This is a genomic window from Bacillus sp. SW14, from assembly GCF_047608225.1.
GTDB lineage: Bacteria > Bacillota > Bacilli > Bacillales > Bacillaceae > Bacillus > Bacillus subtilis_G.
Genome location: NZ_JBLKRW010000001.1, coordinates 1,503,530 through 1,618,872, shown reverse-complemented (window position 1 = coordinate 1,618,872; position 115,343 = coordinate 1,503,530). Strand labels below are relative to the sequence as shown.

General features: G+C 42.8%; 116 protein-coding genes, 1 other RNA gene, 15 pseudogenes and 1 other annotated feature (2 of these 133 running past the window's edge). Of the genes and pseudogenes, 36 read left to right on the top strand and 96 right to left on the bottom strand.

The genetic code is table 11. The annotated features are described in order from the left end of the window. The 8 genes from dnaK to gpr all read right to left on the bottom strand — a co-directional run. On the bottom strand, window positions 1–1,524 hold the 5' portion of the coding sequence (dnaK, locus tag ACMX2I_RS08300) for a molecular chaperone DnaK (RefSeq protein WP_148962094.1). The gene continues 312 nt to the left of window position 1, outside the view; the window shows 1,524 of its 1,836 coding nt (coding positions 1–1,524); the start codon lies at window positions 1,522–1,524; its stop codon lies beyond the left edge, outside the window. 23 nt (window positions 1,525–1,547) lie between these two features. Next, the gene (grpE, locus tag ACMX2I_RS08295) at window positions 1,548–2,111 is read right to left on the bottom strand and encodes a nucleotide exchange factor GrpE (RefSeq protein ID WP_414956673.1); all 564 of its coding nucleotides are present in this window, start codon (window positions 2,109–2,111) and stop codon (window positions 1,548–1,550) included. 71 nt (window positions 2,112–2,182) lie between these two features. Next, the gene (gene hrcA / locus ACMX2I_RS08290; RefSeq protein WP_148962096.1) at window positions 2,183–3,214 is read right to left on the bottom strand and encodes a heat-inducible transcriptional repressor HrcA; all 1,032 of its coding nucleotides are present in this window, start codon (window positions 3,212–3,214) and stop codon (window positions 2,183–2,185) included. Window positions 3,215–3,294: 80 nt separating this feature from the next. Continuing rightward, the gene (gene hemW / locus ACMX2I_RS08285) at window positions 3,295–4,434 is read right to left on the bottom strand and encodes a radical SAM family heme chaperone HemW (RefSeq protein ID WP_414956672.1); all 1,140 of its coding nucleotides are present in this window, start codon (window positions 4,432–4,434) and stop codon (window positions 3,295–3,297) included. Between the two features lie 56 nt (window positions 4,435–4,490). Continuing rightward, the gene (gene lepA / locus ACMX2I_RS08280; protein WP_087990772.1) at window positions 4,491–6,326 is read right to left on the bottom strand and encodes a translation elongation factor 4; all 1,836 of its coding nucleotides are present in this window, start codon (window positions 6,324–6,326) and stop codon (window positions 4,491–4,493) included. Window positions 6,327–6,459: 133 nt separating this feature from the next. Continuing rightward, window positions 6,460–6,798, bottom strand: coding sequence for a YqxA family protein (locus ACMX2I_RS08275; protein WP_087990773.1), 339 nt, complete (start codon window positions 6,796–6,798; stop codon window positions 6,460–6,462). Window positions 6,799–6,815: 17 nt separating this feature from the next. Next, on the bottom strand, window positions 6,816–8,021 hold the full coding sequence (gene spoIIP, locus ACMX2I_RS08270; RefSeq protein WP_414956671.1) for a spore autolysin SpoIIP: 1,206 nt from the start codon (window positions 8,019–8,021) through the stop codon (window positions 6,816–6,818). A 62-nt stretch (window positions 8,022–8,083) separates the two neighbouring features. Continuing rightward, window positions 8,084–9,190 carry a GPR endopeptidase gene (gene gpr / locus ACMX2I_RS08265; RefSeq protein ID WP_414956670.1) on the bottom strand — a complete coding sequence of 369 codons (1,107 nt, stop codon included), beginning with the start codon at window positions 9,188–9,190 and terminating at the stop codon, window positions 8,084–8,086. Window positions 9,191–9,393: 203 nt separating this feature from the next. Between gpr and rpsT the strand changes: the two genes are divergently transcribed. Further along, window positions 9,394–9,660 (top strand): 30S ribosomal protein S20, encoded by a 267-nt coding sequence (gene rpsT / locus ACMX2I_RS08260; protein WP_087990776.1) that lies wholly within the window; start codon window positions 9,394–9,396, stop codon window positions 9,658–9,660. Window positions 9,661–9,674: 14 nt separating this feature from the next. On the opposite strand, the gene holA is transcribed toward rpsT, so the two are convergent. Continuing rightward, window positions 9,675–10,718, bottom strand: coding sequence for a DNA polymerase III subunit delta (gene holA / locus ACMX2I_RS08255; RefSeq protein ID WP_414956669.1), 1,044 nt, complete (start codon window positions 10,716–10,718; stop codon window positions 9,675–9,677). 38 nt (window positions 10,719–10,756) lie between these two features. Continuing rightward, window positions 10,757–10,906 (bottom strand): hypothetical protein, encoded by a 150-nt coding sequence (locus tag ACMX2I_RS08250; RefSeq protein WP_141113374.1) that lies wholly within the window; start codon window positions 10,904–10,906, stop codon window positions 10,757–10,759. A 40-nt stretch (window positions 10,907–10,946) separates the two neighbouring features. Here ACMX2I_RS08250 and ACMX2I_RS08245 point away from each other — a divergent pair, with 40 nt between their 5' ends. After that, window positions 10,947–11,081: a YqzM family protein gene (locus tag ACMX2I_RS08245; RefSeq protein WP_003229983.1), complete on the top strand. Its 135-nt coding sequence runs from the start codon at window positions 10,947–10,949 to the stop codon at window positions 11,079–11,081. A gap of 40 nt (window positions 11,082–11,121) precedes the next feature. Here ACMX2I_RS08245 and ACMX2I_RS08240 read toward each other — a convergent pair. From ACMX2I_RS08240 to ACMX2I_RS08230, 3 genes and pseudogenes are all read right to left on the bottom strand, one after another. After that, window positions 11,122–13,451, bottom strand: a pseudogene (locus tag ACMX2I_RS08240) (DNA internalization-related competence protein ComEC/Rec2). 3 nt (window positions 13,452–13,454) lie between these two features. Continuing rightward, complete coding sequence (locus ACMX2I_RS08235) at window positions 13,455–14,024, bottom strand: ComE operon protein 2 (RefSeq protein ID WP_087990779.1); 570 nt, start codon at window positions 14,022–14,024, stop codon at window positions 13,455–13,457. A 66-nt stretch (window positions 14,025–14,090) separates the two neighbouring features. Next, window positions 14,091–14,708 (bottom strand): helix-hairpin-helix domain-containing protein, encoded by a 618-nt coding sequence (locus ACMX2I_RS08230; protein WP_414956668.1) that lies wholly within the window; start codon window positions 14,706–14,708, stop codon window positions 14,091–14,093. Window positions 14,709–14,791: 83 nt separating this feature from the next. Here ACMX2I_RS08230 and comER point away from each other — a divergent pair, with 83 nt between their 5' ends. Beyond that, complete coding sequence (comER, locus tag ACMX2I_RS08225; RefSeq protein WP_087990781.1) at window positions 14,792–15,613, top strand: late competence protein ComER; 822 nt, start codon at window positions 14,792–14,794, stop codon at window positions 15,611–15,613. A 65-nt stretch (window positions 15,614–15,678) separates the two neighbouring features. Here the strand turns inward: comER and ACMX2I_RS08220 are convergent, their stop codons facing one another. The 8 genes from ACMX2I_RS08220 to ACMX2I_RS08185 are packed head-to-tail and all read right to left on the bottom strand — an operon-like array spanning window position 15,679 to window position 20,691. Further along, on the bottom strand, window positions 15,679–16,422 hold the full coding sequence (locus ACMX2I_RS08220) for a class I SAM-dependent DNA methyltransferase (RefSeq protein WP_414956667.1): 744 nt from the start codon (window positions 16,420–16,422) through the stop codon (window positions 15,679–15,681). Next, entirely contained in the window at window positions 16,419–16,775 is a 357-nt protein-coding gene (rsfS, locus tag ACMX2I_RS08215; RefSeq protein WP_019258939.1) for a ribosome silencing factor, read from the bottom strand. The genes ACMX2I_RS08220 and rsfS overlap by 4 nt, the downstream gene beginning before the upstream one ends. Window positions 16,776–16,792: 17 nt before the next feature. After that, complete coding sequence (gene yqeK, locus ACMX2I_RS08210) at window positions 16,793–17,353, bottom strand: bis(5'-nucleosyl)-tetraphosphatase (symmetrical) YqeK (RefSeq protein ID WP_087990783.1); 561 nt, start codon at window positions 17,351–17,353, stop codon at window positions 16,793–16,795. Next, entirely contained in the window at window positions 17,343–17,912 is a 570-nt protein-coding gene (locus ACMX2I_RS08205; protein WP_414956666.1) for a nicotinate-nucleotide adenylyltransferase, read from the bottom strand. Before ACMX2I_RS08205 ends, yqeK begins: the two co-directional genes overlap by 11 nt. A gap of 11 nt (window positions 17,913–17,923) precedes the next feature. Beyond that, window positions 17,924–18,214: a ribosome assembly RNA-binding protein YhbY gene (gene yhbY, locus ACMX2I_RS08200; RefSeq protein WP_003226133.1), complete on the bottom strand. Its 291-nt coding sequence runs from the start codon at window positions 18,212–18,214 to the stop codon at window positions 17,924–17,926. Next, the gene (gene aroE / locus ACMX2I_RS08195) at window positions 18,208–19,050 is read right to left on the bottom strand and encodes a shikimate dehydrogenase (RefSeq protein WP_414956665.1); all 843 of its coding nucleotides are present in this window, start codon (window positions 19,048–19,050) and stop codon (window positions 18,208–18,210) included. Before aroE ends, yhbY begins: the two co-directional genes overlap by 7 nt. 18 nt (window positions 19,051–19,068) lie before the next feature. Further along, window positions 19,069–20,169, bottom strand: a complete 1,101-nt coding sequence (yqeH, locus tag ACMX2I_RS08190) for a ribosome biogenesis GTPase YqeH (protein ID WP_087990786.1) — start codon at window positions 20,167–20,169, stop codon at window positions 19,069–19,071. 3 nt (window positions 20,170–20,172) lie between these two features. Continuing rightward, the gene (locus tag ACMX2I_RS08185; protein ID WP_087990787.1) at window positions 20,173–20,691 is read right to left on the bottom strand and encodes a YqeG family HAD IIIA-type phosphatase; all 519 of its coding nucleotides are present in this window, start codon (window positions 20,689–20,691) and stop codon (window positions 20,173–20,175) included. Between the two features lie 357 nt (window positions 20,692–21,048). Here ACMX2I_RS08185 and ACMX2I_RS08180 point away from each other — a divergent pair, with 357 nt between their 5' ends. Continuing rightward, window positions 21,049–21,189 carry a sporulation histidine kinase inhibitor Sda gene (locus ACMX2I_RS08180; RefSeq protein ID WP_003226124.1) on the top strand — a complete coding sequence of 47 codons (141 nt, stop codon included), beginning with the start codon at window positions 21,049–21,051 and terminating at the stop codon, window positions 21,187–21,189. Between the two features lie 304 nt (window positions 21,190–21,493). Here ACMX2I_RS08180 and ACMX2I_RS08175 read toward each other — a convergent pair whose 3' ends face one another. Further along, window positions 21,494–22,225 carry an SGNH/GDSL hydrolase family protein gene (locus ACMX2I_RS08175; RefSeq protein WP_414956664.1) on the bottom strand — a complete coding sequence of 244 codons (732 nt, stop codon included), beginning with the start codon at window positions 22,223–22,225 and terminating at the stop codon, window positions 21,494–21,496. A 249-nt stretch (window positions 22,226–22,474) separates the two neighbouring features. Further along, window positions 22,475–23,228 (bottom strand): annotated as a pseudogene (locus ACMX2I_RS08170) (N-acetylmuramoyl-L-alanine amidase). Between the two features lie 193 nt (window positions 23,229–23,421). On the opposite strand from ACMX2I_RS08170, the gene ACMX2I_RS08165 reads away from it, so the two are divergent. Then, entirely contained in the window at window positions 23,422–24,048 is a 627-nt protein-coding gene (locus ACMX2I_RS08165) for a TVP38/TMEM64 family protein (protein WP_087990789.1), read from the top strand. Window positions 24,049–24,066: 18 nt separating this feature from the next. Here the strand turns inward: ACMX2I_RS08165 and gnd are convergent, their stop codons facing one another. Next, window positions 24,067–24,960 carry a phosphogluconate dehydrogenase (NAD(+)-dependent, decarboxylating) gene (gene gnd / locus ACMX2I_RS08160; RefSeq protein ID WP_202327124.1) on the bottom strand — a complete coding sequence of 298 codons (894 nt, stop codon included), beginning with the start codon at window positions 24,958–24,960 and terminating at the stop codon, window positions 24,067–24,069. Between the two features lie 377 nt (window positions 24,961–25,337). Here gnd and ACMX2I_RS08155 point away from each other — a divergent pair, with 377 nt between their 5' ends. Continuing rightward, window positions 25,338–26,060, top strand: a complete 723-nt coding sequence (locus ACMX2I_RS08155) for a DUF308 domain-containing protein (RefSeq protein WP_414956663.1) — start codon at window positions 25,338–25,340, stop codon at window positions 26,058–26,060. A 32-nt stretch (window positions 26,061–26,092) separates the two neighbouring features. On the opposite strand, the gene nucB is transcribed toward ACMX2I_RS08155, so the two are convergent. Next, window positions 26,093–26,503, bottom strand: a complete 411-nt coding sequence (gene nucB, locus ACMX2I_RS08150; RefSeq protein ID WP_394715910.1) for a sporulation-specific Dnase NucB — start codon at window positions 26,501–26,503, stop codon at window positions 26,093–26,095. A 200-nt stretch (window positions 26,504–26,703) separates the two neighbouring features. Between nucB and sigK the strand changes: the two genes are divergently transcribed. Further along, window positions 26,704–27,432 carry an RNA polymerase sporulation sigma factor SigK gene (gene sigK / locus ACMX2I_RS08145; RefSeq protein ID WP_013308023.1) on the top strand — a complete coding sequence of 243 codons (729 nt, stop codon included), beginning with the start codon at window positions 26,704–26,706 and terminating at the stop codon, window positions 27,430–27,432. A gap of 122 nt (window positions 27,433–27,554) precedes the next feature. Here the strand turns inward: sigK and ACMX2I_RS08140 are convergent. Both ACMX2I_RS08140 and ACMX2I_RS08135 read right to left on the bottom strand, forming a co-directional pair. After that, window positions 27,555–27,622, bottom strand: a pseudogene (locus ACMX2I_RS08140) (hypothetical protein); the annotation flags it as partial. Between the two features lie 425 nt (window positions 27,623–28,047). Then, window positions 28,048–28,491 carry an Lrp/AsnC family transcriptional regulator gene (locus tag ACMX2I_RS08135; RefSeq protein WP_414956662.1) on the bottom strand — a complete coding sequence of 148 codons (444 nt, stop codon included), beginning with the start codon at window positions 28,489–28,491 and terminating at the stop codon, window positions 28,048–28,050. Window positions 28,492–28,644: 153 nt separating this feature from the next. Here ACMX2I_RS08135 and ACMX2I_RS08130 point away from each other — a divergent pair, with 153 nt between their 5' ends. Further along, window positions 28,645–29,934, top strand: coding sequence for an APC family permease (locus ACMX2I_RS08130; RefSeq protein ID WP_414956661.1), 1,290 nt, complete (start codon window positions 28,645–28,647; stop codon window positions 29,932–29,934). A gap of 84 nt (window positions 29,935–30,018) precedes the next feature. Here ACMX2I_RS08130 and ACMX2I_RS08125 read toward each other — a convergent pair. The 3 genes and pseudogenes from ACMX2I_RS08125 to ACMX2I_RS08115 form a co-directional block, all read right to left on the bottom strand. Further along, window positions 30,019–30,128: pseudogene (locus ACMX2I_RS08125) on the bottom strand (universal stress protein); the annotation flags it as partial. A gap of 158 nt (window positions 30,129–30,286) precedes the next feature. Next, window positions 30,287–30,754 (bottom strand): FixH family protein, encoded by a 468-nt coding sequence (locus ACMX2I_RS08120; protein ID WP_414956660.1) that lies wholly within the window; start codon window positions 30,752–30,754, stop codon window positions 30,287–30,289. A 37-nt stretch (window positions 30,755–30,791) separates the two neighbouring features. Continuing rightward, on the bottom strand, window positions 30,792–32,174 hold the full coding sequence (locus ACMX2I_RS08115; RefSeq protein WP_414956659.1) for a PepSY-associated TM helix domain-containing protein: 1,383 nt from the start codon (window positions 32,172–32,174) through the stop codon (window positions 30,792–30,794). Window positions 32,175–33,075: 901 nt separating this feature from the next. On the opposite strand from ACMX2I_RS08115, the gene ACMX2I_RS08110 reads away from it, so the two are divergent. Continuing rightward, window positions 33,076–33,273, top strand: coding sequence for a hypothetical protein (locus ACMX2I_RS08110; RefSeq protein ID WP_414956658.1), 198 nt, complete (start codon window positions 33,076–33,078; stop codon window positions 33,271–33,273). Window positions 33,274–33,757: 484 nt separating this feature from the next. Here the strand turns inward: ACMX2I_RS08110 and ACMX2I_RS08105 are convergent. Beyond that, a pseudogene (locus ACMX2I_RS08105) lies at window positions 33,758–33,859 on the bottom strand (peptidoglycan-binding domain-containing protein); the annotation flags it as partial. A 1-nt stretch (window position 33,860) separates the two neighbouring features. Here ACMX2I_RS08105 and ACMX2I_RS08100 point away from each other — a divergent pair. Continuing rightward, a pseudogene (locus ACMX2I_RS08100) lies at window positions 33,861–33,929 on the top strand (hypothetical protein); the annotation flags it as partial. A 2-nt stretch (window positions 33,930–33,931) separates the two neighbouring features. On the opposite strand, the pseudogene ACMX2I_RS08095 reads toward ACMX2I_RS08100, so the two are convergent. The 10 genes and pseudogenes from ACMX2I_RS08095 to ACMX2I_RS08050 form a co-directional block, all read right to left on the bottom strand. Then, window positions 33,932–34,018: pseudogene (locus tag ACMX2I_RS08095) on the bottom strand (hypothetical protein); the annotation flags it as partial. A gap of 204 nt (window positions 34,019–34,222) precedes the next feature. After that, window positions 34,223–34,477, bottom strand: a pseudogene (locus ACMX2I_RS08090) (sigma-70 family RNA polymerase sigma factor); the annotation flags it as partial. After that, window positions 34,441–34,848, bottom strand: a pseudogene (locus tag ACMX2I_RS08085) (hypothetical protein); the annotation flags it as partial. The pseudogenes ACMX2I_RS08090 and ACMX2I_RS08085, both read right to left, overlap by 37 nt. Then, a pseudogene (locus tag ACMX2I_RS08080) lies at window positions 34,848–35,072 on the bottom strand (YrdB family protein); the annotation flags it as partial. The pseudogenes ACMX2I_RS08085 and ACMX2I_RS08080, both read right to left, overlap by 1 nt. 47 nt (window positions 35,073–35,119) lie before the next feature. Continuing rightward, the gene (locus ACMX2I_RS08075) at window positions 35,120–35,275 is read right to left on the bottom strand and encodes a hypothetical protein (RefSeq protein WP_019258976.1); all 156 of its coding nucleotides are present in this window, start codon (window positions 35,273–35,275) and stop codon (window positions 35,120–35,122) included. Window positions 35,276–35,483: 208 nt separating this feature from the next. Beyond that, window positions 35,484–35,612: pseudogene (locus ACMX2I_RS08070) on the bottom strand (hypothetical protein); the annotation flags it as partial. A gap of 396 nt (window positions 35,613–36,008) precedes the next feature. Further along, window positions 36,009–36,578: a flavin reductase family protein gene (locus ACMX2I_RS08065; RefSeq protein WP_414956657.1), complete on the bottom strand. Its 570-nt coding sequence runs from the start codon at window positions 36,576–36,578 to the stop codon at window positions 36,009–36,011. Window positions 36,579–36,747: 169 nt separating this feature from the next. Continuing rightward, on the bottom strand, window positions 36,748–36,906 hold the full coding sequence (locus ACMX2I_RS08060) for a hypothetical protein (RefSeq protein WP_190324629.1): 159 nt from the start codon (window positions 36,904–36,906) through the stop codon (window positions 36,748–36,750). An 83-nt stretch (window positions 36,907–36,989) separates the two neighbouring features. Next, entirely contained in the window at window positions 36,990–37,835 is an 846-nt protein-coding gene (locus ACMX2I_RS08055; RefSeq protein WP_414956656.1) for a MerR family transcriptional regulator, read from the bottom strand. Between the two features lie 434 nt (window positions 37,836–38,269). Continuing rightward, window positions 38,270–38,600, bottom strand: a pseudogene (locus ACMX2I_RS08050) (DUF2200 domain-containing protein). 405 nt (window positions 38,601–39,005) lie between these two features. Between ACMX2I_RS08050 and nikA the strand changes: the two are divergent. From nikA to nikE, 5 genes are read left to right on the top strand one after another with little or no spacing between them, the layout of a single operon-like run. Next, window positions 39,006–40,625 carry a nickel ABC transporter substrate-binding protein gene (gene nikA, locus ACMX2I_RS08045; RefSeq protein ID WP_414956655.1) on the top strand — a complete coding sequence of 540 codons (1,620 nt, stop codon included), beginning with the start codon at window positions 39,006–39,008 and terminating at the stop codon, window positions 40,623–40,625. Window positions 40,626–40,634: 9 nt separating this feature from the next. Next, window positions 40,635–41,579, top strand: a complete 945-nt coding sequence (nikB, locus tag ACMX2I_RS08040) for a nickel ABC transporter permease subunit NikB (protein WP_394715884.1) — start codon at window positions 40,635–40,637, stop codon at window positions 41,577–41,579. Continuing rightward, a complete protein-coding gene (gene nikC, locus ACMX2I_RS08035; RefSeq protein ID WP_414956654.1) occupies window positions 41,576–42,406 on the top strand; it encodes a nickel ABC transporter permease subunit NikC in 831 nt (276 codons plus the stop codon). Before nikB ends, nikC begins: the two co-directional genes overlap by 4 nt. 18 nt (window positions 42,407–42,424) lie before the next feature. Then, complete coding sequence (nikD, locus tag ACMX2I_RS08030; protein ID WP_414956653.1) at window positions 42,425–43,252, top strand: nickel import ATP-binding protein NikD; 828 nt, start codon at window positions 42,425–42,427, stop codon at window positions 43,250–43,252. Window positions 43,253–43,276: 24 nt separating this feature from the next. Further along, window positions 43,277–44,098, top strand: coding sequence for a nickel import ATP-binding protein NikE (gene nikE / locus ACMX2I_RS08025; RefSeq protein WP_414956652.1), 822 nt, complete (start codon window positions 43,277–43,279; stop codon window positions 44,096–44,098). A gap of 203 nt (window positions 44,099–44,301) precedes the next feature. Here the strand turns inward: nikE and ACMX2I_RS08020 are convergent. Continuing rightward, window positions 44,302–44,900 (bottom strand): annotated as a pseudogene (locus ACMX2I_RS08020) (phospholipid phosphatase); the annotation flags it as partial. 151 nt (window positions 44,901–45,051) lie between these two features. Beyond that, a complete protein-coding gene (locus tag ACMX2I_RS08015) occupies window positions 45,052–45,807 on the bottom strand; it encodes a metal-binding protein ZinT (RefSeq protein WP_414956651.1) in 756 nt (251 codons plus the stop codon). Between the two features lie 431 nt (window positions 45,808–46,238). On the opposite strand from ACMX2I_RS08015, the gene ACMX2I_RS08010 reads away from it, so the two are divergent. The 5 genes from ACMX2I_RS08010 to ACMX2I_RS07990 are packed head-to-tail and all read left to right on the top strand — an operon-like array spanning window position 46,239 to window position 48,557. Then, a complete protein-coding gene (locus ACMX2I_RS08010) occupies window positions 46,239–46,484 on the top strand; it encodes a spore gernimation protein GerQ (protein WP_414956650.1) in 246 nt (81 codons plus the stop codon). Window positions 46,485–46,501: 17 nt separating this feature from the next. Then, entirely contained in the window at window positions 46,502–46,870 is a 369-nt protein-coding gene (locus ACMX2I_RS08005) for a spore coat protein (protein WP_414956649.1), read from the top strand. Window positions 46,871–46,888: 18 nt separating this feature from the next. Beyond that, window positions 46,889–48,025, top strand: coding sequence for a zinc-dependent alcohol dehydrogenase (locus ACMX2I_RS08000; protein ID WP_087993818.1), 1,137 nt, complete (start codon window positions 46,889–46,891; stop codon window positions 48,023–48,025). Between the two features lie 19 nt (window positions 48,026–48,044). Next, window positions 48,045–48,242 (top strand): hypothetical protein, encoded by a 198-nt coding sequence (locus ACMX2I_RS07995; RefSeq protein ID WP_087993817.1) that lies wholly within the window; start codon window positions 48,045–48,047, stop codon window positions 48,240–48,242. Window positions 48,243–48,257: 15 nt separating this feature from the next. Continuing rightward, the gene (locus ACMX2I_RS07990) at window positions 48,258–48,557 is read left to right on the top strand and encodes a spore coat protein (protein ID WP_202327110.1); all 300 of its coding nucleotides are present in this window, start codon (window positions 48,258–48,260) and stop codon (window positions 48,555–48,557) included. A 112-nt stretch (window positions 48,558–48,669) separates the two neighbouring features. Here the strand turns inward: ACMX2I_RS07990 and ACMX2I_RS07985 are convergent, their stop codons facing one another. Beyond that, complete coding sequence (locus ACMX2I_RS07985) at window positions 48,670–48,948, bottom strand: HPr family phosphocarrier protein (protein ID WP_414956648.1); 279 nt, start codon at window positions 48,946–48,948, stop codon at window positions 48,670–48,672. A gap of 34 nt (window positions 48,949–48,982) precedes the next feature. Continuing rightward, entirely contained in the window at window positions 48,983–49,963 is a 981-nt protein-coding gene (locus ACMX2I_RS07980; RefSeq protein WP_414956647.1) for an aldo/keto reductase, read from the bottom strand. A gap of 165 nt (window positions 49,964–50,128) precedes the next feature. Between ACMX2I_RS07980 and ACMX2I_RS07975 the strand changes: the two genes are divergently transcribed. Beyond that, the gene (locus ACMX2I_RS07975) at window positions 50,129–51,031 is read left to right on the top strand and encodes an AraC family transcriptional regulator N-terminal domain-containing protein (protein ID WP_414956646.1); all 903 of its coding nucleotides are present in this window, start codon (window positions 50,129–50,131) and stop codon (window positions 51,029–51,031) included. Window positions 51,032–51,176: 145 nt separating this feature from the next. On the opposite strand, the pseudogene ACMX2I_RS07970 reads toward ACMX2I_RS07975, so the two are convergent. After that, a pseudogene (locus tag ACMX2I_RS07970) lies at window positions 51,177–51,585 on the bottom strand (MerR family transcriptional regulator). A 92-nt stretch (window positions 51,586–51,677) separates the two neighbouring features. Continuing rightward, on the bottom strand, window positions 51,678–52,082 hold the full coding sequence (adhR, locus tag ACMX2I_RS07965) for an aldehyde stress transcriptional regulator AdhR (protein WP_414956645.1): 405 nt from the start codon (window positions 52,080–52,082) through the stop codon (window positions 51,678–51,680). Window positions 52,083–52,262: 180 nt separating this feature from the next. Between adhR and ACMX2I_RS07960 the strand changes: the two are divergent. The 4 genes and pseudogenes from ACMX2I_RS07960 to yraA form a co-directional block, all read left to right on the top strand. After that, a pseudogene (locus tag ACMX2I_RS07960) lies at window positions 52,263–52,556 on the top strand (carboxymuconolactone decarboxylase family protein); the annotation flags it as partial. A 48-nt stretch (window positions 52,557–52,604) separates the two neighbouring features. Next, window positions 52,605–53,000: a cupin domain-containing protein gene (locus tag ACMX2I_RS07955; protein WP_414958310.1), complete on the top strand. Its 396-nt coding sequence runs from the start codon at window positions 52,605–52,607 to the stop codon at window positions 52,998–53,000. A 188-nt stretch (window positions 53,001–53,188) separates the two neighbouring features. After that, window positions 53,189–54,238, top strand: coding sequence for an NAD(P)-dependent alcohol dehydrogenase (locus ACMX2I_RS07950; RefSeq protein WP_414956644.1), 1,050 nt, complete (start codon window positions 53,189–53,191; stop codon window positions 54,236–54,238). Between the two features lie 150 nt (window positions 54,239–54,388). Next, window positions 54,389–54,898: a cysteine protease YraA gene (gene yraA, locus ACMX2I_RS07945; RefSeq protein ID WP_289347761.1), complete on the top strand. Its 510-nt coding sequence runs from the start codon at window positions 54,389–54,391 to the stop codon at window positions 54,896–54,898. Window positions 54,899–54,994: 96 nt separating this feature from the next. Here the strand turns inward: yraA and ACMX2I_RS07940 are convergent, their stop codons facing one another. The 8 genes from ACMX2I_RS07940 to ACMX2I_RS07905 form a co-directional block, all read right to left on the bottom strand. After that, window positions 54,995–57,028 (bottom strand): GH32 C-terminal domain-containing protein, encoded by a 2,034-nt coding sequence (locus ACMX2I_RS07940; RefSeq protein ID WP_414956643.1) that lies wholly within the window; start codon window positions 57,026–57,028, stop codon window positions 54,995–54,997. Continuing rightward, window positions 56,961–57,101 carry a hypothetical protein gene (locus ACMX2I_RS07935; RefSeq protein WP_414956642.1) on the bottom strand — a complete coding sequence of 47 codons (141 nt, stop codon included), beginning with the start codon at window positions 57,099–57,101 and terminating at the stop codon, window positions 56,961–56,963. Before ACMX2I_RS07935 ends, ACMX2I_RS07940 begins: the two co-directional genes overlap by 68 nt. An 85-nt stretch (window positions 57,102–57,186) precedes the next feature. After that, complete coding sequence (levG, locus tag ACMX2I_RS07930; RefSeq protein ID WP_014114571.1) at window positions 57,187–58,014, bottom strand: PTS fructose transporter subunit IID; 828 nt, start codon at window positions 58,012–58,014, stop codon at window positions 57,187–57,189. Window positions 58,015–58,036: 22 nt separating this feature from the next. Further along, window positions 58,037–58,843, bottom strand: coding sequence for a PTS fructose transporter subunit IIC (gene levF, locus ACMX2I_RS07925; RefSeq protein ID WP_087993810.1), 807 nt, complete (start codon window positions 58,841–58,843; stop codon window positions 58,037–58,039). Between the two features lie 16 nt (window positions 58,844–58,859). After that, on the bottom strand, window positions 58,860–59,348 hold the full coding sequence (gene levE / locus ACMX2I_RS07920) for a PTS fructose transporter subunit IIB (protein ID WP_087993809.1): 489 nt from the start codon (window positions 59,346–59,348) through the stop codon (window positions 58,860–58,862). Next, window positions 59,348–59,788 (bottom strand): PTS fructose transporter subunit IIA, encoded by a 441-nt coding sequence (gene levD, locus ACMX2I_RS07915; RefSeq protein WP_087993808.1) that lies wholly within the window; start codon window positions 59,786–59,788, stop codon window positions 59,348–59,350. Before levD ends, levE begins: the two co-directional genes overlap by 1 nt. A gap of 189 nt (window positions 59,789–59,977) precedes the next feature. Beyond that, window positions 59,978–62,785: a transcriptional regulator LevR gene (levR, locus tag ACMX2I_RS07910; RefSeq protein ID WP_414956641.1), complete on the bottom strand. Its 2,808-nt coding sequence runs from the start codon at window positions 62,783–62,785 to the stop codon at window positions 59,978–59,980. 363 nt (window positions 62,786–63,148) lie between these two features. Next, window positions 63,149–63,556 carry a hypothetical protein gene (locus ACMX2I_RS07905; RefSeq protein ID WP_414956640.1) on the bottom strand — a complete coding sequence of 136 codons (408 nt, stop codon included), beginning with the start codon at window positions 63,554–63,556 and terminating at the stop codon, window positions 63,149–63,151. A gap of 590 nt (window positions 63,557–64,146) precedes the next feature. Here ACMX2I_RS07905 and ACMX2I_RS07900 point away from each other — a divergent pair. Further along, window positions 64,147–65,535 (top strand): amino acid permease, encoded by a 1,389-nt coding sequence (locus ACMX2I_RS07900; RefSeq protein ID WP_414956639.1) that lies wholly within the window; start codon window positions 64,147–64,149, stop codon window positions 65,533–65,535. Between the two features lie 122 nt (window positions 65,536–65,657). Here the strand turns inward: ACMX2I_RS07900 and ACMX2I_RS07895 are convergent, their stop codons facing one another. Further along, a complete protein-coding gene (locus tag ACMX2I_RS07895; RefSeq protein ID WP_414956638.1) occupies window positions 65,658–66,287 on the bottom strand; it encodes a homoserine/threonine efflux transporter in 630 nt (209 codons plus the stop codon). A 151-nt stretch (window positions 66,288–66,438) separates the two neighbouring features. Between ACMX2I_RS07895 and ACMX2I_RS07890 the strand changes: the two genes are divergently transcribed. The 5 genes from ACMX2I_RS07890 to ACMX2I_RS07870 all read left to right on the top strand — a co-directional run bounded on the left by ACMX2I_RS07890 (window position 66,439) and on the right by ACMX2I_RS07870 (window position 71,282). Further along, window positions 66,439–67,266 (top strand): TrmB family transcriptional regulator, encoded by an 828-nt coding sequence (locus tag ACMX2I_RS07890; protein WP_087993803.1) that lies wholly within the window; start codon window positions 66,439–66,441, stop codon window positions 67,264–67,266. A gap of 207 nt (window positions 67,267–67,473) precedes the next feature. Beyond that, complete coding sequence (gene sigV, locus ACMX2I_RS07885) at window positions 67,474–67,974, top strand: RNA polymerase sigma factor SigV (protein ID WP_414956637.1); 501 nt, start codon at window positions 67,474–67,476, stop codon at window positions 67,972–67,974. After that, the gene (rsiV, locus tag ACMX2I_RS07880; protein ID WP_414956636.1) at window positions 67,974–68,831 is read left to right on the top strand and encodes an anti-sigma-V factor RsiV; all 858 of its coding nucleotides are present in this window, start codon (window positions 67,974–67,976) and stop codon (window positions 68,829–68,831) included. Before sigV ends, rsiV begins: the two co-directional genes overlap by 1 nt. Window positions 68,832–68,943: 112 nt before the next feature. Then, entirely contained in the window at window positions 68,944–70,863 is a 1,920-nt protein-coding gene (locus ACMX2I_RS07875; protein ID WP_414956635.1) for an acyltransferase family protein, read from the top strand. Window positions 70,864–70,985: 122 nt separating this feature from the next. Next, complete coding sequence (locus ACMX2I_RS07870) at window positions 70,986–71,282, top strand: YrhK family protein (protein WP_414956634.1); 297 nt, start codon at window positions 70,986–70,988, stop codon at window positions 71,280–71,282. A gap of 236 nt (window positions 71,283–71,518) precedes the next feature. Here ACMX2I_RS07870 and cypB read toward each other — a convergent pair whose 3' ends face one another. From cypB to ACMX2I_RS07835, 7 genes are all read right to left on the bottom strand, one after another. Beyond that, window positions 71,519–74,683 (bottom strand): bifunctional cytochrome P450/NADPH--P450 reductase CypB, encoded by a 3,165-nt coding sequence (cypB, locus tag ACMX2I_RS07865; RefSeq protein WP_414956632.1) that lies wholly within the window; start codon window positions 74,681–74,683, stop codon window positions 71,519–71,521. An 18-nt stretch (window positions 74,684–74,701) separates the two neighbouring features. Then, a complete protein-coding gene (locus tag ACMX2I_RS07860) occupies window positions 74,702–75,292 on the bottom strand; it encodes a TetR/AcrR family transcriptional regulator (RefSeq protein WP_414956631.1) in 591 nt (196 codons plus the stop codon). A 222-nt stretch (window positions 75,293–75,514) separates the two neighbouring features. Next, a complete protein-coding gene (locus tag ACMX2I_RS07855; protein ID WP_394715868.1) occupies window positions 75,515–76,066 on the bottom strand; it encodes a class I SAM-dependent methyltransferase in 552 nt (183 codons plus the stop codon). A gap of 179 nt (window positions 76,067–76,245) precedes the next feature. Next, complete coding sequence (locus ACMX2I_RS07850) at window positions 76,246–76,404, bottom strand: hypothetical protein (RefSeq protein ID WP_003229817.1); 159 nt, start codon at window positions 76,402–76,404, stop codon at window positions 76,246–76,248. Between the two features lie 157 nt (window positions 76,405–76,561). Beyond that, window positions 76,562–76,711, bottom strand: coding sequence for a YrzI family small protein (locus tag ACMX2I_RS07845; RefSeq protein ID WP_087992248.1), 150 nt, complete (start codon window positions 76,709–76,711; stop codon window positions 76,562–76,564). 394 nt (window positions 76,712–77,105) lie between these two features. Beyond that, window positions 77,106–77,906: a formate/nitrite transporter family protein gene (locus tag ACMX2I_RS07840; RefSeq protein WP_087992460.1), complete on the bottom strand. Its 801-nt coding sequence runs from the start codon at window positions 77,904–77,906 to the stop codon at window positions 77,106–77,108. 261 nt (window positions 77,907–78,167) lie between these two features. Continuing rightward, a complete protein-coding gene (locus ACMX2I_RS07835) occupies window positions 78,168–78,536 on the bottom strand; it encodes a DUF2294 domain-containing protein (RefSeq protein WP_024714924.1) in 369 nt (122 codons plus the stop codon). A gap of 314 nt (window positions 78,537–78,850) precedes the next feature. Here ACMX2I_RS07835 and fdhF point away from each other — a divergent pair, with 314 nt between their 5' ends. Then, on the top strand, window positions 78,851–81,793 hold the full coding sequence (gene fdhF, locus ACMX2I_RS07830; protein WP_414958309.1) for a formate dehydrogenase subunit alpha: 2,943 nt from the start codon (window positions 78,851–78,853) through the stop codon (window positions 81,791–81,793). 18 nt (window positions 81,794–81,811) lie between these two features. Further along, complete coding sequence (locus tag ACMX2I_RS07825; RefSeq protein WP_414956630.1) at window positions 81,812–82,294, top strand: DUF1641 domain-containing protein; 483 nt, start codon at window positions 81,812–81,814, stop codon at window positions 82,292–82,294. 36 nt (window positions 82,295–82,330) lie between these two features. Here ACMX2I_RS07825 and ACMX2I_RS07820 read toward each other — a convergent pair whose 3' ends face one another. The 5 genes from ACMX2I_RS07820 to ACMX2I_RS07800 all read right to left on the bottom strand — a co-directional run bounded on the left by ACMX2I_RS07820 (window position 82,331) and on the right by ACMX2I_RS07800 (window position 86,129). Continuing rightward, window positions 82,331–82,561, bottom strand: coding sequence for a YrhC family protein (locus tag ACMX2I_RS07820; protein ID WP_087992250.1), 231 nt, complete (start codon window positions 82,559–82,561; stop codon window positions 82,331–82,333). An 82-nt stretch (window positions 82,562–82,643) separates the two neighbouring features. After that, complete coding sequence (locus ACMX2I_RS07815; RefSeq protein ID WP_414956629.1) at window positions 82,644–83,783, bottom strand: bifunctional cystathionine gamma-lyase/homocysteine desulfhydrase; 1,140 nt, start codon at window positions 83,781–83,783, stop codon at window positions 82,644–82,646. Between the two features lies 1 nt (window position 83,784). Then, a complete protein-coding gene (locus ACMX2I_RS07810) occupies window positions 83,785–84,708 on the bottom strand; it encodes an O-acetylserine dependent cystathionine beta-synthase (protein ID WP_414956628.1) in 924 nt (307 codons plus the stop codon). A gap of 63 nt (window positions 84,709–84,771) precedes the next feature. Next, entirely contained in the window at window positions 84,772–85,467 is a 696-nt protein-coding gene (gene mtnN / locus ACMX2I_RS07805) for a 5'-methylthioadenosine/S-adenosylhomocysteine nucleosidase (protein ID WP_414956627.1), read from the bottom strand. Window positions 85,468–85,487: 20 nt separating this feature from the next. Beyond that, on the bottom strand, window positions 85,488–86,129 hold the full coding sequence (locus tag ACMX2I_RS07800) for a class I SAM-dependent DNA methyltransferase (protein WP_414956626.1): 642 nt from the start codon (window positions 86,127–86,129) through the stop codon (window positions 85,488–85,490). Between the two features lie 191 nt (window positions 86,130–86,320). Between ACMX2I_RS07800 and ACMX2I_RS07795 the strand changes: the two genes are divergently transcribed. Then, a complete protein-coding gene (locus tag ACMX2I_RS07795) occupies window positions 86,321–86,524 on the top strand; it encodes a YrzA family protein (RefSeq protein WP_003225924.1) in 204 nt (67 codons plus the stop codon). 35 nt (window positions 86,525–86,559) lie between these two features. Here ACMX2I_RS07795 and ACMX2I_RS07790 read toward each other — a convergent pair whose 3' ends face one another. The 21 genes from ACMX2I_RS07790 to cymR form a co-directional block, all read right to left on the bottom strand. Beyond that, window positions 86,560–87,267, bottom strand: a complete 708-nt coding sequence (locus ACMX2I_RS07790) for a YrrS family protein (RefSeq protein ID WP_394715862.1) — start codon at window positions 87,265–87,267, stop codon at window positions 86,560–86,562. A 64-nt stretch (window positions 87,268–87,331) separates the two neighbouring features. Next, window positions 87,332–89,086 (bottom strand): peptidoglycan D,D-transpeptidase FtsI family protein, encoded by a 1,755-nt coding sequence (locus tag ACMX2I_RS07785; protein ID WP_414956625.1) that lies wholly within the window; start codon window positions 89,084–89,086, stop codon window positions 87,332–87,334. Between the two features lie 53 nt (window positions 89,087–89,139). Further along, on the bottom strand, window positions 89,140–89,613 hold the full coding sequence (greA, locus tag ACMX2I_RS07780; RefSeq protein ID WP_087992256.1) for a transcription elongation factor GreA: 474 nt from the start codon (window positions 89,611–89,613) through the stop codon (window positions 89,140–89,142). A gap of 250 nt (window positions 89,614–89,863) precedes the next feature. Continuing rightward, on the bottom strand, window positions 89,864–90,499 hold the full coding sequence (udk, locus tag ACMX2I_RS07775) for a uridine kinase (protein WP_003225916.1): 636 nt from the start codon (window positions 90,497–90,499) through the stop codon (window positions 89,864–89,866). 6 nt (window positions 90,500–90,505) lie between these two features. Beyond that, complete coding sequence (locus ACMX2I_RS07770) at window positions 90,506–91,774, bottom strand: peptidase U32 family protein (protein ID WP_087992257.1); 1,269 nt, start codon at window positions 91,772–91,774, stop codon at window positions 90,506–90,508. 18 nt (window positions 91,775–91,792) lie between these two features. Beyond that, complete coding sequence (locus tag ACMX2I_RS07765) at window positions 91,793–92,722, bottom strand: peptidase U32 family protein (protein ID WP_414956624.1); 930 nt, start codon at window positions 92,720–92,722, stop codon at window positions 91,793–91,795. 5 nt (window positions 92,723–92,727) lie between these two features. Then, window positions 92,728–93,381, bottom strand: a complete 654-nt coding sequence (locus ACMX2I_RS07760) for an O-methyltransferase (RefSeq protein ID WP_087992259.1) — start codon at window positions 93,379–93,381, stop codon at window positions 92,728–92,730. Between the two features lie 152 nt (window positions 93,382–93,533). After that, a complete protein-coding gene (mltG, locus tag ACMX2I_RS07755; protein ID WP_414956623.1) occupies window positions 93,534–94,616 on the bottom strand; it encodes an endolytic transglycosylase MltG in 1,083 nt (360 codons plus the stop codon). Window positions 94,617–94,751: 135 nt separating this feature from the next. Continuing rightward, window positions 94,752–95,033, bottom strand: a complete 282-nt coding sequence (locus ACMX2I_RS07750; protein ID WP_087992261.1) for a DUF1292 domain-containing protein — start codon at window positions 95,031–95,033, stop codon at window positions 94,752–94,754. A 17-nt stretch (window positions 95,034–95,050) separates the two neighbouring features. Next, window positions 95,051–95,467, bottom strand: coding sequence for a Holliday junction resolvase RuvX (ruvX, locus tag ACMX2I_RS07745; RefSeq protein ID WP_087992262.1), 417 nt, complete (start codon window positions 95,465–95,467; stop codon window positions 95,051–95,053). Between the two features lie 7 nt (window positions 95,468–95,474). Beyond that, entirely contained in the window at window positions 95,475–95,741 is a 267-nt protein-coding gene (locus ACMX2I_RS07740; RefSeq protein WP_003225903.1) for an IreB family regulatory phosphoprotein, read from the bottom strand. A gap of 84 nt (window positions 95,742–95,825) precedes the next feature. Next, window positions 95,826–98,462, bottom strand: coding sequence for an alanine--tRNA ligase (alaS, locus tag ACMX2I_RS07735; RefSeq protein ID WP_414956622.1), 2,637 nt, complete (start codon window positions 98,460–98,462; stop codon window positions 95,826–95,828). A 338-nt stretch (window positions 98,463–98,800) separates the two neighbouring features. Continuing rightward, complete coding sequence (locus ACMX2I_RS07730) at window positions 98,801–99,862, bottom strand: AI-2E family transporter (RefSeq protein ID WP_087992264.1); 1,062 nt, start codon at window positions 99,860–99,862, stop codon at window positions 98,801–98,803. A 96-nt stretch (window positions 99,863–99,958) separates the two neighbouring features. Beyond that, entirely contained in the window at window positions 99,959–100,090 is a 132-nt protein-coding gene (locus ACMX2I_RS07725; protein WP_087992265.1) for a YrzQ family protein, read from the bottom strand. A gap of 21 nt (window positions 100,091–100,111) precedes the next feature. Further along, window positions 100,112–100,303: a hypothetical protein gene (locus ACMX2I_RS07720; RefSeq protein WP_087992266.1), complete on the bottom strand. Its 192-nt coding sequence runs from the start codon at window positions 100,301–100,303 to the stop codon at window positions 100,112–100,114. Window positions 100,304–100,314: 11 nt separating this feature from the next. After that, on the bottom strand, window positions 100,315–100,839 hold the full coding sequence (locus ACMX2I_RS07715; RefSeq protein ID WP_087992267.1) for a PRC-barrel domain-containing protein: 525 nt from the start codon (window positions 100,837–100,839) through the stop codon (window positions 100,315–100,317). A gap of 55 nt (window positions 100,840–100,894) precedes the next feature. Continuing rightward, window positions 100,895–103,291: an ATP-dependent RecD-like DNA helicase gene (locus ACMX2I_RS07710; RefSeq protein WP_414956621.1), complete on the bottom strand. Its 2,397-nt coding sequence runs from the start codon at window positions 103,289–103,291 to the stop codon at window positions 100,895–100,897. A gap of 23 nt (window positions 103,292–103,314) precedes the next feature. Continuing rightward, entirely contained in the window at window positions 103,315–103,935 is a 621-nt protein-coding gene (locus ACMX2I_RS07705) for a tetratricopeptide repeat protein (RefSeq protein WP_242519862.1), read from the bottom strand. Window positions 103,936–104,020: 85 nt separating this feature from the next. Next, on the bottom strand, window positions 104,021–105,136 hold the full coding sequence (mnmA, locus tag ACMX2I_RS07700; protein ID WP_414956620.1) for a tRNA 2-thiouridine(34) synthase MnmA: 1,116 nt from the start codon (window positions 105,134–105,136) through the stop codon (window positions 104,021–104,023). Between the two features lie 28 nt (window positions 105,137–105,164). Next, entirely contained in the window at window positions 105,165–106,307 is a 1,143-nt protein-coding gene (locus ACMX2I_RS07695) for a cysteine desulfurase family protein (RefSeq protein WP_414956619.1), read from the bottom strand. A gap of 18 nt (window positions 106,308–106,325) precedes the next feature. Further along, a complete protein-coding gene (gene cymR / locus ACMX2I_RS07690; protein WP_003225879.1) occupies window positions 106,326–106,742 on the bottom strand; it encodes a cysteine metabolism transcriptional regulator CymR in 417 nt (138 codons plus the stop codon). A 200-nt stretch (window positions 106,743–106,942) separates the two neighbouring features. Here cymR and ACMX2I_RS07685 point away from each other — a divergent pair, with 200 nt between their 5' ends. After that, window positions 106,943–108,208 (top strand): replication-associated recombination protein A, encoded by a 1,266-nt coding sequence (locus ACMX2I_RS07685; protein ID WP_414956618.1) that lies wholly within the window; start codon window positions 106,943–106,945, stop codon window positions 108,206–108,208. 42 nt (window positions 108,209–108,250) lie between these two features. On the opposite strand, the gene ACMX2I_RS07680 is transcribed toward ACMX2I_RS07685, so the two are convergent. From ACMX2I_RS07680 to ACMX2I_RS07660, 5 genes are all read right to left on the bottom strand, one after another. Further along, window positions 108,251–109,015: a ThiF family adenylyltransferase gene (locus ACMX2I_RS07680; protein WP_087992273.1), complete on the bottom strand. Its 765-nt coding sequence runs from the start codon at window positions 109,013–109,015 to the stop codon at window positions 108,251–108,253. A gap of 82 nt (window positions 109,016–109,097) precedes the next feature. Further along, window positions 109,098–109,290: non-coding RNA, 6S RNA (gene ssrS, locus ACMX2I_RS07675), on the bottom strand. 60 nt (window positions 109,291–109,350) lie between these two features. Beyond that, entirely contained in the window at window positions 109,351–111,129 is a 1,779-nt protein-coding gene (gene aspS / locus ACMX2I_RS07670; protein WP_414956617.1) for an aspartate--tRNA ligase, read from the bottom strand. A gap of 13 nt (window positions 111,130–111,142) precedes the next feature. Further along, window positions 111,143–112,417 (bottom strand): histidine--tRNA ligase, encoded by a 1,275-nt coding sequence (gene hisS / locus ACMX2I_RS07665; RefSeq protein WP_414956616.1) that lies wholly within the window; start codon window positions 112,415–112,417, stop codon window positions 111,143–111,145. Between the two features lie 90 nt (window positions 112,418–112,507). After that, window positions 112,508–112,739, bottom strand: a binding site (T-box leader). Window positions 112,740–112,799: 60 nt separating this feature from the next. Further along, window positions 112,800–112,970, bottom strand: a complete 171-nt coding sequence (locus ACMX2I_RS07660) for a YrzK family protein (protein WP_148962211.1) — start codon at window positions 112,968–112,970, stop codon at window positions 112,800–112,802. Between the two features lie 132 nt (window positions 112,971–113,102). Between ACMX2I_RS07660 and ACMX2I_RS07655 the strand changes: the two genes are divergently transcribed. Continuing rightward, window positions 113,103–114,665, top strand: coding sequence for an SH3 domain-containing protein (locus ACMX2I_RS07655; protein ID WP_414956615.1), 1,563 nt, complete (start codon window positions 113,103–113,105; stop codon window positions 114,663–114,665). Between the two features lie 25 nt (window positions 114,666–114,690). Here ACMX2I_RS07655 and dtd read toward each other — a convergent pair whose 3' ends face one another. Beyond that, entirely contained in the window at window positions 114,691–115,131 is a 441-nt protein-coding gene (gene dtd / locus ACMX2I_RS07650; RefSeq protein WP_289347786.1) for a D-aminoacyl-tRNA deacylase, read from the bottom strand. A 12-nt stretch (window positions 115,132–115,143) separates the two neighbouring features. Next, a protein-coding gene (relA, locus tag ACMX2I_RS07645; RefSeq protein ID WP_289347787.1) for a GTP diphosphokinase crosses the window boundary here: on the bottom strand, window positions 115,144–115,343 show its 3' portion. Its footprint extends 2,005 nt past the window's final position; only the last 200 of its 2,205 coding nucleotides appear in the window; the start codon falls outside the window, past its right edge; it ends in the stop codon at window positions 115,144–115,146.

The window sequence follows — 115,343 nt, the reverse complement described above, 5'->3', positions numbered from 1 at the left end:
TTCGTTGCGGACTTCGATTTCTTCTTTTTTCTTCGCATCAGAGTCAGCATTTTCTTCCGCTTCTTTTACCATGCGTTCGATCTCATCATCAGAAAGACCTGAAGAAGATTTGATTGTAATGTTTTGCTCTTTTCCTGTGCCCAAGTCTTTTGCTCTTACGTTTACGATACCGTTTTTATCAATATCGAAAGAAACTTCGATTTGAGGCACGCCGCGCGGTGCTGGCGGGATATCAGTAAGCTGGAAGCGGCCGAGTGTTTTATTGTCGGCAGACATTGGTCGCTCACCCTGAAGAACATGGATATCAACAGCTGTTTGGTTATCAGCAGCAGTTGAGAACACTTGGGATTTGCTTGTCGGAATCGTCGTGTTGCGGTCGATCAGTTTTGTGAACACGCCGCCCATTGTTTCGATACCGAGAGAAAGCGGTGTAACGTCAAGAAGAACTACGTCTTTTACGTCACCAGTGATAACGCCGCCCTGAATCGCAGCACCAAGCGCTACTACTTCATCTGGGTTTACGCCTTTATGCGCTTCTTTTCCAGTTTCTTTTTTGATTGCTTCTTGTACGGCAGGAATACGAGTTGATCCGCCGACAAGGATAATTTTGTCGATTTCGCTTGCAGAAAGTCCTGCATCTTGAAGCGCTTGACGGACAGGGCCCATTGTACGCTCTACTAAATGGGAAGAAAGCTCTTCGAATTTAGCGCGGGTTAATGTCAGTTCAAGGTGAAGCGGTCCTGCTTCTCCAGCTGTGATGAACGGTAAAGAAATTTGCGTAGAAGATACGCCGGAAAGATCTTTTTTCGCTTTTTCAGCTGCGTCTTTCAAACGCTGAAGCGCCATTTTGTCTTTTGACAAATCAATGCCGTTTTCTTTTTTGAATTCAGACACAAGATGATCGATGATGACTTGGTCAAAATCGTCACCGCCGAGACGGTTGTCACCGGCAGTTGAACGAACTTCAAACACACCGTCGCCAAGCTCAAGGATTGAAACGTCGAAAGTACCGCCGCCAAGGTCGTATACCAGGATCGTTTGATCTTCATCTGTTTTATCAAGTCCGTATGCAAGCGCTGCTGCAGTCGGCTCATTGATGATACGTTCTACTTCAAGACCTGCAATTTTACCAGCGTCTTTTGTCGCTTGACGCTCAGCATCGTTAAAGTATGCAGGAACTGTGATCACTGCTTTTGATACTGTTTCGCCAAGATAGCTTTCAGCGTATGATTTAAGGTGTTGAAGGATGATAGCAGACACTTCTTGAGGAGTGTAATCTTTCCCTTCAATTTCAACTTTATAATCAGTACCCATATGGCGTTTAACAGACATGATTGTGTTAGGGTTTGTGATAGATTGGCGTTTAGCCACTTCCCCTACTTGGCGTTCACCGTTTTTGAATGCAACAACTGATGGCGTTGTGCGGTTTCCTTCAGCGTTAGCAATAACTTTAGGCTCGCCGCCTTCAAGCACTGCCACACATGAGTTTGTTGTTCCTAAGTCGATTCCGATAACTTTACTCACTTGAATAACCTCCTGCTATGTAATTATTGATTCACTTTGACCATGGAAGGGCGAATGACGCGATCCTTCAGCTTATAACCTTTTTGCATTTCTTCAACAACAATGTTGGAGCCGTAATTTTCATCTTCAGCCTGCATAACGGCTTGGTGCAGATTAGGATCAAATTCCTGCCCTACAGCTTCGATGGCTTCCACGCCTTCTTTTTTCAAGGCTTCTACGAGCTGACGGTGGACCATTTCCATTCCCTGAAGCAAACTTTTCGTCTGTTCATTGTCGGCTTCAACCTGCAGCGCTCTTTCAAAGCTGTCAAGAGCCGGCAACAAATCAGCGACGATATTTTGAGAACGGTATTTTTGGGACGCTTCCATTTCTAAACGGCTGCGTCGTTTATAATTTTCAAAGTCTGCTTGAACACGCAAAAGTTTGTTTTCTTTTTCCTCAAGCAAACCTTGCAATTTGTTCATTTGATTTTGAAGAAGTTCGCTTTCATTTGTTTCTTTCTGCTGTTCTTCAGCAGCAGCTTGTTCCTCAATGACTTCTTGCTCTTCTATTTCGTTTTGTTCAATGGTTTGTTTTTCTTCTGACATTGTGTTCACCTCCCTCAAAGTGTAAGAAGAAGGGCGGGTGCTGCCCTTCGATAAAATTTGCCAAAATTCCCTTATTCATCATACAAACTTGTCAATGCTTTTGACAAGTCCGAAGTCACATGCTGAAGCAGACTGACAACCCTGGAATAATTCATGCGGGTCGGGCCGATGATCGCAATTGAGCCGATCTGCTTCTGATCAACAGAATAAGAAGCCGTAATCAGACTGCAGTTTTCCATCTCTTCATAGTCGTTTTCTTTCCCGATTTTAATCGAAATTCCCGTGTGCGGGGATTGAACAAGCTTTAAAACATCCTGTTCTTTTTCGATTAATGTGAGCAACGATCGCACTCTGGTGATATCATGGAACTCCGGCTGGTTCAGCATATTGATCTTTCCGCCAAAAAACAATTTTTCAACGTGGCTCGTAGAATGAAATGTTGAACGAAGCGCGTCAAGTATATTGTCATAGTTCTTAATGTGCTGTCTTAAATACATGACGACTTCCTTAAATATGTGCTCATTCAGTTCATCCATTGGAACGCCGCTTAAACGGCTGTTCAGTATATTCACCAGTTTTTCAATATCAGACAGATCCATTTTGGCTGGAAAATTAATCGTTTTGTTTTCCACGTGCCCTGTATTGGTAACAAGAATTGCTACCGCCTTATCAGGCTGAATCGGTATGATTTGAATCTGTTTAAGGTAATTCTCACTCAGCTTCGGCCCGAGCACGATGGATGTATAATTCGTTAAATCGGACAAAATTTGCGCTGATTTTTGAACTGTCTTTTCCAGCTCGAAAATTTTCTCTTTAAAGATCGAGTGGATTTGGTCCATGTCGCTTTTTGTCAATTTGACGGGTGACAGCAAGTGGTCAACATAGTACCGGTACCCTTTTTCTGACGGAACACGTCCTGAGGATGAATGGGTTTTTTCTATGAAGCCCAATTCTTCCAAGTCAGCCATCTCGTTCCTTATTGTTGCAGAGCTAAATGTGATTTCATCTTTTTTCGAAAGAGTTCTTGACCCTACCGGCTGCGCCGATTTAATAAAATCATTTATAATGACCTGAAGGATCAGCAGCTGACGATTTGTTAACATCATCATCACCTCTGTTAGCACTCTCAATAAGCGAGTGCTAATTCTATAACAAAAGTATCAAACCACAAGAAAAATGTCAATTATAACTCACCCAAAAAAGCGCCAAAAACTTCATTACCTAATAATTTGCCCTGATGAGTTAAGTAAACGGCAGACTCCGAATGGTGAATCAGCCCTTTTTCTACGAGGTCTGTTAATACGCTTGGGAACAGTTCATCAAGGGAACGGCCGTATTTTTCTGCAAATCGTTTTTTGCTGACTCCGGCTGTTTTTCTCAAGCCCAAAAACATTTCTTCTTCAATTTGCTCTTCTGTTGTCACTACATGAGTATCTCTGTATGGAAAGCCTTTTTCAGCTATCAGATCAATGTAATGTTTGACAGGTCCGACGTTTACATTGCGTGTGCCGCCGATATATCCGTGGGCCCCGGCTCCAAATCCGAAATATTCCTCGTTGCTCCAATACGTCAGATTGTGCTTTGATTCCATGCCTTGCTTGGCAAAGTTGCTGATTTCATACTGATGAATGCCGTGAGCTTCCATCCGGCCCATCACCATTTCATACATTTCGGCTTCCTGCTCCTGCGGCGGAAGATGAAGCTGCCCTTTTTGCATGAGATTATAAAATACCGTTTTCGGTTCTACAATGAGGGAGTACACCGAATAATGCTCAGCATCCAGCGATAAAGCAGTGTCTAAGGAATGATCCAGATGCTTGAGGGCTTGTCCCGGGAGTCCGAACATTAAATCAAGACTGATATTGTCAAAACCGATTTCCCGCGCCCTTTCAAAAGAGGCAAATACATCTTTTTGTTTGTGCACTCGGCCGATTTTTTCTAACAAGTCGTCTTCGAACGTTTGGACACCGAAGCTGAGGCGATTCACACCTGCTTCTTTTAATATTTTTAATTTCGCTGCGGACAGGTCGTCCGGATTCGCTTCAACCGCAAATTCCGATAATGCGCTTGAGGGCTTCAGCACTCGGATGATGATGTCCATCAGCTTTTTGAGCTGTTCCTCAGACAGAGAGGTCGGCGTGCCTCCTCCGATAAAGATGGTTTTGAGGTCAGGCTGCCCTGTTTTTGCAATTGTATTTATCATTTCCTGTTCGAGCGCGTTTAAATACTCGTCTACAGGCTGGCTTTGAATAAAATACTTATTGAAATCGCAGTAGTGGCAAATGTGCTCACAGAATGGGATATGGATATAGGCTGATTTCAATGAATTCACCTTCTTTACAGAAAGAAGCCGCAGTACAGGACTGCGGCGGCTTCTATTTATTTTTTCGGGCTGTCGTCCATTTTCAGGACCGCCATAAATGCTTCTTGCGGCACTTCAACTGAGCCGACCTGCTTCATTCGGCGTTTTCCTTCTTTTTGTTTTTCAAGAAGCTTCCGTTTTCGCGAGATGTCTCCGCCGTAACACTTAGCCAATACGTTTTTACGCATCGCTTTAATCGTAGAACGCGCTACGATTTTCTGGCCGATCGCCGCTTGAATCGGTACTTCAAAGTGCTGACGCGGAATGAGCTCTTTCAGCTTCTCAACGATCACTTTTCCTCGTTCATACGCGTAATCCCGGTGCACGATAAAGGAAAGGGCGTCGATTTTTTCTCCGTTCAGCATAATGTCCATTTTGACGAGCTGAGACGGTTTGTAGCCGATCAGCTCATAGTCAAAGGACGCGTAGCCTTTTGTGCTTGATTTAAGCTGGTCAAAAAACTCATAGACGATTTCCGCTAAAGGCATATCATAGACAATGCTGACACGGTTTGCGTCTAAATATTGCATATCAATAAAATTGCCCCGTTTTCCTTGGCAAAGTTCCATAACAGCGCCGACAAAATCATTCGGCACCATCATTGTCGCTTTAACATACGGTTCCTCGATCCTTTCGATCTTTTGAGGATCAGGCATGTTGGACGGGTTGTCAACAACAACCTTTTCGCCGTCTGTCATATATACATCGTAGATAACACTCGGCGCTGTTGTAATCAAGTCGATTTTGAACTCACGCTCTATCCGTTCCTGAATGATTTCCATGTGAAGCATGCCTAAAAATCCGCAACGGAATCCGAATCCAAGCGCCTGTGACGTTTCCGCTTCATACTGAAGGGAGGAATCATTCAGCTCAAGCTTTTCAAGGGCTTCTCTTAAATCATTGTATTTGGCCGTATCAATCGGATAAAGGCCGCAGTACACCATCGGGTTGAGCTTGCGGTATCCCGGCAGCGCTTCGTCTGCAGGATTGGCAGCGCTTGTTATCGTGTCACCGACGCGTGTGTCACCGACATTTTTGATCGCAGCAGTTAAAAAGCCTACATCTCCGACCGTCAGTTCATCTGTCGGAGTAGCTTTTGGCGTAAATACACCAACTTCTGTCACTTCAAATTCTTTGCCGGTTGCCATCATTTTGATTTTTTGCCCCGGCTTTACCGTTCCTTCAACGACTCTGATATAAGCCACGACACCGCGATAAGCGTCATAAAGCGAGTCGAAGATCAGCGCTTTAAGCGGCGCCTCCGGATCTCCAGTCGGTGCCGGCACCTTTTCTACGATCTGTTCTAAAATCTCCTCAATCCCGATACCGGCTTTTGCTGAAGCAAGCACGGCTTCTGATGCGTCAAGACCAATAACGTCCTCTACCTCTTGGCGCACACGTTCAGGCTCTGCGCTCGGGAGATCGATTTTGTTAATGACCGGCAGAATTTCAAGGTCATTGTCAAGCGCTAAGTAAACGTTGGCAAGCGTCTGCGCTTCAATTCCCTGCGCCGCATCCACAACAAGAATCGCTCCTTCGCAGGCAGCAAGACTTCGGGATACTTCGTATGTGAAATCGACGTGTCCCGGCGTATCAATCAGATGGAAAATATATTCTTCTCCGTCTTTTGCTTTGTATTTAAGCTGAACAGAGTTTAACTTAATGGTTATGCCCCGTTCACGTTCAAGATCCATAGAATCGAGCAATTGTTCTTTCATTTCTCGTTGAGTGATTGCCGACGTTTTTTCTAAAATACGATCCGCTAAGGTCGATTTTCCGTGGTCAATATGGGCAATGATAGAGAAATTCCGTATTCTCGACTGCCTCTCTAAACGCTTTTCTTTATCTGTCACAATCTATCACTCCTACTATTAAACGCAAAATACACTAGCTTAGATTATATCAATAGGATTGTTAAGATTCAATGTAAAACAAGAAAGAGAAAAGTTCCCTGTTAATCTTGGGCTTCTTTTCTCTTTCACACACCTATTGGTTCATATCACGTATCCATTCATACATCGACTGGGCAGTGTTGGTTACGGTGTTCGAAAGTGCTTTTCCGGCTTTAGAGAACATATTGAACGTTTCCACCTGTTCCAGCTCTTTTTGTTTTTCTTCTAAATCTTTCGCCGTGACTGTTTCTCCTAAGATTGAAGCTTCTTTTTCATTATTTTTTCCGTCGGTGAGCGTAAACGCGCCCTTAAGTGAAGGGTCTTGATAGCCTTTCATACTCAGCATTCCGTTATTCGCCTGCTGCATGCCGAACAGCACGCCTAAAAACATGATCGTGACAAGCAGCAAGCATTTGCCAAAGTAAGCAATCAAATCAAACCACCTATTTCTTATTGTTTTTTCGTCTCGCCGCTCTCCGCGTTGACCTTTTCAGCATCCCAATACATTTCGCTGAATACGTCTGCGGCGGCGTCAGCCGCACGCTGCAGCTCCTCGAGATTATTATCTACTCCGCCGAATTCGAGCAAAAGCGCTCTGTCGGATAAATCCTGATTATATACACCATTATCGCCTGGCGAGCCTTTCGAAAAGACACCTGTGCTGAGTCCAGGGTATTTTTTCTCCATCAGCTTATGGAGCTCGCTTGCAATTTTATAGTTTTCTTCGAAATTTTTGCTTTTTTTGCCGACGACAAAGGCCACCCGGGCATAGCTTTTCCCTTTAATCGTTGCCGTCGTATCTTTCTTTCGCCGTGAATCCCTATGGATATCAATGATATATTGCAGATTTTTGTTTGACCCGAGCGCCTCTTTGACGACCGGCCTTGATTCATCATACGATCTGGCATAGTTTAAGCCTTTTTTGTTCAGTTTTGCCTGTATATCGGTTTTATTCACTGTGGCTCCAATGCCTTGGGATTCAAGCGCCTTTCCGAACATAGCTCCTACGAGCGTGACGTTGGCTTTAGAATGGCGTGCCATATCAGGATCAGTCTCGCCTTTTAATAGAGGGAGATACGATTCCGTGTTGTGCGTGTGATAGATAAAAACAACCTTTTTATCACCGGTTGTTTGTTTCGGCGGATCTTTTTTCGCACGATCTGATTGTGTTTGCTGTTTTTCAATCTCTGCCAAGTTCGCTTCTCTTTCTTCCTCCATCACCTTAGACGGCGGCGGCGATTCCGCCGGCATATTCGTATAATCCGTGCCTTGTCCAGCTAACAGAATCTCGGTATCAAATTGTGCAAACCCCGGCAGCTCCCGGCCGAGAAAGCTCCGCGGATCTTCGAGGTTGATGCTTGTCGCCAGCTTTAAAGAAAGACGCGAAAGATGAAATGAGCTGTCGGTTTGAGAAAGGTCTGAAGCGAAATAATGGTTCTCCATCCGCAGCAAGTGTGCAAACACGTCACCCGGCATTTCTTCAGTAATCCCGTAAAAAGAGTCAGACGACGGCCTGAGTTCAGGCCGGAGAGACGTCAGCACACCGGATAGAACAAAAATCACGATAAGGCTTACGATAAATAGAAAGATGGCTTTTACCGCTTTCCCGCCATTTACCGCAACAACAATTTGTCTGTTTCTGCGTTTATTTCTCATTGAATCCCTCCAGCGCTTGTCTAGTAATAACTCTATGAACAAGCTAGAGGAAGTAGAACAGTTTAGTGATTGTAGGAGCCTTTGTTTTCTTGTGACACTTTTTCATGAAGCGCGGTGTTTAATCCGTTCGCCAGCACATTTGCCATATCGTCGATGAATGAATCAACTTCCTTCGGCGTAACCATTAAGTTGTGCCCTAAAGGCGAAAGCACCTCGTGAATGAGCTGCCGTTTTTCATCCTCTCCAAGGGTACCAACAATTCCGAGAAATGATTGACGCTGCTTTTGATCGGGAAGATCTTCTTCAGTGAGCACTTTCTTTTTCCCAAACGTCATGCCTGCCGGAACAAGAGATCTTGACGGCCTGTCATCTTTCATTTCTCTTCCAAAGTGTTTTAATATGTAGTCCACCGTGTCGCTGGCAATCGTCACCGCGTCAACGACTGTCGGCACTCCGATTGCAATCACCGGTACGCCAAGCGTGTCTTTGCTTAAATCTTTTCGTTTATTCCCCACACCAGATCCCGGGTGAATGCCTGTGTCCGATATTTGAATGGTTGTGTTAACCCTTTCCACCGCCCGTGCCGCCAATGCATCAATGGCAATGACAAAATCAGGCTTCGATTGCTCAATCACACCTTTAATAATGTCGCTTGTTTCGATTCCCGTAATCCCCATAACACCAGGCGCAAATGCGCTGACAGGCCTGTAGCCCTCCTGCACGTTTTCCGGCTGAAGCTTAAACAAGTGCCTTGTAACCAATAGATTTTCTACAGCCATCGGACCCAGCGCGTCAGGGGTGACGTTCCAGTTGCCGAGCCCGACGATCAAACAGCTCGCATCTTTTGAGATATCAAGGCTTTCAAGGAAAGCCGAAAATTCCTCCGCGAAGACAGCAGAGACCTTTTCCTGCATTTCCGAATCATTCTCTCTGATTCCTTGCGCCTCAAGCGTTAAATAGCGACCTTCTTTTTTTCCTGAGAGCTCCGCGCCTTCCTTGGTAATATCAACAGTGCGGATTTTAATGCCGCCGCGATCGCGTTCTTTTTCAATAAAACCTTTAATTTCTTTTGCCGGCACAGCCTGCTGATTGGCCATCGCTTCCTTCGTTTCAACTGCTAAATCGGTACGTATCAAATACTGATTTACATCCAGTTCACTCTTTTTCATAGAGGGGCCTCCTTCACATTCAGTACCTATATTGTTGCCATTTGCTGAATGAATCATGCTAAAAAGAGATCCTTCAATGAAAAATACTTTACATTTATATTGCAATCTAAAGGTGTGTTTGATAGAATACAATTTGTTCTATTGTGAAGAAGATTTAACCTTAAGACACTGTGCTACAGGTTGTATCTTAGGAGGTGAAACACATGCCAAACATTAAATCAGCGATTAAACGTACAAAAACAAACAACGAACGCCGCGTTCATAACGCGACAATCAAATCTGCTATGCGTACTGCAATCAAACAAGTTGAAGCTTCTGTTGCTAACAACGAAGCCGACAAAGCGAAAACTGCTCTTACTGAAGCAGCTAAACGTATTGATAAAGCAGTGAAAACAGGTCTTGTACACAAAAATACCGCATCTCGTTACAAATCAAGACTAGCGAAAAAAGTGAACGGACTTTCTGCATAATATAAAAACGATCCTCAATCATGGGGATCGTTTTTTTCATTTCTTTTTAACAGCTGTAAAAGGAACAGTTCGAGCAGGAGCTGCTTGTCCTTTTTCCCTGTTTTCATCTCGTAGTCCATGACGGCAAGCTGTTCAATAATTGACCGGAGCTCGGCCTCTGAAAAAAGCCTTGCTTGATCCATCGCCAGCTTTACCCGGAATGGATGGACTTTTAAATTAGAAGCGATTTGCTTTTGTCCGTAGCCTTGTTCCGCGAAATACTTTGTTTGCAGAATCAGCCGGAACTGATTCGAAATAAGCGCCATGATTTTGATCGGTTCTTCATTTTGTTTAAGCAAATCATAAAAAATTTGCAGGCTTTCTGTTCGTTTCCGGTTGACGATTTTATTGATCAGCTCAAATATATTTTGTTCAAGGCTTCTCGCTACAAGCATTTTCACATCATCCAGCGTAATTTCTTCACGATCTCCAATAAACGTGCAGAGCTTCTGAATCTCCTGAAAAATCGATGACAGATGTCCATTCACAAGCAGAACCAAATGCTCCGCCGCTTCAGTGCCGATTATTTTCAGCTCGGTTTTTGCAAGGTTGACAGTAAAATCTGTCGTCTCCTTTGCGTTTAATTCCTTCGCCTCCATCATAAACGCGTGCTTCTTTAATGCTTTCGTCAGTTTTTTCCGCTCATCCAGCTTTTCATACGGGGCAAGCAGGACAAAGACCGTATAAGGCGCAGGCGATTGTAAATATGATTCAAGCGCGCTGACGTTATGCTCAATTTTTTCTTTTTTCTTTTCACCTGTTAAAAAATATGGATTTTTCACAATAACAAGACGCCGCTCCCCCATAAACGGAAACGTTTCAGCATCTGCAATTGCTTTGTCCAGCGGTTCCTCTTCCAGATCAAAAACGGATAGATTGAAATCCTTTGTTTCCTGATCAATGACCGCCTGTCTGATCCTGCTAACGGTTTCCTGCAGCAGATACGTCTCTTTTCCGTATAAACAATAAACCGGATGGACATCTCCTTTTCTCAGGTTTTTCCACACATCAAATACCATTGTTGTACGACTTCCTCTCTTTCATCATCCCTTCTATCCTAAATTGAGTTTGCAAAATAGTAAAGAGGAAGCCTGACTGCTGCTTCCCCATTTATATTAAACGCCTGATCGCAAGCCCCCGGGACAGCTTGTAAAAAGGCGATAATCACCAGAACAGAAAACGTTACCTTAGCTTCTAGATTTTTCAAAACAATTCCATTATACTTAAATCAGTCAGGAGGGATTAAATTGAATGATTTTGAAAAAAACGTTCAAAGCAAACGAAATGATGCTGTAGATTCAGCTGTTGGTTTTGTTGTGTCCTTCGGATTTTTCGCCTTCTTGTTTGTCATGGCAACGGTTATTCACCTGGTTGGTTCATAACAGCGACTGCCCGGGCTGCTGATTTCTCGGCAGTCTTTTTTTAGTTCGTCTCTGTTATTCTGATGTATCATATGGGGGATAGACAGAAAAGGTTCCAACTCTGTTTTTATATCTATATTGGATCGTTCCGCTTTGATCGGTGCGCAGCACGCGGATGGAATGTCTCTGTAATATTTGCAGAACTTCTTGATGGGGATGATGGTACCGATTGTTTTCCCCTGCTGAGATAATGGCCATTTCCGGCTGAAGCTGTTTGATGAAATCTTCACCGGTAGAGCCTTTGCTTCCATGGTGCCCCACCTTTAACACGTCTGCTTTTAGATTCGGAAACACGCTTATAACCTCCTTTTCCCCTTCTTTCTCCAGATCACCTGTCAAGATCCAGCTCATACCGCCCGTTTTCATCCACAGAACGAGAGAAGAATTATTTTTGCTTGCCGGATCAGGTCCGTCCGGTGACAGTACATAGAACTGTAAATCCTTTATTTGCAATACATCACCTCGCTTCACCTCCTCAATTGTCACTCCCTCCTCTCTGGCTGCCTGCAGCACTTTCTCATCCTTCGGTTCAGAAACAAACCCTTTCGGAATCACGAGGCGCTTCACTTTATGATGCTTCAGCAGAGTCTCCGCCTCTCCGATATGATCTTGGTCAGCGTGCGTGAGAATTAACGCATCAAGCTGTTTGACCCCCTTAGCGGTTAAAAACGGAATCAGCACCTTTTCCCCAAGTGAAAACGGATGCTGTTTTTCCCGCCAAGGCTCTGACGAATAAGATAAAGTGCCGCCAGTATCAATTAAAACATGCCCCCGCTGATGCGGAGCACCTACATACATGCTGTCACCCTGCCCAATATCAATCATATCGACCTCTCCTTCAGAACTAAGACGAGGATATATAAAGAGAAGACAGAACATCGCGCAGCAAATGCCGCCAGTTACCATCAGCTGAGAAAAAGAGCGTTTTTCTATCGCCATAAACATTATAATGATTGTGACCGTGAATAAAAAGAGCAGAATAGGCGCGGGACGTGCAATGATAATTGTGAATACATCAATATCTGCGATTCTTGTGATCAGCCTGTTTGTCCAGCTCATCAAGAAATCAAACCAGCTGAAGAACAATCGGCCAGCCGAAGCAGAAAGGATTAATAAAAAAACACCTGCTATAGTCCCCGGCAAAACACAGAATGTATAAATAGGAACAAGCACCATGTTCATCAGGACGCTGATCATAGAAAACTGCTGGAAATGATGCAGGAGAATGGGGAGTGAACCCAGCTGAGCGATCAGTGATACCATTGTCAGCTGACCTAAAGAGGTTTTAACATGCTGAAAAATAGAAGAAGAAAGAATTAAAGAAAAACTCACGGCGAATGACAGCTGAAAACCGGCTTCAAAGAGATGGTAAGGATTGAAGAGCAAAAGGACGATGTATGAAGTGCAGATTGCCCCCGCAGCATGTACACGCCATTTAACGAGACTTCCAGCTAAGTAAATACCCGACATCAGAGCGGCGCGCAGCACTGAAGGAGCAGCGCCTGTCAACATCACATAGAGCGGCAGAAATAACAGCAACAGGATTGACGCCTTTTCTCTTGTTATTCCAATACGGATCATGATATAAAACAAGCCGGCTGTCAAAATGCCGACGTGGAGTCCTGAAATCGCCAAGAGATGGACGACACCAAGCTTTTGATACGCGTTAAGCACCTCGGCTTCCACGTAAAATCTGTCTCCTACTATAAGAGCTTGTACGATTCCTGCCGAATCAGGGGGCAGCAGGCTGTTTGTGAATGACACGATGTCTTTTCTTAAACTGAGCAGTTTATAACTGACATTTACAGGTTCGCTGCACTTTTGAATAGATGTAACAGAATAGTTCCAGTGAATATGCTGCCGGTAAAGATATTCGTTATAATCAAATGCGCCCGGCACGGTTGCGTGTCTAGGTTCTTCCAAGGCACCAGTCCATTCACATGCCATTCCTGGCTCTAGATATGACAGCTGATCTTTTTCTTCAGCAGACTGAATGCGGTACGAAGCGGCCCATTTTTCGCCATCAGGCGTCTTAACCACCATAGACATACGGTCGCCGTCAATTTTCGGAATGCTGTCAATTACTGCCTTGGCTTGATAGGTGCCCCGCTGATATACAGAGACATTCTTGGAATCTGCGACTGCATACAGTGAAAAAAACAATATAAAACAGAAGAAACAAACCAAAATGAGAACAGCGTGTCTCGTTTTGATTAAAATGATGAGGAGAAAGAGGAAGAAAAGAAAAACAGCGGAGAAATAAGCGGCGGCAGTAATTCCAGCCGTTGCTGAAGCTGCCGCCAAAGGCAATAACAAACGCGAATTACGCATTCATCACACGTAGCTCGTGAAGAGTGTATTCGCCTGTTCATGTATCTTTTTCAAATCTTCCTCTGCAAGACCCGCATCCGCCAGTTTCTCTAAAAGACCCGCTATAAATGAAAGCTTTTCCCTGTTTTTCAGATCAACGATCATTTCATCGAGTTCAACCTGTTCAACAGTTACACCCGCCTGTTCAAATAATTCCTGTGCGTACGGATTCGTTTTGTAATCCTCAGCATAATAAACCGTTTTGATACCCGCTTGAATGATAGATTTACAGCATTGTATGCACGGATAATGCGTCACATAAATCTCCGCTCCATCAGTCGGCACCCCGAACTTAGAGCATTGAAGAATCGCATTCATTTCAGCGTGAATCGTTCTTGCGCAATGGTCATCTATCATGAGGCAGCCTTCGTCTGCGCAGTGCACGCCGCCCGCGATTGACCCGTTATACCCCCCTGCAATCATGCGTTTATCCCTGACTATAGTTGCGCCGACAGACAATCTCGGGCAGGTGCTGCGCAGCGCCAGTAAATGGCTTTGAGCCATAAAGTATTGATTCCATGAAATTCGTTCCACGTTGTTCCCTCCAAATGTTGTGTTGCCTGACCTTTAGTTTACCTATCATTATGCATGACCGTCAAATCACTTTACTGTAATGGAAGACTTTATTTTCTCAAGCGATTTCTCACCGATTCCTGAAACCTTAGTGATCTCTTCAATTGTCTGGAAACGCCCGTTTTCTTCCCGGTATGCAATAATAGCTTCAGCCTTTGATGGCCCCACCCCTGAGATGCCTTGTAATTCCTCTAAGGTTGCTGTATTGATATTTACCGGTGCTTCCTTCCCTCCATCGCTTTTAACAGCGCCTCCGGATCCTTGCTGCATCGTTGTCTCTTCTCCCTTTTTCGGGATGTACACCACTGTCCCGTCCTGCAGCAGCTCCGCCAAATTCACTTGCATTTCATCTGCTTGTTCACCGGTCCCGCCCGCTTTCTCAATCGCCTGAGATACTCTGTCCCCTGTTCGCATTTCATACACGCCAGGATGCTGAACAGCACCTTTAATGTCAATCACAATTGTTTCATTTGACTCGTCTTTGACTGCCTCCTGCTTTACCTCCGTATTTTCTGTCTCAGTTGATACAGCCTGCTTCACCGGCTCTTTGTTTTCCCCGCTGGCCAAAACGAAAATAACCGCTATGAAAGCAGCTGCAGAAGCCGCTAAAATAATTGCTTTTTTATGCTGATACAACCAATTCATCGTGCATGTTCCCCGCTTTCGTCATAATTTATTTTCATCACACATATGGTTTAGAGGATAATAGCTCAAAGGAGGGGAAATCATTGAAGATTGGTTTTATCGGCACAGGAAATATGGGTACGATCCTTATAGAGTCATTTATTGAATCAAAAGCAGCCGATCCCTCAAACATAACAATCACAAACCGCACAATTGAAAAAGCGTTACACATAAAAAACCGCTACAACAGCATAAACGTAACAGAAAGCCTGGAAAAGCTTGTTTCTGAAAACGAGATGATTTTTATTTGTGTTAAGCCGCTTGATATATATCCTTTACTAGCAAGAGCGGCGCCTTATTTAAGAAAGGACCATATTCTCATTTCAATTACAAGCCCGGTTCAAACTCAACAACTCGAGCAATATGTACCTTGTCAAGTGGCGCGAGTAATTCCCAGTATTACAAACAGAGCGCTGGCAGGCGTTTCTCTCGTCACTTTCGGCACAAGCTGCGGAGAATTTGCAAAAACGAAAATCAATGAGCTCATGAAGCATATCTCTCATCCGCTGCAAATTGAAAGTGACATCACGAGGGTCGCATCAGATATCGTAAGCTGCGGCCCGGCTTTTATGAGCTATCTGATTCAGCGGTTTATAGATGCGGCCGTTTCGGAAACATCAGTGTCCAAACAGGATGCTATTCTGATGTGTAAGGAAATGCTTGTCGGAATGGGAAAACTGCTAGAAACCGAATTGTATACCCTGCCCGCGTTACAGGAAAAGGTTTGTGTTAAAGGCGGTGTGACGGGAGAAGGCATTAAAGCGCTGGAAAGCGGTGTGCAGGATATGTTTCACCGGGTATTCCAAAATACTCATATGAAGTACGAAGAGGATATTTCCGCAGTGAAGAAGCAGTTTCATGTGTAGACGAGTATGTCATACTTTTGTCTGCACTGCAAAAGCATAAAAAAGCATTTTAAAAAACCATCGTCTTAGGAAACGATGGTTTTTGATTTCTGCGCCTTGAAAAATAGGCGTTCTGATTGTGTTGTTGGTTCTGAATCTGTAAAATCAGCTGTCACGCCGTGCAGTTGAAAGCCGCAGTTCCTCAGCATTTCTTCATATTCATCCACCGGGAACGTTCTTTGCTCGTGCGTCTCATCAAAACGGTCATACGCCTCTCCGTTCCGCACAAAAAACGACATATCATGAATGACAGAAAGCTCTTCACTTCCGGCAAAGCTCTGCCAAATATAGCTGATATCTTCATCCTGGTCAGCAAATGTGCTATCCGGAAAGACTTCACCGACTTTATAAGATGAATGAACATCAAATAGCAACATGCCTTCAGGTTTCAACACCCGAAATACACTTTTGAAGGTTTCGATCACATCATTATTCGTTTTTAAATAATTTAATGAGTCACAGCATATCACAACAGCGTCAAACTGGCCGTCAAAGCCGGTAATCTCTCTCATATCCTGCTGAAGAAAAAGAATCGGCTGGTTACTGGAGACCTTTTGCTGGGCGTAAGCAAGCATTTCCTCACTGAGATCGATCCCCGTGACCTCGAAGCCTTTTTCGGCAAGCCGGACTGAGATTTCCCCTGTGCCGCATGCCAGATCGAGGATACGGCCTTTTTCCGGGAGAGCTGCTTCAATCCACTTTGTCCATTGATCGTAAGGTGCGTGCGACATTAACTCGTCATACACGCTTGCAAAGCCTTGGTAAATCATTGGTTCATTCCAAGCTCAAGATCTGCGAGCGGAGCGTCCCCCCACAGTTTTTCCAGATTGTAGTAGCTTCTTTCATCCTTGTGGAAGACATGCACAATCACATCGCCAAGGTCAACGAGCACCCATCTTGCTTCATCGAAGCCTTCCATCTTTTTGATTTGAATGCCGTTTTCTTCAGCCTGATCCTTGATTTCACGGGCAATCGCCTGCACCTGTTTATCTGAATTCCCGTGGCAGATCAGAAAATAATCAGCAACCAGAGATATGCCTTCCATATCCAGTGCTAAAATATCCTCTGCCCGTTTATCATCGCAAGCCGCAGCTGCGATCTTTAAAATGGACTTTTGATTCATTCACAAATTCCTCCTGTTCAGTTGCCGGACACAAGCCAGTTATACGTTGAAAATGTGTCTGGAAAAACCGGTTGATTTTTTTTCATAAGAAACATCATTGTATTTTTAATGGATTGAATCAGCGCTTGATTCAAATCTGTCTCGGCAAGTTTACGCACCTCATCGACACCGGGAAATGCCCGGTTTGGTTCAATGTAATCGGCAACGTAAATCACTTTTTCTAAAAGTGTCATGCCAGGCCGTCCAGAGGTATGATACCTGATGGCGTCAAGAATGTCTTCATCTTGAATCCCCGCTTCTCTTTGGACCAAATAAGCGCCGACCGGAGCGTGCCACAGCTCCGGATTATGATCCAATAAATGCGAAGGCATTTTTTCTCGCGCAATAATTTGTTTCATTTCTTCTTTCGGGCGGAATTTGGCATAATCATGAAAGATAGCCGCTGTTTCCGCTTTTTTAGGGTTGGCTCCAAAACGCTCCGCAAGTTCGATCGCCGTGTTCATCACACCAATCGTGTGGATATATCGGTGTTCGGTCAATTGCTGCTTAACGCAGGCAAGTGCCTCCTCACGATTCATATAAACCATTCTCCTCTACATACTTCTTCACTTTATCAGGGATTAAGTAGTCAGCGGGTTTCTTGCTTTTAAACCGTTCCCTTATCATAGTTGATGATACCTCAAATTCCGGAACGTCTGCAAAGAGAAGCGGATAAGGGGTTTCAACATGAAAACCAGGGCGCTTTACTCCAATAAATTGAATGAGGTTCAGCAACTCGTCCAGCTTATACCATTTCGGCAAATATTCAATCATATCAGCGCCGATAATAAAGAACAGCTGATCATTCGGATAACGCTGCTTCAGTAAAGAAACAGTATCAAACGTATAGGAAGGCCCTTCTCTTTCCATTTCAGCCAGCTCCAGCTTAAAGGACGGATTAGACTGAATCGCAAGCTTCAGCATTTCCACGCGATGAAAGCTGTCCGTATAGTTTTCTTTCTGTTTATGCGGCGGAATTTGATTGGGCATAAACCAAATTTCATCAAGCCCCGCCTGAAACAGCACCTCATTCGCCATTAAGAGGTGGCCGTTATGCGGAGGGTCAAACGTGCCTCCGAAAATACCGATTTTCTTCATTTCAACCACCTTTAAGGAAGCTCGATTTGTTTATTTTCCTTTGATTCCTTATATAACACAATCGTATTGCCGATTGTCTGCACCAATTGAGAGCGGCTTCCTTTTACAAGAGCTTCCGCAACATCGTTTTTATCTTCTTCACAATTCTGAAGAACGCTGACTTTAATCAGCTCTCTCGCTTCAAGCGCCTCAGCAATTTGTTTAATCATGTTGTCGTTTACTCCGCCTTTGCCTACTTGAAAAATCGGCGTTAAATGATGCGCTTTTGAACGTAAAAAACGTTTTTGTTTACCTGTTAACATTCTGTTCCTCCTAATTTTCCTATAACAATTGATCTCATTTTTTCAATATCAGGCTCTTGTCCAGTCCACAATTGGAAAGACAATGCTGCCTGTTCTACAAACATGCCCACTCCATCTAGTGTTTTCAGGCCTTTTTGGTTTGCTTCTTTTAAAAGAGCCGTCTGAATTGGATTATACACGATATCGCATACGACGGCACTGCTTGCGGCACGCTGTAATGAAAGCGGCACATCTTCCACGTTCGGATACATGCCCACAGACGTTGTATGGATAATAACATCATACTGCTCAAGCCGCTCTTCTGCTTCTTTTATGCTTAACACTTCTTTATTTTGAAATGAGGGAGTGGATTCTGTAAGCTGCTTTGCTTTTTCCAACGTCCGGTTGCAGATGTCAAACTTTATCGGAACATTGCGGGCAATTGCTGTGAAAATGGCTCTTGCCGCTCCGCCCGCGCCGATCATTAAGAATGACAGTTCAGAGATGGGCTTGTCCAGTACCTTCATTAATGACTTCACAAAGCCTTCCCCATCGGTATTGTATCCGACAAGCTTGTCTCCCTCTCTTCTGACCGTATTTACGGCACCGATCACTTTTGCACTCTCATCAATATGATCCAGGTAATCCATAATGGAAACCTTATGCGGAACAGTCACATTGATTCCTTGTACGCCAAGTGCTCTTATTCCTTTTACCGCATCTTCCAGATCATCCTCTTCTACCTTGAAAGCATGGTAATGTCCGTCTAGACCGAGATCTTTCAATGATGCGTTATGAATATCAGGTGACATGGAATGGCCAATCGGATTTCCGATAACTCCGTACAGCTTTTTCATGCTCCTCTCCCCTTTTCATTAAATTAATGAGCGCCGAACAAATACGTGAACGCCTTTTGGCGCGTAAGCAGTTACTTTTTTATCGGCGTCATGCACTGTTACCCAGCCTAACCCTGAGAAAACGATATCTGTCTTATTGTCTTTTATCGTAAACGTATGGGCGACCAATTCCGGAAACTCATCCATTTCATCTTTTCCCGGAGGTGTGAGCAATTCCCCTGCATGCTTTTCATAAAGCGCGTCTGCATTTTCCAGTTTTGTCCTATGAATCATCAGCTCATTCGGCATATAGCAGATAAAAGGAGCCCTTTCTCCGGACACATAATCGAACCTTGCAAGTCCGCCGAAATACAGTGTTTGCTGATCGTTAAGCTGGAATGTGCGAGGTTTCAGCTCCTTTTTAGGAGATAGTATTTTAAGATCCTTTTTATTGACATAATGCGCCATTTGATGATGGTTGATTATGCCCGGTGTATCATAAAGCGCTGAGCCGTCGTCCAGCGGGATTTCAATCGCATCAAGAGTTGTGCCAGGAAATTGGGATGTCGTAATGATATCTTCTTCACCTGATACTTCTTTAATAATCCGGTTTATAAAGGTTGACTTCCCTACATTTGTACAGCCGACAACATAGACATCTTTATCGTTGCGATAATACTCAATCGCATCAATTACTTCTCTGATCCCCTGGCCGCGTCCCGCACTAACCAAAAATACGTCAACCGGTTTTAAGCCAAGCTCTTTCGCTTCACGCTTCATCCACTGGATCAGACGCTCTCTTTTCAGTGACTTAGGCAAAATATCAGCTTTATTGCCAATCAATAAGATAGGGTTTCCCCCCACCAAACGCTGCAGCCCATTGATCCAGCTGCCGTTAAAATCAAAAATATCAACAATTTTAACAACTAGAGAATCGGTTTCCCCAATACCGTGAAGAATGTTTAAGAAATCATCATCCGTTAAGGAAACATCTTGTATTTCATTATAGTTTTTCAGTCTGAAGCAGCGCTGGCAAATCACATTTTCTTTCGTAAGCGATGCAGGCGGCGCGTATCCCAGACCTGTTTTGTCCTCGGTTTGGATTGTCACTCCGCAGCCGATACAAACAACCTTTTCCATTTCTTACTCCTCCCACTGAATGTGCCCTTTTCGTTTGAGAGCACTCAGTATTCTGCGTTCGACCTGGCGGTTAAAGCGCGTAATAAACCCGTCAGAGGAAGCAACAGGCACGACCAAAATCGTATGGTAGCCGTTTCGATTTCCCCCGAGCACATCGGTCATGAGCTGATCTCCGATGACCACGCAGTCCTCTTTTTTCAGCTCCATATTGCGCACAGCTCTGTTAAAGGCTTTGCCCATTGGTTTTCTTGCTTTGTAGATGAATGGGATTCCAAGCGGCTCTGAGAAAAGTTTTACTCTTCTTTCATTATTATTAGAGACAATCGTCACTTTAATGCCGTGGTCCTTCATTTCTTCAAACCACTCGATCAAACGCGGCGTCGCGTTCGGCCTGTCCCACTCAACAAGCGTATTATCCAGATCAGTAATAATTCCTTTTACATTTCGTTCCTTTAATTTCTCAGGCGTAATATGAAAAATATTTTTCACGAACTCGTCAGGTAAAAAAAACTTTTTTAACAAAACCCGCACCCTTCCCTTTTCTCTTTAAAATGATTGTCGAAAAAAATCGAACTTGTGCCTAAAGAAAAACTGAGCAAAAAAATTTCGACAAAAATTGGGTTTCTTCACCAGTTGTGGATAAAATTACACACACTATCCACTCTTATTACATCACTCTTTAGACAAATTATAAACACGATACTCACAGGTTATCCACTTTCTGGTGTGGATAACAGAACGATTGTTCTTATATGCATTTCATGGTAGATTAAAGATAACTTCAGCCTCAGATGTGCGCAACGTATCAATGTATGCGTTAAAATCATGAATGATTCCAACTTTTAAGGAGGTGCCACTCCCATTAATTGGGTTCCTAGCATGAGAAAACTGTCTGATGAATTACTAATAGAATCTTATTTCAAAGCCACCGAAATGAATTTAAACCGTGACTTTATCGAGTTAATTGAAAACGAAATAAAAAGAAGATCGCTCGGACATATTATTTCCGTATCTTCTTAATAGGAACTTGTCTATTTTTTCCGGGCGTATTTCCTTTTTTTACTCAGATGACTGATATTATATCACTTCGGTTGCGCGCTTTACTACTGTTTTCAGCAAAAAACACCCCTAAAAAGAGGTGTTTTCAAGGGACGGTAACTATGCTAACCAATATATGCCGCCCACAACCAGGAGAACAACAACTAAAACAACGATAAAAGCGTATCCATATGCCCTGCCTGCGCCATACATTGAAGCGCCTCCTTACATAAGGTTTATAACAGCCTATGTAGGAGAAATAAAACGGCTTAGGCCGTTGTCCGGCTCAGTACTTCAAAACCTGCCCATCTTGTATTCCTTCATATACAATCCTTGCCCCTTTAGGTGTCATATGATTGCCTGAAGGATCTATCAGACCGGATTGGATAAGCGCTTCATCAGTTGCTTTTCCGCCGTCTGCTTCTATAAAATGCATCCAGTTATCTACAAGAGGGACATCCAGGCGCTCCGACACATCTCTTGTAATATCGTTGTATGAATTGTGCCATTTTCTCGCCCCGCCCTTCGGTTCAAAAGCAGCTGCTTTATATCTCGAATAGTAAAACAGATGGTGCTTCCCGTTTCCTTCTATAATTGGGATACATGTCATTAGGATTGGTTTGATCCCGTCTTCTCTGCTTTCTTTAATAAAATAAACGAGATTTTCTCTAAAACGCTGCTTTGATACTCTCGGTTTCCCCTCAGTCAGTATCGCGGCGTCATTTGTGCCGAACATAATAAACAAATACTTCGGTTTTTGATCCAGCACATCTGTCTGAAACCGCAGACGTGCATCCTCTGTTGTCTGTCCGCCAATTCCCGCATTGAGTATATCAAGCTTTCCGCGTTCAGCCGTTTTTAACATATTAACCCACTGCTGTGCTTTTGGATAATCGCGGTAGTCCCAATTAGAGCCTCGCGTATTGCTGTCACCAAATGCTACAACGTCTTCGTATCCCTTACCCTCGCATCCTGCTGTAACGGACAGCAGAAGGAAAAGGATAAAAAAATGCTTCATCTTTACACCCCCAAAAGCCTCACCTTAATGTTATACCTCTGTTCCCCTTCGTTCAACGAAGAGTTTTTTTGTTGTTACTGTTTTTTCCTATTGTTAACGTGTCCCCCTTAGTGAAAATCATGCTGCTTTCATTACGGCAAAGGATGATTCTCTTAAAATTCCCTTCTTCTCAATCGAAAAAACACACAAACCACAGAGAAGAAAATAACCTGAATCCGCATTAGAAACAGGTTATCCCTTGCCCTGTGTTCACTTTAACTTCGATTTAAGCTTGGCCTTTGTTTTTGGTCCATAGATGCCGTCTGCAGTTAATCCGTTCACAAGCTGAAAACGCTTGACGGCATTTGCGGTTTTCGGTCCGTAGACTCCGTCAATTCCATTATTTTCAGCTCCCTTATCAGGGTAAAAATGAAGCGCGGCTAAAGCCTTTTGCAGCTGAAGGATTTTCGTGCCCTTTCGATAAGGCGAAGTGAGTTTTATCATCCCCGACGGCAGCGGGTAAGATGGAGATGACTCTTTTGGAGGTGTATCGGAGAAAGAAATTCCGTTTATAAAAGAACTCCAGTGCTCCAAGAGCTTGCCCGGACAGTCCTTCCCGGACCATTTTTTGTGGGGAACGACATGTTTCAACGGAATATTGTTTTCTTTCATTAGTTTTTGGATCAGCCACTGGGCATTTGCTGTTGCTTTTTCAAAGACGCCGTCAGCATTTTCGCAGATTTCAATCCCGATTGATTTGCGGTTCCCTGTCCCATTTGTGCCGTCACCCGCATGCCAGCCATTTTCATCTATCGGGAGATGCTGATAAATGACTGAATCATCAACTGATAAAATGCCAGTTGACAGATGTGCTTCGGTTTTTCACATAATTGGCGTGCATTTTCGCATCAGCGCCTTTGGCGGTATTCGCTGTATTATGAACTGTAATATAAGCAGGAGTCATCGCATAGCCCGGACGATTATCGTTCGATGCCGGAATAAAATCCTTTTTTATCGTGACCATTTCTATCCCTCCCTGCTATTAAAGAATGCAGAAAACATAGGGATGGACTGCCTATTTTACAAGATAAAAAAGAATTGTGTTCTAAATCCAAATATCAATTTTAGTTGAATCGCTGAACTGACACCAGTTATACTAACGTAGATGACGGAGGTTTTGGCTCCTGACATCACCTTAGTTGGGAGTGACCATAAACATGTTAAAAAAGATACTAGGTATCATCGTGATTATAACTGTCATTGCAGTCGGTTTTTTTCAGAAAGAAGCTTGGCTTGAGGCGATCAAAGCAGGAGGGATGTTTTCTGTTTTATTCAGTATGCTGCTGATTGCTGCCGATGTTTTTTTCCCCATTGTGCCGTTTGCTTTGGTTGCCGCTTTAAACGGCGCTGTGTTCGGAATCGCAAATGGGATCTGGATTACACTGACTGGCTCAATGCTTGGTACAATCATGCTGTTTTTTCTCGCCAGATACAGCTTTAGAGATTGGGCCAGAAAAAAAGTTCAGGCCTATCCCGCTATCCAAAGCTACGAGGCTTCCTTCAACAAAAATGCTTTTACCGCTGTTTTATTAGGAAGACTCATCCCCGTCATTCCTTCTCTTGTCATGAACGTGATATGCGGGCTGAGTCAGGTTCGCTGGCATGTTTTTTTCTTCGCGTCTCTCATAGGAAAAATCCCGAATATTGTCGTTGTTACCATTGCAGGTGCTAATTTTTCCAGCGACAAATTACTGTCTTTCAGCATTTACGGAGCCTACATTCTGATCATCATGATGATCATTTATAAAAAGTTCCCTCATCTGCTGAACGTGCAAAAAAAATAAGGAGGCGTGTTCGTCCCCTTACTTTTTTTCTGTCGCATGGCCTCCGAATTCATTTCGAAGCGCAGCGACGACCTTTCCTGTAAACGTATCATCTGTTAAAGAACGGTATCTCATCAGCAGCGACATGGCAATTACCGGAGTTGCTGTCTGCAGATCAAGCGCTGTTTCCACCGTCCACTTTCCTTCACCTGAGGAATGCATGATACCTTTGATCTGATCAAGCCTCGCATCTTTAGAGAAAGCTCGCTCAGTCAGCCCCATAAGCCAAGAGCGAATGACAGAGCCGTTATTCCATACTCTGGCAACCTTTTCGTAGTCAAAATCAAATTGGCTGTTTTCAAGCACTTCGAATCCTTCACCAATCGCGGCCATCATTCCGTACTCAATGCCATTATGAATCATTTTCAAGAAATGTCCGCTTCCCGCCTCACCAGCGTAAAGATATCCGTTTTCGACGGCAGTATCCCGAAACAGCGGCTCTGCAATCTCCCATGCTTCAGGGTCTCCTCCTATCATAAAACAGGCGCCATGGCGCGCGCCTTCCATTCCGCCCGACGTTCCGGCATCGAGATAATGGATACCCGCTTCTTTCATTTGATTGTGGCGGCGAATCGATTCTTTATAATGAGAGTTTCCGGCTTCAATGACAATATCGCCTTTGCTTAATAAAGGCGCCACATCACGCAAAACAGCATCGACAACGCCATGCGGCACCATAACCCATAGTATACGCGGCGTGTCTAATGAAGAAATCAACTCTTTTAGATTCGTTGTCCCCTCAGCGCCATAGGCTTTAAGCTCATCAACAGCCGCTTGATTCACATCATACCCGACAGCTTGATGTTTGCGGTCAATGAATTGCTTTCCTATGTTTATGCCCATTTTTCCTAACCCGATTAATCCAATTTTCATGTCAGTTCCTCCTGATTGTTTAAAAAGCCTTTACTCTTTATGTTCCCTGTGAACTGTAATGAGATACGTATAAAAACAAATGAGGCCAAAAAGGATTTTGCCGTTCCCTCATCCTTTGTGATTTGTATGTTCTTTAGCATCAGCTTTTCTTTTTCCGAAACAGCTTTAAGCGGTTTGACTTTCAGCTGCGTGCTTCGCCGAGACGACTGCGAATTCGGATGCGTGTCTTGTGTACCCCGGGCGCTATTGTTTCCGACTGTTCTAGGCCCATTTTTGAGCTTTTCTTTTATATTAAAAAACATTAATTCATCCTTGATTTCCCATCTTTTTAAGTTAAAATATGGGAAGATTTAATTTTTTCAAATAAAGAAGGTGACATGTTGCAGAATCAATCTCACACTATTATTGGAGTTACGAAAACAGCTGTTTACTTTTTCTACGCTGCACTTGCAATCATCGGCTTTACGATCGGGTATTTTATCCCGCAGTTTGCAAAATGGGCATTATCCCTCCCGTGGATTCCTTTTGAAGGACCGCTCCGGCTGGTCACCTCTTTTCAGGGATCACCAACTGCATTTATCACTGCGCTGCTTGGCGTGTCTGCAGGAATTTGGTTCGCTCATTCTGTTATTGCAATGCTGCTGTCTGTAAAAATTACAAATGACACAGTGGAATTAATCAAAGGAAAGAAAGTGCAAACGATTCGTTCCGACAGCATTGCTCTTGTGTTTATCGACCACAAACGGCTTGTCCTCCTAGGAAAAGCCGGATATGAATTGGCACGGGAAGAAATTGATGAAAAACCAGTGAATGTCGAGAAGGCCTTTAGAAAGCACAATTACGAATGGGCAGCAGATGGTGATCCATTTAAAGATCAATTTCGCCGGTGGATACCTGATGCACCAGACCTCTCGCCAGGCGCCCATGCTCTATTGAAAGCTCGTCACAAAGCGCTGAAAGACGAGGAAAAAGACGATGTTGAAGAATTTCGTCTCGAACTTGCACAGATGGGCATCGTTGTTCGAGACGAAGGCATACGCCAGTATTGGCGAAAAGCAGAAACCTATCCTCCGAGAATCCAGCAAAGCGAAGGATCGTAACAACTGAGGCTCAGGAAAGAGCCTCTTCTTGATTACTGCACAATAAACAGCACTCTGGTGCCGTCAGGATAACCGCTCATTTGATTCCCAACCCACGAGCCGGCCCCGCGATTATCAGAAGGCGTGACATATCGGACATCTGCCCCCGCGCCGCCCTCCTTACAAACAGCCATCGGCCACTCATCCCGGTCATAGCCCGGCTTCGTCGGAATTCCTTTTAATGATTCCTGCCGCCTTTTGTCCGCACCATCCCTATCGATGGTGCAAATATCAGAATGTCCCTCTGCAATCGCATCTCTAATATGATCCCCTGTTTCCGGATAACGAGACAGCGGAAAAGTCAACACTTTGTCATACAAAGAAGCGCCTTGGATCTGCTGCGGAACCATAAAACAAAGAAGAACTGCTGCAGCAAGAAACAGGCCTGCCATCCACTTTTTCATTCCCATCCCCCCATACACATTTTTTGTTCATTTCAATGTATGGGAGTCTGATAAAAATTATATTTAAAATTTGAAGTTCGTATGCTGCTCACAAAAGCCAAGCTCCCCTGCGAGAAATTTCCCGGTACAGACACAGACAGCCTCCCGCCTACATACATTTACATATAGGCTTTAGCCTACATACTTTTGTGGAGGTGACGATGGTGACAGGTGTTTTCGCAGCGCTCGGCTTTGTTGTTAAAGAGCTTGTCTTTTTAGTATCTTACGTGAAAAACAATGCCTTTCCACAACCGCTCTCAAGCAGCGAGGAAAAAAAATACTTAGAGCTCATGGCTAAAGGGGATGAACATGCCAGGAACATGCTGATTGAGCATAATCTTCGCTTGGTCGCCCATATTGTGAAAAAATTCGAAAATACAGGTGAGGATGCAGAGGACTTAATCTCCATCGGAACAATCGGGCTGATCAAAGGAATTGAAAGCTATTCCGCCGGAAAAGGGACAAAGCTGGCGACGTATGCCGCGCGGTGTATTGAAAACGAAATCCTCATGCATTTGCGCGCATTGAAAAAAACAAAAAAAGACGTCTCCCTTCATGATCCGATCGGGCAGGATAAAGAAGGGAATGAAATCAGCCTGATCGACGTTTTGAAATCAGAAAATGAAGACGTGATTGATACCATCCAGCTCAATATGGAGCTTGAAAAAGTGAAGCAATACATTGATATTTTAGATGACCGTGAGAAGGAAGTGATTGTCGGACGGTTTGGGCTTGATTTGAAGAAGGAAAAAACGCAGCGTGAGATTGCTAAAGAACTCGGTATCTCGCGCAGCTATGTGTCGCGGATTGAAAAGCGGGCGCTGATGAAGATGTTTCATGAGTTTTACCGGGCGGAGAAGGAAAAACGGAAGAAGGCGAAGGGGAAATGATTTAGAACAGGCCGGATCTAATATTCCGGCTTTCTCTATTTCATTCAATTTTCTTTGACAAGAAATAGAGAAAAAATATATAAAAGAGTTATAAACATCATTTTTTGTCATCGCTAATAAGCTCTCCGAGAAATGCGGTCTGGATCGTAGCAGATGAAAGCCCTTTACTTGCATCCTCCCTCAAGCGATTGTTAATGCATTTGTCAGCTTGCGGCCCCTCGATGATTATAACCTTCATAAAATGCATCACCCCTTGGGTAACGCTATGTAACAAGTGTTTGTTTTAATGAGGTGATTTTCAATGAGTGCGAAAAAGCACTTAAAAAAACCGACAGTTAAAACCATCGGTTTTTCGACACCCACTAGGCCCTCAACATAGTAAATCCAAATCATTGATTATGAAATCTTATTATCATTACATTCATTATATATTCACTTGCCATCAATTCTATATGTTTAAAAAATGGTGAGCCAAAACAATAAACATCCGTCCTAACTTTTTCATCTTATTGATTAAAAATTTTAATCTCTTTCTGTAAAAATAAAGTAGTGCTTTTCATTCAATAATGCCATGTCTCTTAGAGTGCCAGACTAAAGGACATACACAAAGTTTTTTTAACTATCATTGACTGGCAGCAGAGGGCGAGAAAGAATAGGCGATGACAATACGACAGATGTATTTAATTGACCATAAGGAATTAGGCGGTCTACTAAGGCTTCTAAATCCTTCATCGTGGCTACTGCTGCCTTTAGAAAGTAACTATTCGTTCCTGTAACTCTATGGCACTCTAGAATATCCGTTTCTGCTTTGATCAATTCCTCAAATCGACGACATTCTATTTTTAAATTTCCTATTTGTATAATCACAATTGTACCTTTTCCAATAGCCTCAGCTGAAACACGTGCGGTAAACCCCTGAATAACACCGTTTTCCTGCAAACGACGTAATCGTTCATTTACACTCGGACGACTTAAATTCAGTTTTTTCGATAGTTCAATAATCGTTATTCGTGCATCCTCTTGAAGCAGTTCTAATAATTTCCGATCTATTCCGTCCATTCCCATCTCTCCTTTTCATAATTGCATATAATTTTATTATTTTTCATCCATATCGTAAAGCATAAGAGAATAAAACATTCATTAGTTTATATAAACAAAGAGAATAACCTTCTATAATAAATATAAGTTCAGAAATGTAAGGAGAGAATATCTTTGACTCAGCCATTGAAGCAAACTATATCAGTTACACAAGGCACTGCTCTGTATGTAGGAGCCGTTTCGGGATCAGGAATTTTAATATTACCTGGAATGACCGCAGGAATTGCCGGTTCAAATGCATTAGTTTCATGGATCATTATGGTGCTGCTAAGTATTCCATTAGCGTGCACATTTGCATTCCTTTCAATTGATTTCCCTAGTTCAGGCGGAATATTAACTTTTACTGATAAAGCTTTTGGTCATTACGCAGGTGCTATTTGTGGATGGTTTTTTTTCATAGCAGGAAGTGTAGGACAAATTATTGTTTCATTAACAGGTGGGACTTATATATCTTTTGCGTTCAATTTACCGCATTTTTCTGCATATATTATTGCAAGCATATTACTCTCAATTGCTGTAATTGGAAACTATGTAGGTCTACAAACAAGTGGAAAAATTCAATTGGTATTAGCCGGACTTACTCTATTGATATTATTAGGTACATCAGTTTTAGCATTTCCAGCAATTGACCTTGAGAGCATAACACCACACATCACCAAAAACAGCATCATTCCAATCGGCCAATCCGCAATGCTCATTTTTTGGTCATTCTTTGGATGGGAAGCAATCTCTAGTCTGGCACCTGAATTTAAAAGTCCAAGAAAACAAAACATCATGCGATCAACATGGGGAGCCATTGTTATTATTGGTGTATTATACATAGGCATCGCATTAGCTGTCATTGGCACAAACTCTTATTCAACTGGGGAACAAACCGTTAATAGTGCTATGAATAATGCTTCAATAGCACAAGTCGTTGAAAAAGTGGCAGGGGTAAATGGCGCTTGGGCAACAGCAATACTTGCCTTTATCATATGTTTAGGAACTAACAATGCGTTTGTGGCAAGTATGAGCCGATTAGGTTATTCCTTATCTCATAAACGTCTTGCCCCCTCATGGCTGGACAACCTGAATCAAAAATATTTAACCCCTAGCCGTGCTGTACTATTAGTAGGATCAATTGCAGGGGTTGGCTTACTATTTAGTTTTATTTTTCATATTGGATTAGACGAGTTAGTGTTTATTCCTAATTCATTAGCGATAGCCACCTATATAGTTGGTACAGCAGCAGGAGTTCGGCTGATTACAAATGTCTTTGGTAAGTTTCTAGCTGTCATTGCCTGTCTATTATGTCTTGCCGCTTATCCTTTTATCGGCTCCTATATAGCAATTCCTATCATTGTTGCACTTTCATGTATTGGATACATCACCTGGAGAGCTAAAAGAGAAGCAAATTTTAAATAATGAAGGGTAATCTTTAAAATCGTGAGGTAGGCTGATGTATATTGCCTATCTCTTTCCCATGACATGAACTTGGTGCCATGTCTCTTAGGACACACATAAAAAACAATCTGACTTTACAATCAGCACAGACAGTTTGCTCGTTTAGCAACTTTATAGCTTACGCTGCCCAGCACCATCTCCTGTAAAGAATTCAATACCCAGTACAAGCAAAAAAAACCATACCAATCTTTGATATGGCTTTAAAATCTTGTATTATAAAAGATACTCTTTGCACACGTCCTTATTGCAACATAGAAGTACTTTTTATTCATTGATATTTCTTACTGTAATTTCGCCATGAGGATACATATGTTTAATGATGACTATGGTGTCCTTCATGTTTTTCATCATTAGTCTTCAAAGCATTCTTTTCTTCTTCAGATAGCTTTCCAACTATAACCTGTCTGGTGGGCATTACATGTATATCTCTTGTTTTTACATCCGCTTTGATATTGTATAAGCCATCATCAGTAAATGTCTTTGTAGCAACGTATATCCCATTGTTATCATACTCAGCTTTTACTACTTCTGAATGCTCTTTATGATTTTCTTTCCATATCTCAAACTTTACATTCGTTGCATTCTCTACTATTTTTCCTTCTTGCATCAGTTTAATCTTTAATTCTTGTTCTTTATTCTTTGATAAGCTAGAATATAAAATCATCTCTACATCAAGTGGTTTTGATTGTATATACTGGTCAGCAGCATTTGGATCAACAGTGCATGATGTTAATAGGAACATTAATATTATTAGGAAACAGAAAGACAATCCTCTTTTCAATTCAAATCGACCTCACTAATCAATTTTTATTAACTCATTATGCATTAAAAAATGCTTTCAACTTTGAAATCCTTTTAATGAGGAGATTATCAATTATCCAGACTAGCACAAGAGATATTCCTACCAAAGGGAATAGGATACCAAACATTATTATGATAAGTGTTAGGAATTTCATGGTTTTGAGTTCTGGTGATTTTGGTGCCCCTAACTTTCCGGCAGGTTTATGTTTCCACCAAAGAATAAACCCACTTATCCCAACTGCTACAATTCCAATACAGATCATTAAACCGATCAATTGGTTAATCAGTCCAAACTGTGTCCCTTTGTGCAAAGTTATTCCAAGAGCAATTATTTTTCCCATAGTGCCGTAGTTGTCATAACGATAATCTGCTAGGACAGCCCCGGTGTATTGATCTATGTGCATTGTTGCCTCATCTTGTGCTTTAGGCGGAAAAACAGACAGTGTATAAACTCCGTCAGTTTTTTGAGGAATGTAAATGTCATAACCAGGCGTAATGTTTTGTTCTTCTGCAATCGTTACAACATCATCAATAGACAGTTTCTTATATTGATGAACACTTGAAACAGGAACTTCTAAATTCTCAGCTGCCCAAGGGACATCGGCAACTTCTTTTGTTTGAGTTGATGTCGGAGCTTCTCCAACCCAAATAGATGGAGGATATCCAAATCCTGAATTTGTAGCTAATTGCTGAAATGTGTTTCCCCATAAACCAGACCATGGTAACCCCGTCAAAACCAAAAATAACATGCCTGCAGAAATCCAGAATGCAGGTACTGCATGTAAATCCCTAGTCAATATTTTCTTTCCTTTTGTAACTCTGGGAATCATGACACCCCGCACCTTCATTATATTTTTAGGCCACCATAAATAAATACCGGTCACAATAAGGATCAGCGCCCAACAAGCTGTTAATTCCACAATTCTGTCCCCTGCTGTTCCTGCCATTAATTCACCATGAAATTTTTCGATTTTATCCATTATTCGATTATCATCATCAAGTTGCCCAATTATTTGCCCATTATGTGGATTAACAAACACAGTATAGGAACTGTTTTTTAAATCAATGCCCACTTCGGCAGATCGTTTTGAATGATCACTGGGTCTATATCTTACTATTTCAGCGTCAGGATACCTTTCTTTTACTGCTTCAAATTGTGCTGATGGAGATACAGTTTTTGATTCTGCCTGAACCTCGTATAGATCTTTGTATAAATGATTTTCGATTTGAGGCTTAAACAAGTACACACCACCTGTGACAGCCAATATAAGTAAGAAAGGCAAAAAGATCAAACCCGCATAAAAATGCCATCTCCAAATTGTCTGATAAAGTGAAGTCCTCTCCGTTTTTCTCTTAGAATATTCCTTCTTTTTAAATGCAGAAAATTCTGATTTCATCATTCGTTTTCTCCTTTTATTTTCTAAACAGAAATAATGTCTTAACACAAAACCGCCACTCATATATTGACTCTACAATTTGAAACAATTAAAAGAGTATAGATTGAACGATCAAATAAATGCTGCAATAAAGATTACATAAGAACTATCGACTTATATAAACACCCTTGTTTTATAGCTCTCATTCTCATGTTCTTAAGCTCTTAAAAAAAGAATACTAAAGATGTCCCTGTAACAACAATACGATCATGTTAAAATCTGTGAACTTTTGTTGAATTTTGTTGTTTTATAACACACTAAAAAAAGACCTTTTAAGGTCTTTAAAACGTCAATGATTTTGGTAGTTCCCTTTCGAATCAATATTATCACTTGTACTAAATGCTTCTAAGGCTATGCTGCCCTGGATTTGATGTCATGTAAAAAGCCTGGATGAATAGCTTAAATCACCACAGGCTTAGTGCTTCACTTACAAAAATTCAGGTAACTTTATCATTAGATTCTTTGTTTTGTTTTACCTCTAAATAATGAATATGCCGGCCGTCTATTCTGCATTAACAAGTAAATTTTAATAAACTAATCTCCCAATACTGCTTAATTTCCCATTGAGATATTTGCCATGGAATCAAAAAGTTATTTCGGTCTCACCGAAAATTTAAATTGCGGTGCCCTATTGCGAAATAAAGAGCCGCCAGCGCTATTTGAATTTGTGTAACGGACACTCCTTTTCCCATCGGGCTTGTCAATTTAAAGTCACCAGAAGGAAGCGCATATGATGATTGCTGCTGGATGAACTGAAACCTTTCAGTTTCAACTTTTGGCCAACTGTGCAAAAAAATTTTTTTGTTCAAATCCACACACCATTTTTAAAGTAAAGTAATAATTTATAAAAAATGGAGGAAAAATCATGAACGATAATCAATATAAGGATTATATTATTGGGACTGTTATTTCGTTATTAGACATTCTAGTGATCATCCAAAGTAAAGATAATCAAATTTTTAAAATTGTACTTGTTGTCCTTTTAAATACGGTTACAAAAGATCATTTAATACGTATTTTATTAGTTTTGTTGACTATTATCTGGAGTGAGATTTCAGAGTAGAAGCAAACAAGATTGTGTACTATTTGTGCGATTTTTTCCATCCTAAGCTTCTTGCGCAAACATGCCCCGTTAATTGAATAACAAAAGTGCCTACAGTAGCAAACAAGGCTTTAACTCGTAGGTCGTGCGGCTTGAGTCTAATAAGCCTCATGGGATTCTTATTAAAATAAACTGTATAAAATAACTGCTCACTTGGGCTATTTATATAGATATGACATTTATGTACAAATGATTTTTATATAATAACTCATGGTACTGGTGAGGGATTATTTTATTAATAAATGTACACACAAGTTTTCAAATATACCTAGGTTTCGGTAATGTAGTTCTCATTGTCAAAAGGTTATTTTATGGAGTGTAATAGCATTGGAGATATAAAAAATAATCACCTCCTACTTAGAACATAATATCCAAGCAGGGGTGACATATAAAGAAAAAGGAGAAAGATATAAATGGTATTTTGCTGCCCTATTCTTCCTCTTAATTATTTCAAGAGAGATTCAATTTTCGTTTTAGTCTTAGGTCCATAAATGCCATCTTGAGTCAGCCCATACATTGACTGCCGTCTAACTGCATCGGCTGTTTTCGATGAAACGGCATTGAAAATGCAACAGCGAGGTATCAACTTGACTGTAGTGAGCAGGTGTATAGGATGATGTCCAAAACGTCTGAAATAAGTTTCCTTTTTAACCTTCTCGTATGTATCCGGAAACTGCTCTTTGAGCTTTTTCGTGTCAACTCGATTTGCGGCGCGAGCTTTTATAACGCCCGGCTTTGGATTGCTTGAGAGAGGATGCAAGTAAAGGGCTTATAAGTTAAGTCATCTGCTTCTCGGAGAGCTTATCAGCGATGACAAAAAATGATTTTCATAACTCTTATATATTTTCTTTCTCTATTTCTTTTAAAAGAAATAGAGAAAGCCGGAATTTTAGATCCGGCCTCTGCTAAATCATTTCCCCTTCGCCTTTTTCCGCTTCTCCTTCTCCGCCCGATAAAACTCATGACACATCTTCATCAGCGCCCGCTTTTCAATCCGCGATACATAACTGCGCGAGATACCGAGTTCTTTGGCAATCTCACGCTGCGTTTTTTCCTTCTTCAAATCAAGCCCAAACCGCCCGACAATCACTTCCTTCTCACGGTCATCTAAAATGTCAATGTATTGTTTCACTTTTTCAAGCTCCATATTGAGCTGGATCGTATCAAAATTCCATGTCCAACATGACTCCTTTGATTTCCATCTAATATTTCAAACAATTTTTTATACTTTGATATGATTTCTTGGTCCTCGATTTTATGACCAGAACGATAAAAGGTGATTGAACCCGATCCTTCACCAAGCTGGTTATGATCTGCAAGAATTTTCTTCAACTGTCTTGCAGTACCGATACTGCCTGAAATCATATCAACATTTATACCAAACAATTTTTCAAAACTTTTTTTGAAAAACGAAAAATGAGTACAACCTAACACAACGGTTCCGTATTGTTTTAAATCAAAAGAAGACAGCTCGTTCTTTAGATATTTAATGATCTTGTCTTCACTAAAATCAAAGTTCTCAGCAAATTCAACTATCTTGTTACCCCGTTTACAGCTATCACAGTTTGTCCACTTCGACTAGGATCATTAGGCACTGCAAACACGGACCAGATCATCATAACTGCAATCGGTAAAACTAATGTTAGAACATATTTAAAAAAACCATTAAAGTGGATCCATGCAAACACACCTATGAAAATGAGTGCAGCGATTTCAAGGGCGAATCTTAAAAATAAATTAGTTTGATTCAGATTTTCCAACTCCTCTGTATTAAAAAGCACCCCGCAGGAGATGCTCTTTCTCTACTTTATTTCAGCGTATAAAAGCTTTTCTGTTCTTCCTCTTTAGACTCTATTGGAGTTTTCGGAGAGATCATCTCCACTTTTAAAGATATGACACCGACTGCTGCTGTTACCAATGCTCCGATTAATGCAACAAATATAAGTATAATGAAATATGACAACTTTTCCCCTCCTATCCAGATAATTATCCAAATAATCAGGAAGTTGTCTACAATTCACGGAATTTGTCGAACGATACTATGAAATAAAACCATAATCTTTTGGTCCTCATATTAATAACATCTAATAGTAAAAGAACCAATGGCTAAAAACCCTTGGTTCTTCAGCTAACCAGAATATTCTAAGGATGTCGTTCGTTCACCTAGAATATTAAAGCACTTCCTTGACCTTACTTCCTTCTTCATCGTTTTTTATTACTTGATACTCTTTCTCCCAAAAATGTGCATTCTTTATCCCTAGTTTTTCCGGATCAAATACTGGATCTCTCCCCTCTTTTTTCGGACTCCATAGAGAAGTTGTAAAAACTAGTTTCCAATTTCCCTATTGTTTTTCGGAATATATGCCTCCTTCAAAGCTAAGAGCTGTTCCTGCTAGAAACGCTAATATATAAGAGAAATAACGCATTACATGATCCTTCTTTTCATTTTGTGAGGGAATGTTCTTTATGGACTTTGTTGATGAAAGAGAAAGTTGAAATACCTTTTCAGAGTGAGATGAATCGGGGCTTAGAAATATAAACCGCAAAGCTTTCTTGAAGAAGCATTGCGGTCTTAGGGTTTCTTTTTGCTTAGTATAAGTCAATGGATTTCCAGCGGAATCCACTGCACCCCAAGGCATAGTGGTTTTATGAGCATGTACGCCACGTAACAATGAATGTGGAGTAACCTGAATGTTTCAATCAGTTTTGGGATAAAAGTCGTGTTGACGTTCCTCTGCTCTACTATTTAGTATTCGATAGCTGGACTCTCCAATATGAAGCGGAATATCCAATTTTTCTAAATTTGGCATTCCATTTTTTAAGAAAAGCTCTTTATCTTGATATCTCTGTAATACTTCTCCCACAACCCACTCTTGATCGCCCAAAGTGGAAATACTGTGTACTTTACACTCATAAGCAAAATACCCATCTGTTAAAATCGGTATCTCAGCTTTTCGTCCTTTTTCGTATTGAATATGAAATGCTTCAAACTTATTTATATCTCTGCCGCTATGGGTGCCTAATGCTTGAATGAATTCCGAACATCTCCCTGGAAGAAAATTCACACCGAAAACACCGCTTTTTTCAATCATTTTGTAAGTATATGTCCCTTTTCCTATTGATACCCCATACATGCCAGGAGAAGATCCAATATGCGTGTGCCACCCAGAAGCCATTGCGTTTTTTTCACCTTCATATTGAGCCGTAACGACAGCTACCATTCCAGGGTAGGCGTACCAAATTGGTTCATCTATCGGCGCTCTCATATTCATCGCTCCTTTTGTTAGATTCATTTTTTATTAGAATTTGAAATACGATAAAACGTGTTTCAACGTCTTTTTGTTGATATCCTCCAATAATAGAAGTCATTGCAACATGTTTTGTAAGTTATACTCATCCCATGGAAAATGTTCTGTAATCCCAAGTCCTGCAACATCATAGGCTTTGGCTACATCCAGGCATTTCTTCAAATGGATCATTCGTTTTAGGTGCAAGCCAGTTAAATAAATGGGCTCCAAGTACATACGGAGGGTTGTTTCCGCCTTGCCATTGCCGCATAAGTAAGCGAAGCGTTTTACCTCTTTTATTTTTCATCTTATACATCCTCCCTTTTACAAATTCATAAGAACGATGCATAAATCATAAACCCTATAGCAACGATAGGGTCAAGGGGTTCGTTATTTTTTCCGCACTCTAAATTCTGTGAGGAAGTCTTCTTCTCTTAATGAGTCGTAGCTGTTTGGAAGAGAAATTTGATATACTTTTTCATCCGTTTGGATGCCATGAGATTCAATAAAATGGTACAGTTTTTGATAGTATGAAAAATAATTTGTTTCAGAGCAATCAAATGCGATACATACATATTCACCGGATGGGAAAGAATCGATCGTCATGTTTTGTCCTTCTATCTCTATCTTTACTCCATCATGAATGGTCGTATAAACACTGTTGCAATAAATATCACCGGAATCTTTATAAGGCTTTAAATCATAAATAAGTCCATAATAGTTATCAACCATATCCCCTCTTTCTTCAAGGACTTCAGCCAATTTTCGGTAATACAAATCTGATTGGTCATGAGGATTCACTTGAGGTGTCGCTGCTTTTAAAATGGTTTGGCCTTCTATATGTCGAACATAAACTAGACCTTCTTCTTTTTTAGTGCGTATCTCCACTTGTTCATGAAGCTGATTCTTTCTTCTATGAAGCAATTGCCTGGCACGTTCGAGTCTTTCCATTTCACGTTCAAGCACGCTTTCTTGCTCGTCAAGAAAGGTTTGCATCCGTTCAGGGGTACATGTATGTGAGATCATGCGCTTAATGTCTTCCAAAGGTGTTTTAATACATTTGAGATATTTTATGATATCTAAATAAAAGAACTGTTTAACATGGTAATAACGATAGCCGTTGTTCTGATCTGTATATTGAGGCTTGAAAATTCCGATCTTATCATAGTAGCGCAATGTTTGAATTGAAATGTGATTGAGACGGGCTGTTTCCCCAATCGAAAAGTATTCCTTCATCAAACTCATCCTTTCCTCTTTGTTCGTTCTTAAAAATTTCATTATGCACGATGACAGTCAAAATCCTAACTGAACGATCTCCGAGAAAAAAACCATTTTAAGACAATCTTCTTTTTTCTCCAGTTCGTTTTTAATCCTACGTCTAATCTTGTCTACAGATGATCTACCGTCAGATCTACCTGAGCAAAACCATCCCTTTCTTTACCACTTTAATATAATAAAATGACAACCCTTGATTTTAAAGATTTTTTAAGGCTTTGAAATAAAAAGCATCTCTAGAAACCCATTTTAGAACAAATAAAAAGAATCCATTTCGAAAAATGTTTGATCAAAATGGATGTCTTTTTTGTGAATTCGTATACATTTTTTATAAAAAGGTTGATCATTAATGACTTAAAAGTAAACCTATATAAATCAGTGTCTCTTTGTCATTATTATTTCCGCAAAATCTTCTCCATCGATTTCCCCTTTGCTAGCTCATCGATTAATTTATCCAAATAGCGGATTTCCCGCATCGTTGATTCTTCGATATCTTCCACTCGGACGCCGCAGACTACACCTTTGATCAAAGCCCGTAAAGGATTTAGTTGGGGGGCTTTCGCAAAGAAGGTTTCAAAGTCTGTCTGTTTTTCCAGTTGCCCTTCTAACTCTTCCTGGCTATATCCTGTCAACCAACGAGTGATTTCATCGACTTCTGATTTTGTGCGTCCTTTTTTCTCAGCTTTCGAATGCGACACTCATTGTATAAATCTGATGTTTCGTCATGATAATCCTCCTTTGTGGCTTGTTTGGGGAATAGTTACAATTCAGCTATTAACATAATTGTATCAAATTTTATTTCAATGCCACATATGTTTTTGACTTCAAAGCTTGATACAAAATAAGCACCACCTTTCGCTATAGAAAGATGGTGTTTTTATATTCAAAATCCTCATCTCTAAGAGTAAGATTCATATTCAGATGAGCAAGGATTTATTCACCGGATCATTTCCGTATAGTGGTAAAATTTTCACTAATTATGACTTTAGGAAAGATATGATGAATGCAGATCTATGGAGTTAACACGTTATTAGTTTCAAAATAATCAATACCTATATTCTTACATTGACAAGGGTATGATGCCTCCTTAAAATGAAAATGATTATCAACATCACTTAGGAGGAAATACAGATGCATAGCGGGAAGATTCGTTCGAAAATTAAAATTACTTTCTTATCCATGCTCATCTTTTCTATTTTATTAGCAGGATGTACTAATGCAGGAAGTTCAACAGAGACGAAAAATCATAACAATATGGTCACAATTGCTTGGCCTAGAGATATAGGCGAAATGAACCCGCATGTCTATAACCCTTCCCAATTGTTTGCCCAATCAATGGTATACGAGCCTTTGGTCACTTATGGAACGGGCGGGAAGCTTAAACCGCATTTAGCTGAGTCTTGGGATATATCTAATGACGGTAAAGTGTATACATTTCATTTGCGTAAGGATGTCAAATTCTCGGATGGAACAACCTTTAATGCGAAAACCGCGAAAAAGAATTTCGACTCCATTTTAAAACATCCTGAGTTGCATAGCTGGTTAGGATTTATAACAAAAATAGCTCAAACAAAAGTGATCGATGATCATACATTTCAATTGACAATGACTGAAGCCTATTACCCAACCATTCAGGAGCTGGCAGTTGTACGGCCTGTTCGGTTTTTAGGAGAGGCTGGATTCCCTAAGGATGGCGATACATCAAAAGGTGTCGCAAAACCGGTGGGAACGGGTCCATGGGTATTGGACGAATATAAAGCTGATGAATATGCGATTTTTAAACGCAATGAAAATTATTGGGGTGAAAAGCCTAAAGTCGAGAAAATCAAGGTGAAAGTCATCCCAGACGCAGAAACAAGAGTGCTCGCATTTGAAAAAGGTGAATTGGACTTAATTTACGGTGAAGGCGTCATCAGCTTGGATGCATACAAGCAGCTGCAATCGACAGGTCAGTATGAAACTAGTCTTTCCGAACCGGTAGCGACGAGACAGCTTGTCATGAATACGAAAAAAGACCAACTTTCTGATGAACGTGTGCGCCAAGCCCTGCACTACGGTTTTGATAAAGACGCCATGGTGGAAGGCATTACCTCCGGGTTAGAAGAAAAAGCAGATCATATTTTGCCGACAACTTTCCCATACACGTCTGATATTGATGTAAAGCCAGTAAAATATGATGCAGAAAAAGCGAAAGCGTTATTAGATGCGGCCGGCTGGAAACTTCCGAATGGCAAGACGGTGCGTGAGAAAGACGGAAAGCCTCTTGAATTTAGTTTAATGTATGATTCAGCGGAATCCATTCAAAAAGCAATGGCAGAAACGCTTCAAGCAGAGTGGACAGCGATTGGAGTGAAGTTGAATCTTGAAGGAGTAGAATTGGCGACTCAGGTTAAACGGTTCAAAGCGAATGAATTTGATATGAACTTCTTTAGCAACTATGGCGCGCCTTATGACCCGCATACATTTGTAAACATTGTCGCATCAAAAGGGTTTGGATTTAATGAAGCGATTTCTGCCTATCCAAACAAAGATAAGTTATTGAAGCAGATGGCAAAGGTTCCTCAAACAACTGATGAAAAAGAGCGTCAAAAGCTTTACTCATCTATTTTAACATCCCTTCAAGATCAGGGAGCCATCGTTCCGATCTCTTATATTAAAAAGACAGCGATCTACCAAAAGAATATGACAGACTTTACTTTCCCTGCCAACCGTGACGAACATCCATTTACAGGTATTCGCATGAAGCAGTAGGAGGCTTTTATGGGTATCTATATATTGAAACGAATCATGTCCATCATTCCAGTGTTTCTTTTAGCTGCGCTTCTGACAACTGGAATGATTCAACTCTCACCGGTTGACCCGGCTGAAGCGTATGTAGCCGCAGCGCATATCCAGCCAAACGATGACATTTTAGAACAAAAGAGACATGAGTTTGGCTTAGATCAACCATTCTTTATCCAATATGTAAACTCTATTTTGAAGATATGCCAATTCGATTTTGGCATATCTTATGTTTCGAATCAGCCGGTTTGGGACGAGGTTGCCCTCCGAATGCCAGCAACGATCGAACTTGCGCTTGGGAGTTTATTGATCGCGGTGCTTGTCAGTGTGCCTCTCGGCTTCTTTGCGGGAATCAAAAGAAATTACGCAATTGATCATATCAGTCGCTTCATTTCCTTTTTCGGGGCATCCATCCCGACTTTTTGGTTAGGGTATATATTGGTTTTTTTCTTTTCTGTTCAATTAGATCTATTTCCAGTAGAAGGAATTGGGACATGGCAGCACCTCGTACTGCCGTCAATGACGCTGGCGCTTCCTTTAATTGCAATGTATACAAGGCTTTTGCGCGCCAGTGTGATAGAAAACCTGCAAGAACCGTATGTCCAATACGCAAAAATCAGAGGACTGAAGAATAAAAGCATTATGGCTAAGCATGTATTGAAAATGGCCATTTCTCCGATGATTACAGGACTAGGAATGAATCTTGGCAAACTTCTCACCGGAACAATTATTGTTGAAGTGGTTTTTTCTCGGCCTGGCTTTGGGCGTTATTTTATTGAGGCCATTTTCAATCGTGACATTCCTGTCATTCAATGCTATGTGTTCATAGCCGCCGCCTTTTTTATATTGAGCAGCTTAATCGTTGATCTCATTCAAATGTATATTGATCCGCGCATTTCCAGGAAAGAAGGGCAGTATCGATGATTACAAGCATACGCAGGATATACAAAAGTCAAAAAGTGATAACGGCATGTATCACCATACTATCCATTCTGTTTCTCATCGCTGTATTTGCCCCTTGGATTGCGCCGAATAACCCTGTTGCTGTTCATTTGGCATATAAGCTGCACCCTCCATCCTTGGAGTTTCCTTTAGGAACTGATCATTTAGGAAGATGCAACTTATCCCGCCTTTTGTACGGAACACGGATTTCTTTGGGATTTGCAATGCTCATTTTTATTTCCTCACTCGTGATCGGTCTCATTGTCGGTACGATTTCAGGATATAAAGGCGGATGGGTTGATCAGCTGTTAATGAGATTTTGTGATGGTGTGATGGCCTTTCCAAACTTAATTTTAGTTCTTGGTCTAGTGGGCATATTCGGACCTGGACTTCCTCAAGTCATTCTTGCCCTCATGCTGGTGCAATGGGTCTATTATGCGAGAATCTTTAGAGGAATGGTGCTTAGCCTGAAAGAGGAAAACTTTATTAAAGCCGCAAAAATCAATGGATCATCACAATGGAAGATTCTGAAAAAACATATCATACCTAATGTGCTCCCTCCCCTCGTTGTCATGGGTACATTGGAAATGGGCTGGGCCATTATGGACATATCCGCTATGTCGTTTCTTGGATTAGGCGTCCAGCCCCCAGCTGCTGAATGGGGAGCGATGATTCATGAAGGTAAATCGTATATTCGGACGAACCCTGAGTTGATGATTTATCCAGGGATGATGATCATGATTGTGGTTGTAACGTTCAATTTATTGGGCGAGAGTTTATCAGAAAAATACGGAGTTAAACGTCGATGATAAAAAGGAATGAGGAAGTTGGGAACAGAACAATCACCGGTGCTCAAAGTGAGAGATTTGCATGTACAGGCCAAAACGCAAAAAGGAGTTTCAACCCTAGTGCAAGACGTCAATTTCGAACTGAAGCGAGGTCAAATCCTTGGTCTGATTGGTGAAAGCGGATGCGGAAAAACAGTAACGGGCATGTCCATTCTTCAGATGCTTCATCAGAAAACAACCAAGGTGGAAGGAAGCATTTCCTTACAAGGCCGAGAATTAAACGGATTGGCAGATCAAGAAATGCGCAAGATCCGCGGCAAAGATGTTGCCTATATTATGCAAAATCCGATGAACGCTTTTACACCCGTTTTTACGATTGGTCATCAAATGGTCGAAACGATTCGCTCTCATACGTCTTTTAACAAAAAGCAGGCGAAGGAGCTTGCAATCGAAGCATTGCATAATGTGAGCTTATCCAATCCTGTTAAACTTTTAAAATCTTACCCTTTTCAATTAAGCGGCGGAATGCTTCAACGGGTGATGATTGCAACCGCTGTTTGCTTACATCCGGCCATTCTGATTGCGGATGAACCCACAACTGCACTAGACGTCAATAATCAGAAGACCGTGCTGAAACATTTAGACGCCATGCGCTCTGAATGTGGAACGGCGATTTTGCTTATCTCTCATGATCTGGGTGTCATTGCTGAAATGGCGGACGAAGTCGCTGTGATGCAGAAAGGAAAAATCGCAGAAAAAGCAGATGTGTTTCAGCTGTTTGATGCACCAAAGCATGAATATACAAAGAAGCTATTGGGTGCACGTTTAACATTGCCAATAGATAAACGTTCCATTGGATCATGTTGACAGAATTTGATACGGGGTGATGAAGTGAGTTTATTACAAGTGAAAGGAGTCAGTCATTGTTATGGGGCTCGGACATTGTTTAAATGGCAAACCCAATCTAAACAAGTTCTTTCCGATGTCAGCTTTTCGATTGAGCAGGGTACATGCTTAGGCATGATTGGGCCAAGCGGAGCCGGCAAGAGTACATTGGGAAAAGTATTGCTTGGTTTAGAACGGCCGCAATCAGGTCAAATCCTTTTCCAAGGCCATGATATGTATAGCGCAAATAAATCGATCCGGCGAAAAATCCGTCGTGACCTTCAAGCTGTCTTTCAAGATTCATACTCGTCCGTCAACCCGCGAATGACAGCGGAACGGATTATCGCAGAACCATTAGAAAACTATGAAACATTTACAATAGCGGAACAAAGGCGAACCATTATCGAGCTGTTGGAAAGAGTAGGCTTAAGTGAACAGGATTTAACAAAATACCCGCACCAATTCAGCGGCGGTCAATTGCAGCGGATCAATATCGCTAGAGCAATCTCGCTCAAACCGAAGCTGATCGTATTAGACGAATCAGTCAGCAGTCTGGACATGGTAACCCAAATGCTTATACTCGATTTGTTAAAAGAACTCAAAGATGAGTTTGGGTTATCGTATTTTTTTATTACGCATGATTTGAAAGCCGCCTATCAATTGAGTGACACACTAGGTATACTGGATAACGGGAAATTAGTTGAACTTTACGAGTCCAAACATCAGTTCTTTGCATCAGACCATCCAGCAGTAAAAGAGATGAAAAGCTCCATACTTGCAGAACACCCGCGCTTTCGTTCGATAGGAACAAAAACGGTTCAGAGATAAACTTGCTTAAGCCCTTTCATTACGTCAACTAGCAATGCCTCTTTCCGATGACAAAGGCAATGAAATCGTTCTTCGGTCAGCCTGATCACCGGCGCAATCAATCAGCACGAACACTGATAAACATAAAAAAGCTGGCGCCAAACGAGCACCAGCTTGATACTCTTTATGGTATAAACCCCCAGGCATCAGCACACCACGCAAACTTAATTTCCCTTGACTTTTAATTGGATACTGTTGGACTGATAGACGAGCTTCACTTTGTACTTGCTTGGCAAGCCCGTGGTTTCGATTGAAGAAAAGGATCCATTACGCTTATGACAGGTAATGATCGCGGGTCCGTCCTCCGGTATATAATTGTCCGAAAAATGGAGACGTAATGTCCCTTTTAATTTTTCTTTGCCCTTGATTTTGAGCAGATTATGCTTAACGCTGAGATTGAGTTCAAGCATACCCTTGGCTGATTGTTTGTAGTCTCCGCCGATGATCAGTTTTCCTGAGACATCTTCCTTCAGGATGCCTCTGTTGTTTGAAACATCACCTCTCCCAAAAACTGTCTCGGAGCCGCCCTAAAGCGTACCCTGATTAATCCGCGTGCCGCAGAAGTATGTATTGTTCCCCTCCAGCTTTAACGTGCCTGTCCCCTTTATGGTCAGCTTTTCGATGCCGGAGATATCGTTGCGCCAGCGATCGAGTGCATAGAAGCCGCCTTTGGAAGAATCCATAAAAGCGCCATAGCCCTCAGCGCGGAAAAGAGATCAAGCCTTCCCCACCCTTCTGCATCATCAAGAACAGGATAGCCGGAAGAGGCGAAAAAGCTGCTGACTCCTCGTCAGCAGCTTTTTCAGAGACATCTAAGTAATCACTCTCTACAAAGGTAGACGTGTTTTCCCTTTCTATCTATTTTCACAGTGAAAAAAAGAAATAATACACTTCATGGGCATGTTACTCCCCAATTAATGCGCCATCATCTCATGGGCAATATCATGTCCGTCCATTTCTGACGGATAGTAGGTAGGCCAGTTTTTGACTTCATCAAGTAAAGCTTCACGGTCATCACCCCAATACAGATGGTAATGACTAGCTTTAGTCGGATAAATACTATGATCACTAAACTGAATATACTGAGGAAGGCCTTCAGCTTTTTTATCCAGTTTGAAGATGTATCTTACCCCTCTATTGCCCGCATCATATGTTAAAATTTCATACCCGTCATAAGTATACTTACCAGAATATTCTTTTCCGTTTTTGAAGAACTTTACAGTATCTTGCTGGATTAAGATACGGTCAACATCTGTTTTATACCCTTTTTTATAATACTCTTTATATTCTTCAGCTGTCTTGTCACCTTCATGTTCTGATTTATGCGAAAATACTTCATCAAGAGTGCCATCTTGCAGGTACGGATATACTGATTGCCAGTCTCCTTCCCAATCAGAAAGTGACCGATCCTTTACTTGGCTGTTTTTAAAATAGCCTTCATTAATTTTTTCTGTCTCTTTATCATGTGCATGTGCATGTGCATGACTATGATCGTGATCATGATCATGAGATTCAGATGTTTGCTCTTGGGTTTTAGAAGAGTTTTCTGCAACTGATGAACTTGTTTTATGAGACTCACCTTTTGATGAATCTGAAGCCTGACATCCTGCCAATACTAGTAATGAACCAATCGTTAATATACCTAACCTCTTACCAAATAAAATTCCCATTACAACACTCCTTCTCACTAAACCGAAATAATTACGATTTGTATTATACAACGATCTTGTTAAAATATCAAAGGGAAAATGACCGAATCATGACTGAGTGCACTTTCCAGCCCCTCTCTCCTTATAAACACCGTGCGTCTGACTTGCCTACATCCGATTAATTTGCCATAAATCAAGTCCTTTAAAAGTGGAATCATTCCTAAGTTTTCGTTTCAAAGATACCCTATCCTTATAGAAAACCCCCTTTTGATCAGTTGTTTGTATTCATTTCATTAACTTGCAGCAGGAGCCGTTAGGCCGACGTCACCACGTACAGACTGTTTATCATTCAATTTATATTGAATATGCAATTTTTCGCGGCGCAATGTTCTTTCTGTATGCTCAAATTCATTTAGGGAAAAGTAACGTTGATTAAAGGAGGTTAAATCAATATGGATCATCAAACATTAGCTGCTCACGAGGCTGTAGATTTACATGAAATCGTGAACTTTAAAACACTTTGTATAGCGAAATCGAAATTAATGCAGGGACTTGTGTTTGACCAAGACCTGAAGGACTTGATGCAAAAAGATGTGCAGCAAGCCATTCAAGATCTTACTGATTTACAAGCGGTTTATGAGCGTGCGCCATTTCAGGCCCCTGTCCCTCAAAGCCGCCCAACGCCAATCATCAATTGAAAGGAAGGTAAGCACCTTTGAACCATGATCATTTAGACCCTATTAATTCGCTAAATGTGCCTGAACTTGCAGACACTACATTTGCATTGGATTTTCTCATACGAGCAAAAGAAGGCGTGAGAAATACAGCTGTAGCATTGACTGAAACCGCATCACCTGATGTAAGAGCCTTGTTGCGGAAACAGCTGATGCAAGGAATCGCGATGCACCAAGAGATTACAGAACTGATGATAAGCAAAAAATGGTTCCACCCGTATGAGCTGAGCGAACAATATAAGCTGGATCAGCTCTCTGCAAAAAACACGATCATGGTCGGCAACATGAATCTCTTTCCTGTTGAAACAAATCGAAAAGGGATGTTTGACCGGACACCTGATGAACACTAACACTGGAGGTTTTACAGCATGAAGGCAGTAACGTATCAAGGCATTAAAAATGTTGTTGTCAAAGATGTGCCAGATCCAAAGATTGAAAAATCCGATGACATGATTATAAAAGTTACCAGTACAGCCATTTGCGGATCGGATTTGCATTTAATCCATGGATTGATTCCTAATCTGCAAGAAGACTATGTCATCGGCCATGAACCGATGGGAATCGTTGAAGAAGTTGGGCCGGGAGTGACAAAGGTGCAAAAAGGCGATCGCGTCATTATCCCTTTTACGATCGCCTGCGGTGAATGCTTTTTTTGTAAACACCAGCTGGAAAGCCAGTGTGATCAATCTAATGACAACGGAGAAATGGGCGCCTATTTCGGCTATTCAGGGGATACTGGCGGTTATCCAGGCGGGCAGGCTGAATATTTAAGAGTGCCATTTGCGAATTTTACACATTTTAAAATTCCTGAAACCTGTGAGGAGCCCGATGAGAAGTTAAGCGTGATATCCGATGCCATGACAACCGGTTTCTGGAGTGTAGACAATGCCGGTGTAAAAGACGGCGATACAGTTATTGTTCTCGGCTGCGGGCCAGTCGGCCTTTTTGCTCAAAAGTTTTGTTGGTTAAAGGGCGCAAAGCGTGTCATAGCGGTTGACTATGTTAACTACCGCTTACAGCATGCCAAACGAACAAATCAAGTAGAAATCGTTAATTTTGAAGACCATGAGAATACAGGGAGTTACTTGAAGGAAATCACCAAAGGCGGAGCGGATGTTGTGATTGACGCTGTTGGGATGGATGGGAAAATGAGCGACCTCGAGTTCCTTGCCAGCGGATTAAAGCTTCATGGCGGAACGATGAGTGCATTGGTCATTGCTTCCCAAGCCGTTCGCAAAGGCGGAACCATCCAAATAACAGGTGTTTATGGAGGAAGATATAACGGTTTTCCGTTAGGTGATATCATGCAGCGAAACATCAATATACGCTCTGGACAAGCTCCGGTGATCCACTATATGCCATACATGTTTGAATTAGTGTCAACGGGCAAAATTGATCCGGGAGATGTTGTAAGCCATGTTCTGCCGCTTAGTGAAGCCAAGCATGGTTATGACATTTTTGATACAAAAATGGATGACTGTATAAAAGTAGTGTTAAAGCCTTAAAAAAACGGAGGTTACAGAAATGGAATACGCCTTACATGAAGTGCTTGAGGTCCAAGAAATGACTGCATTTAAGACCCTTTGTTTGACGAAATCCAAAACAATGAAGGCGCTGGTGTCTGATCCGAAGCTTAAAGAAATCATGCAGCAAGACGTTGACATTACGACACGACAGTTACAGGAATTTGCTTCTATCTTAACTAATGCAAAGCATGAATGAGGAGATGAATGAATCATGAATCCTATCATTGAATATCTCACCGGCATGAACGTCTTAACAGACCAAATCATTGCCATGGACTTATTGATTGCAGCAAAAAACGGAGTCAGAAATTATGCGATGGCCGCAACTGAAGCTGGGACGCCTGAAGTGAAAGAGATCCTTACCAGGCATTTGGAAGAAGCTCTCGATATGCACGAACAAATCTCAAGCTATATGATGGAAAAGGGCTGGTACCACCCTTGGAACACAGACGAACAAGTCAAGCTGAATTTAAAAAATATCGAAACTGCGATTCAGTTGCCAACCCTTTAACATACATTAGCTGAGGAGCAGTATAGATTGACAAAACGGTTCCTCAGCTAATGTTTTTAAAAGTTGAATCATCTTTAAACTTTCGACATTTCATTTTATGTTTATCAATATATTAACTCTTCGTGAACCCGCCTCTTCCCAGCCGGTCTTCTATCGCCTGCAAAGCCTGTTCTTCGTCAATCCCTTCAGCTCTGATTTGAATATGGGTACCAGGTGTAATGCCTAATGACATCACATCAATAAGGGACTTGGGCGGATTTTTGAGATCAACGGATTTCTCCTCATATAAAAGAAATATATGAGAGCGAAATTTGCAGGCTGCACGAACCAACAAAGTTGCTGCACGGGCAAAACCTGTACTTGTAATAATCGTATACTGTTTTTCAATCATGCTTCCCTGCTCCTTATCACCATATTATCGGCATTTAATGGTGGCCGACTATCGGATGGGGTACATATGGTTCTTCGAGAAACGCAATTTCTTCAGGTGTTAACGTAACCGATAGAGCTCTGACAGCATCTTCGAGATGGGACATTTTCGTAGCACCAATAATAGGAGCTGTTACTGGTTCCTTCTGCAGCAGCCAAGCAAGCGCGATATGGGTTCGGGGAACACCGTGTTTTTCTGCGATTGCCGCAAGCCGCTCCACGACAATCCGGTCAGCATCAGCAGTCGCATCGTATTTGGATTTCTGGATTTGATCAGTTTCGGAGCGATGCGTTGTTTCAGTCCAATCACGTGTCAATCTCCCAGATGCGAGCGGTCTGTACGGAGTCACTCCAATTTTTTCTTCTTTGCAAAGCGGCAGCATTTCCCTCTCCTCCTCCCGATATATCAAGTTTAAGTGATTCTGCATCGAGACAAATTTGATCCATCCATGCTGCTCTGCAACATGTAACGCCTTCTGGAACTGCCACGCATACATCGCAGAAGCACCAATATACCTTGCCTTCCCATCCTTCACCACATCATGCAATGCTTCCATCGTTTCTTCAATAGGTGTATGGTAATCCCAGCGGTGGATGATGTACAGATCTACGTAGTCTGTTCCCAGTCTCTTAAGACTTTTATCAATTTCACTCATAATCGCCTTTCGTGAGAGACCGGCACCATTTGGGCCCTCATGCATTCGCTGGTGGACCTTCGTTGCAAGCACAATTTCATCTCGATTAGCATAATCCTTTAACGCTCTGCCAAGTATTTCTTCACTTGCTCCCATTGAATACACATTCGCCGTATCAAAAAAATTGATGCCAAGCTCAAGCGCTTTTTTGATGATGGGGCGGCTATTTTCTTCATCGAGTACCCATTGATGAACCCATTTTTCTGCTGCACCAAAGCTCATACACCCCAGACAAAGCCTAGAGACATCTAAACCGGAATGTCCAAGTTTTACATAATCCATTTCTTGATCCCCTCTTTCCTTTTATCTGCTTCTCATTATGCAATGAATGAAAAAGCAGCCGTTATCCCATTTATATCAAATGATTGCCTAAAACTCTCACTGCCAATGACACAATTTGCAAACAAGCCTTATAATGAAAAATATCAAGATGAAGGAGAATGACATATGTCTGTGCAAATAGCCCAACAACAGGAAGAGCTTACTGAACTCATTGAACGTTATTCATGCCGGGACGGTGTTCACAAGACTGCTGTTCCGTCTTTATTTTTCATCAGTGAATCTCATCCTTCCGAACCGGTTTATAGCGTTTACAAACCATCATTTTGTTTTATTGTTCAAGGTGAAAAAGAAGTATTGCTTGCAAAGGAGCGCATTAGGTACAGTCCTGCTGACTACCTTGTTGCATCTGTTAACTTGCCGGTTGCCGGGCAAGTGATAAAAGCCTCATCTGGTGAGCCTTATTTGGCTCTTAAACTTGAATTTACTCCGAGCCAAGTCTTAGAGGTTTTAAGTGATTCTGACTTTCAAGCAGGGATGAAAAAACACACGAAGAGGGCAATGTTTGTCAGTAAAATAGAGCCAGCTTTACTGGATGCAGTTCTCAGGTTGTCCTCTTTGCTGGACACCCCAAAAGACATCCCAGTACTTGCCCCTATATTTACAAAGGAAATTCTTTATAGAGTTCTGCAAGGGCCGCATGGACGCACCTTGGAGCAAATCGCAATTGAGGGGAGCTTTACCTATCGAATCAAAGATGTCATTGAACACATCATGAAAGACTTTGACCAGCCTCTTCGAATTGAAGAGCTTGCAGATATAGCGAATATGAGTATTTCTTCCCTGCACAGGCACTTTAAAGCTGTGACCGCTATGAGCCCGATTCAGTTCCAAAAACAGCTGAGACTTCAGGAAGCCAGACGCCTATTATTAATGAAGTCAACAGATGCCGCAGATGCTGCATTCCGGGTCGGCTATGAAAGCCCATCACAATTCAGCCGTGAATACTCCCGCATGTTTGGTTTGCCGCCTAAAGAAGATATCAAGCGGCTGAGGGGAAAATCTGACTAAATGAGCAACGGGGATCTATATTTTATACAAACGATACTAACTGTTTTTTTGATAAGTAACATTTCGACTTCCTTCTCATCTCTAAACAATAAAGGCTGAAGGGAATTTTCATTTTTAATCACCTTCAGCCTTAAACCATTTGTTTTTATGGCTGTTCCTCTTCATTTGGATAAAGGACAAACTCATATCGATCCCCCTTTATCTGGTCCTTATAGAATTCAATCTTTCGGTTTAATACCAGCAGGTTTGCTGTAGAGCTTGAATTTCTAATTCTACAAAGTGCTTACGTTTTTCAAGTAAATGCATTCTATCATAAATCGTTTCATCACCCATTTCTCGCCATGCTGTATATATTGTTTTAGCTCTGCTATCGACATTCCTGAATCTTTCAGATGGAGCAAAAATCGCATCCATCCGATATCATGATCCGTATATTCGCGTATATTATTATTCTCATTGCGATGGGGAGTCAGGAGCCCTTCCTTTTCATAATACCTAAGGGTACTTGTTGTCACACCGATGATGTTTGCAAATTCTCCAATCGAATAAGGAATCATAGCCACCTCTTTCGGTATCCATTTCTTAACGGGAACACACTTATTTTTAACCTGCCCCCTCGGACGCAAAGAATGCTACCTAGCGTCATTTATCCGTGAAGACTTTCCGTTTTAGGCCTGCTTTTGAGCTTAGCCTCATTTTCACGTAATTTCCCATCATAATCTTCAATTTTTGTATCTAATCTTTTAATTGTTTCATCAATTTCTTTCCGCTTCTCTATGAGCCGCTGTCTTTCATCAGCCAGGATATTTTTGCGGGCTTCTACCGTACGATCTCCTTCAGTAAATAACGATGTATATTCTATTAATGCTTCAATCGATAGACCTGCATTTCGCATGCATTTAATGAATTCAATCCATTTGATATCTTCTTCATCATAATCGCGAATGCCGCTGTCTTTTCGTTTTACCGGCGGGATTAATCCGACACGTTCGTAATATCTGAGTGTCGCCGCTGTGAGGCCGAACTGCTTTGCCACCTGCGCAATATTCATACTTTTCACCTCTCTGTCCTGCATGTTTTGAAGGTAACACTTAAAGTTAACTTTAAGTCAAGCAGAAACAAGTTTTAACAGCTGAATCTTTTTTCAAAAATTCAAGACTTGCCTTAAAGCACACTTTAAGCTCTATACTTCTCCATGCAATAAAAACAGTTTAGATGGAGGGATTGCTAAATGGCAAAAAAACAAACTGCTGGACGAGATATACTAGGAGAATTTGCGCCAAAGTTTGCTGAACTTAACGATGATGTCCTGTTCGGTGACATTTGGGCAAGAGAGGATGAACTGTCTCCGCGGGATCGCAGCATGATTACAGTTTCTTCGTTAATTGCCGGAGGAAACATCGAACAATTAGCTCCGCACCTTCACAAAGCGAAGGAAAACGGATTATCAAAAGAGGAAATGGCGGAAATCATCACTCACCTCTCGTTTTATGCAGGGTGGCCCAAAGCTTGGTCAGCATTTCAAATTGCAAAAGAAATCTTTAAAAATGATGAAAAGAAAGAAGGTCAACTGATGACATTTGATCAATTAAGCAACAGCACAATCTTTCCGTTAGGTGAAAAAATAGAAGCAAACTTTATCGGGGATGCATATTTACAAAAGATATTTACCGATGAGACGCCGCTCAATGCTTCAATCGGGAATGTCACTTTTGCCCCGGGAGCCCGCAATCACTGGCATTCTCATAAAATTGGGCAAGTTTTGTTAGTGACAGGCGGTGAAGGCTGGTATCAAGAAGAAGGAAAACCAGCTCAATTACTCAAAACTGGAGATGTCATAAATATCCCGCCCCATGTAAAACATTGGCACGGTGCGACAAAAGACAGTTGGTTTGCGCACTTAGCCATTACACCGGGGGAAACGGTTTGGTTAGAGCCTGTTCATGATGACGTGTACCATACCTTATAAAATGTTCTCGTTTTGAGTTCATCCAAGCTCGTTATCTATCAAATTCAATTAGAGATGAAGTTTTTTTCAAAAAACCCTTGCCTTAAAGCGGACTTTAAGGTTTATCGTTATGTTGAAGACACGATAAAACATAAATAAGTGCATGTTTTTACGAACAACCACTTATGATGAAGAAAGGGAAGGTTCATATGTGTAATCAACATCAAACTCGTGTATTAAGCGTATCACATGCAAAAGCCAAATTTGAGCAAACGACGATTGAGCGAAGAGAATTACAGCCGCATGATGTCTTAATCGATATAAAATTCAGCGGCATTTGCCATTCAGACATCCATAGCGCATTTGATGAATGGGGGGGAGGCATATTCCCAATGGTGCCCGGACATGAAATTGCCGGTGTCGTAACAGCTGTTGGATCAGAAGTGACTAAGTTTGCTGTCGGGGACCGCGTTGGTGTCGGCTGTTTTGTTGACTCCTGCGGAGAATGCGAATACTGTCTCAGCGGTGAGGAACAGTTCTGCACAAAGGGCGTTGTTCAAACTTATAACTCACTAGACTACGATAGAAATCCGACGTATGGCGGGTACAGCCAAAAAATCGTTGTCACCGACAGATTTGTTGTCCGAATTCCAGACAGTTTGGAAATGGATGTTGCCAGTCCGCTATTGTGTGCAGGTATCACAACGTATTCCCCGCTGAAACACTGGAATGTTGGGACTGGTAAAAAGGTTGCCATTGTAGGAGTTGGAGGTCTTGGACATTTGGCAATTCAATTTGCACATGCAATGGGTGCAGAGGTAACCGTCCTGAGCCGCTCTTTGAATAAAAAAGAGGAAGCTCTGGAACTTGGGGCAGATCATTACTTTGCTACAAGTGACCCAGCGACATTCACTGCATTGTCCGGGCGTTTTGACGTGATCTTAAATACAGTATCCGCGAATCTTGATGTAGACGCCTATTTATCAATGCTTCGTATTGACGGAACACTTGTAAATGTCGGAGCGCCCGCTGAGCAGGACACATACAGTGTGTTTTCCTTAATCATGGGACGCCGCAGCCTCGCAGGTTCTCTTGTCGGCGGTATTGCCGAAACTCAAGAGATGCTTGATTTCGCTGCTGAACATGGCATCGCACCTAAAATCGAAGTAATCCGCGCTAACCAAGTAGACGAAGCATACGAACGTATCCTCCAAAGTGATGTCCGTTATCGATTTGTGATTGATATTTCCACATTGTAATTCTAAAAAATGGGTTAGTCCTTAAATGGGCTGACCCGCTTTTATTTAAAAGAAATTCACGAAAAACGATCTTCTTAAGCAAATGTTTTGAAGGCTGGTCAATCTTCCTGTTATTCTATGGGCATAAAGAGGGTATAGGAGGTTTTTTATATGAGCAAAAAAATTGCAGTTCTCGTTACAGACCAATTCGAAGATATCGAATATACAAGTCCGGTAAAAGCATACGAGGAAGCTGGCTACAGTGTCACAGCTATCGATTTGGAAGCTGGCAAAGAAGTTACTGGTAAGCATGGCGAGAAAGTAAAGATCGATAAAGCAATCTCAGATGTGGATGCAAGTGAATTTGATGCACTTTTAATTCCTGGGGGATTCTCTCCGGATTTGCTCCGTGCAGATGATCGCCCTGGTGAATTCGTGAAAGCATTCGTCGAAAATGAAAAACCGGTTTTCGCTATTTGCCACGGCCCGCAAGTATTAATTGATACGGATCTCCTGAAAGGCAAAGATATCACAGGCTACCGCAGCATCCGCAAAGATTTAATCAATGCCGGCGCAAATTACAAAGATGCAGAAGTCATCGTCAGCCACAACATTGTCACAAGCAGAACACCTGATGATTTGGAAGCATTTAACCGCGAATCATTGAAGTTGTTGAAATAATGAGAAGGCACAGACTGTTTAGGTCTGTGCCTTTTTTTAAGAAAAAATGTTGCTAGCCAGGTAATCGCGTTTGCTATATCACATGAACCCCTCTATTTAAGATCCCTTATTTACATTCTGAAAGACAGCAGTTGCATCCCACACATTTAAGCCGAATTGACCTTCGGAGAATGTAGAATCATTCGTATCAATTACAAGACGATCATCTAAATAGATTTTAAAGTGATCACCCCGAGCCTCAGTTTTCAGATGATACTTTTTATTTACGTCTATCGGTGTTTTGTATTCGGCAATGACAGAAGCAGCACCGTTCTCAAATTTAAAGAATTTCACTAAGTCATGTTTCGCATCCACATTGGCAAGATAACCGTTTTGGGCATCTTTGTCAGAGCGAAACATAAGCGCTCCTGCCCCCCTTCCGTTTCCATCCTTAATAGTGATATCAGATTCATAGGTGAAGTCAGATCCGGATGCTGAAGACAAAATAAAGGAATCACCCTCCGATCTTCCTTGTTTTCCTTCAATTGTGTCGGCCCACGTGCCATTTACAGTCGTCCAGCCAGCCAAATTAGAGATGAAAGGTGATGTTCCCCATACCTTTTTTAAAGGGTATATCTTTAAAGATTTCATCTTTACACCGCCATTCGCCGCATATAATTCAAGACCGTTGCTTGATCGATCCGGGAGAATGATATCGGTTATGACCTGCTGTCCGTCATTCCCAAATACTTCAACTGAAGAGCGGTCGACAAAAATGCGCATCTTTACCCTTCCATTTACCGGTTTCAGCGGAGCTGTTTGTTTTCCGGTGTTAAAGGTCGGATTAAAGGTGACGTTCCCCGACTCGCTCCGGTCAACGAACAGTTTGGCATTTTTTCGATCATAGCCGACTTTTGTGAATTGATTTCTGCCTGTTCGAACTTTAAAACCAAATTCAGCAGCTGAACGTGGTGTCACTTGAAATTCTGCATGTAATTCATACGCATCTCCAGATAGGCCCGCTAACACATTTTGGCTTGTGGTCGATATAGTCTGATTCTTCCACTTTTTAGAGGTTCCGCGAATGGTTTGCAGCTCTTTTACTGGTGTTTGGACGACCCTGACTCCTCCAGTAAGCGTTTTCAATTTTATCTCTCTTGGAATGGACGCCGCACTTCTCCATGGGGAGGTAGGAACATCATTCGCATATTGCCAATTGCTCATCCACCCTAACCATAGCCGCCGGCCGTCTGAGGATGGAATATCGGACCAGGATACAGCCGCATAAAAGTCTTTGCCGTAATCCGTCCAGAGAACTTTGTTTGACGGATTTTCATTTTTAAAATGAGTTCCATCAAAGTCCCCTACAAAATATTGCATGCCTGATCCTCCCGAAACCGCTCCGTTTCCGACACTGACCTGCATCACCCATTTTTTTTGATTCGGATTGCCGTCTACCGGAAGCTCAAACAAATCCGGGCACTCCCATACTCCCCCATGGCTCCCTTGTCCCTGTCCAAACTCACTTGCATATGTCCACTGCTTCAGATTTTTTGATGTATAAATGAGGATTCGGTCACCGGCCGCAAGCACCATCACCCACTTGTTTTCTTTTTCATACCAAAAGACCTTTGGATCGCGAAAATCTTTTTTTCCCGGGTTCGGAATGACAGGGTTGCCAGCGTATTTCGTCCACGTTCTTCCTTTGTCATTGCTATAAGCAATGCTTTGCACTTGATGGCCTTCTCTGTCCTGTGTATAAACAGCCACAAGCGGCTTCTCTTCGCCTGTTTGAAAACCGCTTGTGTTATTTCTATCTACAACTGCGCTTCCAGAAAAGATCGTGCCTTTGTCATCCGGAGCCAGCGCAACAGGAAGGTGCTTCCACGTAACCAAATCTTTGCTCACGGCATGCCCCCAATGCATGGGCCCCCACTGAAGTCCGTATGGATGGTATTGATAGAACAAGTGATATTCTCCAGCATAATATACCATCCCGTTTGGATCATTCATCCAGTTTGCCTCCGGCGTGAAATGATATTGAGGACGATAATCCTCATCATAGTAGCTTGAATCAGCTGCCTCAACCGAAAATGCCATAGTGAATAGCAGGGTGAACATGATGATGACTTGAGAAAGTCTCTTTTTCATTTGTTTCTTCGCTCCTCTCTTCATGTTTGAACACTTCAAGAGAGACTCTGCATAAGTTGGTCAGTTCTGGCAATTCTCCTCTGTTTCGCTGTTATCCGAATGATTGATATATGATAGACTGCCGCAGTTTCCCTCTTCTTTCTTACTTCACACAGAGCTTATGCTAAGAATCCAGCCCAATACCCAAGAATCCCGATGATAAAGATGCCGCATATAATGAGAAGAGGATTCACCCCTTTCCGCAGCATCCATGCCACCAATAACGTTAACCCTAGAGGCAGCGCCCCCGGCATGATGCTGTCCAACACATTTTGTACGGTTTGAACATCCACTTTTCCGCTTTCATCCTTAATCCTGGACACAACGATGGGAATGTTGATGGTGGTCCATTTGGAAACGAGAGCTCCCATTACAAATAATCCGAGAATCGAAGCGCCCTCTGTCAGCTTTTGAATGCGATTCCCCGCTAAATCCTGCAGAATCTCCATTCCTTTCACATAGCCATACTTTAATCCGTAATATTTTGTGCTTAATCTTATGGCGTTCAGCAAGAAAAAGAATAGCAAAGGGCCGGCAATGTTTCCTCCTAAAGCAAGGGATGCCCCTAACGCAGCTAAGACCGGGCGAATCGTTCCCCAGAAAATCGGGTCGCCTACACCCGCTATCGGGCCCATCAAACCGATTTTCATTCCGCTGATCGCTTTTCCATCAATTCCTTTATTGTTCGCCATTTCTTCTTCCATGGCTGCCGTCACGCCAAATATAGGCGCTGTCAGCCACGGATGTGTATTAAACCATTCCAAATGCCGCTGCAAGGCTTCGTTTCTTTTCGCGCCGGGACCGTATAATTTTTTGATCGCCGGTATCATGACATAGCAATAACCCATGGCCTGCACACGTTCGAAGTTAAAGGAGCCGAGCAAAAAGTTTGAACGAATAAACATGCTGAAAATTTCTTTTTTCGTTAATCGCTTTTCTTTCTCCATCTTTTTCATCCCCCCTCATGGTTTAGGCATCAAGATCATCATCGTCATCATAAACACCGACTTGGCCACTGTCAGATGCGGCGGCCACCGCTCCGTGCGCGGTATGTTTTTGCATCATCTGCTGGTATAAAAGCGCCAGACAGAGACCGAGGGCTCCAAATCCTACTAAGTTGAAATCGGTAAACGCTGCTAATAAGAAACCAATATAGAAAAATGGCTTTAAATATGGAATATTCATCATATTGATCACCATGGCATATCCGACAACAACGATAATGCCTCCGCCTATTTGCAGCCCTTTTGTAATCACATCCGGAATATTGCCCAAGAACGCCTGAACAGCGCTGACACTGATCAATGCGACAATCAAAGTCGGTATCATGACGCGAAGCGCTTGAAACACCATCGCGGTAATATGCATAATTTCAATTCCTTTTATATTCCCTTCTTTTGCGTATTGATCAGCGCGATGAATGAAAAAGACAGTGATCGTCCGCACAAAAATCGTCAGCGCCTGACCAGCAGCTGCCAAAGCAACAGCTACGGCAATCCCTTCGCCAATTCCCTGATCAGCGGTAATGACTAAAATGGTTGAGATGACAGAGGCGATCGCTGTATCAGGCGCCATAGCAAGGCCGACGTTCATCCAGCCCAGCGCCATCAGCTCCAGTGTGCCGCCGAGAATAATGCCTGTTTTTAAATCCCCGAGCACCAAGCCAACCAGCGTGCAGGCCACAAGCGGCCGGTGTGTCTGCCCTTCATCCAATACACTTGCGATTCCGGTGATTGCTGCAATGATTAACAACAAAATAATTTGTAATGAAGACATATTCTCATCCCCTTGATTATTTTGTTACGTTCCGTAAAATCTGGACAAAGTCCTCGCTGGCATCTGAAGGCAGTTGCCTCAATTCCACTGTCACGCCCAGATCACTTAATGTTTCAAACGCCTTTATATCTTGCTCTGTGACGCTGACTGATTTTGTGATTTGCCTGCGATGATTTTCAAAACGCATCCCACCAACGTTTACTGTTTTGATCGGTACGCCTGCTTCTATAAGAGATACAATATCGGACGGATTTTCAAACAAGAGCATTGCCGTTACCCCTTCATAACGCGGACTATGAAACGCTTTTGCCATTTTTGAAACCGAAACGGCACTCGCTTTTACATTTGAAGGCGCAACAGAAAGGATCAGCGCTTTTCTCATGTCGTCCTGTGCAATATCATCGGAGACAACGATAATTCGGTCTGCCGCATGGACTTTAATCCACCTTGTCAGGATTTGGCCGTGAATAAAGCGGTCATCAATTCTTGCTAACACAATGTTCATCACAATTCATCCTCTCTTGTTTCTTGATTGGCTGTTTTTACTTTTTCTAAATGTTCACTGCACACTTGAAAGCTTTGCTGGCTCATTGCTTTTAAGTTGTTCAGCAAATCTTTAAGTGTCAGATGTTCTCTCAGGCTTAATACCTCCAGCAGAATCGGCAGGTTTACGCCGGCTGCCATATCCATTCTTTGATCTTCAGCAATGAAAGAAGCTGCCGCGTTATATGGCGTTCCTCCAAAAATGTCGACTAAAAAAAGCACTTCATTTTCTTCCGGAATGTCTTTGAGCGCCTGATGATATTTTTCTTGCAGTGTTTGAACTCCTTCTCCTTTAAAAAACGGCACTGCAATCAGGTTATTTTCTTCACCGAATATCATCCCTGAAGACTCTTTTAATGCTATGGGAAAATCTCCATGACCACTGATAATAACTGAAATCATATTCATTGCTCCTTTCCTGTTTTGTACATCCATATATAATGCAAGGATCGTGCCAACAAAGTTGTGTTAAGCGTTTTCATTAAGTTTTCAGCAAATGGCAGACTGTTGTTGAAACACTTGAAACCAAAAAAATAAACCTGTATTAAAATGGCGTTCCATTTAATACAGGTTCACATAAAAAAAACGCTTTTAAAACAGCTGGCCAGGCACTTCTTCAGCGAAGATGGCGGCTATAAATAATTTTTCATCATCACTGATGCGAAGTCCAAGCTTTTGTTCATATGGGGCTAATGTACGTTCTGTCACGTTCAGCATTCTTTTTAGCTGTTCATTTATTTCATCTTCCTCTGAGAAAGCTATCGGATTCTGCTTAATCACCCTCTCAAAGGCGAAAGCCGTATGCATGATGACTTTGATTAAAACAGCATTATTGAAAATGACTCCCAGCTCATCTTGAACGGTTTGCAGCCACTCTAATAACATCTCGATCATATGGTGGGGGTTCAAGAAGACAAGGTACTTTTTCAAGCTATCCTCGCAAAGCTCCCTGACAATGATATTCGCTTCGTTCAATCCATTGCTCAAGGGGGTGCTTCCTTTGGTAATCGCCTGTTGAATCAGCTTCTCTCCCTCCCCTTCAATTAACACTTCTAAAGATACATGCGGAGCATTGATTTTAGGATCTTTCGTTCCGACTGTCGCAAGGATCTCATACTCTTTTTCAATTTCTTTTATGTTGTTTGCCAATTTAATGGATGAAACAGTCAATATGTGAATCGGGGTATCAGAGGCCTTGTTTACGATCGTTGTCAGGATGTCTTCCAGCTTTTTGGCCGTCCCGCTGCCTGTCGTACAGATGGAAACCAATGCCTTCTTTTTGCCGGATGCTGCTGGCTGCCGCTCCCATAACTCAATAAAATCCTTCGTGACCGATTGATAGATCGCATGCAAATTTAAATTCAAATAGTTCACTTTTCTGACAGCATCCAGCACCATTGAGGTCGTCACATTGCTGATTGTTTTGATGGCAATGCCTGTCTTATCCTCCAGCTTGCTTTCCAGCATCGCAAGTGACCCCATATCTACCAGCATTAAAACACCTTCCCCTTCGTCAACCTGTTTCATTTTTTCCGCTACGCATTCGATAATGTCCGAAGGTGAAACAGAAAGCGGCATATCAACTGCTGCAATGGGAGTGCTTCCTAACAGTTCTGTCGCGACTTCAACCATTGAACTCGCCGTGCTATTTCCATGTGCAGCCACGATAATACCGACCCTTTTGTTCTCTTTTAACGATTTGATGGAGTGAATCAGCATTGTTAAGTAGATGACTTCTATTTCCGGGATGGCCACTTTAAAATATTTCTGAATTTGATCTTTAAATATCATCGCCACCCGATATTCTTTCACATGAGTGTCACGGATTTCATCAGTCTCCTGTGTATTTAAAACATCAATTTGTTTTCCGCGCTTTAAAAATGCGTCAATATGCATACTCAAGAAATAAATAAATTTACGGTCAAATGTGCAAGCCAGCTCATGCTCAGCTATTTCTTTTAACTGTTTGGTCATTTGAATCACGTCGTCTTCAACGAATGTCAGCAGGCTGTCCTTTTGAAACGCCCGATGATGAAAAAAACTTCTGACATGCAAATGGATATCAGTTAAGATGTACTGATTAATATCCTTTTTGGATAATCCTTCTTTCATAAGGGTTTTCACTTTTTCCTCGATCAAATGATACAAGTTAAATGAGAGGTCTTCGTCAATTTTTGTTGTTTCATCTTCTACAATCGGAGAGATAATCGTTGTAATATTGACATATTCAGAAATAGCTTTGCTTCTTTGCATGTTTTTGCTGCTGGACATCCATTCTTGCTTGATTTCATCCGGCAGATCCCGAACAGTCAGTTCAATAACCTCATTTTTTTCAAGGTTGTGCAAAAACCCGTGTGCACAAACTAACTGGACATTTGATTTCAGCTGTCCCACATTTCCAAATTTCGCAGAATGAATAAGCGCATTATAGACATCTATGTGCACACTCAGATTTTTCTTAATTCGCTCTGCTTCTTTCCCTAATAAAAACGTCGTCAGATCCACTCTTTCTTTAAGCGATCGTTCTTCAAGCGAAGGAATATGTATGGTCATTGGAATTCTTCGCAAAAATGTTTTCAATAAAGCAGAACTCGGATTTTCTGTTGTGGCGGAAATAAACAATACGTTCGATGTTCGTTTATGTTCCGATTCCCCAAGCCGGTTATAAGAACCGCTGTCAATAAAATAAAACAGCATTTCCTGCCCCTCAGGAGGGAGACGGTGGATTTCATCCATAAAAAGAATGCCCCCATCAGCCTGTTCGACTAAGCCAGCCTTATCCTCGCCGGCACCTGTAAATGAACCTTTTTTGTGTCCGAATAATTGAGATAGCAATAATTGAGGATTGTTGTAGTAATCTGCACAGTTAAATGTAATAAATGGTGAGCCGGCCTTCAAAATGTCAGAGTAAATGGCAAACTGGTAAATACGGTTCGCAAAAAGGGATTTACCGGAACCAGTCGGCCCTAGGAGGAGCATATGCAGGCCGTTCGGCGGATAAAAAACAGCTGCTTTTGCCTGGGAAATGGCTTTCTTCAAACTGCCTTTTGCCCCAATCATAAGCTCTAGAGGATTCGTAGAAATAGGTTGTTGTTTCTGTTTGGAATTCCCGGAAAACGGCTCCAGGCTTTTCACTTCCATCAACTCGGTATCCCATTTCTTGTTGCATAACCTTTCCGCTATTTCGACTGGGATGTATCGCACAGGAAACGATTTTATTTTTATGACCTTTTTGGACCGGACGAGATTGTTCAACTCAAAACTGACATTGGACCGCTCCATTTTCAGCTGCTCAGCAATTTCCTTTGCTGAACTCCCCTGTACTTCTAAAAGATGATCTAAACTGGAATCATGAAAATTATGCATAAGCTGATGGTATATTTTATCTATTCTTTTCACGTCTATCATCCTTTGTCCTTATTAGATAAGCCCTGAATATTCCGAATCTTCATGGCGGAAACATCTAATTCTACACTTCCAGAAAGGCCTCTATAGCAGATTGACATGCCGGCCTTTTATGCTTATGTGTTTAGAATGTTGAATCATTTACATCTCATATTAGTATTTTAGATTCGCGTTCCCCAGGGCTGGACTCCTTCCAAAGTAATAATCAGTAAACAGTTTATCATTCTTGAGGAATGTAATGATGCCAAAATCACGAATGACAAAAAATGAATCTTAAAGACTGGGTCAAATCACCTAAAATGCATCCAATTGAAACAAAGAAATGGCGGACACTCTATGTGTGTCCGCCGCAGTGATTCACGATAAAAAATCAGGATGCAGCAACTGCTCGATCTTTCTCTTTTCATTATGCAAAACTTCTTCATCTTTACAAAACATCTGGAAGGTCAGTGAATCTGTAAACATAAAAGCTTTATCTCCATCGGCAAAAAATAAATATTGATGATTTCTCGCAGCCATCTTGCCCAGAATTGAAAAATCTCCGATATGATCGATTTGATATCCCCTGCTGGTCTCAATCAAAGCGGGCGTATGATCATACAATCCGCTACCTATTAAAAAAGCCTTGTACGCTTCATAAGCAGCAGCAAACTCATCATCCAGATGACATTCACCCTCCCAGTCATTACTTAGAAATGGCGTAACAACTGTTTGTCCGAAAGTTGATAGATAAGGAGATATCCATTGAAAAAATAGATCCTCCATATGCACCCACTGTTTTTTTGAGATTTTTATGTTTGAATACGGATTCTCGACTGATTCAAAACCGAATGATTGATAAAAATCTTTTATTTCATGCTTATTCTCCGGGAGGCCAATCAGGATGCGATGTTTATTATTCTTTTGATGCTCCCAATCAAAAAACTGATATTCTGATAAGATTGTCAATAACTGTGCTGTATGTAAGTTCATTATATGTCCTGCCTCATGTCATTCATTTCGCCTGTATCCTTATTAATGAGCGGCCCTCATAAGCATACTGTTATCATCTATCCTAGCAAAACATCTTTTTATTTGCCATTACATATTTGTTACTGTTTTCACTCGGTCACGAATGACGGTTACGCCAGTAGGACGTTTTACCAAAATCTCTTTTCCTCACTGAGCATTTACCTTTTTTTCTACTATTCAATAAAACTGGAAGTGAAAATAGAGAGTGAGAGACATTTAGCACCTGTACGAACAAGCAAATGAAAATTATATTTTTAAAATTTAAAAAGTAAACATTGTATTCTTTTAGATGGTATAATATCCGATAAACTTTATTCATCTTTTATTATTGGAGGAAAATAAAATTGAGAGGCAATTCTAACAAAGACAATTTTGGACAACAACAAAAATTGTCTAGAGGCCTTAAAAACAGGCATATACAATTAATGGCGATTGGGGGTGCAATCGGGACAGGTTTATTCTTAGGATCAGGAAAATCCATCCACTTTGCGGGACCATCTATTTTATTTGCTTACATGATCACCGGTGTATTTTGCTTTTTCATTATGCGTTCGCTCGGAGAACTGCTCTTATCAAATACGGGATATCACTCTTTCGTTGATTTTGTAAGGGACTATCTAGGAGACATGGCAGCGTTTATTACTGGCTGGACCTATTGGTTCTGCTGGATTTCTCTCGCGATGGCTGATTTAACGGCAGTCGGGATTTATACGCAATATTGGCTTCCTGCGGTGCCTCAATGGCTGCCGGGTCTTCTTGCGCTTATCATCTTGCTGATCATGAACCTTGCAACCGTTAAACTGTTCGGAGAATTAGAATTCTGGTTTGCATTGATCAAAGTTATCGCCATTTTGGCTCTTATCGCAACTGGTATTTTCTTGATAGCGAAAGGTTTTTCCGCTGATTCCGGCACAGCCAGCCTCACGAATCTTTGGAGCCACGGCGGCATGTTTCCAAATGGATGGCATGGATTTATCCTTTCATTCCAAATGGTTGTCTTCGCTTTTGTGGGAATTGAACTTGTTGGATTGACTGCAGGTGAAACTGAAAATCCCCAAAAAGTGATCCCTAAAGCCATCAATCAAATCCCAGTTCGGATTTTACTTTTTTATGTCGGCGCACTTTTTGTCATTATGTGTATCTATCCTTGGAACGTTTTGAACCCAAATGAAAGCCCATTTGTTCAAGTCTTTTCTCTTGTAGGCATCGTTGCCGCCGCCAGTATGATCAATTTTGTTGTATTAACATCAGCGGCATCAGCGGCCAACAGCGCTTTATTCAGCACAAGCCGCATGGTCTATTCTCTCGCCAAGGATCATCACGCCCCTGGATTATTAAAGAAACTGACTTCTTCTAAAGTTCCAAGCAATGCGCTGTTCTTTTCAACCATCGCCATTCTGATTGGCGTTAGCCTGAATTATATAATGCCCGAGCAAGTCTTTACATTGATTACAAGTGTTTCTACCATATGTTTTATTTTCATTTGGGGCATTACGGTGATTTGCCATTTGAAATATCGAAAATCAAGGCAGGATGAAGCGAAAGCAAACAAATTTAAAATGCCGTTTTACCCATTATCCAACTATTTAACACTCGCATTTCTCGCGTTCATTCTTATCGTATTGGCACTGGCGAATGATACACGTGTTGCTTTATTTGTCACTCCGGCCTGGTTTGTTTTATTGATTATCATGTATAAGGTACAGACCACCAGGGGACATAAGATAAAATAACAAAAAGACAAGGGATACACACTCCCTTGTTTTTTTGTATTAAAAATGATATTGCCGGACTAAAAGAGGATTCGAAAGGCAAAACAACTGCTTGACTGATCTCCAATTCATGTAAGCTAATTTCAATTCACACCAGTTTTGATGCCGAAACCCACTAATATAATACCGGTTATTTTTTGAAACGCTTTCTGGAACTTCGAGTTTTTCAACCATTTCTTTGCGAAATCAATCATATAAACGAGAAAGAGGAACCACAAAACCGCTAATAAGGTTAGGATTGAAGCTAAAATGATGAGCTGCTGGTTTATATTTCCCTTTAGATTGATAAATTGGGGCATGATTGTAACATAAACCAAAACAGTTTTAGGATTGAGAATATTACTAAGTGATCCTTGCATAAAGGAAGTTTTATAATAACGTTTCGGAGAATTTTCCTTGCTTGCTTGAGATTGCGTTTCATCAAAAGAAAACATGCTTTTGGCAAAAAAACTCTTGATTCCTAAATAAATTAAGTATGCTGCTCCCAAATATTTGATCGTTGTGAAAAGAAATACCGACTTTGCAATAACCACTGATAAACCTAAAATGGCGATAACCGTCCAAAAGGAAAGTCCTGTTGCCAATCCAAGGATGTTATAACGGCCAGCCTTTGCGCCATATCTAAGGGTATTTTTCATCACAAGCATCGTATCTGCTCCCGGTATGATAACCATCATGGCAGCAATCGGTATGTATGTGAGTATGCTGTGCATTTCTTCTCCCCCTTTAAAAAATCTCCGCAATATATAGTGACTACGATAGTAACTACTTATAAAATTGTATCAATGCGTTTGGAATAAATCAATATGGTTTGTTAAAATAGCGATTACAAGGGCAGCGACTGCTCTTTATATTGGAGGATGTATGAAGGAAAATATGTTAGACATTTTAAAAAACCTTAATTTTACCGAATATGAATCAAAAGCATATCTTGCTTTATTGCAAGAATCGCCTTTAACAGGCTATGCCGTCGCCAAAAATTCCGGAGTGCCCCGTTCTAAAATTTATGAAGTCTTGGAAAGTCTTGTCTTAAGAGGAGATGTCTTTGTAAGTCATGGAAATACACCTCAGTATGTGCCTGTCCCCGCTAAAGAACTGATTAAAAACCGCCGGCTCAAAGCGGAAGAGCATTTTGATCAGGCTGAGAAATACTTTGAAAAATTCGAGCAGACCGCAAATGACCGGGAAAATATCTGGAATATCACCGGACGCAATGAAATTCTTGAAAAAGTGAAGGCTTGTATCTTATCCGCCAAAAAAAGAATTCTCTTGGAAATATGGGAAGAGGATTTTGAAGAAATAGAATCAGAGCTAAGACAAGCGGCAAATCAAGGTGTCATTGTCACCATTATTGCGTACGGAGACATCACATCTGATTTTGCTGCTGTTTACCTTCATGATATGAGCAGTGAAATTACAGAAGAGTATGACGGGCGGTGGCTTGTCTATAGCGGAGATGATTCAGAAGTTGTAGCAGGTATCGTCTCTCTTGGCAACGACAGCCGTGCTGCATGGACGATGCATGTAGGTTTAGTCATGCCTATTACTGAAGTCATCATTCATGATCTGTACCTCATGGAAATCCTGAAAAAGCATAGAGGGCTTTTAGAAGAAAGCTTTGGGAAAAATCTCATCCAGCTGCGCCGCAAATTTTCAATCCACTCTGATTTCAAAAAACATTATTTGGAATAGAGCAATAGTACAAAAAACATGGCTTGTTGATACAAGTCATGTTTTTTTATGCATTCCTTTCCTTTCTACAAAGTTTTTAGGCTCCTCCCCCTCTGATCATTTCTTTTAAAAAATGCGATTCTGCGCAAACTATTTTTCAGCCTTCCTCGTCTATCCTAGGTAACAGCCTATTATATACGTATATTCAAAAAGGAGCCCTTTATTGCAATGAAGAAAAAACAAACAACAAAAGCGTTGCTTGTCACATGCATAACTGATCATAAGCAAGATTTCTACAGGTTAGCTTTCAGTTATGTGAAAAATCAAGATGACGCATTAGATATTGTTCAGGAATCTATAAAAAAAGCGCTGAGCTCAGTTGAAAAGGTTAGAAACCCTGAGACGATAAAAAGCTGGTTTTATAAAATTTTAGTACGGACAGCTATTGATTTTTTGCGCAAACAAAAAAAGTTAAAAGTGATGGATGACGAAACGATAGAATTTTTAAGCAAAGGAAAGGAAGACCATTACAAGGACACTGATCTCCATGAAGCGCTTGACGAATTGCCGTACCGCTATAAAACCATTATTATTTTGCGTTTTTTTGAAGACCTCAAATTAGAAGAAATTGCGGAAATTACAGGAGAAAACACGAATACCATCAAAACGCGCCTCTACAGAGCATTGAAGCTGATGCGCATTCAGTTGACGAAGGAGGATCTTTCTTAATGGATAAGAGATTGCAGCAATTAAGAGAAGAATATAAAAATGTTCAGATTCCTAATGAACTTGATATCATTGTTGAAAAAGCCCTTCAGCAAGAACCAAAAAAGAAAAGAATCGTCATGTGGCCGACATCGGCAGCTGTCGCGGCGGCTATTTTATTCACTGCACTTGTCAACATCAACCCTGACGCAGCTCAAGCGATGTCGAGAATTCCTGTCATCGGCAAGATTGTCAAAGCCATCACTTTTATTGAGATCAAAGAAGAGAAAGATCAATCAAGCATCGATGTCAAAACGCCTGCTCTGTCCGGACTTTCTAATAAAGAGCTTGAAAACAGCATTAACCAGAAATACTTGAAAGAAAGCAAGCAGCTGTACAAGGAATTTATACAGTCCACATCCAAAAACAAAAAAGGGCATCTCAGCATTTATAGTGATTACGAGACTGTGACAGACACGCCAGATTTACTCTCTATCCGGCGAAATATTGAAAAAACACAAGCATCATCTTACACCCAAAGCCGTTATATCACAATTGACAAAAAGAACGATATCTTACTGACTTTAAAAAGCTTATTCAAAGATGAACGCTATATCAACGTCATCAGCCAAAACATTAAAGAACAAATGAAACAGCAAATGAAGAAGGATCCAAATAAAATATATTGGCTCACTGACGATGATGCAGAACCGTTCAAAACAATTCTTCCTGATCAAACGTTTTATATTAATGAAGACCATAAACTTGTGATCTCATTTGGTGAATATGAAGTCGCTCCCGGCTATATGGGCGTTACCGAGTTTGAAATTCCAACCAGCGTTATATCAAGCTTGCTCGTGGGGGATCATTATGTTCGATAATATAAAAAAACATCCAAATATTATGATGGATGTTTTCCCTCTTCTCTTAGTGAGATCGTAACCTAGCTATCAAAAACAACAAGAATATCTGCACATTATTGGAGGAATACCCATGTATCACAAGACACAACATCACCGATACATCCCTGGGCTCGATGGCCTTCGGGCTTTTGCCGTCCTGTCAGTTATCGCTTATCACCTAAACTTCAATTGGGCAAACGGAGGCTTCATTGGAGTTGATATCTTTTTTGTTTTATCCGGCTATTTAATTACATCTATTCTATTGCCGACACATGGAAATGATATCAGCCTTTATTTTCGGGATTTTTGGTTGCGCCGAATTCGGCGGCTTCTGCCAGCGGCTTACCTTATGATCTTTTCTTCTGTTATTTGGGTTGTACTGTTTGATAGGGAACTATTGCATACTGTACGCGGAGATGCCATTTCTTCTCTCTTTTATATAAGTAATTGGTGGTTTATTTTTCACAAACTATCATATTTTGATAGTTTCGGTTCCCCATCTCCTTTAAAAAACCTTTGGTCGCTGGCGATTGAAGAACAATTTTATATGATATGGCCGATGTTCTTGGTTGTTGGGATGTACATATTGAAAAGCCGCGCCAAATTGGCGGCGGTGGTATCATTGCTTGCGCTTTGTTCAGCCGTGATGATGAGCATATTGTATGAACCCGGCGCAGACCCGAGCCGCGTGTATTACGGTACAGATACTCGTTCGTTTGAACTTCTCATCGGATGTGCATTGGCTTTGGTTTGGCCTATGAAAAGGCTGTCTTCCAACAGGCTTCCAAGCAAACTGAAGTACACTTTGCACGCCACTGAACTTTCGGCATTTTGTATTTTAGTGTTGTGTGTCTATTTCACAGATGAATACGAGCCTTTTCTTTACAGAGGCGGAATGCTTTTGATTAGCATGGTCGCCGCAATCCTTATTGGATGTGTTTGCCACCCAAGCAGCTTTTTAGGCAATCTGCTTTCATGGAGGCCGCTCCGTTGGCTTGGAACAAGGTCTTACGGTATTTATCTTTGGCACTACCCTGTTATTGTGTTAAGCACGCCAGTTCAAGAAATCGGAAACTTTGTTTTTTGGCATATCGTGCTAAAGTTAATTGTTACACTTATACTTGCCGAGCTCTCCTATCATTTTATTGAGAAGCCGATACGGACACAAGGATGTAGATCCTTTTTCCGCCGTGTTTTTAAACATAGAATCAGGGAATGGAAAACGACAACTGTCCTCAGTAAAATGTCAATTGGTTTCCTCATTCTCGCTGTACTTATTTTTGCGGGAGGGCTGTCTGGACTGGCCGGAGAGCAAATGCACCCCACCAAATGGACGTATAGCTCACAAGAAACAAACGCTGATACCAACAACCAGGCTCCTGAGGACAGAAAAAATGCTGCAGTCAATAAAGACAAGGAAAACGATACCGAACAAAAGACAACAGACTCCGATCAAGATCAAAAGGAAAACAAAAATAATGGGCACGAGACTAGCAAAAATAAAGACACGCAATCCCAGCAGGAGAAAGAACCCGCAGACGCTGATAAAGAAGTATTAGCTATAGGAGATTCCGTCATGCTTGATATTGCCTCACACCTTCGTCAATCACTTTCACATGTTATGATTGATGGAAAGGTGGGGAGACAAATGTCTCAAGCTTTGGAGCTCGCAAGGGAGTACAAGTCTTTTAATCAGCCGAACAAAGCTGTCATCATTGAGCTGGGAACCAATGGTTACTTTACCAACAGCCAAATTGAACAATTGCTTCAATCTTTCTCAAAGGCTCATATCTACCTTGTCAATACCCGGGTCCCTCGCCAATGGGAAAGCAAGGTAAATGAATCTTTGAAACACCAGGCAAGTGCACACAAAAATGTTACGTTAGTTGACTGGCATACAGAAGCTCTTCAGCATCCAGAATACTTTACACCTGATGGCGTACACTTGGTTCCACAAGGGGCTAAAGCTTTGACAGGTCTTATTGTTGAAGCAATGGAACCGTTTTTGTAAAAAAAAGAAGTCCTATTTAAAAACGTTGCTGATCATTCTCTGACACTCCATTTCCCAAGGCAATTCTTATGTTTACATGTCGTTTACGTGAGGGTAAGCCAAAATAGAATGGAGGGAGAATAATGGCACCTAAAGAAGAAAATGATATCAAAAAAGAACTGAAACGATACGAGCAATTTTTCAAAAAACGATATAAGATTCTTTATACAGTAAATGATTTTATCATTGGTGCCTTGTTTCTTGTCGGAAGTTTTTTCTTTTTTTATGAGCAGTTCAAGTCGGCAGGGATATGGCTGTTTGCGATTGGGAGCTTGCTGCTGTTAATCAGGCCGACGATTCGGTTGATTCATGACTTTCATTACCGGAAACATGTGGAACGCCAATTTAAACATCGATCTTCAACAGATGGTTCATCTTAAGGCATAAGCGAGAGCAAAATGCCATAAAACTAATGCGCAAACCAAAAAACAAGACTTTCAGACTATTTATTTTTAAAAATAAGACAAAAGAACTAAACTTTTGCCCCTGTTTGACGATATGAACAATAAGGCCGGCGCGATACTCCCTATAACATCCTTTTCAGTAGATTTCATTATCGTGCCGGTTTTCTCACATGCAAAATTATCCCGCCAATCTGATGGCGGGATTTTATTTTTTACATTCCTGTCCAAACGTCTTTACCATATCGTTTTTGGTTTTGCAGCTTCTGCAGCCATTCAGCTGATTCTTCCCGGCTCGCTCCTTTTTCAGCTTCATACGCCAGACGCAGCGTATTCTCTACATCAGGAGCCATTTGCGATCCATCACCGCATACGTATATGTGTGCCCCTTTTTCAATGAGTGATATCAATTTCTGCGTATCTTGTTTGAGCAAGTGCTGGACATAATCTTTTGGTTCGTTTTCGACGCGTGAGTAGCATCGGCGGATGGTGACAATACCATCCTGTTCCGCTTGATCCAGCTCTTCTCTGTATAGATCGTCATGATCGGGGCGCCGGCAGCCGAAATACAAAAGAGCTTCACCAAGCGTGTTTCCTTCCTTCTTCAAAACAGATCTTGCCTGAATAAAGCCCCTGAATGGTGCAATTCCTGTACCCGGTCCAACCATAATCATAGGCGTTTCAGGGTCATCTGGCATTTGGAATCCGGATTGAGGCGTTCGGATGAAACAGGCTGCTGCATCACCTGTATTCAGCTCTGCTAAATAATTAGAAGCAACGCCCTGGTATTCACCACGCCCGCTCCAAGCTGAGGCTTTAACAACGCCTACTGTCATGCTCACGATATTGGCCTGGACCTTCGGTGAGCTTGAAATGGAATAATATCTCGGTTTTAATGATGGCAAAAGTTCTAAAAACCGCTCAAACGGCATTTCGCAAGCAGGGTAATCCTCTAAAAGATCAAGCATGGTGAGACGTTTTGCCAGTACCTGCTCTTTGTAAATGCCACCATCTGAAACGAGCTGTTCCAGTTCTTTTTTGTGCGGCGGACAGACTGTATAAGAAGCCAGCTCCCGAAGCTGAAGTCTTGAAGCCGGGTCCTGCAGCTCCACATAGGACGCCAATACATCCGCCACTTTAATCGGCCGATCCATCGGAAGATGAACCATATGGGGGCTTCCGCTCATTTTTATGACATGATTGGCTTCCAAACCGAATCGGCTGAGAACCCGCTGAACAAGCTCCCGGCTGTTTTTCGGCAATATTCCAATATGATCGCCTTCTTGATAGGTTTTGGCATCAGGAATTTGCAATTCAATATGGCGGGTAGAACGCGGACTATCTGCTGTCTGGAGCTCCCGATTCTCTAACACAATCCCTTCAAACGCGCCATATGCCTTAGCAAGCGGCGTTTCTGTCGCTTCACTGAGAAAAGTAATGGATAATGAAGGCCTGTCTTCTTTCTGAGATATTTCGTTTATATCAAATGCGTCCATCGTTTCCTTCCAGAAACGGTTTTCCCAAGACTCGCGATGGCTTTCAAAATCATCGGCGGCATCGCCTTCCCCAATCGCTATTAAACGCGTTGCCCCCTTTGCTTTCATCATGTCATCTATGAGTCGGGGAATTCGCTGATACGTGCTGACCCAGCTCCGGTTTCCGCAGCCGAATACCGCATAGGAAACACCTTTCAATCGGCCCTCCTCAAGCTCCTCCAGCCACTCCACAAAGCCGGCAGCATTATCAGGCGGCGTCCCATTATAAGAAGCCGTAACGATGACCACGGCACCTTGGTCAGGAAGCTTGCCAATATAATCGTCAAGCGGAGCGGTTTCGGCTGTAAAGCCCAGCTGGCGGCCGTAAGCGGACAGTTCACCGGCTATTCCTTCCGCTGTTCCAAGATTAGAACCGTAAAGAACAAGTAACTGTGTGCCGTGTTTAGGTTTTGTTTCTTTTGGCTTCGTTTCTGTTTTGATGTCAGCCTGTTCTTTTCTCTGTACGTTGATTGCTGCTGTTTTCCGCGGTTTCACAGTAATTTTAAATTCATCCGGCTTGATCGTTAATGCCTCTTTGATTTTCAGTTCGTATCCAGTATGGTTCATCAAATCAAAATGCTTTAATACAAGACCTAGAACCATCGTCGCTTCCTGGAGAGCAAACTGCATGCCGATACAAGCGCGCTGTCCGTTTCCAAACGGCTTATACGCATGGTGAGGAATGCGCGAAGGGTCTTCAAACCGTTCCGGACGAAAATCTTCCGCATCCTCTCCCCAAGCGTTTTGATCCCTGTGCAGTTTCGGAATCAAAATAGTGACAGGCTGCCCTTTACTGATCGGATATTCCCCGCCTAAAACAGTATCTTCCTTAGCGTAGAGAGAAAAGGCCGGAGCTGTTGGGAACAGTCTTAGCGTTTCATTTAAAACCATCCGAATGTATTTCAGCTGCTGGATTTGTCTATATTCCGGCGTGTCATCCGTTAACACGCGATCTGCTTCCTCTTGCGCTTTTTCCAGTTTTTCCGGATGTGTAAGCAGACAGTAGATCGCAAAGGAAAGCAAACCGCTTGTGGTTTCATGTCCTGCAATCAAAAACGTTATGATCTGGTATCTAATGTTTTCATCATCCAGCGTTTCACCTGTTACAGGATCTTTGGCATAAAGCATGAGTGATAAAAGATCCTTAATGTTTTCATCCGGGTTCGCTTTTCGCTCCGCTATCATTCTGTCGACAAGAGCGTTCATGACTTCAATATCCTTTTGGAACTGCAGCTTTGTTTTCATCATTACCTTATCTTGCAAACCCAGTCTTTTCGATTGATTCATCGCCTCTTTTAAGGCACGGAGCATACTGGTGATAAACGGATGCTGTGAATCACGGTAAAAGCTGTTGAAACGGTAGTTAAACCCGCATAACCCAATCGTATCAAGCGTCAGACGGGTCATGTCGTCCGCTACATCAATTTCTTCATTAGGATTAAGCCGGCTCCATTTTTGAATCAGCTGGGTTGCGATATCCAGCATCATAGAATGATAGCTTTTCATCGCTTTTTGACTGAAACTCGGCAGCAGAATGCGGTGGGCTTTTTGCCAATTCGGCTCATGCGTCCAGCTTGTAAATAACCCGTCTCCGCCAAACTCGCGCACCTTTAGCAAGCCTTTGCCAAGATTTTTATCAAAACGGCTTTCATCACACACTTCAGCCACAAGACTGTGGCCGGATACAAAAACACTGGATACCCCCGGAAAATCGAAACGGAAAATCGGCCCCAATTCATCTGCTATCTTCCATAATGATTGAGAAAGCTGCTCTTTTTCCAGATGCGGAAGGTTTTTTAAAGGTCCGTATGTTTTTGGCTGAGGTATTGTGCTTGCCTGTTTCATCAACATCTTCCTTTCCTATTATTTTTGTGAAGTAAATGAATGAAGCTTAATGGCGTCCCAGCAGCATTGTTCCAATTCAGTCCTTAAATCCATGTCCATCTCTACATCACCCGTTTGGACGAGCTGATATATCTTGAGAAACGCCCCTAACACAATCGCAATTAACACGTTTGAGGGCAGGCTGCGAATTACACCTTCCGCTTTTCCCTTATTAAAATAGTCATCAAGCATTTGAGTCAGATTTTCTATCATGGTTCTGCTTGTCGCATTTAAGTAGTGAGCATCTTTCTTCGTATCAAGAAAAAACAGCGCATAATCACTCTCTTTCGTAAATTGAACGAGACAGCAAAATACGTGGTGAAAGCCTTCTCTGACAGGCAATTCCGAAAAGTCTTGTTTCAGCTTTTCCATAAAGCGCTGAATGCTTTCTTGAAACAATACGTTGACGAGTGTTTCTTTGCTGTTAAAATAGCGGTAGATCGTTCCTGTCCCCACATGGGCTCGTTCAGCTATCATTGGGATCGTGGTAGCGTCAAATCCCCTCTCTGTAAATAGTGAAACCGACGCTTTCATAATCATGTCGTATTTACTGCTGGATGCGGATAACATGGAATGTTAGTACCTCCGATTCGTTTCGGAATGAATATTCATTCCTTTTGTTCATAATGAATATCCGACCTGTCTGATATCACCACTTTACCCTTTCTTATGATATCAGTTTATATGAAAAAAACTTTTTTTAATATAAAGTATATGCAAAAAATAAAAAATTAAGAAAATATACCCAAACCCCAAAATAAAGGCTCTGGATATATTTCCCGAGAAATGATTCTATTTAACAGCCACAATGCAAAGACAGGAATCACGCCTGATGATAGAAAGATCCCTGAAATGCTGGTCTTCCAGCAGTTGAATATACATGTTCTCTTTCTCACCGGTATTTGTATCAATATTGATGTAAAATTGGCCGTCAATTTGAAGCACACGGTAAATTTCCCTTAATGCAAGCCTAATATCAGTGCAGCTCTGAACCGTATGTAAGGAAAACACTTTATTAAAGGTACGGTCATCAAAGGGAATGTTCTCGGGATAGCCATGAAAAATCTCCCCTTTCCCCATGTTCTTTCGATTTGCGCGTGATATTTGCCTTACCTTTCGCTTTGAAGGGTCAATGCTTTTTAAGCTTCCCTTTTCTAGTTTCTCGGTTATGTTCTTAAAAACAGTGGCATTTCCGATTCCAATTTCTAAAATTCTGTCATTTTCTTGTATGTCTATAGAGTCAATCATCATATGCTCAATTGTTTTGGTTTGCTTATATTTCCGAGAAAATAATTTTAAAAGGTTCAATTGTTTATATAGTCTATTTTCTAGCATTTTAAACACCTGCTTTTGGTTTCCTATGTTTATTTATTATATTCGAAAAATAAACATCATCTTCATTTCCAAATGGGAATGAAGATATCAACTAGACGGCAATGTGTTTAAAAATGTTTCAATAGAACTGAACTTTTTCATTTTTTTCCGCAAAAAAAGCAGAAAACAAAATGTTTTCTGCCCTCTTTCTAGTGCCAATGATAAGGGAATACATACAACCTTTGCTGCTGCATGGCCATCAGCCTCTGCTGACGGAATGGATTTCCATAACCATGTTTGAAGGAATGCGGCATGGACGCATAACCATGGCCAATCGACGGCAGCCTTTTCTGATAATCGTTCATCATGCCATCACCTGCCTTACCGTAACGTTGATTTATCATATGCAGGCAGACATTTTCTTGACAGCTGTTTCGCTAAACTTGGTCCTTCTCCATCGTATAATGCATCAATAATTCCATTCTAAGCATATGTCATCTCCCCCTTCAGTTTTTTCATTGCTTTTTAGCGCCAGTTTGTTAAATAAAGATGCTTTAACTGAGACTCTTTCATTTCATCATAAATCTGCTCAATCTGCTGTTCTCGTTCGAATTCTTCCGGGTTTTTAAAACGTTTGTTAATCGTTAACGTTAAAAAGAATAGGTTAATCGTCATATCGCTCACCCCCTTTCAAAGTCCGCTTCAAGCGAAATAACCCGCGGCATCATTTCTTCTGCCGCGGGCAAATAAAAACCGCAGACAAAAGAAGACACCAAACCAATGCCTCTACTGCCTGCGGGGAGTTGCGTATGTCCGTCTATTCCGAATTTAATGCGTGCGATAAGCATCGGTTAAGGAAGGACACGAACTCTTCCACAGGCTGAATGAACCATGAATTTTTTCTTGTGTATCACGTACAGGTTGACGTCGTTGTCTCATTGTCATTTTGTTCAGCCTCCTTTGCTTTTTTCTTCCTTTGTAAGTATATCCACCAAATTCCATTTTGTAAACATCTTTTTCTAAAAATGGACTGAATTTGTACGTTTCATCGAGTGGATTTACCCTTTATTCATGATACCTGCTTCATTTCTTTTCTGGAGCGGTCTTTCTTATGATATCCAATAAAATAAATGAGACCGACAAACACGGCTCCGCCGATGACATTGCCGATAAAAGCCGGAATGATGTTTCCGATAAACTGCCCCCACGTGAACGAGCCAGCAAAAATGGCAGCGGGAATCACAAACATGTTGGCGACAACGTGCTGAAATCCGATTGCAACAAAAGCCATAATGGGGAACCAAATGCCAAGGATTTTTCCTGCTCCGTCTTGTGCTCCGAAAGAAAGCCACACTGCAAGACATACAAGCCAGTTACAGCCGATGCCGGAAATGAGAACCTTGCCGAAGCTCATATCAAGCTTTCCTTGCGCAACGGCGATCGTTTTTTCTAAATAAGGGCCTGTTTCAGTCAACCCAACCAAATGCCCGAAAAAGTAGGCAACAAACAATGCGCCGATTAGGTTCATAATCGTGACGATTCCCCAGTTAACCGCCAATTCTTTTACTGATATTTTTCTCGAAAATAAGGCCATCGCAACGGACATCATATTTCCTGTGATCAACTCAGCGCCAGCGAGCACCACAAGGATCAGACCGACAGGAAATACGGCAGCCCCGATAAGGCTGGAAAGGCTTCCCCATTCTTTCGGCAGGTCGCCGATTACCCTGATATCAAGCAAGTACCCGAGCGCGATAAATGCGCCGCCTAAAAACCCCAATACAAGCAGAGACGGCAGCGGAAGCTTTACTTTTTTCATCCCTGCTTCAATTGCTGCATCCGCTATTTCATCCGGTTTTCGAAAAGCCATACTAAAACCCTCCATTATTTCTTCTTTTCTCACAGTTATGGCAGAAAGGCAATAAAAAAAGGCAGCACTCAAATAACCTGTGTCAACCAGGCGTTTGAATGCTGCCTAACTTGTATGCATACCTATACAACAATATCAAGCAGAATTTAAGATATTGAAAGAGAATATATACAGTTCGTGCATACATTCCATTGCTTTTGCCTTCTATAACTGTAGCCACATCATATCAAATGTGACAAATTTGTGTCAATGACAAATGTGCTAGCTTTGCAGGGCTTCTTTTTGATCATCTATTTTTTGGTCAAAGACAAACACAGATACAGCGATATTTTCCTCAATTTTTATATCAGAAAACAAATGGACTAGCTTAGCCCCAATCAACTCTTCCATTCCCTCCGGCGTTTGTTTGGAATAAAGGTCTTGAATCAGGCTTGTCCGGGCCGCATGTACCATTTCTCTTCCTTCAGGTGTCCGGGCGATAAACTGCTCGCTTGCACTCAGATTTCCGTATAGTGTTGAGACTGCCATGTTTTCTACAAATACAGTATGAATTCGTTCAGGCCCTTTGCCGAACAATTCTTTACGAAGTTTTCGAATGATATCATTGAACTCATGAATTTTTTTAGACATGCTGATTACCCCTTCCGATATGGCCTCGTAAGGCTTTCCCCGGTTCCCCTCAGGACATTTCACTTGGTTAAAATTTTCCTGCTATATTGTATTATAATAAATATCACTTTATAATAAAAGCAGTGTTGATGGATTTGTAATAGGATTTTGTTATAAGTCTATCGTTTTATAAAAATCAAGGATTGGTCTGTTAGTAAGACTTGCTAGTGAACTATTCCGCCATGTGTGTTTACACCTTCTTAGCATTAAGGACAGGTGTATCTATACATGGCTTTTTTTGACTTCTTGAAAGAAAGATGGAGGGGAATATGAATATGATGGACGTTACGTCGATCAGTGTCCGTGTAGACGGAACAGAAATTCAAGCACGAGCAGGGGCCACAATTTTAGATATTTTAAATGAAAACGGGATTGAGTACCCGCAGATTTGCCACGTTCCAGAGGTTGACCCGCTTCAAACTTGTGATACTTGCATTGTAGAGGCAAACGGCAAGCTGGTTCGTTCATGTTCTACTGTCGCGGAAAATGGAATGTCAATTGACCTTTCCGGAAATCGGGTGAAAGAGGCGCAAACCGAAGCGATGGACCGCCTTCTTGAAAATCATTTGCTGTATTGTACGGTTTGCGATAACAACAATGGGAACTGTACGCTGCATAACACAGCGGAAATGATGGGGATCGAGCATCAAAAATACCCATACACGCCAAAAGAAGATCCGTCTTGCGCGGTTGATATGTCTCATCCGTTTTACCGCTATGATCCAAACCAATGTATCGCCTGCGGCCAATGCGTTGAGGTATGTCAAAACCTTCAGGTAAATGAAACCCTCTCAATCGACTGGGAACGCGAACGTCCTCGCGTGATTTGGGATGAGGGAGTTTCGATCAATGAATCTTCTTGTGTCAGCTGCGGCCAGTGTGTCACCGTATGCCCATGTAATGCGCTGATGGAAAAATCAATGCTCGGGCAGGCTGGCTTTATGACAGGCATCAAAGAGGATGTCATGGAACCGATGATTGATCTCGTAAAAAACGTTGAACCCGATTACGGCAGCATTTTTGCCATTTCTGAAGTCGAAGCGGCTATGCGTGACACGAGAACGAAAAAAACAAAAACTGTGTGTACGTTCTGCGGTGTCGGATGTTCTTTTGAAGTATGGACAAAAGGACGGGATATTTTAAAGATCCAGCCTGTTTCCGATGCTCCGGTTAACGCGATTTCTACATGTGTCAAAGGAAAATTCGGCTGGGACTTCGTCAATTCTGAAGAGCGGATCACAAAGCCTTTAATCCGTAAAAACGGGGCTTTTGTTGAATCTTCTTGGGAAGAAGCCCTCGATCTTGTCGCAAGCAGATTAGGATCGATTAAAGAACAGTACGGCAAAGGTTCTGTTGGATTTATTTCTTCTTCTAAAATTACAAATGAAGAAAACTATGTCATTCAAAAATTAGCGCGTCAGGTATTTGAAACAAACAACGTCGATAACTGCTCACGCTACTGCCAGTCTCCTGCTACAGACGGATTGTTCCGCACTGTCGGGATGGGCGGTGACGCCGGCACGATTAAAGATATTGCCAAAGCCGGTCTTGTCATCATTGTCGGCGCCAATCCAGCGGAAGGACACCCTGTGCTTGCAACACGTGTCAAACGGGCGCACAAGCTCCATGGCCAAAAACTGATCGTGGCCGACCTGCGCAAAAATGAAATGGCGGAGCGGTCTGACCTGTTCATCAGCCCTAAACAAGGTACAGACCAAGTTTGGCTGATGGCTGTTACAAAATATATGATCGACCAAGGCTGGCACGATCAGGCATTTATTGATGAGAACGTAAATTTCTTTGAAGATTATAAAGAAACACTTCAAACCTATACGCTTGATTACGCGGAACGCATCACAGGCCTTTCAAAAGAAAACATCATTCGAATTGCCGAACTGATTCGTGACGCTGACGGCACTTGTGTCCTTTGGGGAATGGGTGTCACACAAAATACAGGCGGTTCTGATACGTCAGCAGCAATTTCAAACCTGCTTCTCGCTACGGGCAACTATCGCCGTCCAGGTGCCGGCGCTTATCCTCTGCGCGGACACAATAACGTTCAAGGCGCTTGCGATATGGGAACACTACCTGGCTGGCTGCCGGGATATCAGCATATTACAGATGACAATGCCCGTGCTAAATTTGAAGAGGCTTATGGTGTCACGATTGACGGAAAGCCTGGTTTAGATAATATTCAAATGCTTCATTCCATTGAAGAAGGAAAAATGAAAGCTATGTATCTTGTTGGCGAGGATATGGCACTTGTCGATTCAAACGCGAACCACGTACATGATATTTTATCAAGCCTTGATTTCTTCGTGGTTCAGGATATCTTCCTGTCAAGAACAGCTCAATATGCCGATGTCGTCTTGCCGGCCACTCCTTCACTTGAGAAAGACGGCACATTTACCAATACAGAACGACGCGTTCAGCGTTTATATCAGGCGCTTCCGACGTTTGGTGACGCGAAACCGGACTGGTGGATTATTCAAGAGGTGGCAAACCGCTTAGGAGCCGGCTGGAATTACAGCCATCCTAGTGACATTTTCTCAGAAATGGCGAGCCTTTCCCCTCTGTTTGGCAAAGCAAGCTATGAGGTGCTTGAAGGCTGGAACAGTTTCCTATGGGGCAGCTTCTCAGGTGAAAGCACACCGCTTCTGTATGAAGACGGATTTAATTTCCCTGACAAAAAAGCCCGCTTTGCCCTTTCTGATTGGACTGAACCTGCCGCTTTTCCGGAAGAATATGATCTTCACATTAATAACGGACGTATGCTTGAGCATTTCCACGAAGGAAACATGACAAATAAATCGAAAGGCATTCAAGCAAAAGTGCCGAATGTATTCGTTGAAATTTCGCCTGAGCTTGCACAAGAGAGAGGTGTTTGTGATGGCTCGCTTGTACGGCTCGTTTCTCCGTTCGGAGCAGTCAAATTAAACGCGCTGATTACAGACCGCGTACGGAAAAATGAACTTTATTTGCCAATGAACTCAACAGACAAGGAGTCAGCGATTAACTTCCTGACAGGGCCTGCGGCTGATAAACGCACGAACACGCCTGCTTATAAACAGACGAAGGTACGCATGGAAGTGCTGGGAGGCTGCGAAAGCACACCGCTTCCTAAAACAAATCCGCGTAACAAGAAACGGAACCCGCAAAACGGCGTCGAGGCAGAAAGAAAATGGAATCGTCCGGGCTATGTTCATCTAACTGATTAAACGAAAGGGGGACAAAAAATGGCTACTCCGATTACAACGATCAAAAAAGAAACAAAAACAGCGGAGCAAATCAAGCTTGAAAAAATTGAGGAGCTGAAAGGGCTGCTGGCAGAAAATGAGGATGCTGTCTCGAAAACGATGACGTTAATGAGTGAACTGAATGAACTTGGAATCTTTGATGCGGCAACAAGTATGCTGAGGGCGAAGGAAGACATCGCCAAGATTGCGCTTGGCCAAGTCTCGCGTGAGCCTGTCACCAACCTCATCAACACGATGATGGCCGCCGGAGGCGCATTGACAAAAGCCGATCCTGAGTTTACAGGAAAGCTTTTAGAAAGCGTAATGGCAGGAACCGAACAGGCGCAAAGCTCTTTAAAAGAAGACAGGAAAGTCGGGATTCTCGACCTTCTAAAAGCAATGAACGATCCTGATATCAACAGAGCGGTCGGCTTTGGCCTTCAGTTTTTAAAAGGCATGGGAAATGAACTGCAAGAAAAATAACAAAAAACAGCCATCGCTGAGTAGATGGCTGTTTTTTTATTCGTCGGCTTCTTCCAAACGCTTCTTGTAAATCAATGAACGATCTACGCAAAAGAAGGCACCGGCTAAAAATACGCAATCCGCTAAAAGCATCATCGATTTTTGGCCTAACGTTAAGCCTTGATCGGGGAGAACTGCGCCTATATATAAAAAAGTGCTGACTGCAAGCAACGTAAAAGCAAAATGCTTGTAATCTTCTTTTAAAGATTTCATTCTATTTTTATTCAAATGAATCACCTGCCAGATTCGTAGTATACGACTATTATAATATAATCTGGCGGCTTACAGAGAAAGTAATTGTATCCATTTGTTATATATTTTTAAGCGCTTGCTCAATATCTTCCAGCAAATCTTCTGCATCTTCAATTCCTACAGAAATTCTGATTAAGCCATCCGTAATACCGAGTTCAAGCCGGCGTTCTCTCGGAATAGAGGCATGTGTCATTCTTGCCGGAACAGAAATTAAGCTTTCTACCGCGCCTAGGCTTTCAGCAATGGTAAACAATTTCAGATTTCCTAAAAATGCATCAACCCGCTCTTCACTGCCGATATCAAAAGAGATCATGCCGCCGAAGCCAGACCCTTGAGTTTTTGCAAGCTCATGTCCGGGATGATTTGAAGAACCAGGATAATATAACGTTTGGACAGCAGGGTGATTCTCAAGAAAACTTGCGATTTTCCGCGCATTTTGATCGATCGCTTCCATTCTGAGACCCAATGTTTTGATTCCTCTCATTAACAGCCAGGAATCTTGAGGGCCAAGAACGCCGCCTGTGGAGTTTTGCACAAAATGCAGCTCTTCCCCAAGCTCTTTCGATGCGGTCACAACTAAACCGCCGACGACGTCACTGTGCCCGCCAAGATATTTTGTCGCACTGTGAAGCACGATATCAGCCCCTAAAGTAAGCGGCTGCTGAAAATAAGGGGTGTTAAAGGTGTTGTCTACGATAAGAAGTACACCGGCTTTTTTCGCGATATCAGCCATGAGCGACAAGTCGGTGATTTTGAGCAGCGGGTTTGTCGGTGTCTCAATATAAATGGCTTTCGTGTTAGGACGAATCGCTTTTTCAACTTCTTCTCCGCTGCTTGTATCGACAAATGTTGATTCAATGCCAAGACGATTGAGCACCTTTGTCATCACGCGGTATGTTCCGCCGTACACATCATCAGTTAAAACAACATGATCTCCGCTGTTAAACAGCATCATAACCGCTGTAATGGCAGCCATTCCAGAACTGAACGCATAACCTGCTTCCCCGCCTTCCAGCTCTGTCACAAGTGCTTCGAGAGCGGCTCTAGTCGGATTGGCCGTTCTTGAATATTCATAGCCTGTATGCTGCCCTGCTTTCGGCTGCTTGTACGTGCTTACTTGATAAATGGGCACGGAAACTGCGCCTGTTTTCTCATCACCTGTGATTCCGCCATGAATCATCACTGTTTTTTTCTTCATATCAGATGCCTCCTTCGTATATTTGTTTGCTGATATACCGATCACTGCTGTCAGGAAATATCGTGACAATGTTTGTTCCTGCGGATGCCTTTTTCGCTTCCTCCAACGCTGCATAAAGCGCTGAACCTGAAGAACTTCCGATCAGCAGGCCTTCTTTTTCTGCCGCTTCTTTCACAAGTCTAAACGCATTCTCATCTGTTACAGTGTATATCTCATCAAAATGGCTCTTATTCATATATTCGGGGATGAACTCCATGCCGATGCCTTCTGTTTTATGGGCGTGGGGCTCTCCTCCGTTTAAAATGGAGCCCTCCGGTTCGACAATCACTGTTTTAACTGCAGGATTTCTTTCCTTTAAGAAGGAAGCAGTTCCTGCGAATGTGCCCCCTGATCCTGCCCCTGCGACAAACGTATGAACCTTGCCGTCAAGCGCTTCCCATATTTCAGGCCCAAGTGTCTTATAGTAAGTCGATGGATTTACTTGGTTTTTAAATTGCAAAACGCAATAAGAGTTTTCAATTTCCGTCTCCAGCTGAATGGCTTTTTGAATGGCTCCCTGCATTCCGTCATGACGCGGCGTATGAATGATTGATGCTCCAAGCGCTCGCATAATTTGCTGTTTCTCTGCGCTGAAATGTTCAGGGACACAGAAAATCGCTTTTAACCCATATTTTCTGGCACTCAGCGCTAGGCCGATTCCTGTATTGCCTGCCGTAGCTTCTATAATCACTCCGCCGGGATTCACCTTGCCTGACTCCAGCGCGTCACGGATCAGCATATCTCCCAGTCTGTCTTTAATGCTTCCGCCGGGATTCATCATTTCAAGCTTTGCATACACTGCGACTCCTTCAGGAACATCAAAGTTCTTCAGGCGAAGAAGCGGTGTGTTTCCAATCAGCTCGGTGATGTCCGTTATAACAGTCATATATGTCCTCCTCCTGGATAGAGGTTGTTTTTAGGGAAAACGGAGGAGAACACTCCCCCGTTTTTAATGAATTCGTTTGATCACCTTTAACACAAGCTCTGTTGAATTAACAGCAGCCTGCTCTAAAAATTGGTCAAATGACACATGTGATTCTTTTCCTGCGATATCAGATAACGCTCTGATGACGACAAACGGCGTTTTAAATTGATGGCATACTTGAGCCACTGCCGCAGCCTCCATTTCAAGCGCGTACAGATCAGAAAATTTCGCACGCACCTCTTCAACCCGCTTCGGATCGTTCATGAAAGAATCGCCTGTTGCGATCGTTCCTTTTGCAACCTGAATGCCGTCGAGTTCAGAAATCGCTTCTTCTGTAATGCTGATCAGCTTTTCGTCTGACTCATAAGCAGCGGGAAGACCCGGCACCTGGCCATATTCATAGTCAAAGGCCGTTACATCTACATCATGATGGCGAACGTCAGTTGAAATGACGACATCTCCTACATTCAGTGTATGATGAAATCCGCCCGCTGAGCCTGTGTTAATGACATAATCAGGCTTGTAACGATCAAGCAAAAGCGTTGTGCTGATGGCAGCATTTACTTTTCCAATTCCTGATTTTAAAAGAATCACTTCAGTTCCTTCATATTCACCTGTTGTAAATTCACAGTGTGCGATTGTTTCTGTTTTTGCATGTTCAAGTTTGCTTCTCAGGATCGTAACTTCCTCTTCCATTGCTCCGATAACTGCTAGTTTCATTTATTCACATTCCCTTCACTTTACCGTTTGATCGCCTCCATTATCCACACAAAATCGTTTTGCTGAGTGAATCGAACTGCAAAACCTTCAGCTGTAAACATCTCTTTCAACGCATCCAAAGTGGGATAATGCTCCGTCTCTAAATCATTTGCCAGCTGATAGAAGCCTTGAGAACGGGCTTTATCAATAGCCTGTTGATACGCTTGCGCATCTTCAAAGACGGTATCGGCAAACACTATTTTATCATGCAAGTGAAGGTATTTGCCATATTGCTTTATGGCAGCCCGCTTTTCTTCGTCGGTCAAATGATGAAAAGCATATGAACTGACAATTGTGTCAGCCTGAAATGGAGGCTCGTGAAATGTCAAGAAGTCTCCGTCAACGATTTCCACCCTGCCTGAAAGCTTGTCAGAAGCCAATTTGCGCATTGCGGGAGAGGGTTCGATTCCAAATACAGATTTGCCCGCCTCCAGCAGCTTAGCTGTCAAATTTCCGGTTCCCGGGCCAAATTCTAACACATGTGTTCCAGACCTGCCGACGATGGCCTGAAGAATATCATCATAGCCTCTGAACGCTTCTTTATACTGAATATCAAAACCTTGTACTGTTTGATCATAAGTTGCCGCCCAATCTTCAAAAAGAGGGATAAATTCACGTCCCATATTTGTCACACTCCATATTTTATAATTCCTATAAGTATACTATGAATTAATGATGGAACAGTTCCTATCATACCACATCTTCTGAAAAGGAGGTACTAAAACACTTTGTGTATTTTATGCCAACGATATTGCGCGTTTACGGCAAAAAAGCTTATACTTCATATGACTTGTGAAAGTAGGAGGGCCGAGAGATGAATTTTCAATTAGATTTGATAAAAGACAAAGTGGAATTTTTCGAAGCGGCTTCATTGCAGGAGCTTGAAAAGAAAATCAATACACAAATTGAAAACAATAAAGCCATCATGCTCCGGGTGAAGTCTGTTTCACACCAGACCGCTGTGGCAGACGGTAGAATATTGTACAGCGCGGTTGTTCATTTCGCAGCTGAAGCCTAAAACAAAAGCAGCCGGTTCTAGACCGGCTGCTTTGTTTATTTTAGTTTTTCTACTTTTGTCGGCTTCCAGCCTTTGTCATCAACCCATGTAATCGTGACTTGATATTTATCTCCGGTCGTCTTGTCTAAAATCTTGCCTTTGGCATCCTGAGGGCTGCCGTTATTCCCGAGCCAGAGCACCGTCATGTTATCTTTTGAAACACCGGTTGCATATGAAATGGCTTTCAGCATCTCAGCCCAGTCTTGTGAGCTTGAGTCATAAGTGGCGGCATGTTCGCCCGTCTGCTCAGTTCCGACTGCTTTCCAATCAGAATTTTCATACGTTTTTTCCACATCGCTTGATGAGCCGCCTTCTGTTACTTTTGCGTCTTTAAGCGGGTCATCTGAATCTGAGCTTGAGTCTGAATCGGAATCAGAGTCATCACCTTTAGAAGAATCATCTTTTTTCGAATCTGAGTCTGAATCAGAAGACTTCTCAGCATCCTTTTCGCTGTCAGATGTATCTTTCTTGCTGTCTTTTATATCCTCATCCGATTTCTTTTCCGTCTTTCCTGAAGCCGGAGATTCTTGTTTTTGCGCCGTTTCAGAATCCTTGCTGACATCTTTGCTAGAAGGACTGTTAATGAAGAGATTAGCTGCTACCACGACGATTAGTATGGATACGATTGCAATTAAAATGTTAAGCACTAAATTAGTTTTCCTGCGCTTATCACGGTTTTCATAACGAGATTGATTATTGCTCAATAATTCTGCACTCCTTTATCCCTCTTGGCTCAGCATATATTTTACCATGTGCTGAGAAGTTGTTCTATTTCTGATTGATTTCAATTTCGTGTACTTTTTTAACAATATCATAAAACACGGAATTTGTCAGAGCCTTATCCCCCGGCGTATCCATGTGTAAAACGACAAGAGCGTATTTCGGCTTATCCGCCGGAAAATATCCGGCAAACCATTTTTCATAGAGTGCTTTTTGCTCTTTTGAAAGCTTGCCTGTCTGGGCTGTGCCTGACTTCCCTGCTACAGTATACGGAAGATCCTGAAACCTTCTGCCCGTTCCGGAAGGAGATTCCACCACCCGCCGCAGCATTTTTTGAAGCTGCTGTGCCGTATATTTGTCTATCGTTTCTCCGCTGAGCTTCTGATCTTTAAACTTGGCGAGTGTTGTGCCGTTTTTATATTCAATTTGTTCAGCGATTTTCACCTGCCGCTTTTCTCCGCCGCGGGCGATGGCCGCCATCATATTGGCTACCTCGAGTGGCGTTACCTTCACATTTTTCTGCCCGATCGCTGTTTGCGCAATGGCTTTTTTGACTGATTTGTCTTTTTCATCCCCCCAAACCACGCCGCTTTTTTCATTATACAACTGTCGGAAATTTGATTCGTGATACAGTTTTCCTTCCCAGCCTGCCCGATCTGTGAGAGCCAGCTTTTCTGCCATATCTTCAATAACCGAGCTGTCTTTTTTCATTAATTGTTCTGCAAGACTCGTAAATGTGTAATTGCAGCTCTGGGCAAAACTTTCATCAAAAGACAAGGTTCCTTTGTCGTCGCCCGGTTCCCCATACAGGTTTAAATTGCAATTAAAGGTTTGACTCGGCTTCACCGTATCATTTTCGATTGCAGCTGCGGCAATGACTGTTTTAAAAACAGAACCGGGATAGATTGGCGTCAGCATGTAATTTTGAAGCGTGTTTTGCCGGGACACATCCGCATTCGGTTTGCTTACAATTCCCAGAACACTGCTATTTTCGATGTCCAGCAGCACAGCTCCTCCTTTTTTCAGCCCCTGTTCATCCAATACCTCCTCCATCGCTTTTTGAATGCTTTGATCAATCGTTGTTTTGACCTGGAGCGGATAAAACGTATTGGCTTCAGCTGTATATTTGACGTCCATGCCAAACAAAGGATTTCCTCTTCCGTCCACATGATATAAAAGTTTTGTATCTTGTTCTGGAAGCAAAAACTCATCAAATGTCCGTTCTAAACCGGTTGTTCCGATTTTCGTTGTAATCGGGAGGTTCTCCTGGTCCGGATATTTCTTCCGGAGAAGCGCCGGATCTTGATTTGTGTTTCCTATCGTATGTGAAGCAAGGCTTGGCTTGTCTTCATTCTCCATATATACGCCGTAAATGCCGGGATATTTCAAAGAATTGATTTTTGTAATGGATTGTTTCGAAAGTGTTTTGATTTTCCTTTGATGCAAAATGACCGGTTTTTTCGCTTTTGTGAGTGTCTGGTGCAATTCATCTTCAGACATGCCGATGATGTCCGCAACTTTTTTGATCGGCCAATCCTGCGTCAGCAGAAAAGGGAACAAAACAACTGCAGGCTCGCTTTTGCCGGTCAGCGCCTGCCCATTTCGATCTAAAAAGGAACCTCTTCCGTCAGAAATGAGCACTTCCTCCGTCCGCTGTTTCACACTTTCCTGGATCAAATTGATTTTCTTTTTAGAAAATGATTCGGTGAAAAACAGCTGGATTTCCGCCAGCCGCAGCAACAGCAAAAAAAACACGATCAAAAAAGCGATGACTGCCAGCTTCATTCGTTTCGATATCTTCATAAAAAAACACCTCACCCACATTGTGGACGAGGTGTTTATCCGCTAAACGGATATTATGAAATTTTCACAATTTTCACGAGCATTTCTCCGCCCGGTGTTTGAACTGTGACTTCATCATCGACTTTTTTGCCCAGCAGGCTTTTTGCGATCGGTGAGTCGTTTGAGATTTTCCCTTCAAACGGATCAGCTTCAGCGCTTCCAACGATTGTATATGATTCTTCTTCACCGTCAGGCAATTCGACGAAAGTGACCGTTTTACCCAAACCGACATCGTTAGAGCCGCCGTCATCTTCAATGATTTTCGCGTTGCGGATCATATTTTCCAGAGTCGTTACACGGCCTTCTACGAATGCCTGCTCTTCTTTTGCTGAATCGTATTCAGAGTTCTCGGAAAGGTCTCCGAAACTTCTCGCAATTTTGATGCGCTCTACTACTTCTTTTCGTTTAACCGTTTTCAAATATTCCAATTCTTGTTCAAGTTTTTGTTTTCCTTCTTCAGTCATAGGAAAAACTTTCTCTTGTGCCATGTCCCTTCACTCCTTCTGGTTGTCCCTCAACATCTTCGATTATGTATGAGAGCATAAACTAAAAAATACAAGAATGAGAACACAGGGCAGTCCTCGTTCTTCTCTCCCATATAGGTACTGTTTATCTTAAACTGAATCTTGTCGTTCTGCAAATATTTCGCGTTTATAAACAGGGAAAGAAGGGAATTCGCACATCCCCTTCCTGCCTATACATAATATGGTCAGAGTTATTTATGTCTATGCTATGGTATTACAAAATCGCGTTTTGTTCAAGGATGGTCTGTATTTTCGTGACCATCAGATCAATTGCGACGTGATTCTGTCCGCCTTCCGGGATAATAATATCAGCGTATCGTTTTGTCGGTTCAACGAATTGGTTATGCATCGGGCGGACAACTGACACATATTGTTCAATGACAGAATCAATAGAGCGGCCGCGCTCATTAATATCTCTCATAATCCGTCTGATGATACGCAAGTCAGCGTCTGTATCCACGTAAAGCTTGATATCCATCAGATCACGGAGTCTTTTGTCTTCAAGAACAAGAATGCCTTCAAGGATAATAACATCCTTTGGCTCTACGTGAACCGTTTCTTCTGAACGTGTGTGAAGCTTATAGTCGTAAATCGGCTTTTCAATCGGGCGGTAATTCAATAGATCTTGAATATGCTCGATTAAATAGTCATTATCAAACGCAAGCGGATGATCATAGTTTGTGTTCAGCCTTTCTTCAAATGGAAGATGGCTTTGGTCTTTATAATAAAGGTCTTGCTGGATCATTAAAATCGAGTGCCCTTTAAATTGTTCATAAATGGACCGTGTGACACTCGTTTTTCCTGAACCGGAACCTCCTGCGATTCCAATGACTACTGGATTCTTACCCATGGGTTGTTACTTCCCCTTTCTCATCATGTTGCTCGGATAAATCTTTTTGTCTAGTTTGAATTTGACAATTTGCAGGGGATGGCGGGCAGCATCTAGCTCATTTCCGTCTTCGTCCCAAATGGCTTCAATCGTATGTGTAAAGTTTTCAATTTCCGGACCGAAAAATTCCACTTCGTCGCCTTTTTTGAAGAAATTACGCTGCTGAAGCGTGACCATTTGTGTGTCTTCGTCATAATTCAGCACCAAGCCGACAAAATCAAACGTCGTTTTTTTGGCGTGCTCGCCGAACATTTGCTCTTCATAGCCTGGCGTTCCTTCAAAGAAAGCTGTCGCAGTGTCCCGGTTGGCGCACTTATCAAGCTCTTCAAGCCATTCTTTTTGAATCACAAAGTGATCCGGATCAGCGCAATAAGCGTCAATGACTTTGCGGTATACGCTGACAACTGTCGCTACATAGTGAATTGACTTCATGCGTCCTTCGATCTTTAAGCTGTCGATGCCCATTTCGATCATTTTCGGAATGGATTCAATCAGTTTCAAATCTTTAGGGCTCATTGCAAATGGTGCATCTTCTCCACCATACAAAGCGACGGCGTTGGCACCGTCTGTTTGATACAGATCATAATCCCAACGGCATGACTGGCAGCAGCCTCCGCGGTTGGAATCCCGCGCTGTCATGTGATTGCTCAACACGCAGCGGCCGGAATATGCGATACACATCGCGCCGTGAATAAAGGATTCGATTTCGATATCTACCTTTTCTTTCATTTCTCTGATTTCGAGAGCGCTTGTTTCACGTGCAAGCACAACGCGGTCAAGGCCTTCTTCCTTCCAGAACTGGACAGCCTTCCAGTTTGAAAGAGACTGCTGCGTGCTCAAGTGAACCTCAACATTCGGCGCCACTCTGCGGCATGTTTCGATAATAAGCGGATCTGCCACAATGATGCCGGCGACGTTGGCGTCTCCAAGCGCTTTTAAATATTCTTCTAGCCCGTCCATGTTTTCATTATGGGCGAAAATATTCGTCGTCACGTAAATCTTTGCGCCATATTGTTTCGCGAATTCTACGCCTTCTGCAATTTCTTCGATCGTAAAGTTATCGGCATTCGAGCGCAGACCGTATTCCTGTCCTCCGATAAAGACCGCGTCCGCTCCGTAATGAACAGCAATTTTCAGCTTTTCAAGATTACCCGCGGGTGCGAGAAGCTCGGGCTTTTTCGTAATCACACGCTTACCATTGACAATTTTGGATATCTTATCATTTACGGCAGTCATAGCTTAACCTCCTTTTGATTAATAAACCGTTTCTTTGAAGAAGAATCCGGTATCGATTTTTCTGTTTACTGGCTGGATGCTTTCAATGCGTTCGATCCAGTCTTCTTTTTTCGCTTCATATTCGTCACGGTTTTCCGCACACAGATCAATGGCTTCTCTGTACATTTTGGTGACTTCTATTAAGTATTCAGACGTTTTCAGGACACCGTCGATTTGGAAAGAATCAATGCCGGCATCTATCAATTCTTCGAGCTCATCAATGATGCACACATCGTTCGGGCTCATGATGTGCGTGCCGTTTTCATCTTCGAAAATCGGATATTTATTGTCACGTTCTTTATCGTGCAAAAACATGCCCGATTCCTTTTTCTTTCCTTCAATGTCCATGACTTTGCCTTGGTATTCAAAATAGTTTCCAATCAAAGAACGCTTTGATTGGAACATGCACGTCATTCCATGCACCTGGATTTCAATTTCGACTTCGGCGTTTTCTTTGATCTCCACCATACTGTCCATGTTTAACTCTCTGGCAAGCACAGAACGCGCCGCGCCTTTGCGTCCCCAGTAGTTGCATGTATAGTAGTTGGTGCCTGTCGTTTCTGTGCTCCAATGAAGCTTCAGGTCAGGCGCAGATTCACGGGCAGCCATAAGCACGGCAGGATCGCCAAACACGGCTGCATCGACACCGGTTTCCGCTAAATAAGCCAGATATTCGCCAAGCTCTCCCACTTTATCGTTATGGAAAATGGCATTTACAGCAACGTATACTTTTGCCCCTTCTTTGTGAGCGATCTCTACAGCTTTTGTTACATCTTCACGAGAAAATTCCCCGGCTAATCTCAAGCCGTATCTCTGTTCCCCAATTAAAAACGCAGTTGCCCCCGCCTGTATCAGCGGCAAAATGTCCGCCGTACTCGTCGGCGTTACTAAGAGCTCTGGTTTTTTCATGACGTTCACCTCTTCTTTTTACTAATCGCAAGTCCGTCCCCGACTGGAATAATCGCAGTTTGATAATCCGGATGATTCATCAGCCAATGATTATATTCATCAATTTTTGCTATCAGCCTGCGCCTTCTTTTCGGTTCTATTTTGCTGTAATCCTCTGCCACCAGACCTTTAAACAGCACATTGTCTGTTATAATCACCCCGTCCGGCGAAAGCATCGGTTCATATAAATGAAAAAAGTTTTGATACTGACCTTTTGCAGCGTCAATAAAAATGACATCGTAAGGCGCGGTTACATGAACGGCGGCGGCTAATTCAAGCGCGTCTCCGTAAAAAACATGAATCCGGTCATCAAGCTGAAACTCCTTGATATTGTTTACCGCTTCTTCATGCCGTTTCTCATTGCGTTCAATTGTATATATTTCGGCAGACGGCAGCTCCAGCGCCATACGAATGGCGGAATAACCAATGGCCGTTCCGATTTCTAGTATTTTTTTCGGCTGTTTCACAGACAAAATTTGAAGCAGCACCGCCATGCCCGCTTTTTCCATAATTGGGACATGATGTTCATCTGCATATGCTTCAAGCTTCTTCACGTTTTCCGGCCGAGGCTTCAATAATGCTTCTATATAGTCATTTATTTGTTCATACCGGTCAGTCACTACAAACAGCCTCCCGTTCTAAAAAGGAGTGCCCCCGTCTTTTTACACAGGACACTCTCTGAATACGTCATGATACATCGGTAAACAACCCGATATATTTTATCATAAAACCTTGCGGAAAGCGAACAAAAGGAGAGCTTTTTGCTCCCCTTTTATTGCTCATTTTTTGAGAAAATGTATTTTTCTTTTGCTTTATTATGCTCTTTTAACGTTTTTGTAAATACAACCTCACCACTTGATTTAGCCAAGAAGTACAGATATTCCGTTTGATCTGGATGCAACGCCGCCTCCCATGACGACATGCCGGCGTTGGCAATCGGTCCTGGCGTCAATCCCGGGTTTTTATACGTATTGTACGGTGAATCGATTTCCAAATCCTTATAAAGAACACGATCTTTATGCCTGCCTGCCGCGTACAGCACGGTCGGATCTGTTTGGAGCGGCATGTTCTTCTTCAGGCGGTTATAAAAGACGCTCGCAATTTTATGGCGATCGACTTTTTCAGTCGCTTCTTCTTCAATCAAAGAAGCCATCGTCAGCAGCTTATGCACGGAAAGTTTATTTTTCTTCATTTCTGCTTTGTATGTTTCGACATAAGAATTTGTCTGTTTAACCATTGCCGTGATGATGTCTTCAAGTGACGTGTCTGGATCATGAAAAGGGTATGTAGCCGGGAATAGGTACCCTTCCAGCGGATGCTTAATGTTTTTATTGAAAACATCGTTTGTAATCGTGTCCGGGAATTCTTTCTTCAGCTGATTGATAAATGTTTCATCGTCCAGCTTCGCCATGACTTGTTTTTTAGAGTATTTCGTTTCATCAGCAATAGCGGCCGCGATTTGTGTCAGCTGCGCTCCCTCAGTTGCTGTAATTTGAAATGCATAGCCTGTAGCCCCGCTCGTCAGCTTATGAATAATGGCATCTACATCCATTCCTTTATTCAAATGGTAGAATCCCGCCTGAAACCCGGAAGCGCCTTTATATTTGACATAATACTGAAATGCCTTCTCGCTTTTTATGACATCGTTTTTCTTCAATATCGATGCGATGGCCGAAACAGACGAGCCGCTCGGAATGTTGATGTTAACTGTCGTTTCACTGTCTTTTTCAACAGGTTCAAGCAATGTTTTCCCATATAAAAATGCCCCGCCAATGATGAGAAGCAGCACTATAATGGAAGACAGTATGATTCTTTTTTTATTGAAGAATGATTTTTTTTGCCGATTGATATACATTAGGTCCCCTCCCATCAGCTCTTATACTACATGATTCATTGGATTTCGGCAATTTATTACAAAACAAGGGTGAAAGAGGCCTTATACAGCATAAAAAAAGCCGGAGCAGTATGGCTCCGGCTTTGGCACGGTGTTTTATTCTTCGTCTTCGTCCGCTAAGAATGTGTTAAGGGTTTCTTCAATCATATCCCATTCTTCGTCAGTTTCGATCGGATGTAGCTCACCGTTTTCACTGCCTTCGTTTGGCGTGAAGCTGGAAGCAAGAATTTCTACTTCTTCATCATCTTTTGCTTCCATTGGGTAGTACAGCACATAAGACTTCCCAAACTCTTCGTTTTCAAATGTAAACAGCACTTCACAAAGCTGTTCATTTCCTTGATCGTCAACAATTGTAATATTATTTTCGCCGTGTTCCATTTTCTTCACCCCTGGCTTTAATTTAAACTGTCAAGATATCCTTGCAAAATCATAACAGCCGCCATTTTATCAATGACTTTTTTTCGTTTTTGCCTGCTGACATCAGCGGCAATCAGCATTTTTTCAGCCGCCATTGTGGTAAGACGCTCGTCCCACAGCACAACAGGAACATTGTACGTTGTTTCAAGCATTTTCGCAAATGTTTGGCTGGCTTCGCCTCTCGGGCCGACTGTTCCGTTCATATTCTTAGGAAAGCCGAGCACGATTTTATCTATAGTATACTCCTGAATCAGATCAGATAAACGGGAAAAACCATAATCGCCTTCAGCTTCATTGATCTTTATGGTCTCAATGCCCTGAGCAGTCCAGCCCATTTCGTCGCTCAGAGCAACACCGAGTGTTTTGGTTCCTAAATCGAGTCCTAATATTCTCATACTTTTTTTACGCCTCTTTATGCTGTTCTAAATAAGACTTCACCAATTCCTCGATTAATTCGTCTCTTTCAAGTTTGCGAATTAAATTACGAGCGTCACGATGCCTAGGAATATAAGCGGGATCACCTGACAGCAAGTATCCGACAATCTGATTGATTGGATTGTAGCCCTTTTCCTGAAGCGCGTCATACACTGTAATCAGCACTTCATTTACGTTAGTCTCAGCAGAATCATCGGAGAAATTAAATTTCATCGTTTTATCAAACGAGCTCACCGTTTTGCACCTCTTTCCCAAATTCGCAGGCAAAGTTCAGCCTGGGGTCCTAATCTTACCATCATTCTACACTACATGGGCAAATTATAAAACGGATTTCACCCAATCTTCTACAGAAGTCAAAGCTTCTTCTAATTTTTCCGGCTGTTTGCCGCCTGCCTGCGCCATATCCGGACGGCCTCCGCCGCCACCGCCGCAAACTTCCGCAGCTTGTTTGACCAACTTGCCGGCATGTAGGCCTTTCTCAATGAGATCCTTTGTTACGCCGGCGGAAATATTGACTTTATCGTTTTGTACCGCACCGAGCACAATCACCGCAGATCCAATCTTCGCTTTCAGTTCATCCACCATTGTGCGGAGATGATTCATGTCTTTCGCATTTACTTTTTCCGCAAGCACACTCACACCGTCAACATCTTTCACTTTTGACAGAATCGCTCCTGCTTCCACGTTGCCTAGTTTCGCAAGAAGAGATTCATTTTCTCTTTGTGCTTCCTTCAGTTCAGCCTGCAGAGCCGCAACCCGTTTCGGCACTTCTTTGATATTTGTTTTCAGCTCGTCTGCAGCGTGCTTCAATACTGAAATTTGGCTGTTCATTTCTTCGTAAGCGCCTTGCCCCGTTACAGCTTCAATCCGTCTTGTGCCCGCGCCGATTCCAGATTCAGAAGCCACTTTAAACAAGCCGATTTCCGCTGTGTTTCTGACATGGCATCCGCCGCACAGCTCTAAACTGTAATCTCCGACTTGAACGACACGGACAATATCGCCGTATTTTTCACCGAACAGAGCCATCGCGCCCATTTCTTTTGCTTCAGCGATCGGTTTTAAATCAATGCTGACCGGGATGCTCGCCCAGATCTTTTCGTTTACGATTCTTTCAATTTGTTCAAGCTCTTCTTTTGTCACTTGACCAAAGTGCGAGAAATCAAACCGAAGGCGGTTTTCAGTCACAAGAGATCCCGCCTGATTGACATGAGTTCCAAGAACGTCTTTTAGTGCCTGATGCAATAAATGCGTTGCCGTATGGTTTTTAATGACGCCGCTTCTCATATGGTCTTCAACTTCAGCCGTTACATGCAGGTCTTTTTGAACAGTGCCGCTCTCCACAACACCTTCATGCACATGCTGGCCGTTCGGCGCTTTTTTTACATCTTTAATTCTTACCACTGCCTGTTCGCTGCGGAGATAGCCTTTATCGCCGATTTGGCCGCCGCTTTCTGCATAGAACGGTGTTTCATCAAGAATCACTTGAACGCTGTCTCCTTCATGAGCCTCTTCAATGAATTGGCCGTCTTGAAGAAGCACAATGACACTGGCATCAGCTTTTGTTTGAGAGTAGCCGACAAATGTGCTTTCATCGGTCACGTCGCGCAATGCGCCGCCCTGCACCTGCATGCTGCCGACATCTTGGCGGGCGTTTCTTGCCCGTTCACGCTGCTGATTCATTTCTTCTTCAAAGCCTTCATGGTCAACCGTCATATTCTCGTCTTCGGCGTATTCTTCCGTCAGCTCAACTGGGAATCCATACGTATCGTACAATTTAAACACATCGGCCCCTGAAATTACGCTGCTGCCCTTGCCTTTTTCTTTTTTGATCATTTCTGACAGGATCGCAAGCCCTTCGTTAAGAGTTTCGTGGAAGCGCTCTTCTTCAGTTTTGATGACTTTTGCGATAAAATCCGCTTTCTCTTTTACTTCAGGATAGAAATCAGCCATGATTTCAGCAACAACCGGCACTAAGTCGTACATAAACGGACGGTGGATGTTGATTGTTTTGGCATAACGCACTGCCCGGCGCAATAAGCGTCTTAAGACATAGCCGCGGCCTTCATTGGACGGCAGCGCCCCGTCACTGACAGCAAAGGCGACCGTTCTGATGTGGTCGGCAATCACTTTAAACGCAGTATCTTTCACATTGTCTGTGCCATATGTTTCACCAGAAATGCTTTCTGTTGCTTTGATGATCGGAACAAATAAATCGGTATCAAAGTTTGTCGGAACATTCTGGATGACAGATACCATTCTTTCAAGCCCCATGCCCGTATCAATGTTTTTCTTCGGAAGCGGCGTGTACGTGCCGTCAGGGTTATGGTTGAACTCAGAGAACACAAGATTCCATACTTCCAGGTAACGGTCGTTTTCTCCGCCTGGGTAAAGCTCCGGATCTTCCGGATCGTTTCCGTATGCTTCGCCGCGGTCGTAGAAGATCTCTGTGTTCGGTCCGCTCGGTCCTTCACCGATGTCCCAGAAGTTCCCTTCCAGACGGATAATTCTGTCCTCAGGAACACCGATTTTTTTCGCCCAGTACTCATACGCCTCTTCATCCTCAGGGTGAACCGTAACAGAGAGAAGCTCTTTGTCGAAACCGATCCACTTGTCACTGGTTAAAAACTCCCAAGCCCATGTAATGGCTTCTTCTTTGAAATAATCGCCAATGGAAAAGTTTCCGAGCATTTCAAAGAATGTGTGATGGCGCGCAGTTTTACCTACATTTTCTATATCGTTTGTTCTGATCGCTTTTTGAGCGTTTACGATTCTTGGATTTTCCGGAACGACACGGCCGTCAAAATATTTTTTCAGTGTCGCAACACCGCTGTTGATCCAAAGCAGTGAAGGATCCTCATGTGGCACTAATGATGCGCTTGGCTCTACCGCATGTCCTTTTTCTTTAAAGAAATCCAAAAACATTTGACGAACTTCAGCAGAAGTTAAGTGTTTCATTGTATTTCCTCCTCTATAAAAATCGAAATTCTCTTCAGTGACAGCAAAAAAAGCCCTCCCCCTATGCAAACCACACGTTTACACAGGGACGAGAGCTGTCTCGCGGTACCACCCTGATTACGGGCTTTATTTATCATTCGCCCGTCACCTTTTACCCTGTAACGCAGGATGTGCGGCAGTGATTAACTGCACTCAGGATTAGCTTCCTCCGATCTTCTGATAAAGCTCCTTTCAGCTTTCGGAGCTTCTCTCTTTAACAGGGCTTCGGCATACTCGGATCCGTCACTCGAGATTCGTATGTATTCTACGAGAAATTATAGACAAGCTGCACGTCAATGTCAATGCTCCGTCCTCATCCGCAAAAAATGGATCATCATCACTTTTAAAACAGCCGTCGCAGGAACAGCCAGAATCATCCCGACGATTCCCGCAAGCTCTCCTCCGGCAAGCAGCGCAAGCATGATGACGACAGGATGCATTTTAAGGCTTCTTCCGACAATGAACGGACTGAGGATATTCCCTTCCATAAACTGCAGAGTAAACACTGTAATCACCACAACAAGAATCGCATTCACTGAGATCGTCATCGCAATTAAAAGCGCAGGAACCGCTCCGATAAACGGACCAAAATAAGGTATGACATTCGTTATCCCTGAAATCAGGCCTAAGATCAACGGATAGGGAAGCCCAAATATCCAGAATGTAACACCCGCCAGCACGCCGAGAATGAAACAGACCAGAAGCTGGCCGCGGACGTAATCGCCAAGAGAGTCATCCACATCCCGCAAGAAGGCGCTGCCCCGCTTTCTCCACGATTTCGGAGTCAAGTACCATACCGTCTTTTTCATCAACTCAATATCCTTTACCATATAAAACACGAGAAAAGGGATTGTTGCCGCAATGATGAAATAATCAAGCACGTTGCGAATTCCGCTGATTGCACCCTCGATCGCTCCCGCGAAAAACGCCTCCGTCTGGCGGATCATTTTATCTATCCGATGGTGCATGCCGTCCGGCCAGTCATCAGTATGGTTATGCACATGAAGAAGGAGCCCGTTATACGTATCGGCAAACATAGGTATATTCTCAGATAAATCCGTCAGCTGCACAATTAAAACAGGCACCCCTTTATACAGCGCCCAGCCAATTCCGCCAAAAAAAAGAACATAAATCACCAAGATGCTCAAGGTCCTCGGCAATCCTTTGCCGTGCAGCCACTCCGTGACCGGGAGCAATAAATAAGAAATAAAAATGGAAATGATCAAGGGAATAAAGATTGTTTTTATGACGAGCCAAAAGGGCGACCATAACACATCAAGCATAAAAAAAACGTAGACTGTTAACAGGACCAGCAAACAAATGGCCACCCACAACAAAAGCTGCACCGGTTTTTGAAGCATCTGCTTTCACCTCTTCTATATCTTTTGAGGAACGGTACGAATTATTCTCTCTCCTTATAACAAAAAGGATACTCTTCGGAGAGTATCCTTTTTCACTTAAAACATTTTCGTTATTCTTCTTCTCATCCGCTTCATGCTTCGATTATTCAGCATGTTGGATTGAGTCGTCATTCGGTACACGAGAGCCCCGGCTCCCAATGCCAAAAGAGAAGTCATCGTCCGATTCATCCTGCGCATCTCCCTTCATCATTAAAAATTGATGCTGCGTTCATCCTCAGAAAACAAATCATCTAAGCTGCTTAACGTTCCGTCTTCTTCCACCTGATGAGTTGCAATCTTCCCTTTGGCTACTGTCAGTTCAATAAAACAGCTCCAGCAATAATATTGGTTCACGCCGATTTTCCCGATATCCTTACTTTTGCAGTTCGGGCATATAAGCATATCTCACACCTCTATCCGTTCAGAACGATCTCGTCTTTCCGCACCTCCACAAGCGAATCCGCTCTTTGGATCTGATGCTTGCTTCCCGCCAGATCAGAAAAGAAACCGTCCGAGAGTTCATATGCTACGATTATGCCCCTGTCCAAACAAAAGTATACATCTTCCAGCATCCCCAATATATCCCCCTCTTGCGATTTTACAAGCTTCATTTTCATCTGCTCGTATGTGAAGCATGATTTCGGAAGAGGCAGAAGCTGGTCTGAACTGATCGAGACCAATATGCGGTCATCAAGAATGCAAGAAATATCACACGCCCGTAATAACGCGTGATGATGATGCAAAAACCGTTTTTGTGCAACAATAAACCCGAGACAATCTCCCTTAAGAGAAAAACAAATATCGGAAATTGTCCCAAGATAACAAGAAGTTCGTTCTGAGTATACTGGGAATCCTTCTATCTCATGGCATGTTCTCAAAGTGTGATCAACCACCTTTTGTTGAACAAGCTTAGGTTTTGCTTTGCACCTTAGACTCATACGATGAAATCACTTCCACCGCAAAATAAAAAAACTCCCGCAGCGCGGGAGCCTTTTACAGCTGTCCTTCTTTCATAAAATCGAATGGTGTAATGCCTTCCATACCAATATTGGCATCGTGTACGCTGAATGGGAGCTCTTTTTGCAAAGCCTCAAGCTCAGCATCCATTTCCTCAATCTGTATTGAAAGCCTGTTTCTCAAGGCGGTCTGCCTGACCGTTGCGTCATTATTTTTCACGCCCCACTCCAGCGCCTCCTCTTCTCCGCATAAAATGAGAAACTTCTTCGCTCTTGTAATCGCGGTATAAAGAAGGTTTCTTCTGAGCATTCTATAATAGCCTTTCACAACAGGCAAAACCACAATCGGAAATTCACTTCCCTGCGATTTATGAATAGAGCAGCAATACGCGTGTGTAAACTGGTTAAAGTCTTTTTTCGTAAACGTCATTTCATTCCCGTCAAAAGAAACGACAGCCATATCTTCTTTTTCTGTATTTTCCTTCGCATAAAATATCGACGTAATTTCGCCAATATCTCCGTTGAATACATTGTTTTCCGGCTGATTGACAAGCTGCAAAATTTTATCTCCGGTTCTGTAGACAACATCTCCGAACTTCAATTCCCTCCGTTTTTCTTTAGGAGGATTTAAAATGTCCTGCAGCATTACATTTAGTTCATTGATCCCGGCTTTTCCTCTGTACATCGGAGCGAGAACCTGAATGTCCTTTGCCGTATAGCCTTTTTTCAATGCATTGGCGACGACCTTTTCAACTACCTCTTTAATTTGCGATCCTCCGCAGCGAATAAAGGAACGGTCCTTCGTCGGGGCAGTCAAATAGTTTGGCAGCAAACCATTTTTCATCTGATGGGCAAGCTCGACGATTGATGATCCTTCCGCCTGGCGGTAAATATCTGTCAGTCTCACAGTGGGTATCACCTGAGATGCCAAAAGGTCTCTCAGGACTTGGCCCGGACCGACAGAAGGCAGCTGATCTTCGTCTCCGACGATGATGATTTGAATATGATCAGGGATCGCCTTGAACATATGGTTTGCAAGCCATATATCAAGCATACTCGCTTCATCGATGATTAACAGCTTCCCTTCGATCGGCTGATCCTCTGTATGGGTAAAGCCCTCTGCGCCATTCCAGCCAAGGAGCCTGTGAATCGTGACTGCCGGAAGGCCCGTTGATTCACTCATCCGTTTCGCCGCTCTCCCTGTCGGTGCGGCCAATACAATCGGAAAGACTTCATCCTTTTTATAAGCTGACGGGTCTAGCGACACACCGTGAAGCTCTCCGTACAGTTCGACAATTCCTCTGATTACCGTCGTTTTCCCTGTTCCCGGGCCTCCCGTTAAAAGCAGCATCGGTGAGGAAAGGGCTTTTTGAATCGCTTCCTTTTGGCTGGGGGCATACTGAACGTTCATCCGTTCCTCCAGTTCTCCCAAAGCGAGCAGAAATTCTGATTCAGGAAACTGATCGTCATATTCGGTTTGGCTTGCGATATGTTTCACGCGCTTTGCAACATTTTGTTCCGCGTAAAACAGCGATGGAAAATAACAGCGGCCATCTTCTATGACAATGTCTTTATTTTCTCCAAGGGCAATAATCGCGTTAGCTGCATCCATTTCTGTGATGCGCTGCCCTTCTTTTGCTGACTGATTTAACAGTGATTGGGTATCGATAATGAGCTGTTCCGTTTCTATGTACGTATGCCCATCTGACAGACAAGTTGTTTCAAGCGTGTACAAAATGGCGGCTTTTACCCGCTCAGGATGGTTACCTGAAAGCCCCATTCTGCTGCCCAGCTCATCCGCTTTCCCAAACCCGATGCCTTCTACATCTTTGACAAGCTGATAAGGGTTTTCCTGAATCTTGTCAAGCGTCTCCGATTCATAGGCTTGATAGATTTTCATAGACAGCTGCGGGCCGAATCCAAACTGATTCAGGGAAATCATGATTTGCTCCAGTCCCTGATGCCGCTGCAGGGCGCCAGCTAACGTGTCGGCTTTCTTTTTTGACAGCCTTGGAACATCGTAAAGCACTGAAGCGTCAGCTAGTATTTTATTAATCGCGCTGTCACCCAGTTTTTTCACAATTTCTTCAGCTGTTTTTTTGCCGATTCCCTCGAATAAATCACTCGATAAATAGTGAACGATGCCTTCTTTAGTCGTCGGAATCTCCTTTTTGAAATGCTCCGCCTGAAATTGGAGCCCGAATTTTGGATGGGTTACGATCTTTCCGTAAAACGTGTAGGTCTCTTCTTCTTGAAGCGCAGGGAAGTAGCCCGTCACGGATACGGCTTTATCTTCAATGGCTTCGGAGGTCTCTCTGACTTTCACTTTCAGAACCGTATATAAATTGGTGTCATTATGATAGATGACTGTGTTGACTGTCCCTTTTAAATAGGGCTCTTCCTCCTTGTTAAGCTGATCCGGATGCTGCTGCACGAGCTGTCCCTCCTCCTGTGCTGTTATGATGGATCGATCAGTTTTTTAGCATGAAGCGCAAGCATATGATCCGGCTGGATGGCGATCGCCTTGTCCAGCATTTCCAGCGCTTTTTTTCGATTTTCTTTATATGCATAAGCGACACCGGCATTGTAAAATGCATCAGCGTGCCCCGGATTCAGCTCAGTTACAGCTGTGAACTGGCTGAGCGCTTCGTCCAGCATGCCCTCGTTCGCTAAGCACATCCCGAATTGAAAGCGCGCTTCCGCATCGTTTTCATTCAGTTCGACCGCTCTTTGTAAATATGGCAGTGCAAGTTTAGGTTGTTCGAGTTTGACAAGAACCGTTCCGAGCATGTAAAACAGGTCGCCGTTTTCCATCCCGGCACGAAGCGCTTTTTCAAACATGTCTTTCGCTTCTTTGTACATTTCTTTTACAACATAGACATTTCCTGCCCCATAATACGCAGTGGCTGCGCTATTGTCTAATTCAAGCGCTTTATCATAAAACGCAAGCGCCCGTTCCAGCTCGTTTACGGATGAAAGCAGGTTAGCAAAGTTGATATACGGAATCGCGTCTTCTTTATTTTCTTCAATCGCTTTTGTAAATGCCTCTGCCGCTTTCTCGTAATCGCCTTCCTGCATCGCCTCTATACCGAGTTGATTATAATCCACCGACCATCTTCCTTTCATTAAAAAACCCCAACTCAGTGTTGAGGTTTTTCATCTTTTATACGTACCACAATTTTGTTCCATCTTTGTACACATCATCAATTGTTCCGCCGCCAAGGCATTCTTCGCCATCATAGAAGACAACGGCTTGTCCCGGCGTAACAGCGCGGACTTGTTCATCAAAGATGACTTCCGCTTCGCCTTCACCCGTCATGCGCACCGTCACTTTATGATCTTCTTGACGGTAACGGAATTTAGCCGTGCAGGAAATCTCTTCGCCCTTCATGATGTCCGGACGAACCCAGCTAATATTCGTTGCTGTAATTTTGTCGGAATAAAGAAGCGGGTTATGGAACCCTTGATCCACGTAGAGGATGTTCTTTTCAAGATCTTTACCGACCGCAAACCACGGCTCGCCGCTTCCGCCGATGCCAAGCCCGTGACGCTGTCCGATCGTATAGTACATCAACCCGTCGTGGCGTCCTTTTACTTCGCCGTCCATCGTCATCATATCACCCGGCTGTGCAGGGAGATATTGGCTGAGAAACGTTTTGAAGTTGCGCTCGCCGATAAAACAGATGCCCGTACTGTCTTTTTTCGCCGCCGTAGCAAGATCTGCTTCTTTGGCAATTTCACGCACACGGCTTTTTTGAAGCTCGCCGATCGGGAACATGACTTTGCTTAGCGTATCTTCTGTCAGCTGATTCAAGAAGTACGTTTGATCTTTGTTTTCATCAATGCCTCGCATCATTCTGACTTTGCCGCCGCTTCTGTCAACCCTTGCATAGTGGCCAGTCGCTAGATAGTCGGCGCCAAGTGACAGGGCGTGCTCCAAAAACGCCTTGAATTTAATTTCTTTGTTGCATAGCACATCCGGGTTGGGTGTTCTGCCTGCTTTATATTCATCAAGGAAGTATTGAAATACCTTCTCATAATATTGCTTTTCAAAATTTACGGCATAGTACGGAATTCCGAGTTGGTTGCAGACGCGGATCACATCTTCATAATCCTCTGTCGCCGTGCAAAAACCGTTTTCGTCCGTATCATCCCAGTTTTTCATAAAGATTCCGATAACATCATAGCCCTGTTCTTTTAACAGAAGGGCCGCCACAGATGAGTCTACACCGCCGGACATACCGACGACGACTCTTGTATCTTCCGGCCGTTTTTCCAATTTCATTCACTCCAATAACTAAGCCGCCTTATTGTGTCAGCCGTTTGACAACGTCGGCCACATGTTTGGCAGCAGTTTTCACTTGCTCAGCGGTATTGCCGAGGCCGAAGCTGATCCGAATTGAGGACGTCAGCCGGTCACTCTCTTCTCCGAACATAGCAGTCAGAACATGTGACGGCAGGACCGAACCGGCCGTGCACGCTGATCCGCTTGAAACGGCTACTCCCGCCATATCCAGATTCACCAGCAGCGCTTCCACTGATACACCGGGGAAATAAAGGTTCAGAACATGCGGCAGGCAATGCTCTTTGTCCCCGTTGATCTCGAATGCCACACCGGCATTTTCAAGCGTGTCGGCGATGATTGTTTTAAACGATTGATACTTCTCGTTTTTTTCGTCCCGTTCTTCATTTGACAGCTTGATGGCTTCTTTCAGCCCGACAATGCCGGGAACATTTTCTGTTCCGGCACGGCGTTTTCTTTCTTGCTCTCCCCCGAATAAGAGCGGGGAAAGCTTCACATCTTTACTTGCATATAAAAAGCCTGTCCCTTTTGGCCCGTTGAGCTTGTGCCCAGAAACAGACAGAAGGTCGATATGGCTGTTGTTCACATCAATTGGCAGCAACCCGAATGCCTGAACAGCATCGGTATGAAAATAAGCCTGATGTTCCTTCAGCAGCTCACCGATTTCATCGATCGGCTGCACTGTTCCGACTTCATTGTTTCCATACATCACTGTCACAAGGATTGTATCATCACGCAGTGCTTCTTTCACCTGTTTTGCACTGACTCTACCATTTTGGCCAACGTCCAGATACGTAACTTCAAATCCGTCTTCCTCAAGTTTTTCACAAGCGTGAAGCACGGCGTGATGCTCAATTTTTGTCGTAATGATGTGTCTGCCCGAATCTTTTCTTGCAAGCGCGGTTCCCATAATGGCCAAGTTATCAGCTTCCGTCCCCCCGCTTGTAAAAATGATCTCCTGCTCCGCCGCTCCGATTTCGGCTGCAATCTGAGTTCTTGCTTCGTCCACCCATTTTCGAGATTCTCTACCAAATGAATGAATACTGGATGGATTTCCAAAATTGCCGGAGAAATGAGGGATCATTTTTTCCAGCACTCGCTCATCCATCGGAGACGTTGCGGCATGATCTAAATAAATCCGTTCCATTATATTTGCACCTCTGATCTAAATATAGAACATATAAGCTTCTTGCTCTCCGTCTGTATAGCTGGCAAGATCCTCTAATGTTGTACTGTCTAAAACCTCTTTCACAGCATCACGTATACGAATCCAGAGCTCCCGCTTGGCAGGCTCCTCGTCTTCCAGCACTTCAACAGGACTGATCGGCCCCTCGAGTACACGGATAATATCTCCCGCCGTGATCGCATCCGGCTCGCTGCCTAATACATATCCGCCGTATGCGCCTCTAATGCTTTTCACTAAGCCGGCATTTCTGAGCGGCGATACGAGCTGCTCCAAATAATGCTCGGAAAGATTATTCGTCTGTGCGATGCTTTTTAATGAAGTCGGGCCTTCACCATGCTTTTTTGCAAGCTCGATCATAATGGTGAGCCCGTATCTTCCCTTAGTTGATATTTTCAACATGAACACCTCTGTTATTTCATGATTTTCCACATTTATAATGGTAATTTCTATATGATTCGTCCGTTTATTATCTAATAGACCAACTGTTATTATAACATACCTTCAGCGATTTTTCATTGAGACGGGGGGAAACGGGCTTCCCTCTTTCCTAATGTCCGGTTTTCCGTTACCCTGTAATTATGTAAGGAGAGATGATGATGAAGCCATTGGCATATCGGATGCGTCCGACAAAAATTGAGGATATTATCGGCCAGCAGCATCTGGTGGCTGAAGATAAAATAATCGGCAGAATGGTTCAGGCAAAACATTTGTCATCCATGATTTTGTACGGGCCGCCCGGAATTGGAAAAACATCAATCGCAACAGCAATCGCCGGTTCAACAAGTATCGCTTTTCGGAAGCTGAATGCTGTCATTAACAATAAAAAAGATATGGAAATCGTAGCTCAGGAAGCTAAAATGTCAGGCCAAGTGATTTTGATTCTGGATGAAGTTCACAGGCTGGATAAAGGGAAACAAGATTTTCTTTTGCCCTATTTAGAAAACGGGATGATCATTTTGATCGGAGCAACCACGGCTAACCCGTATCATGCCATAAATCCGGCGATCAGAAGCCGGACACAGATCTTTGAGCTTGAGCCGTTAACACCGGAACTGATTAAACAGGCTCTGGAACGGGCGCTTCATGATGAGCATCGTGGCCTTGGCACCTATTCTGTATCCATTGGTGATCAGGCGATGGATCATTTTGCCCGGGGATGCGGAGGGGATGTCCGCTCCGCTTTAAATGCGCTTGAGCTGGCCGTGTTGTCAACAAAGGAGTCACCAGATGGTGTGATTCACATTACATTAGAAACCGCGGAAGAATGTTTGCAGAAAAAGAGCTTTACTCACGATAAAGATGGTGACGCGCATTATGATGTTTTATCCGCTTTTCAAAAATCGATCCGCGGCTCTGATGCCAACGCTGCTCTTCACTATTTGGCAAGATTAATTGAAGCAGGCGATCTGGAAAGCATTGCAAGAAGACTGCTTGTCATCGCCTATGAAGATATCGGCTTAGCAAGCCCCCAAGCTGGCCCAAGGGTGCTGCACGCTATTCAGACTGCTGAGCGGGTCGGATTTCCCGAAGCACGAATTCCGCTGGCCAACGCAGTCATTGAACTTTGCCTCTCGCCGAAATCAAACTCAGCCATTCTGGCAATCGATGAGGCGCTTGCAGATATCAGATCCGGAAAAATCGGGGATGTCCCTAAGCATTTAAAAGACGCGCATTATAAAGGAGCTCAGGAATTAGGAAGAGGAATCGACTATAAATACCCGCATCATTACGACAACGGATGGGTCGAACAGCAATATCTCCCTGATCCTTTAAAAAACAAGCAATATTACAAGCCTAAACAGACAGGCAAGTTCGAACTCGCATTAAAGCAGGTATACGACAAATTAATGAAAAGAAAATAAATTAAAAACAGCCTTGAGCATCATCAAGGCTGTTTCTATGCGTTATTTATCCTTCACGCGTTTGATTTCAATGTCTTTTACAAGATCCATGACAACATGCCCGCCCATAATCAAACCGGCAACTGACGGCACAAAAGCATTAGAAGATGGCGGCATTTTTGCTTTTCGGATGTTCGCTTCGTCATTTCCCACTTCTTTTCTGACATCTTCCCGAATAACAATCGGGCTTTCGTCAGAGAAAATCACTTGAACACCCTTTTTGATGCCCTCTTTCCGTAATCTCGTACGGACGACCTTCGCAATGGGATCAGTGTGCGTTTTTGAAATATCAGCGATTTGGAAGCGTGTCGGATCTGTTTTATTGGCGGCACCCATGCTGGAGATGAGCGGAATATCCCGTTTCAAACATTCTTTCATTAAATGGATTTTATAATGAATGGTGTCTGACGCATCAATGACATAGTCAAGCTTATATTCAAAAAATTGCTCATACGTTTCTTCCGTATAGAACATTTTTAACGCGATCACTTCACACTCCGGGTTAATGTCCGCGATCCGCGCTTTCATTAAATCAACTTTCGGCTGTCCGACTGTTGAAAGAAGCGCGTGAAGCTGACGGTTTACGTTTGTAATGTCCACATCATCTTTGTCGACAAGCAAAATGCGGCCGACGCCTGACCGTGCGAGAGCTTCCGCCGCGAACGATCCGACTCCGCCGACCCCAAGCACAGCAACCGTGCTGTTTTTCAGCGTTTCTAGGCCTTCTTTTCCGATAGCTAATTCATTGCGTGAAAACTGGTGTAACAAGAACCTCACTCCACATTCGTATTCTGGTTTCATCTATTAAATGGCTGAATCATGTGCAGCCGTTTTTTCTGCGCACAAAAAATAAAGTCCCAATAGTGCCGTTGCAGCTTTCCTTTGTTTTGAACCCGCTCTCAGCAGGTGGGTGCCCTCTTTCAAATCTTGTAAGTCCTCTTTACCGAATGAAAAGAGGCATGTACGCCATTTAAAAATACGGGCTCCCAAATCAAAAAAATGTTCGGTCAAAACTAGGTGTACAACTAACACATCAGGACTTTATTTAACTTGTCAAAATCATATCATAGACGATTTTGATTTTCAAGAATCGAACTGCTCATTCAGCTCTTTACTTTTTTCTTGATAGAAAGGTGAAGCTCGCCCAGCTGGGCGTCGCTTACTTCGCCTGGCGCTTCTGTCATCAGGCAGCTTGCACTTGCCGTTTTCGGGAATGCAATCGTATCTCTTAGGTTCGTACGTCCTGCGAGAAGCATGACGAGACGGTCTAAGCCAAGCGCGATTCCGCCGTGCGGAGGGGCGCCGTAATCAAATGCTTCCAATAAGAATCCGAACTGCTCAGCCGCTTCTTCTTGTGAGAAACCAAGAAGCGCAAACATTTTTTCCTGAATGTCCTTTTCGAAAATACGGATTGAACCTCCGCCAAGCTCATAGCCGTTTAAGACGAGGTCATAGGCTTGTGCTTTCATGTCTTCAGGCGCTGTTTCAATCAGTTCAAGGTCTTCACGGACAGGCATTGTGAACGGATGGTGGGCTGCGTAAAAACGGCCTTCCTCCGGATCATGCTCTAAAAGCGGCCAGTCGATAACCCATAAGAAATTGAACAGGTTTTGGTCAATCAGTCCGCGTTCTTTCCCAAGCTTTAAGCGCAGGGCGCCGAGCGATGCGGCAACCACTTCGAATTTATCCGCTCCGAACAGCAGCAAATCACCTTCAGCAGCATCAAGCGCCTCAATCAGCTTGGACTGCTTGTCTTCATCAAAGAATTTGGCGATCGGGCCTTTCACTCCGTCTGCCTCAACTTTCACCCAGGCAAGTCCTTTTGCCCCGTAGTTTGCAGCAAAAGCGCCCAGAGCGTCAATATCTTTTCTGGAGTAATCGCCCGCTCCGCCTTTTACGTTGATTGCTTTTACCACGCCGCCGTTTGCCACAGCTGATGAGAATACTTTAAACTCTGTATCCTTCACAATGTCAGACACATCTGTCAAAAGCATATCAAATCGGGTATCCGGTTTATCAGAACCATAACTGTTCATCGCCTCATCATACGTCATTTGAGGAAGAGGAAGCTTGAGCTCCACACCTTTTGTTTCGCGCATAATCTTTGCCATCATATCCTCAGCCAATGACATAATATCTTTCTGGCTCATAAAGGACATTTCAATATCAATTTGCGTAAACTCAGGCTGGCGGTCCGCACGCAAGTCTTCATCTCGGAAACAGCGGGCAATTTGATAATAGCGTTCAATGCCGGATACCATCAGAAGCTGTTTAAATAGCTGCGGGGACTGAGGCAGCGCATAGAACTCACCTTCATGCACTCGGCTCGGAACCAAGTAGTCACGTGCGCCCTCAGGTGTGCTTTTTGTTAAAATCGGCGTTTCAATATCAAGAAACCCTTTTTCATCTAAAAAGCTGCGGGCAGCTTTCGTCACGTTATGACGCATCTGCATTGTTTGAAACATAGCCGGTCTGCGTAAATCCAAGTAACGGTGTTTTAAACGGACATCCTCTGATACGTCTTCCGCTTGATCAGAAATCGCAAACGGAGGTGTCTTTGCAGCACTTAATACGGCCACTCCATCAGCGTGTATTTCGATCGCGCCTGTTTTTAAATTCTGATTGACTGTTCCTTCTTCACGCGCCACCACTTTTCCTTGAATGTCGAGCACGTATTCGTTTCTGATGCCTTCTGCAATAGCAAGCGCTTCTTTTGACACATCAGGGTTAAAAACGACCTGAACAATCCCCGTACGGTCGCGCAAGTCAATAAAAATCAGTCCGCCGAGGTCCCGTCTTTTTTGGACCCAGCCTTTCAGCGTTACAGATTCACCAATTGCTTTTTCAGTTATTTCGCCGCAATAATATGTTCTTCCAAACAATACATTCCACTCCTTATCCCTTTTGATTTGCCTTCATCACATGTATAAATTCATCAAGTGCCACTTCAATCTGTTCGCCCGTCTGTGCATCTTTTACATTGATTTTATTTAGGGCAAGCTCATCTTCACCCAAAATCGCAATAAATCTGGCATTTAGGCGGTCAGCTGTTTTGAACTGGCCTTTCATTTTCTTATTTTCATAATCGATTTCGCTGGAGATGCCTGCTTCTCTCAGTTTGTACACCAATGAAACAGAATAATCCTTTGCTTTCTCGCCGAGCGTGACGACATAACAGTCGATTCCCTGATCAACAGGCAGTTCTCTTTTTTCAGCATCAATTGCGGCAAGCAGGCGTTCAATGCTCATCGCAAACCCGATGCCCGGCGCTTCAGGCCCGCCGATCTGTTCGACCAAACCATCGTAGCGTCCGCCGCCTGCAAGTGTCGTAATCGCGCCAAAACCCTCCGCATTGCTCATGATTTCAAATGCGGTGTGGTTGTAATAATCCAGCCCTCTCACAAGGTTAGGATCAATTTCATACGCAATGTTAAGATCGTTTAAGTATTGCTTTACTTTCTCAAAATAAGCGGCTGATTCTCCATTTAAATATGTCAAAATCGAAGGTGCTGATTTCATCAGTTCATGATCGCGGTCTTTTTTGCAGTCCAAGATTCTGAGCGGGTTTGTGTGCAGACGTGACTGGCAGTCTGAACAAAACTCTTCGATGCGAGGCTCAAAATGTTTCACGAGCGCTTCTCTGTAGCTTTTGCGGCTTTCTTGGTCGCCGAGACTGTTTATGACAAGCTTGACGTTTTGCAAACCTGCTTTTTGATAAATACTCATCGCAAGCGCCATGACTTCGGCATCAATCGCAGGGTCACTCGAGCCTATTGCTTCAATTCCAAACTGATAGAACTGGCGGTACCGGCCCGTCTGCGGACGTTCATAACGGAACATCGGCCCGACATAATAAAGCTTTGTCGGCTGGACAGGATTTGCAAATAGCTTATTTTCATTAAAAGCGCGAACCGCCGCAGCTGTTCCCTCTGGTCGAAGCGTCAGGCTTCTTCCTTTGCGGTCCTGGAAGGTATACATTTCTTTTTGTACGATATCTGTAGACTCTCCGACACCTCTGGCAAATAGTTCTGTATGCTCAAAAATCGGTGTGCGGATTTCTTTATATTGATAAGTGCGGCAAGTGTCTCTCATAATTTGTTCAACAAACTGCCAGCGATCTGATTCTCCGGGCAGAATATCCTGTGTTCCTCTTGGAATGTTATATCCCATATGTAGACCTCCTTATGTATCCCTTATAAAAATATACAATGATCGTTAATGATGAAAATAAAAAAACTCCCGCCCCTACTATACATGTATAGTAGGGACGAGAGTTATACCCGTGGTGCCACCCTAGTTGGAATATGTTCATATTCCCGCTCGATCCTTTAACGCAGGTTCACGTTCACTGCCTAATGACGGGATTAACGCGTTCAGCAGGAAACCTCCGGAGTGTTGTTTCGAGAAAGACGCAATGGGATCCGCTTTCAGCCTGGGGCGGTTCCTCTCTATCCATGCAATCTGACCTACTCTTCTCCATTATTGGTTCAAATCTTTCATCATTTTGCTATGTACTCAATTTCTATTATAATAATGGGATTGAGGTTCTCTGTCAAGCTTTATTCCGGTTGTTTTTCCTCATCGCTGCTTCTTTGGACATAAGACCAAATTCAGATGCCGTTTCAGTAAGATAGCCAGTCGTATCAGGTTCAGCGTGATCGCTGTAATGCAGATTTGCTTCACCGTCGTGAAACGCGCGGCCCATTTTTGGATGATATTTCATGATTTGCACACCTTTTTGATTGTATTTACGCCTAGTATAAACAAATCATTTTATTTTTATTTAAAAATCAGAAAGGACTTTACGATATTAAGCAAGAAAGTTTTTTTTATGATCATCTGAAAGGAGGACACAATGAGCAAGAAATACTTTGTTCTTATTGTATGTATTATCGTCGCGGGGGCGCTTTTCCCGCCTTTTTCTTCCGTTACAGCCGCTCAGGGAGAAGCGGTCATCGCAACAGATGAAATGAACGTCAGAAGCGGCCCGGGGCTTAGCTACGGGATTACAGCGAAAGTAAAAAAGGGAGAGCATTACCCGATTTTAAAAGAAGAAGGAGACTGGATGCAGATACAGCTTGGTTCCGGAGACAAAGGATGGGTGGTGTCATGGCTTATTACAAAAGAAGATCAGGGCAGCTCAAGCTCTTCGGAAAGCAGTGATACTGTTACATCAACAGATCCAGATCTGCGAATGAGAACCGGACCCGGCACTTCATACGACGTCATCGGCAAATTCCCGCAAGGCAGCCAAGCGTCTGTCATTGATAAAGATTCGGGCTGGATCAAGATATCCTATCAAAATGCCACCGGATGGGTGTCATCTGAATATGTCACGTCAAGCGGCAGCAGTTCAGTATCTGATGGGAATGATGGGAATGATCAAACCGAATCTCCCGGTGCATCAACGGGCACGGTCGGTGTCTCCTCACTAAATGTAAGAGCCTCCGCCTCACATGACGCGGCGATTATAACGAAACTGGATCGCGGAACGAAAGTGACGATTCTCAACGAGAAAAATGGCTGGGCTCACATCGAAGTGAACGGGTTGAAAGGCTGGGTTGCAAGCCATTACCTTTTGACTAGTTCTGATCCAGCTGAAGATTCAGCAAATGCCGGCAGTTCCTCCTCCGCTAAAAAAGCCTATATCGTATACGGAGGAACGAACGTAAGAAGTGATGCGTCAACATCATCTTCGATCGTAGAACGTGCTGCCAAAGGCGATTCCTATCCGATAACCGGTTCAAAGGGCAGCTGGTATGAGATAAAGCTTGATAACGGACAGACTGCTTATGTCGCCAATTGGGTGGTCCAAACGTCTAAAAGTGCGGAAGAATCAGGAGAACCCCCTGTCGCTGATTCCCCGTCCGGAAACGGCTCTCTAAACAATAAAACGATTATTGTTGATCCGGGACACGGAGGAAAAGACAGCGGAACGATCGGCTACTCGGGTAAATTCGAGAAAAACCTGACGATTAAAACAGCAAAACTGCTCGCCGGCAAACTTAGATCGGCTGGAGCAGATGTGTATGTGACACGCCAGGATGATACCTTTGTCAGCTTACAGTCACGGGTCTCTACGTCTCACTATCGCAACGCTGACGCCTTTATCAGCATTCATTATGACAGCTATGCGGATGCTTCCACGAGAGGCAGCACCGCTTACTACTACAACCCTGCCAAAGATCAGGGACTGGCGTCAGATGTACATTCAGAAGTGGTGAAGCGTTCTTCCATTCCTGACCGCGGCGTGTTATTCGGAGATTATTATGTGCTTCGGGAAAACAGACAGCCCGCTATGCTGTATGAGCTGGGGTATTTAAGCCATCCGCAGGAAGAGGCCATCGTACATAGCAGCTCTTACCAAGAAAAAGTAACAGACGGTATCGAGAGCGGATTGGAGAAATATTTCCAATAAAAAAAGCTGCCTTTTGGCAGCTTTTTTATTTTGAATCCATCATGAGCGTGACCGGTCCTGAGTTTGTAAGCTGAACATCCATCATCGCTCCAAACATTCCGGTCTCCACTTTGATTCCTTTTTCACGAAGCAGGTCGTTCCATTTTTCATAGAGACCTAAAGCTTTATCAGGTTTTGCGGCGTTCATGTAGTTCGGCCGGCGCCCTTTTTTCGTATCTCCGTAAAGCGTAAACTGTGAGACGGATAAAATCTCTCCTCCTATATCTAAAAGAGACAGATTCATTTTCCCTTCACTGTCATCGAATATACGAAGATGAACCATTTTATCGGCCAAATAAGCTGCATCCTCTTCTGTATCATCGTGAGTGATGCCGACCAGCACCATGACGCCTTGTCCAATTTGACCGACAACCTCTTCATTCACTGTTACGCTTGCTTCAGTTACTCGCTGAACAACTAATCTCATTTTCTAACCCCTTTAGTTCATGACGCGGCGCACAGAATAGATATCTCTTATCTGTTTAATACGCTCGACGACTTTGTGCAAGTGATTGATGTTCTGAATAAAAATCGCCATATGAATAGTTGCCACTTTATTGCGATCCGATTTGCCAGAAACAGATGAGATATTTGTTTTCGTTTCATTCACTGCCTGAAGCACCTCGTTCAGCAATCCGC

Coding starts and splice junctions, on each gene's coding strand:
- hrcA (WP_148962096.1), bottom strand. CDS start 3,214: ATGTTAACAAATCGTCAGCTGCTGATCCTTCAGGTCATTATAAATGAT.
- levE (WP_087993809.1), bottom strand. CDS start 59,348: ATGAACATTGTGTTAGCAAGAATTGATGACCGCTTTATTCACGGCCAA.
- ACMX2I_RS07850 (WP_003229817.1), bottom strand. CDS start 76,404: ATGATGAACGATTATCAGAAAAGGCTGCCGTCGATTGGCCATGGTTAT.
- greA (WP_087992256.1), bottom strand. CDS start 89,613: ATGGCACAAGAGAAAGTTTTTCCTATGACTGAAGAAGGAAAACAAAAA.
- ACMX2I_RS07815 (WP_414956629.1), bottom strand. CDS start 83,783: ATGAAGAAAAAAACAGTGATGATTCATGGCGGAATCACAGGTGATGAG.
- ACMX2I_RS07980 (WP_414956647.1), bottom strand. CDS start 49,963: ATGGATTATGTAAAACTTGGACATTCCGGTTTAGATGTCTCTAGGCTT.
- levD (WP_087993808.1), bottom strand. CDS start 59,788: ATGATTTCAGTTATTATCAGTGGTCATGGAGATTTTCCCATAGCATTA.
- adhR (WP_414956645.1), bottom strand. CDS start 52,082: ATGAATATTGCGCAGGTGGCAAAGCAGTTCGGCCTCACAGCGGCGACA.
- grpE (WP_414956673.1), bottom strand. CDS start 2,111: ATGTCAGAAGAAAAACAAACCATTGAACAAAACGAAATAGAAGAGCAA.
- ACMX2I_RS08165 (WP_087990789.1), top strand. CDS start 23,422: ATGTTAAAAAAGATACTAGGTATCATCGTGATTATAACTGTCATTGCA.
- rsiV (WP_414956636.1), top strand. CDS start 67,974: ATGGATAAGAGATTGCAGCAATTAAGAGAAGAATATAAAAATGTTCAG.
- rsfS (WP_019258939.1), bottom strand. CDS start 16,775: ATGAATCAAAAGTCCATTTTAAAGATCGCAGCTGCGGCTTGCGATGAT.
- ACMX2I_RS07810 (WP_414956628.1), bottom strand. CDS start 84,708: ATGACTGTTATAACGGACATCACCGAGCTGATTGGAAACACACCGCTT.
- ACMX2I_RS07825 (WP_414956630.1), top strand. CDS start 81,812: ATGGCTACTCCGATTACAACGATCAAAAAAGAAACAAAAACAGCGGAG.
- ACMX2I_RS07835 (WP_024714924.1), bottom strand. CDS start 78,536: ATGTCTAAAAAAATTCATGAGTTCAATGATATCATTCGAAAACTTCGT.
- ACMX2I_RS07705 (WP_242519862.1), bottom strand. CDS start 103,935: ATGCAGGAAGGCGATTACGAGAAAGCGGCAGAGGCATTTACAAAAGCG.
- ACMX2I_RS08155 (WP_414956663.1), top strand. CDS start 25,338: ATGTTGCAGAATCAATCTCACACTATTATTGGAGTTACGAAAACAGCT.
- nikA (WP_414956655.1), top strand. CDS start 39,006: ATGCATAGCGGGAAGATTCGTTCGAAAATTAAAATTACTTTCTTATCC.
- yqeH (WP_087990786.1), bottom strand. CDS start 20,169: ATGGAAAAGGTTGTTTGTATCGGCTGCGGAGTGACAATCCAAACCGAG.
- ACMX2I_RS07985 (WP_414956648.1), bottom strand. CDS start 48,948: ATGATTGAAAAACAGTATACGATTATTACAAGTACAGGTTTTGCCCGT.
- yraA (WP_289347761.1), top strand. CDS start 54,389: ATGAGCAAAAAAATTGCAGTTCTCGTTACAGACCAATTCGAAGATATC.
- cypB (WP_414956632.1), bottom strand. CDS start 74,683: ATGAAACAGGCAAGCACAATACCTCAGCCAAAAACATACGGACCTTTA.
- ACMX2I_RS08180 (WP_003226124.1), top strand. CDS start 21,049: ATGAGAAAACTGTCTGATGAATTACTAATAGAATCTTATTTCAAAGCC.
- ACMX2I_RS08065 (WP_414956657.1), bottom strand. CDS start 36,578: ATGAGAGCGCCGATAGATGAACCAATTTGGTACGCCTACCCTGGAATG.
- nikC (WP_414956654.1), top strand. CDS start 41,576: ATGATTACAAGCATACGCAGGATATACAAAAGTCAAAAAGTGATAACG.
- ACMX2I_RS07695 (WP_414956619.1), bottom strand. CDS start 106,307: ATGGAACGGATTTATTTAGATCATGCCGCAACGTCTCCGATGGATGAG.
- ACMX2I_RS07655 (WP_414956615.1), top strand. CDS start 113,103: ATGAGCAAGAAATACTTTGTTCTTATTGTATGTATTATCGTCGCGGGG.
- ACMX2I_RS08175 (WP_414956664.1), bottom strand. CDS start 22,225: ATGAAGCATTTTTTTATCCTTTTCCTTCTGCTGTCCGTTACAGCAGGA.
- gnd (WP_202327124.1), bottom strand. CDS start 24,960: ATGAAAATTGGATTAATCGGGTTAGGAAAAATGGGCATAAACATAGGA.
- alaS (WP_414956622.1), bottom strand. CDS start 98,462: ATGAAACACTTAACTTCTGCTGAAGTTCGTCAAATGTTTTTGGATTTC.
- mltG (WP_414956623.1), bottom strand. CDS start 94,616: ATGTATATCAATCGGCAAAAAAAATCATTCTTCAATAAAAAAAGAATC.
- sigV (WP_414956637.1), top strand. CDS start 67,474: ATGAAGAAAAAACAAACAACAAAAGCGTTGCTTGTCACATGCATAACT.
- yqeK (WP_087990783.1), bottom strand. CDS start 17,353: ATGAATCGTGAGGAGGCACTTGCCTGCGTTAAGCAGCAATTGACCGAA.
- ACMX2I_RS07895 (WP_414956638.1), bottom strand. CDS start 66,287: ATGCACAGCATACTCACATACATACCGATTGCTGCCATGATGGTTATC.
- gpr (WP_414956670.1), bottom strand. CDS start 9,190: ATGAAAAAGAGTGAACTGGATGTAAATCAGTATTTGATACGTACCGAT.
- ACMX2I_RS07720 (WP_087992266.1), bottom strand. CDS start 100,303: ATGCTTATATGCCCGAACTGCAAAAGTAAGGATATCGGGAAAATCGGC.
- ACMX2I_RS07870 (WP_414956634.1), top strand. CDS start 70,986: ATGGCACCTAAAGAAGAAAATGATATCAAAAAAGAACTGAAACGATAC.
- levF (WP_087993810.1), bottom strand. CDS start 58,843: ATGTCTTCATTACAAATTATTTTGTTGTTAATCATTGCAGCAATCACC.
- spoIIP (WP_414956671.1), bottom strand. CDS start 8,021: ATGAGAAATAAACGCAGAAACAGACAAATTGTTGTTGCGGTAAATGGC.
- ACMX2I_RS08000 (WP_087993818.1), top strand. CDS start 46,889: ATGAAGGCAGTAACGTATCAAGGCATTAAAAATGTTGTTGTCAAAGAT.
- ACMX2I_RS08205 (WP_414956666.1), bottom strand. CDS start 17,912: ATGAAGAAAATCGGTATTTTCGGAGGCACGTTTGACCCTCCGCATAAC.
- levG (WP_014114571.1), bottom strand. CDS start 58,014: ATGGAGAAAGAAAAGCGATTAACGAAAAAAGAAATTTTCAGCATGTTT.
- ACMX2I_RS07795 (WP_003225924.1), top strand. CDS start 86,321: ATGAATTTTCAATTAGATTTGATAAAAGACAAAGTGGAATTTTTCGAA.
- ACMX2I_RS07765 (WP_414956624.1), bottom strand. CDS start 92,722: ATGAAAAAACCAGAGCTCTTAGTAACGCCGACGAGTACGGCGGACATT.
- ACMX2I_RS07845 (WP_087992248.1), bottom strand. CDS start 76,711: ATGACGATTAACCTATTCTTTTTAACGTTAACGATTAACAAACGTTTT.
- nucB (WP_394715910.1), bottom strand. CDS start 26,503: ATGAAAAAGTGGATGGCAGGCCTGTTTCTTGCTGCAGCAGTTCTTCTT.
- ACMX2I_RS07990 (WP_202327110.1), top strand. CDS start 48,258: ATGAATCCTATCATTGAATATCTCACCGGCATGAACGTCTTAACAGAC.
- hisS (WP_414956616.1), bottom strand. CDS start 112,417: ATGGGATATAACATTCCAAGAGGAACACAGGATATTCTGCCCGGAGAA.
- ACMX2I_RS07975 (WP_414956646.1), top strand. CDS start 50,129: ATGTCTGTGCAAATAGCCCAACAACAGGAAGAGCTTACTGAACTCATT.
- udk (WP_003225916.1), bottom strand. CDS start 90,499: ATGGGTAAGAATCCAGTAGTCATTGGAATCGCAGGAGGTTCCGGTTCA.
- ACMX2I_RS08230 (WP_414956668.1), bottom strand. CDS start 14,708: ATGAATTGGTTGTATCAGCATAAAAAAGCAATTATTTTAGCGGCTTCT.
- ACMX2I_RS07950 (WP_414956644.1), top strand. CDS start 53,189: ATGTGTAATCAACATCAAACTCGTGTATTAAGCGTATCACATGCAAAA.
- mtnN (WP_414956627.1), bottom strand. CDS start 85,467: ATGAAACTAGCAGTTATCGGAGCAATGGAAGAGGAAGTTACGATCCTG.
- ACMX2I_RS07685 (WP_414956618.1), top strand. CDS start 106,943: ATGAAGCCATTGGCATATCGGATGCGTCCGACAAAAATTGAGGATATT.
- ACMX2I_RS08010 (WP_414956650.1), top strand. CDS start 46,239: ATGGATCATCAAACATTAGCTGCTCACGAGGCTGTAGATTTACATGAA.
- ACMX2I_RS08135 (WP_414956662.1), bottom strand. CDS start 28,491: ATGGACGGAATAGATCGGAAATTATTAGAACTGCTTCAAGAGGATGCA.
- ACMX2I_RS07890 (WP_087993803.1), top strand. CDS start 66,439: ATGAAGGAAAATATGTTAGACATTTTAAAAAACCTTAATTTTACCGAA.
- aroE (WP_414956665.1), bottom strand. CDS start 19,050: ATGAAAAAGCTGTACGGAGTTATCGGAAATCCGATTGGCCATTCCATG.
- ACMX2I_RS08060 (WP_190324629.1), bottom strand. CDS start 36,906: ATGAAAAATAAAAGAGGTAAAACGCTTCGCTTACTTATGCGGCAATGG.
- ACMX2I_RS07750 (WP_087992261.1), bottom strand. CDS start 95,033: ATGGAACACGGCGAAAATAATATTACAATTGTTGACGATCAAGGAAAT.
- ACMX2I_RS07725 (WP_087992265.1), bottom strand. CDS start 100,090: ATGAATCGGACGATGACTTCTCTTTTGGCATTGGGAGCCGGGGCTCTC.
- nikB (WP_394715884.1), top strand. CDS start 40,635: ATGGGTATCTATATATTGAAACGAATCATGTCCATCATTCCAGTGTTT.
- rpsT (WP_087990776.1), top strand. CDS start 9,394: ATGCCAAACATTAAATCAGCGATTAAACGTACAAAAACAAACAACGAA.
- ACMX2I_RS07995 (WP_087993817.1), top strand. CDS start 48,045: ATGGAATACGCCTTACATGAAGTGCTTGAGGTCCAAGAAATGACTGCA.
- ACMX2I_RS07785 (WP_414956625.1), bottom strand. CDS start 89,086: ATGAAGATATCGAAACGAATGAAGCTGGCAGTCATCGCTTTTTTGATC.
- ACMX2I_RS08115 (WP_414956659.1), bottom strand. CDS start 32,174: ATGATGAAATCAGAATTTTCTGCATTTAAAAAGAAGGAATATTCTAAG.
- ACMX2I_RS07860 (WP_414956631.1), bottom strand. CDS start 75,292: ATGTTATCCGCATCCAGCAGTAAATACGACATGATTATGAAAGCGTCG.
- ruvX (WP_087992262.1), bottom strand. CDS start 95,467: ATGAGAATATTAGGACTCGATTTAGGAACCAAAACACTCGGTGTTGCT.
- dtd (WP_289347786.1), bottom strand. CDS start 115,131: ATGAGATTAGTTGTTCAGCGAGTAACTGAAGCAAGCGTAACAGTGAAT.
- ACMX2I_RS07770 (WP_087992257.1), bottom strand. CDS start 91,774: ATGACTGCCGTAAATGATAAGATATCCAAAATTGTCAATGGTAAGCGT.
- ACMX2I_RS07955 (WP_414958310.1), top strand. CDS start 52,605: ATGACATTTGATCAATTAAGCAACAGCACAATCTTTCCGTTAGGTGAA.
- ACMX2I_RS07730 (WP_087992264.1), bottom strand. CDS start 99,862: ATGCTTCAAAAACCGGTGCAGCTTTTGTTGTGGGTGGCCATTTGTTTG.
- ACMX2I_RS07905 (WP_414956640.1), bottom strand. CDS start 63,556: ATGGAGGATCTATTTTTTCAATGGATATCTCCTTATCTATCAACTTTC.
- ACMX2I_RS07875 (WP_414956635.1), top strand. CDS start 68,944: ATGTATCACAAGACACAACATCACCGATACATCCCTGGGCTCGATGGC.
- ACMX2I_RS08055 (WP_414956656.1), bottom strand. CDS start 37,835: ATGAAGGAATACTTTTCGATTGGGGAAACAGCCCGTCTCAATCACATT.
- ACMX2I_RS07940 (WP_414956643.1), bottom strand. CDS start 57,028: ATGAAAAAGAGACTTTCTCAAGTCATCATCATGTTCACCCTGCTATTC.
- ACMX2I_RS07660 (WP_148962211.1), bottom strand. CDS start 112,970: ATGAAATATCATCCAAAAATGGGCCGCGCGTTTCACGACGGTGAAGCA.
- holA (WP_414956669.1), bottom strand. CDS start 10,718: ATGGTATTTGATGTGTGGAAAAACCTGAGAAAAGGAGATGTCCATCCG.
- sigK (WP_013308023.1), top strand. CDS start 26,704: ATGGTGACAGGTGTTTTCGCAGCGCTCGGCTTTGTTGTTAAAGAGCTT.
- ACMX2I_RS08220 (WP_414956667.1), bottom strand. CDS start 16,422: ATGATTTACCAAGGCTTTGCAAGCGTGTATGACGAGTTAATGTCGCAC.
- yhbY (WP_003226133.1), bottom strand. CDS start 18,214: ATGTTAACAGGTAAACAAAAACGTTTTTTACGTTCAAAAGCGCATCAT.
- ACMX2I_RS07800 (WP_414956626.1), bottom strand. CDS start 86,129: ATGGGACGTGAATTTATCCCTCTTTTTGAAGATTGGGCGGCAACTTAT.
- ACMX2I_RS08015 (WP_414956651.1), bottom strand. CDS start 45,807: ATGGGAATTTTATTTGGTAAGAGGTTAGGTATATTAACGATTGGTTCA.
- fdhF (WP_414958309.1), top strand. CDS start 78,851: ATGATGGACGTTACGTCGATCAGTGTCCGTGTAGACGGAACAGAAATT.
- ACMX2I_RS07840 (WP_087992460.1), bottom strand. CDS start 77,906: ATGGCTTTTCGAAAACCGGATGAAATAGCGGATGCAGCAATTGAAGCA.
- ACMX2I_RS08110 (WP_414956658.1), top strand. CDS start 33,076: ATGAACGATAATCAATATAAGGATTATATTATTGGGACTGTTATTTCG.
- ACMX2I_RS07715 (WP_087992267.1), bottom strand. CDS start 100,839: ATGAGTCTAAGGTGCAAAGCAAAACCTAAGCTTGTTCAACAAAAGGTG.